Origin of the sequence: Nitratidesulfovibrio termitidis HI1 (assembly GCF_000504305.1) — a bacterium.
Classification (GTDB): domain Bacteria; phylum Desulfobacterota; class Desulfovibrionia; order Desulfovibrionales; family Desulfovibrionaceae; genus Cupidesulfovibrio; species Cupidesulfovibrio termitidis.
In genome coordinates, this window is sequence record NZ_KI632512.1 from 3803120 (window position 1) to 3895538 (window position 92419).

The following is a 92419-nucleotide window of genomic DNA, read 5'->3' on the forward strand; positions in this document are numbered from 1 at the left end:
ATGCGCGCTTTCTGCCCCCGCGTCCCCACCAGCCTTCGGGCAACCCAGACCCGACCGAGGCAATAGGACAGCAGTGCGCCCGCCTTGGCGTGGACTTTCACGCCGTGGACCTGGCCGATGCCTTCGAAGAGGCCGTGGTGGCCCCGTTCATCGAGGAATACGTGGTGGGGCGCACGCCCAACCCCTGCGCCCGGTGCAACGCCGCCATGAAGTTCGGGTTGCTGCTGGACGCCGCGCACGCCCTTGGCGCGGCGCGTCTGGCCACGGGCCATTACGTGCGCCAGTTGCGCCACCCGGAGTGGGGCATGACTTTGCAGCGCGGGACGGATCCGGCCAAGGACCAGAGCTACTTCCTGTCGCTGGTGGAGCGCGCCCGGCTGGAGCAGGCCGTGTTTCCGCTGGGCAACTGGCGCAAGGAACAGGTGAAGGCGGAACTGGTGAAGCGGAACATCGTGCCGCCGCTGCCGTCGGAAAGCCAGGAAATCTGCTTCGTGCCCGGCGACGACTACCGTGCCTTCCTGCGTGACCGGCAGGCGCGCCTGCCCGGCCCCGGCCCCATCGTGACCATGCGCGGCCGCAAGATCGGCAGCCACAAGGGGTTGTGGCAGTATACCGAAGGCCAGCGGCGCGGCCTTGGCATCGCCTGGGAAGAGCCGCTGTACGTGGTGGGCAAGGACATGGAGAACAACGTGCTGCTGGTGGGCGGGCGCGAGCATCTGGCCGCGCGCGGCTGCCTGACCGAGGACGTGAACCTGCTGGTGGACCCGGCAGACTGGCCCACCGAAATCAGCGTGCGCACCCGCTACCGCCAGGCCCCCCAGCCCGCCCGGGTGACCGTGGGGGATACCGGCATGGCCGTGCGCTTTCGCGAGCCGCAAACGCCGCCCGCACGGGGGCAGGTGGCGGCGGTGTACGACGCCGAGGGCCACGTGCTGGCCGGGGGCGTCATTCTGGGGCCGGTGTAGCCCAGTCAGCCTGACGCCATCGCGGTCCGGCGGCTCACCGGTTCCTCCGTTCCGGTTCTGTCCGTTCGTCCGATCACACGGGGCCGACAGGGCCGCACAGGGCCTTGTCCTGCGTGCCCGCCACGGTCGCCGCCCACCTTCCCCCCCGCCTCATTTCTTCCCGCGTAGTTTCCCCGCGTTTCGACCACGGGCCCTTGCGGTCGTGGCGGCCTTCGCTCCTACTGCGTCGTGCAGATGCACTGCGATACGTTCAGGGCTTGCAGGTAGCGGTGCGTCAGCAGCGACATGTCCAGTCCCAGTTCGGCAAAGCCTCGTGCGGCGTTGCCGAAGTCTCCCCGCTCGTACGACTCCACCACGTGCAGCCAGTGGGCCAGCGCGCCACGCCGCTCGATGAGCGCCTCGTCGATGTCGCTGCTGAGTCGGATATCCGCCAGAACCGCTTCCATGGGCATGCCCAGGATCGCGTCCAGCAGCGAGAACAGACCGGTCAGGTACAGCCTGTCCGGCGGTGGCCCGCCCGTGGTGCTGTTGCGCAACGCCTCGGCAAAGATGCCCCTGAACACCGACATGCGGATCAGTTCCGGCACGAACGGTCCCTTGGCGATGCCGGAAAGCAGCGCGGCACACAGCCACCGGCGCAGCCCCACCTCACCCATGAGCCTGGCCGCGAACTCCACGGACGATACCCGTGCGGTGAAGGAAAAGTGTGCGGAATTCAGGTAGCGCAGCAGCCGGTAGGACAGCGAGACATCGGCCCTGATGGCCTCGATGAGGCGCGGGGTGGTGCTGCTGCCGGAAGCGAATATCTTGATGGTTTTCAGTCGCAGGGCCTGAGTGGTGCTGACGGTACACCCGGATGCCAGTTGAGGGCGCGCCAGGAAATATCCCTGGAACAGATGACACCCCAGCTTGCGGCAGTATTCCAGCGTGGCCCGGTCCTCGATCTTCTCGGCCACGACCCTGGCCCCGCCGGAAAGCACCCGCTCCACATCCCGCGCCACGTCGGCGCGCGGTCTGCGCAACACCTCCACTTTCACGTAGTCCGCCAGGGGCAGCAGTGCGTCCATGGGTCCCGGCCCTGCGTAGTCGTCAAGGGCGATGGTGAATCCACGCCGCTTGAGCGCGGCCAGTTGGGCCATCACGCCGGGCAGGGCCGGTGTACTTTCCAGCACCTCGATGCAGGTGCGGGCCGGGTCGAGCATGTTGGCCAGACCGCTGAGCAGCAGGGATTCGTCGAAGTTGACGAACAGCATCCGGGCGTCGCCCAGGCTGTCCATGATCAGCGGCAGGCCGTCGATGATCACCGAGGACGTGGCGACGGCGTCGGAGAATGGTGGGCAATTGCCAGGCGGCCAGCATGCGCTTCTGTACAGCAGTTCGAATCCGAAAATATGATTGGCGGTGTCAAAGATGGGCTGGTGCGCGACCATGACGGGCGTGCTTCCGGCTCTTGCCTGTGCCGTATCGCAGGCGGCCTTGGCAGGCGTTGTGTTGTCGGGAGGACGGGCGACGTTGTTCTGGAATTTTTTCATGTGGTTTCCATTCATGAATTCTGTGGTGTTATGGATTTCACATGAACTATCCGGAATTCGTGTTCATCGACAGTCGGGCGAGCCCCATGAATGAATATGCGTACGCGCTATCGATGGGGAAGATAGTTGGGGGCGTGGAGCGGGCAGAAGCAGGAAGGGGTATGACGAAGGTAGTGTTGGCGCGGGGCTGGGTGGGGACGGCGCTTTGGGGATGCGGGTCCGGCATGGGGGGGATGACGTTTGAACGAAGGGAGGTGAATGGAAGCAGGCGCAGCCAGATCAGCATGCCCGCGCACATGGATCTGCGCGGGCGCGTTCCTGGTGTCCGGCGTGTTCGGCACGTGACAATCTGCGGGGTGGACGGTGCAGATGGATGCCAGGCGGGCAGGCGGGGAAAGGGAGGTTCAGCAGAGCTTGGGCAAAGGCATGGACACGTGGGGGGAATCCGGGTGGCTGGCGGTGGCGGCCAGTACGCGCGGCGCGGCCACGGTGCGGAGTGCCCCGCGCAGCACGTCGGTGTCCAGCGGTTTGGGCAGCACGGCGTCCGCGCCCATGAGATGGGCGGTACGGATGGCCGATTCCATGTCCATGACCGGGGTGCCGCCGGACATGGCGATGACCTTGACCCCCGGAAACTCGCGCCGCAGTTGCGCAATGGTGGCCAGGCCATCCTGCTCGGGCATGATGATGTCGGTGATCACCACATCGGCGGGGGTCGTGCGTTGGCGGGTCATGCACGTGCGCCCGTTGTCCGCCGTGGCCACCTCGTGCCCCCAACTGCACAGCAGGGCTTCGAGAAAGCACAGCGTCACGGCATCGTCGTCCACGACCAGAATCCGCACCTTGACCTCCAGTGGTTGCGGGGACGGCCCGCAGGATGATGGCGCGCCGGGGGTGGCGCGGGGGCTTGCCTGTGCCGGGCGGCTTTCGCTGGCGCCACGGGGCAGCATATGGACTCAAGCCTGCAAATGCCAGTGCCCGGTCAATGCCCGGTCAGTATATGGCCAATGTCTGGCCAATGTCTGGCCAATATTCGACCGGTACATGCCGTGGGACTATCGGGTTGCTTTCCGTGGGTGCCGGGCTAGCGTTCGGCGGACATGCGCAACGGCAGCAGGGTGCGGTGAATTTCCGCGCCGCCCGCATCGGGTTCCAGGCGGTAGCCCAGTTGCCGCGCCATGTATTCCAGCGGCCTGATGTTGCCGGTGTGCTTCATGATTTCAAGCAGCGTTTCCACGCCCAGCTTGGCCCCGGTATCGTACGGATTGATCTCGCGCAGCAGGGTGGAGTAGGGCTTGCCTATTTCCTTGGCCAGCGCCTTGGTCGGGGTGGGGCTGTCCAGCACGATGCCATGGACGATCTTGGTCAGTTCGGAAAGCATGAGCGGTCTCCTGGTTGGTGATCTGGAGTTACACACTCACGCCATATCAAAAGTCATACCACGGTGTTATTTTTATGATTAGTCAATGAAAAAACATGGTTGCATTGTTCTGTCGGCTAAACGACAAAGGGGTGATGTAACCTTTATAGGCACTTTGTCTTGTTAAAATTGACAATGTCATTGTTTTATGGACGCTTCGTCATCCCTCCATTGTCGCATCACCCCGTGCTTGCGGAGCAGCGCGTACAGCCGCTGGCGCGACAGCCCGGCCATGCGGGCGGCCCTGGTGATGTTGCCCTCGCTGGCCAGCAGCAGATGGTGCAGGTAGCCCTTTTCCACGCTGCCCAGAGCGGCATTGCGGTGGTCCTTCCAGGCCTGCGGCGGGGCTGGGCACGGGCGTGGCGTGCTGCCCGGGGGCAAGGGGGCGGGAAAAAGTTCGACCGGGCAGGGCTGGCCCGGCAGTCCCCCGGCGGCGGCAGGGCAGATGTCCGGCGGCAGGGCGCCATCCCGTGCTGCCGGGTGGGCCGCGCAAGGCTTGCCCGGCGCAAATCCGCCCAGCCCCCATTGCCCGGCCTGTCCGGCGACACATACCATGCCTGCCATTCCGGCGTTCCCCGCCGTACCCACCGTACCCACCGTACTGGGCGCACCGGTGGCATTGGCCCCGGTTCCGGGCGCCAGCCGGTGGCGCACCATGCGGGCCCGCAACGGAACGGGCAGGTGTTCCAGGTGTACCACCGGCTCCTCGCGGGCCAGCAGCAACACCCCCTCCACCACGTTGACCAGTTCGCGCACGTTGCCGGGCCAGTCGTGCGCGGCCAGGGCCTCGAACACATCCGGTTCGAAACCCTTGGCGCCGATGCCGTCGCGGCGGCAGATGCGCGCTGCGTGGGTGGTGACCAGTTCGCGGATGTCCTCCTTGCGTTCGCGCAGGGGGGGCAGTTGCAGTTCCACGGCCTGCAGGCGGAACAGCAGATCCTTGCGAAAGGCGCCGCGTTCGGCCATGTCCGGCAGGTTGCGGTTGGTGGCGGCCACCAGGCGGAAGTCGCTTTCCACCTCTTCCTTGCTGCCGATGGGCCGGAACCGCCGCTCCTGCAGCACGCGCAGAAAGGCCTTCTGCTGGGCCAGGGGCAGTTCACCCACCTCGTCCAGGAACAGGGTGCCGCCGTGCGCCTGGCGGATGAGCCCCGCGCGCGATTCCAGGGCGCCGGTGAACGCCCCGCGCTGGTAGCCGAACAGTTCGCTGTGCAGCAGCGAGCGTGACAGGGCCGCGCAGTCCAGGGTGATGAACGGGCCGGAGGCGCGGCGGCTGTTGCGGTGCAGGGCCCGCGCGAACAGTTCCTTGCCGGTGCCCGTTTCTCCGGTGACGAGCACGGCGGCGTCGCCCATGGCGGCCTCGGCCAGCCGTTCCAGGCAGGCGGCCAGGCGGGGGCTGGCGCCCACGATGCCTCCGGTGTCCAGCGGTCGGCGTTGCTGGCGTGACTGCCGGTTGCGGTGGCGCAGGGCGCGATCCAGGGTGAAGCGCATCTGCTCCAGCGAGGCGGGCTTTTCCACGTAGTCCCACGCCCCGTCGGTGATGGCCAGTTCCGCGCCGTCCGGGTCGCCCGCGGCAGTGACGATGATGATCTCGGGCGGGCTGGCCATGTGGCGCAGCCGGGGCAGCATGTCCAGGCCGTTGCCGTCGGGCAGGCGCACGTCCAGGAACACGGCGTCGAACACGTCGCGTTCCAGCAGGCGCGCGCCGTCCGCCAGCGAATGGGCGGCGGACGAGGCGTGTCCTTCCATCTCCATGGCCGAGCGCAGCATTTCGCAGAACAACTCGTCGTCGTCGATGATGAGCACATTGGCCATGCGTCAGGCTCCTGGGCAGGCTCAGCCGGCCACGGGCAGCAGGATGTCCACCATGCAGCCCAGGCCCGGCCCTGCCACGATGTCCAGCCGCCCGCCGTGGGCCCGCACGATGCCCGCGGCGCGGGCCAGACCGCGTCCCTTGCCCTCGTGCCGGGCCTTGGTGGAAAAATAGGGGTCGCGCATGCGGCACAGGGTGTCCGCATCCATGCCCTTGCCGGTGTCGCGCACCCGTACGCGCACCCAGCGGCCGGGAAGGCGGGGCGAGGCCGGGACCAGGGTGGTTTCCACCAGAATGCGTCCGGCGGGGCTGTCATCGTCAGGGGACGTGCGCGCGGAATGGGCGGGTGATGCCGGAGAAGCGCTGCCCGTGCCGTCCGGCGATTGCGTGGTGCGCATCCGGTCCACATCCGCGCCCTGCACCGCCCAGGCGGCGTTGCGCCATATCTCGGCAAAGGCTTCGCGCAGGCGGGCCGCATCCACGCGTACCAGCGGGAGCCGGTCGGGGTGGGACAGCCGGTCGGCGTGGGAGGGCTGCCCCTGAGGGCCGGGCTGGCTGGTGGCGACCGGGGAGGGCGAGGCTGCCCCGGCTGCCCTTGCAGCCGTGGATGCTGTGGACGCCGTGGACGCCGTGGACGCCGTGGACGCTGGGGGTGACTGGAGTGACGGGGAGAGCCGCTCCGGGGGCAGGCCGCAGGATACCGCCCACCGGGCGTCGGGAGGCAGTTCATCCGCCAGTTCGGCGCACCATGCGGTGACCAGCGCGTGCAGGTCGACAGGTTCCGTGTTCAGGTCCACCCGCCCGGCAACGGACTGGGCAAAGGCGATGACTTCGCGGGCGCGCTGGCAGCCCAGCACGATGTTGTCCAGGCTGCGCAGCACCATGGGGTCGGTGGCGTGCGGCGTGGCGGGTGCCGCGTGCAGGCGCGAGATGGCGATTTCCGCGAACCCGAGGATGGAGGCCACCACGTTGCCGAAGTCGTGCGCCAGACCCACGGACAGGGCGTCCAGCGCCTGGCGCAGATGGGCGTCCGGCACAGCGGGGTGTGGATACGGCGTTGCCGCTGCATCCACTCCGGCAGGATCGTTCGTCCCGACAGGCAGGTCCGGCAATTCCGGCTTGGCCGGCGTATCAGGCATATCCTGCATATCAGGCATATCAGGCATATCAGGCAGATATGGCAGGCTTGGCAGATATGGCAGGCTTGGCAGGTCTGGCAGATCTGGCAGATCGGGGGCATGCAGTTGCAGCAGCACGCCTGCACGCCCATGGGTCGCTGGCCGGCCGCTGGTGTCGGCAGCAGGATCAGGCGGGTCTTGCAGGGCGGGGCAATCGGGGATGGCGCGCGCTTCGGCAGGGGACAGGGTGCACACCAGCACGCCTCCGCGCACGCGGGCGTGGCGTGGCCCTGCCGCAGGCGTGCGCCCGTTGCCCGCTGCGTCGTGCGGGTGGTGCGGGTCCTGCCGGGCGGGGGGGAGGTCCAGCAGCCAGAGCCATCCCGCGCAGGGAGGGCAGGTTTCGGACAGCGGCAGCAGGTCGTGCAGCATGGCGCCGGATGGGGGCGCTGCAAGGCCCAGTGCGCGCAGGAACAGTCCGCTCACGCCAAGCACGCGGCCCGAGGGGGCCACCGCGCAAAGGCCGGTTCCGGCATGGTCGTGCAGCAGGCGTGTCATGTGCTTCCCGCGTCCAAAGGATGCGGCGGGGAATCCGCCGGAGTTTCCATGGCGGCCCCATACTGCGCAAAGTTGCGCTGCAAGGCAATGGGCCGGTCCATGGAACCTGCGGAGCGCACGGGGAAAACCGTGTGATCGGCGGCAGTCGGGCGCGGATTGCCGAAGGGAGGGCGCACGCAGTCGTGGCGGGCTTTTTGTCGGACGCCCCGTCAGCAGATGATTGCCGGGGATACCTGCCAGAGAGGCCTGTCCGTGAAGTCTGCCAGCGGATGGCCCCGCGCGGCGTGCGCCAGCAGGGGGGAGGGGCCGACATCCCGTCAGCGGCGGCGGGAGGTGTCCATCTCCTTCAGTCGCTGGTGTATCTGGCGTGCCCGGCGCGGGCCGATGCCCGGCACTTCCGCCAGTTCCTTCTCGCTGGCGGCGCGCATGGCGGCCAGCGTGCCGAAGCGGTCCCACAGCAGGCGCGCGGTCTTGGGGCCCACCCCTTCCACGCGCTGCAATTCGCCGGTCAGGGCCGCCCCGGCGCGGGCACGGCGGTGCCGCCCGATGGCGAAGTCGTGCACGGCGTCGCGCACGTGCTGAAGAAACAGCAGTTCCGGCGCGCCGTCGCGCAGGGGCAGCGGGTTGGCCCGGCCCGGCAGGAATATGCGGTCGGCCACGTTGCCCGCGCGGCGGTCGGCCCGGCCATCCTCTGTGCGGGCCTTGGCGATGGAGGCCAGCGCGAACAGCCCTTCTCCGCCTGCCTCGCGGACGGCCCGCTGCACGGCGGAAAGCTGGCCGCGCCCGCCGTCAATCAATACCAGGTCCGCCCACGGCGGGCCGGAGGCGATGCGCCGCCGGGCCCACTCGGCCAGGGCGGCGTAGTCGTCGCCTGCCGTGAAGGTGAGGAACTGGCCAGTGTTGTCGGTGGAGGTTTCGGGGGCCTCGCCCGCCTGCCCGTCCATGTTCTCGTCTGGCAGACAGCCTGGCAGACCGTCTGGCGCGTTGGAGGCAGGCAGGTCGGCGGGGCTGCCCGCCGGACGGTCGGCGGGACGGTCCACAAGACGGTCGAGGGCATAGGCCCGCCAGGCGTCGCGTACCGGGCGTCCATCCTCGAAGACCACCATGCCCGCGCGGGTGGAACGGCCCCCGGTGTGTGAAATGTCCACGGCCTCCACCCGGCGCACCGGCGCGGGCAGGTGCAGGGCGCGGGCCAGCAGGTCGGGCAGGGGGGCTTCCGCCTCGCGGCGGGCATGTTCGCGGGCGTTGGCGGCGGCCATGTCCACCAGCCGGTTCTCTTCGGGCGAGCGGGGCGCCACGATGCGCACCGGACCGCCGCGCAGGTCGGCCAGGGTTTCCTCTATGGCGCGCAGGCTCATGTCCGTGGCCGCCTGGGGGGAGATGGGCGCGGGCGGATGGAGGGGAGCCAGCGCGCCCGATTCCTCTGATTCGGCCAGTTCGGCCAATGGAGACGATGCATCCGGTGCTGCTGCGTCGCCCAACCCTTCAGGGGGGAGCGGTACAGCCGTGGCCGGGGAAGTCCCGGCGGCGTCGTTTTCCCCCGTCCCTTCTGTCCCTTCTGTCCCTTCCGTCCCTTCGGTCACGGGCAGCCACGGCACCACGATGCGCGCGGGAATGGCCGAATGCGGGCCGTAGAACTGCCCCAGGAAGCTCAGCAGCAGTTCCGGGGCCTCCTCGAAGCCAAGGCCCGGCCACAGGAAGGCCCGGCCATCCAGCACCGCGCCCTGGCGCACGAACAGCACGCCAAGTCCCAGCCCGCCGCCGGTGTCCGCGATGCCCACCACGTCCAGGTCGCCCCCGCCCGGCAGCACGGCGGCCTGGCGTTCCACAGTGCGTTCCACTGCGCGGATCTGGTCGCGCAGCCCGGCGGCACGTTCGAACTCCAGCGCCTCGGAGGCAGCTTCCATCTCCGTGCGCAACTGGCCCACCAGTTCGCCCGAGCGGCCCGCCAGCAGCATCTCCACCCGCTGCACCAGCGCGGCGTATTCGCCCTGCGGCACATCGAACACGCACGGGGCAAGGCACTGCCCTATGAAATGATACAGGCAGGGGCGCACCCGGTTTTCCAGTGCCCTGTCCGTGCAGCGGCGCAGGGGAAAGGCACGGTGAATGGCCTTCCACGTGGCGCGGGCCGCCCCGGCGGAGGTGAACGGGCCGTAATACTGGGCGCCGTCGCGGCGCACTGCGCGCACGATGTCCAGGCGCGGGTAGGGATGCTTCTTCTGCAGGCGAAAGAGCACGTACTGCTTGTCGTCGCGCAGCACGATATTGTAGCGGGGCCGATGCTTCTTGATCAGGCTGGCCTCCAGCAGCAGCGCCTCCTTTTCGGTGGTGGTGCTGAGGGTGTCCAGCCGTTCGGCCTGGCGCAGCATGGCGATGGTCTTGGGCGTTTGCGGCGGCGGCGCGCCTTCGGCGGCCTCCCGGAAGTAGGACGCGATGCGCTTGCGCAGGTGCTTGGCCTTGCCCACGTACAGGATGCGCCCGGCGGCGTCCTTATACAGGTAGACTCCGGGCGTATCGGGAATGCTGGACATTACGGGCTTTTGCATGCGGAAGAAGGGCGGCCCGCCGGGGCGGTGCCATGTGTCAAAAGCGTGACTTTCGGGTGGCGGGCCGTGGGCAAAGGAAACGTGAAGTGCGCGCCGCCGCGTTCCGGTCTCCCCCATCGGCTTGCGTGCGTCAAGCGTTGGCGGGGCACGGCCGGATGGTGCGGCCGGTTTCGGGGGCGGCGGACCAAAATCCTCTACCGTAAAAAAAATTTTACACCGACTCTTGCCAAGGTTTTCCGGGTGGAGTACGTTCCATCCCGAACCTCGTGTTCCCGCGTCAGGAACATCGCACTTGAACCGCAAAGGAAGGAAGGGAAAACAATGAAGCGCATCGTTACTCTGATGCTCGCCGCCATGCTGGTGCTCGGCTCCGTCGCCGGCGCCTCGGCCGCCGACATCAAGGTGAAAGGCCAGTGGGACTTCGCGTTCCAGTGGCTGGACAACACCAACTTCCAGGATAGTGACCAGGACGGCAACAGCGAAGACGACTTCGACGCCCGTCAGCGCCTGCGCACCCAGATCGACATCATCGCCAGCGAAAACCTGCGCGGCGTGGTGTTCTTCGAAATCGGCGACACCATCTGGGGCCGCGGCTCCCAGGGCGGCGCTCTCGGCGCCGACGGTACCGTCGTTGAAGTGAAGCGTTCGTACATCGACTGGACCGTGCCCAACACCGACCTGATGGTCCGCATGGGCATCCAGGGCCTGGCCCTGCCTGGCGCCGTGGCCGGTTCGCCGGTTCTCGACGACGACGTGGCCGCCCTTACCCTGAGCTACAAGTTCAACGACATGGTCGGCCTGACCGCCTTCTGGGCGCGTCCGTACGACAACGATTCCGGCAATACCACCAACGACTCCAATGACATGGACGAGCTCGACCTGTTCGGCCTGGTCGTGCCCGTGACCCTCGACGGCGCCAAGATCACCCCTTGGGCGATGTACGGCTCCCTCGGCAAGGATGTGAACCCCACCGCCACCGGCGCCAACGGCGGTTCCGGCCGTCAGGCCGCCTACGGCCTGCGTCCTGTGAATCCCACCGGTTCCAGCACCTTCTCTGACGACACCAGCGCCTGGTGGGGCGGTGCGTCCTTCGAACTGACCATGTTCTCGCCCCTGTCCTTCAAGATGGACGCCATGTACGGCGCCGTTGACGGCGACGACGAAGAAATGGATCGTTCCGGCTGGATGGTTATCGGTGCTGTCGACTACAAGATGGACATGATGACCCCCGGCATCTTCGCCTGGTACGCCTCTGGTGACGACGACGACGCCACCAACGGTTCCGAGCGCATGCCCTACGTCATGCCCGACTTCGGTCCCACCTCCTTCGGCTTCGACAAGGTCGGCGCGCCCATCGCCACCGACTCCATCGTGTCCGTCAGCGGTACCGGCATGTGGGGCGTTGGCGTGCAACTGGCCAACATCTCCTTCGTGGAAAACCTGAAGCACACCGTTCGCGTTGTGTACATGCAGGGCACCAACGACGAAGACATGGCCGCCGCCGCTGGCAACCCGGTCAAGACCGACAACGGCATCTACATGACCGAAGAAGACAGCGCCATCGAAGTGAACATCGATCACTTCTACAAGATCTACGACAACCTGGACCTGATCGTTGAAATGGGCTACATCAAGGCCGACTTCGACGAAGACACCTGGGGCACCGACGACTTCAGCGACGCCTGGAAGCTCGGTTTCAACCTCAAGTACAGCTTCTAGGTTGCATTGTTCCTGACGCACTCCGAGGGGAGGCCGCAAGGCCTCCCCTTTTTGCGTGGTTCGCCCAGGCGGGCAATGGACTGTGGTAAAGGCAGGCGCGGGTACAGCCCATGCACCCGCTCAGAACGGCTAAGGGTGTCTTGGGTTGTTTGTGTATATAGTGATAATTGCCAATTTTGTCGTACAAAAAATGGGCGCAGTTGCGGGAGAAAAGAGCCTGTCGCACGATTGTTGCCAAAATTTTAAACTTCGGGTAGGTAGTGCGGGTGGTTTCAGGCAACCCCCAACAGCAAAGAAGGAAGGAGCTTTCATGAAACGTTTTGCTACCCTGATGCTGGCCTTCGCACTGGTGCTGGGCGCCTTCTCCGCTGCCCAGGCCGCCGACATCAAGGCCAAGGGCGTGTGGGCGTTCGATTTCTCGTGGCTGGACAGCGGCGACTACACCTCCATGGATGACGACAGCCGCAGCGATGACGACTTCTCCGCCAGCCAGCGCTTCCGCACCCAGATCGACGTCATCGCCAGCGAATCCCTGAAGGGCGTCGTGTTCTTTGAAATCGGCAACACCGTGTGGGGCCGTGGCGACCAGGGCGGCGCGCTTGGCGCTGACCGCACCAACGTCGAAGTGCGTCGTTCGTACATCGACTGGATGGTGCCCAATACCGCCCTGAAGGTGCGCATGGGTATCCAGGGTCTGGCCCTGCCCGGCGCCGTGGTGCCTTCCTCCCCCGTGTTCGACGACGACGTGGCCGCCCTTACGCTGTCCTACGCCGTCAACGACATGGTGGGCGTGACCGCCTTCTGGGCGCGTCCGTTCGACAACGATTCGGGCAACACCACCAACACCAAGAACGACTTCGACGAAGTCGACGTGTTCGGCCTGGCCGTGCCCGTGACCCTGGACGGCTTCAAGGTCACCCCCTACGGCGTGTACGCTTCCGTGGGCAAGGACGTGAATCCTGGTGCCGCTACGGCCACTGGTGGCTGGGAATTCCAGCAGGGCATGCTGAGCATGGCTGAATCCATTGCTCCTGCGGGCATCGACCAGGGCTCTGACACCTACAACGCCTGGTGGGGCGGCGTGGCGTTCGAAATGAGCGCCTTCTCGCCCTTCTCGCTGAAGGTCGACGCCGTGTACGGCTCCAAGACCGCCGACGACGACGCTGAATCCGCCGAGCGCGCTGGCTGGTTGGTTGCCGCCCTTGCCGAATACCAGCTCGACATGGTCAAGCCCGGCATCCTGGCCTGGTACGGCTCTGGCGAAGACGACGACATCACCGACGGTTCCGAACGCATGCCTTCCCTCTCCCCCACCGGTTGGGGCGTGACCAGCTTCGGCTTCCCCGGTTCCGTGTACCGCCAGGACACCTACTTCGGTCTTAACGGCGCCGGCACCTGGGCCGTGGGCCTGCAGCTGGCCGACATCACCTTCATGGAAAACCTGTCCCACGTGTTCCGCGTGGTGTACATGCAGGGCACCAACGACGCCGACGTGGTGAAGGGCAACAGCGCCGTCATCACCGCGTTCGCTCCCACCGCTGGTGAAGTGTTCCTGACCGACGAAGACAGCGCCATCGAAGTGAACTTCGACACCACCTACAAGATCTACGAGAACCTTTCCCTCGTGGTCGAAATGGGCTGGATCAAGCTCGACATGGATGAAGACACCTGGGGCACGGACGACTACTCCGACGCCAAGAAGCTGGTCTTCAACTTCATCTACGAGTTCTAAGCCTTACTCTGCCTGAAACCGCACACCCCGCCGGGGGCCGCAAGGCCCCCGGTTTTCTTTTTTCCGGCACCGGGACGAAGGGTGCCTGCACAGGGTGATAGGCACGAAAACGGCCCGCACCTTTTTGGGGGGTGCGGGCCGTGTACGATCAGAAGACGGGGGCGGACGAATGCCAGGCGGCAGGGCCGATCCGTTGCGCCGCTAGGCGGGGTGCACGTTGTCGCGCGCCCAGTACATGAGCGTGAAGCGGCTCTTTACCGCTTCGATGATGCGGTTTTCCTCGGCGCGGTCCATGGGCAGGATGCGGATGTACACCCGGCGGGTGGGGCCGCTGGAATCGTCCATGGAGGTGAGGATGGAGATGATGCGCGCGTTGTGTTCGCGCAGGGTGTCCACGATGGGCTTCAAGGTGCCGGGGGTGTTTTCCAGTTCAAAGGCGAACTGCACGCCGCCGTGGCGCACGCCGGTGATGGTGATGAGCACCTTGAACACGTCGCTGTCGGAAATGATGCCCACCAGCTTGCCCGCGTCGTCGACAACGGGCAGACCGCCGATGCGCTTTTCGATCATGTTCAGGGCCACGGTTTCCACCGTGTCGTCGGCGCGCACCGTGAACGGGTCGCGCGTCATGATGTCTTTGACCTTGATTTCGGAAAGCAGATAGTACAGCTCGTGCATGTCGAGCGTGGTGGCCTTGGAGGGCGAGGCTTCCTTGATGTCCCGGTCGGAGACGATGCCGATCAGACGGCCTTCGGCGTCCACCACGGGCAGGCGGCGGATGCGGTTCTCCTTGAGGATTTTGGAGGCCTTCATCATTGACGTATCAGGCGTTACGGTGATGACATCCTGGGTCATCCATTCGCGAATGAGCATGGGGTAAATCCTCCCTCGTGGCGGATGGTACGCGTTGACGGTCTAGGGTATCCTGTTGGAACCATTCTATACCTGTTTCCGGGCGGAGCACAACCACCCGCCGGGCGCCCGACGGGAAGAACCGCGCCGAATTCTTCGAAACATCCGGTGCCGGGCATGCGCGGTCGGCACGGCGGGGCTGTCCGGCCAGGCGGGGCAGTGGTAAAACGGGCAACGGCACGCAGTCTCATGGCCGGCAGTGACACGTTCCGTCACGGCGTTGGCAGGCAACAGGGGGAAGAAGATGTTCGAAAGGGAATTGCGCAACGTCAGCATGACCGTATGGTGGAACCTGGCGCTGCTGACCATCGGGGGCACGCTGTTCTCGCTGGGCATGAAGTCCATTGCCGTGCCGCACGGGTTCATCTCCGGCGGCATCTTCGGCACGGGCATCTATATCTACTACGCGACGGGCATTCTGTCGCCTGCCGTGTGGTACCTGCTGCTCAACTTGCCCATCTTCGTGCTGGGCTGGCTGTTCGTGAGCCGTCGCTTCTTCCTGTACAGCCTGTACGGCACGGCGGTGACCACCATAGCCGCGCAGTTCATCACCTGGCAGGCGCACATCACCAACCCGCTGCTGGCAGCGGTGGCGGCAGGCACCGTATGCGGGGCGGGCCTTGGCATCGTGTTGCGTTCGCTGGGCAGCGAAGGCGGCATGACCATCATTGCCATCATACTGCACCAGCGCTGGAGCATGCGCGTGGGACAGGTGAGCTTTCTCTACAATTTCGTGCTGTTCATGGTTGGTCTGGCCACGCTGGACGTGGACATGGTGCTGTATTCCGTCATTCTGGTATACACGTATTCACAGGTGATGGATTACGTGCACTCGCTGTTCAACCAGCGCAAGATGGTGTTCATCGTTTCAGAATGTGCGGAATGCATCGCGGCGGAGATATTGCAGCATCTGCACAGAGGCGCCACATTCCTGCAAGGAAAGGGCGCCTTTACAGGACGCGACAAGCAGGTGCTGATGACCGTGGTGCAGAACTATCAGCTGAAGCGTCTGGAAGAAACGGTGTTCCGGCATGACCCCAACGCGTTCATGATCGTGGAGAACACCTTCAACGTGCTGGGAACGGGGTTTTCCAAGAGAAAGGTCTACTAGGCTCCGGCGCGGGTGATTGTGAGGCCGTACTGGTGCGGGCCGTATGGGTATGAGCGGACTGGTGCGAGCCGTACTTGTATGAGCGGACTGGGCGCGGAAAGGCGCAGGGATGGCGGGAACCACATGGCGGCACGCTGCGGCGGCGGGCAGGGGATACCCTGTGCGCCGTCGCATTTTTGCGCGGGTTGCATGGAAGGCCTGACGGCAGGATGCCACGGGCGCGGTGTCGGTCGATGGAGCGTCAGTCCGTCTCGATGATGCGCAGGCTGGCGCACAGCGCAGCCATGATGTCGGGGACCGGCCCACCGGTGCTGCACAGGCAGACCGCCACCAGTTTGTTTGCGTCCCCGACAAGCCATGCCGCGCCTTCCTCGTGGATGGCGGCGCGTGCCAGACCACGCAACATGGGCAGGGCGCCGAGCAGCGTGCGGCGCGCAACGCGTTGCCAGAAGGCGGATTCCCGGGCGCGGTTCGGTTGGCAGTGGGGCAGGCGCGCGTGCACCTCGCGCGTGTCCAGGCCTGCCTTGCGGGCGGCCCAGTGGCGCAGGGGCAGCCCCTGCAGTACCACGTTGGCGGGCGCAAGCCGCTCCACGGACAGGGTGTCCGCCCCCCGGCGAAAGTGCAGGGCGCACAGGCCGGGGCGAAAGGTGAAGTCGCGCAGGGCAAAACCGGCGGGCGCCGCAAGTTCCAGGTCGTGCAGCCGGAAGGGCACGGCTTCATGCCGGGGGTGCAGGCGCAGGGTGGTCAGTACCGACGCGGCTTCCAACAGGGAGGCCTCGTCGGGTTGCGGGGCGTGCAGCCGGGTTACGGGCGGGGTCGCGCCGGTTTCGGCGGCGTCCTTGCCGTCATGTGCGGTATGGGCATCCAGAACCGCCGGGGCGTCATGATCCTTGCGAGCCTTCGGGCCACCATGGGCATCACGATCGTCCGGGGCGGTGGCAGGCCCCGCCGGAAAGCGCACCTCGATGTTGCAGCGGGCTTCGCCGTCATGGCACAGCGCCCCGCAGCCCCCGTGCCAGGCAAAGGGCACGTAGGTCAGCCGGGGGCGCAGCGCGGCCAGCACCTGCGCCCAGCGGGCGGGCACCCGGCGCGGGTCGGCGGTGAAGCCGGGCAGGCGGCGGTTCTGGCGTTCCAGGGCCGCACGGCGGCGCGGGATGGAAAATTCGGCGGGATCGGGCCGCCAGGCGCATTCCAGGGTGGTGCGGCCGTGCCGGGCCAGCGACAGGAAATGGTGCTCCACGTCGTGGGGCTGCCAGTCGTACGGGACGGACAGGCTCAGGCCGTTCCAGGCGATGTGCCGCAGATGCGGCTCTGGTGATGGGGGCGCGGGGTCCATGTGGTCCGGTCAGGATACCGGCGGGGTAGGGGGGAGGGGCTGCGGCCGCGCGCGGCCGGATCGGGCCGTTGCGGTTGCGGTGAGGCAGGGGGGAACGTCAGTGGCGTTCCGGGCGTCGGGTTCCTCACATTGAAAGAGTACCCAATCAATTGGCAGTGCGCAAGGGGCGCGCAATGGGGCCAGCCGCCGCGCGGCAGTGCGGTCACCCCGTGTCATCCCGTATCAGGCCGTGTCAGGCCGTGTCTCCCCGTATCAGGCCGTATCGGGCCGTATCGGGCCGCGTCAGGCCGCGTCAGGCCGCGTCAGGCCGCGTCAGGCCGTGTCACCCGATTGCAGGCCGTGTCAGGCCGTGTGGGCCCATGCTGCTCCATGCGATTCCGGCGCCGCTTGGAGCCGCCCCTGTCGCGTCCTGCGTGGCAAGCGCCACGAACCCGCCGCACCATTCCGTTCTTCAGCGTTCCCCGGCCCGCAGCAGGGCCTCGCGGGCGTCATGGTCGCGCCCGCGGACCTGCAGGGCGCGGGCCAGTTCCAGCCAGCCCTGTTTCAGGTCGGGCCGCAGGGCCACGCTTTGCCGGGCCATCACTTCCGCGATTTCCGGATCCTCGCCGCCGTCCAGGTACAGCCGGGCCATGAGCTGCAAGGCGATGGCGTCCTGCGGGTTGTGCAGCAACGCCTCGTGCAGGTGTTCGCGGGCCTCGTCCGGGCGGCCCTGGCGCATGCACAGCCGGGCCAGGTGGCGGCAGGTCAGCGCCGCGCCGCCGGCCAGTTTCGCGGCCTTGGTGTAGTACTGGCGGGCCTGGGCGAAGCGTTTCTCGCCTTCGGCCAGTTGCCCCAGGCGGATCAGGGCGTAGACGTGCCCCGGCGCGTTGCGCAGGCATTTGCGGAAGCAGTCGCGCGCTTCCGCCGTTTCGCCCTCGGACTGGCACACGGTGCCCAGGTTGTACAGGGCCATGGGGTCGCCGGGCTTGCGCGTCAGCGCCTCGCCGAAGTGGCGGCGCGCCTCGGAATGCCGCCCCAGCCCGGCCATGCACACCCCCAGCGAGTTCCAGGCCATGGTGTTGCCTTCGTCCGCCAGCAGGGCCAGCTTGTATTCCTCGATGGCCCCGAAGGTGTCGCCCAGGCTGTAGCGCTTGTCAGCGCTGATGTTCAGCGCCAGCGAATCCAGCACGCCCACGCGCGGCGCGGGCAGCAGCATGGCGTACTCCAGGGCCTTCAGGCAGTTTTCCAGCGTGTCGGCCTTGCGGTAGCTGAGGTACGGATGGCAGGCCACCCCCACGGCGGCCCCGATGCGCAGGCGGCGTTCCAGTTCGTCGCACAGCGCGGCGTAGGTTTCGCGCGCCCCGCCCGGCCCGTCGGGCGTCATGCCGGGGTGGAAGAAGATCAGGCTGTTCAGGCCGTAGCGCCCCCCCAGGGCTTGCGGCCCCAGCAGGTCGCGGCACAGTTGGGCGGCCTCTGCCATCAACTGTTCCGGATGCGCGGCGCGTCCTTCCGGTTCGCGGCCTTCGTCCGACAGGCGGATGAGCGCCAGGGCGAAGGCGTCGCAGCGCTCGCGTTCGGCGCTCCAGCGGGCCAGGAAGTCGCCATGGCGGAACAGCCCGGTCAGCGGATCGGTGCGCGGGGCTTCCCCGCCGCCGTCGCGTACGGTGACGCCCTTTTCCTCGGGCAGCAGGGTCAGCCGGTCGCCGGGTTCCACCGCCCAGGTGGGGTCGCCCACATGCATGATTTCGGCCAGCGAGGTGTTGTCGCGTACCTCCATCAGCACCACCTCGCCCTTGTACAGGGGCTGGCGTGGCTCCTGCGAGCCGCCGCGCACGGGGTAGGCCACCGACCACACGGAAAAGCGCTGCCCTTCACGGGCGTTCATGTTGCCGCCAAGGCTCACCACCACCCGCGACAGGGGCAGGGTTTCCAGCACCCGGCCCCCTTCGGCCAGAATGCGCGAAAAGCCCATCACCGGCACGCCGGGCGCGGCGTCGCCCCCCTTGCCCTCGCCATCTCCAACGGACAGGGCGACGGCCTCCACGGCCACGGCAGCGGCAAGGCGGGCCTTGCGCAGCAGCACCCTGGCCTGTTCGCCATGGTCGCGGGCAAAGGCCGCGCCTTCCATGTCCTGCGGGTAGACGGCGAACCCGGCGGAAACGGCCACCCCCACCGGCTCGTCGGTGAGCCCGCAGGTAATGGTCACCCCGCGCAGGCGGCGCACCATGTCCACGGCCAGCTTGCGGCAGCCGCCGGACGTGCCCGCGGGCACGAACAGGGCGAATTCGAAGTCCCCGGTGCGGGCGGTCAGGGCCTGTTCCGGCGCGGCGCGGCGCAGTTCTTCGGCCAGCGCGGCGATGAGCCGGTCGGCAAAGACGTAGCCGTGGTCGCGCGCCACCTCGCGCAGGCTGCCCAGGCGCACGGCGATGACGCCCATGCTGGCCCGATGCCCGGCGGCCAGGTCGCACTTGCCCTCCGACGCGGTGGAAAAGCAGTCGCGGATGCAGTCCACCTCGCGCGCGATGGCGTCCAATAAATGTTGGCGGGTAGCCAGGCCCGTCACCGGATCGGTCAGGCTGGCCTTGTACAGTTGCAGGTTTTCCAGGCACAGCCCGGCCACGCCCGGCAGCACCGGCGACAGCGCGCGGGCCGTGCGCGCGGGCACGCCGCGCGCCACGAACACGCCCAGTTGTTCGCCCTGATGCATCAGGGGCACCAGCAGCTTGCGCTCCTGCGGCAGCCACAGCGGTTCCGGCCCGCTGGCGGCGCGGGGAAAATACAGGCTGTACGCCTTGAAGGGCAGCACGCGGGCCATGGCGTCGCGCAGGCGGTGTTCGAAAGCGATCAGGTCGCGCCGGGTAAGCGGAACCTGCCATATTGGCGAGGCCGGAGTTGCAGACCGTGCGGCCCGTGAAGGAGGACAGACGGGGTCGGCCTGCGCGGAAGGCCGGGAACTGTCGGACGCGGCGGCGCCGGGTGCTGTGGGCTGCTTCATGGGCATGGCTTATACCGTTTTTCCGCACCGTTGGAAAGGCGTGCGTAACTGCGCGCGGGGTTTCGCACCCTGTGCTCATTTGGACATGACGCCGTCCGGAGCGTGGGGAAAGGTTGAACCGTGCGGTGGCTTGGGCTATGGTGCTGATCGTCCGGTCTGGCCGGTTTGGCGCGAGCCAGTTTGGCGCGAGCCAGTTTGGCGAGAGCCGGATTGACGCGAGCCGGATTGCCGCGAATCGGTCAGGCCGTGCGCAACCGCCCCATCCGTTTCCGGCTCATCCCTTCCGAGCCCAATTTCCAACCGCCAGTGCCAAGAACACACCCATGACGGACCCCCATGTTTCCGATGCATCCCGCGCCGTGATCGACGCCCTGCACGAGCGCCGCAGCATCCGCCGCTTCACCGGCGAGCCGGTCACCCGCGACGAAATCGTGGCCATGCTGGACGCGGCCCGCTGGGCGCCCAGCGGGCTGAACAACCAGCCGTGGCGCTTTCTGGTGGTGCGACCCGGCGACCCCCGGCAGGAGGCGCTGGCGGGCTGCACCAAATATGCCCGCATCGTGCGCGATGCGGGAGTGCTGGTGGCCGTGTTTCTCGACCGCGAGGCGTGCTACCACCCCATGAAGGACCATCAGGGCGCGGGGGCCTGCATCCAGAACCTGCTGCTGGCCACCCATGCGCTGGGTCTTGGCGCGGTGTGGCTGGGCGAGATCGTCAACCAGGCGGAACAGGTGGAGCAGGCCCTTGGGCTGCCCGCCGGGCGTTACGAATTCATGGCCCTCATCGCGGCCGGGCGTCCCGCCCAGCGCGGCTCGTCCGACCGCGCCCCTCTTGAAACTCTGCTGCTGGAGGCCTTGTGAGCCCTGTAAAGCCGCGCATTTCCACCTTTCCCATGGGGCCGCTGGAAACCAACGGCTACCTCGTGCACCTGGACGGGGCGGCCATTGCCGTGGACCCGGGCGGTGCGCCTCGTCCCATGCTCCAGTACGCGGAAAAGAACGGGCTTGCCCTTACGCACATCCTGATCACCCACCTGCACTTCGACCACATCTACGGTGCGGCGGCCCTGGCGGAGGCCTCTGGCGCGCCGGTGCTGGCGAGCGCAGCCGACGCCTTCCTGATGGAGACGGAACTGGGCCGGGGCGGGGCCTTCGGCTTTCCCCGCGTGACGCCGTTCAGCTACCAGCCGGTGGAAGAAGGCGACCTGGACCTGGGCGCCATCGCCTGCCGCGCCCTGGCCACGCCGGGGCACACGCCGGGCAGCCTGTCGTTTCATTTTCCGCAGGCGGGCGCGGTGATCGTGGGCGACCTGCTGTTCCACCGGTCCATCGGTCGCACGGACTTTCCCGGCGGCGACCTGGACGCCCTGCGCCGCTCGGTGGTGCAGAAGATCTTCACCCTGCCCGACGACACCCTGGTCTACCCGGGCCACGGGCCTGAGACCACCGTGGGTTCCGAAAAATTGAACAACCCGTACTTCACGGAGTTTTCCCTGTAGCCTTTACGTACAGGCTGTTATATTCGGAGCGTAAGTATATGCCGGAACCGCTGCTTGTCGATTTGCGAGCCACCTGCTGAGGGGTGGGCATGGAGGTAGGTTGGTACCTCCGTTTCAAGCCTGATGCGGCTCTGGTGTTTCTGGTCGGCCATGGGTCCGTGGATGCGGCGCTGGGTGCGCTGCACACGGTTTCCGGCTGGCAGGCCAAGGTCACCCGGCACGAGGACCATGCGGAAATCCGCTTCCGGCGAGGCACGCCGGACGGAGACGATGCACGGTGGCGCGAGCCGGGTGGGCCAGGGGAGCCAAACGATGCCGGTGGGGGGCGCCACACCGGGGGGCACGGCAAGGAGTAGCCATGAACGCAAGCACCATTCCTGCCCGGGCGTTGTCATGCAGCCCGCGCGCCAACGGCAACAGCGACAAGCTGGCCGCCCTGTTCGCGCGCGGATTCGCCGAGGCTGGCGGCAACATAGAGGTCACGCTGATGCGCCAGTACGAGGTGCGCCCCTGCGTGTCCTGCTATCGTTGCCAGCACGATCCCAACGGCTGGTGCTTTCTGGAAGGCACCGACCGCAGCGCTCCGCTGTTCTCCATGCTGCACGAGGCCCCCGCGCTGTTTTTTGCCGCGCCGGTATTCTTCTATCACCTGCCCGCCATGTTCAAGGCGTTCATCGACCGGGGCCAGTCCTACTGGCTGCGACGCGAGGCGGGCGACCCCCGGCTGCTGTCCCTGCCGCGCCGCACGGCCTGGGTGGCCCTGGTGGCCGGGCGCAAGAAGGGCGAGCATATCTTTGACGGCAGCCTGCTGACGTTGCGCTACTTTCTGGCGGCGTTCAACATCACCCTGGCCGAACCGTTGCTGCTGGCGGGCTATGACGGGCCGGACGACATCGCCAACGATCCGGCAACCTGCGCGCGAGTGCTGGAATACGGCGGCAATGCCGCGCGGGCCATGTTCGACGGCCAGGCCATGGCCGTGAACCAGTAGCCGGTGCATCCCCTTCGGGCACGCCTTGCGGCGTGGGCGCGCGCCTGCGGCCTGGCGGAAGTGCGTTGCGCCGCCTGTGGCAGGCCGTGCGAGGGGCAGGCCGCAGATCCTCCCTGTACCCCGCGCGGCGGTAATGCCGTCGCATCGCCCGGTCCGGCGGAATCATTTTTCCATGCCCCGCCCTTGTGCCCGGCCTGCACCGTGGCCTTGGCTCCGCGCCGGGGCGGCATCTGCCCGCGCTGCGGCGCGCCGCACGCCCTGCCCACCCTGCCGGATTCGCCCTGCGGCCATTGTCTGGCCTCCCCGCCGCCATGGGCCGCCTTTCGCATGCACGGCCTGTATGAAGGCGCCCTGCGCCATCTGGTGTTGCGGGTGAAATTTGCCGAGGACCATGCCGCCGCGCGTCTGCTGGGCGGGCTGCTGGCCACGGCCTGCGCGGGCCTGCCCCGGCCCGACGGAGTGGTGCCGGTGCCGTTGCACCCGGAACGGCTGCGCCGCAGGGGCTGCAACCAGTGCCTGGAGCTTGCCCGTCTGCCCGCCGCCGCCCTGGGCGCGCCGTTGCGCCCCGGCTGGCTGACCCGCGTGGTGCCCACCCGTCCCCAGACGGGGCTTTCACGGCAGGAGCGCCGCCGCAACCTGCGCGGGGCGTTCGCCGCGCACCCGGACGTGCGCGGCAGGCGCATTCTGCTGGTGGACGACATCTGCACCACCGGCACCACGCTGGCCCGTGCCGTGGACTGCCTGTTGCGGGCCGGGGCCGTGGTCGTGGACTGCGCCGTGGCGGCACGTACCCCCGCCCATCCCGCCCATCCCGCCCATTCCGGACAACGCGGTCGGCGCGGATAGCCGCCGTCGATTGCCTTTCCCCGACCTTTCCTTACTTCCCCATCCGTAGACCTCATGCCCGCGCGCGGACACATGCCCGCACACGGCAACGCAAGGAGCACGCAATGGAAACGACAGCCAGAAACGCCATCGTCACCGGCGGATCGCGCGGCATCGGCCGGGCCATCGCCCTGCGCCTGGCTCGGGACGGATTCGGCGTGGTGGTCAACTACGCCAGCAACGCGGCCGCCGCGCTTGACGTGGTGGACGGCATTGTCCGTGCGGGGGGACGGGCGGTTGCCGTGCCCGGCGATGTGGGCGATGCGGGCGATGTGGAGCGGCTGTTCGCCGCCGCGCACGACGCCTTCGGCCAGGTGGGCGTGGTGGTGAACAGCGCGGGCATCATGCCCATGCTGCCCATTGCCGGGGGCGACACCGCAGCCTTCGAGAAGGTGCTGCGCACCAACCTGACAGGCGCCTTCAACGTGCTGTCCCAGGCGGCCAACGCGCTTGCGGCGGGCGGGCGCATCATCGCCCTGTCCACCAGCGTCATCGCCAAGTCCTTCCCCGGCTACGGGCCGTACATCGCCAGCAAGGCAGGGGTGGAAGGGCTGGTGCGGGTGCTGGCCAACGAACTGCGGGGGCGGTCCATCACCGTCAATGCCGTGGCCCCCGGGCCGGTGGCCACGGACCTGTTCCTGAACGGCAAGACCGAGGAGCAGATCGCCACCATCGGCAAGCTTGCCCCCCTGGAACGGCTGGGCACGCCGGAAGAGATCGCCGCCGTGGTGTCCTTTCTGGCCGGGTCGGAAGGCGGCTGGGTCAACGCCCAGGTGGTGCGGGTGAACGGCGGGTTTGCCTGATCGCTCGAAGCGTCCTGTTCATTCCGGTGCCCCCTGAAGAGGCTTGAGCCATCGGGGCACGGGGCCGGTGGATCACCGTTGCAGGCGGCATCGGGTGTCTTGCGGCGCGCATCAGGACGGCACTCCATCCCCTGCGCGAGAGCCGGGGCACGGGCCATACGGCCTGCATCCCCGGCCCTTGCGCGCTTTTGATGGTGACACGACATGCTGTTTCGTGTAACGAAGCATCTCATATTTCATGCTTCGTATCCCTGCACGCATATCAACAGGAAAGGAGTGTCCCATGCAGCTTCGCAGGCTTGTCGGCGCGCTGGCGCTGGTGCTTGTCACGGCGGCCCCGGCCCTTGCCCACTTCGGCATGATCATCCCCGACGCCCCGGTGGCCACCGCCGCCAAGCGCGCCGCCACCGTCACCCTGTCGTTCTCGCACCCCTTCGAGGGGCACGGCATGAACCTGGAACGTCCCCAGGCCTTCGGCGTGGTGCGGGTGGACGGCGACAAGACCGAACGTACCGACCTTCTGGCCTCGCTGAAGGAAACCAAGGTCATGGGCAAGGCCGCCTGGAAGACCGGTTTCACCTTCCCCAGGCCCGGCGTGTACATGTTCACCATGGAGCCCAAGCTGTACTGGGAGCCGGAAGAAGACTGCTACATCCAGCATCTGACCAAGGTGGTGGTGCCCGCCTTCGGCAACGAGGACGGCTGGGATACCCCGGCGGGGCTGAAGTTCGAGATCATTCCCCTTACCCGCCCCTTCGGCAACTACGCGGGCAGCGTGTTCACCGGCGTGGCCATGCTGGACGGCAAGCCCGCCCCCGGCGTGGACGTTGAAGTGGAATACTACAACGCCCAGGGCAAGTACGCCGCGCCCACCGAGTTCCACGTGACCCAGGTGGTCAAGACCGATGCCAACGGCGTGTTTACCGTGGCCTGCCCGCTGGCGGGCTGGTGGGGCTTTGCCGCGCTGACCACCGCGCCCGAACAGGTCAAGGGACCCGATGGCGCCATGAAGGACGTGGAAATCGGCGCGGTGCTCTGGACCCGCTTCGACGCCTTCAAGTCCGCAAAGTAGCAGCCAATTACAGGCCGCGCGCGGCGGGGACCCCCGCCAGGCCCATGCAATGATCGCCCGGTTCCGGCTTGTGCCGGGGCCGGGTGTCGGCATATCCGCAGGCTGGCGCAACCATGCGGTAAAGTGGCATTACGTAGTCCATGCAGTGGGTAGGGCGCATGATTGGTTGCCCCATGACGGCTTGCATTCCATGGGCGAAGCCTTATGATTGCCTGAACGCCACCGGCGCGGCCTTCACGGCGCACCGGCCCCGGCGTCAGAACCGGTCCGGAGGCTTCCATGCGCGTGCTCATCGTCGAGGACGACTTCACCAGCCGCAAGTACCTGCAAACCATCCTGTCGCCTTACGGGGCCTGCGACATCGCCGTCAGCGGTGTCGAGGCGGTTGAGGCATTCGCGGCGGCGCTGAACGCGCAACAGCCGTACGACCTTGTCTGTCTGGACATCATGCTGCCCGAGATGGACGGACAGGAGGCCCTGCGGCGCATCCGCGCCATGGAGCGCAAACAGGGGGTGGCCCCGGCGGACGAGGTGCCCGTGGTGATGACCACCGCCCTCGACGACCCGCGCAACGTGGTGGAGGCCTACTACAAGGGCGGGGCCACGTCGTACGTGCCCAAGCCCATCGACCGCCAGTTGTTCGTACAGATGTTGAAGGGGCTTGGCGTCATCCGCTGATCCCCAATCGTCCTTTCGCCCGTTGGCTTCGTCAAACCGCGCCTTCCATGGCTTTGCTGTCCTTATCCGTAAGATTCGCGTTACGCGCTCACCTAACGGCTAAGGCTCGGTCAAATACGATCAGAGCGCGATGCGGTCGCCATCCGTAATGCTCGAAGACTCGCATAACGGCTGCCGCATATTCTCTCATGGCAGGCTTGTTTTCCTCGCCAACGAACGAAAATCCTGATTGGGGAATCTCCCGGCTTTGCTGAAGCCATTCTCCTCACGCATCTGCCCGGCGCTTCCGGCCCGGAGCCGCAGCGCCGCCCGTCGCATGCCGCCGTTTCGATGGTGGACCGACGCCGCACCGACACCCCCGTCGTTGCACCGGCCCTATTTCATGTGGGCCGCAACTGATGCGGTATGCCGGTGGGCACAGCCCGCCTGTCTACCCCGACTTCGACCCACCGCACGCATCCATCGGGAGTACCCATGACCCGTACCCGGATTATTGCCTGTTGCCTGGCCGTAGCCGTGGCCTTTTGCCTGAGCATGACCGACCTTGCCGACGCCAAGCGCCTTGGCGGGGGCAGGTCGTTCGGCGGCAGCCCCAGTTACCAGCGCAGCTTCACCCCCACCCAGCCTTCTCCTTCCTCGCCGAGCTTCAACCGGCAGCAGCAGACCCAGCAGCCCGGCCCCGCCACACCGCAGCAGGCCCCGCGCTCCCGCTTTGGCGGGTTCGGCGGCATTCTGGGCGGCATGCTGGCGGGCAGCCTGATCGGCTCGCTGCTGTTCGGCGGCGGCTTTGGCGGCGTGGGCATGATGGACATGCTGCTGCTGGCGCTGGTGGCCTTCATGGCGCTGAAGTTCTTTGCCGCCCGTCGCGGCAGCAACCCCGCCCCGGCCAACGGCCCCGGGGGCATGCGCCGCGAGGCCGATTACGGCGCCCAATCCGGCTCCAGTGCCGGGTGGGACGCCCTGCGCACGGCCCCTGCGGCTGCCGCTGACGCGCAACCCGCGTCGCCCGGCATTCCCGAGGGCTTCGACACCGAGGACTTCCTGCGCGGGGCCAAGCTGGCCTACAACCGCCTGCAATCCTCGTGGGACCGGCGCGACCTGGACGACATCGCCCAGTTCACCACCCCCGAGATACTCAGGGAAATCACGCAACAGGCCCAGGAAGACCCCGGCCCCTCGCGTACAGATATCCTGTACTGCAACGCCAGCGTGCTCTCCGTCACCGAAGAGAAGGACCGCAGCGTGGCCACCGTGTTCTTCGACGTGCTGATGCGAGAGGACGCCCAGGCTGATGCGCCCGGCCAGGTGCGCGAGGTATGGCACTTCGTGCGCACCGGCAACGAGATGTGGCGGCTGGACGGCATTCAGCAGGTGGAAATGTAGCAGCGCGCCTGATGCCGGGCGGCAGACGCCCGGCGGCGGGTAGGCTGCCGGGCACAGAAGCGCCGAATGACATTGAAGGGGCGGTTTCCCGTGGGTTCACCACAGGAAGCCGCCCCGTTTCGTGCATTCCGCATGGCCCTGCATCGGCGCGTTGCGCCAGTCGCATCGGACAGCTACCGGACGCTGGCGATGCTATTTGCCTGTCAGCCTCTGCTATTTGCCTGTCAGGCGCCGCAATTCGTCCAGCACCGCTTGGGCATGCCCGTCCACCTTCACCGGCGACCACACCGAACGCACCGCGCCCTCCGGCCCGATGAGAAAGGTGGAACGCACGATGCCGGTCACCGCCTTGCCGTACATCATTTTGGTGCCGAAGGCCCCGTAGGTCTTGGCCACCGAGCGGTCCGGGTCGCTCAGCAGGGCCACGCCCAGGTCCTGCTTCAGCGTGAAGTTGCCGATGGCTTTCGGAGAATCGGGGCTTACCCCGACCACGGCCGCGCCCGCCGCCGCAAACTCGGGCAGCATGCAGGTAAAGTCGCGCGCCTCGCGGGTGCAGCCGGGGGTGCTGGCCTTGGGGTAGAAGTAGAGCACCAGCCATGTTCCGGCAAAGTCGGCCAGGGCGCGCGGCGCACCGGATGCGTCCGCCAGCCGGAAGTCGGGGGCCGCCTTGCCCGACAGCGAGGCGGCGGTGATCAGTTCGCTCATGGATATGCTCCGTGGTCTGGGCCGATGTTCATTATTTGCGGGTGGTGCAATACAGCGGGGTGCCGCTGCCGGATGTATCCGGAATAGCCGCGCTCCGGTTCGGCGCTTGCCGGTGTCTTTCCGTGGCGCCGCTCTGCCGCAGGTGCACTCTGGTGTGCCCTGAAGTCGTGTTCGGTCGCAATGCCGCCCGGAATGCCCCCCATTCGGCGGGGCGCATTCCGGGCGGCGTGGGTGTCCGCTATTGCTTCTGGCCCGGCAGCAGGCCCTTGATGGCCCCGCCGATGCCCTTCACGGCTTCGCCGCCCTTTTCCACCGGGGCCTTGATGACGCCGCCCGCGCCTTCCAGGGTGTTCATCAGCATCTTGGTCGGGTCCACCCCGTAGCTGGGCGAATCCAGCGATCCGCTGATCTTGATGGGGATCTTGGGCAGGCCGGTGACGTCGAGCGTGGCGGCGTAGTCCACCACGTTGCGGCCAAGGTCGGCCGTGCCCGCGCCCGTGGCGCCGATACCCGGCGAGACGAACTTGAGGTCCTTGTTGCTGACCACGCCCTTGTCGGCGCGGATGGACGCGGTAAGGCTGTCGAACTTCTGGCCCGATGCCCCCGCCCGCCTGGATTCCGCGCCCTTGATGCCTTCGGGGATGATCTGGAAGCCGTGGATGGTGCCCTGGGTCATGGCCAGCGACGCCGTGCCCGCCAGGGTATGCTTGGCGGCGTTCCAGTCGTCGCCGGTGGCGGTGAGGTCGGTCTTCACGTCGGTACGGGCCGAAACGTGCCGCTTGCCCAGCGCGGCCTGTTGCAGTTCGCCCACCTCCACCCCCTTCACGGTGGTGACGATGCGCGACTTTGTCGCTTCGGCGCGGGTGTCTGCGGTGATGTCGCCATTCACCGCGCCGCCGCCCAGGTTCAGTTGCAGCGGGTTGATGCGCACCAGCCCCTTGTCGGCCACCAGGCGCACCAGCACGTTGGTCATGGGCACCTTGGATGCCACCAGACGCCCGGCCTTGAAGGTGACATCCGCATCAATGGCGCGCAGGGACTTCTTGGCCTCTGCCGTGCCGTCCTGCGGGGCCGCCTTGCCGTCTTTGCTGCCCTTGCCGGTAGTCGGTGCGGCACCCTTTTCGGGGGCCTTGCCCTTATCCCCTTCCGGCGGCAGGTAGCGGTCCACGTCGATGGCGTCCAGCGCCAGTTCGGCCCGGATGACCTGCACCGCGCCCGGCACGGCGGATGCCTTGCCCTGAATGGCGGTGTCGTCCAGCTTGCCGGTGATGGAGCGAACGTCCACCTTGGTGGGCGCGGCCTGCACGTCCAGCTTCAGGTCCAGCGCGTCCAGCACCTTGGGGTCGGCGGTGCGCACCGGGGTGCCCAGCGATTCCATCGCCTTGCGTGGCGAACCGGCCAGGGTGACCAGCCCTTCAAACGACTGCGCCCCCAACGCGGCGGTGCCGTTGACGCCAACCTTCATGGTGGGCGTGGACAGCGACAGCCGGGCGATGTCCACCCGCTGTGGCACGGTGTGCACGGTCAGGTCGCCCGCCAGTTCCACCTTGCCGAGTCCGGCGGGCGCCACGCCACCCTTGGGGGTAAGGGTCACGGTCAGGCCGTCGATGCGCAGCACCGAGCCGTCCAGGTCGGACTGAACCTTGGCGGTGAGAGAAAGATCGGCCTCGATGTCCGGCTTCTGGCCGGACATGGCCACGGCAAGCTTGATGTCGGCGGGGTCGCCACCGGGGGCCAGGCCGTTGACGTTGACGTTCAGGTCGCGGGCGCGGAACTGCTGCCCGGTGGACAGGTCGCGGAAGGACAGCGAGGCGCCCTTCACCGACAGGGTGTCCACGGCCACGGCCATGGGCGCGCCGCCCGAGGCCGATGGCTGTGCGGCCTGGGGCGCGGGGGACGCGGGGGCTGCCGGGGCCTGGCCGGGCTTTGCGAAGTCCCAGTTGGTGCGGCCATCGGCGGCGCGCACCAGGTTCAGGTGCAGGCCGTCCAGCATCAGTTCCGCCACCTCCACCCGCTTGGACAGCAGGGGCATGAAGGCCACGCGCAGCCCGCCGCCCTTGATGCGCAGGAAGATGTCGTCATCCCCCGATGTGCCCGATGCAGGAGGCGGCGCGGCCTTGGGAAAGTCCGGCGGATTGCCGAGGTGCATGGGGCCGAAGGCGACGCCCAGCCACGGGAAGAAGGACAGCGAAAGGTCGCCGTCGAAGACCAGTTCGCGGCCCGTTGCCGAGCGCGCGGCATCCGCGATGCGGTCCTTGTAGTCGTTGGGATTGATGGTGGCCACCACAATGGCGATGGCCGCAGCGGCAAGGATGACCAGGGCGCCGATGGCGGCGGCCACGAGTTTCAGCGTTCTGTTCATGGCGGTGCTCCCGGTTGGGGGTTGCCGAAGGGGCGGAAGAGGCGGGCCGGGGCCGCACGGGAACGGCGGCGAAAAAGGAAAGCCCGAGCCTTCCCGAAAGATAACCCACCGGGGATGTTGGGGCAAGGCGTGAGAACAAATTGCGGCGGGGCAGTGGGAAATGTCCACCGCGAGGGCTCTCCGCAGGGCGCAGGGCGCTGAAACTTCGCCGGGGCGGCACCGGGGCGCTCTGGCGGAGCGGTGCGATTCGCGCTAGACCTTGGCCCATGAATTCCGTCACTCCGCCGTCCACGTCATCCTCGGCGCCCGCACCGTCCACGTCATCTGCCCCGTCAGACGCAGCATCCTCTCACGCAGAACAGCGCGCCTGCGTTTCCCGCACCCCGGCCCTGATGGTGCAGGGCACCTGCTCCAACGCGGGCAAGAGCATCCTTGCCGCCGCGTTCTGCCGCATCTTTCTGCAGGATGGCCTGCGCGTGGCACCGTTCAAGGCGCAGAACATGGCGCTCAATTCCTGCGTCACCCCCGACGGACTGGAGATGGGGCGGGCGCAGGCCGTGCAGGCGGCGGCCTGCCGCCTGGACCCGGACGTGCGCATGAACCCGGTGCTGCTGAAGCCCTGTTCCGACGTGGGCTCGCAGGTCATCGTCATGGGGCGGCCCGTGGGCGTCATGCGCGTACGCCAGTACGTGGACTACAAGCCCCAGGCGCGCGACGCGGCCTTTGCCGCCTACGACAGCCTGGCGGCGGAGCTCGACGTGATGGTCATCGAGGGTGCGGGCAGCCCGGCGGAAATCAACCTGAAGGCCCACGACATCGTGAACATGGCCATGGCCCGCCATGCAGGGGCGCGGGTGCTGCTGGTGGGCGACATCGACCGGGGCGGGGTGTTCGCCGCGCTGGTGGGCACCATGGAACTGCTGGACGACTGGGAGCGCGACCACGTGGCGGGCTACCTGCTGAACAAGTTCCGGGGCGACGCCAGCCTGCTGGACCCGGCGCTGGACTTCATGAAGCAGCGCACCGGGCGGCCCGTGCTGGGCGTGGTGCCGTACCTGCGCGGCCTTGGCCTGCCGGAAGAGGATTCCGTGACCTTCAAGGAAGGCCTGCCCGGCCTGCGTGGCCTGCCCGGCCTGCGAGACGGGCTGGCGGCGGAAGGCGGGCCAGAGGAGCCGGGCGCGGGGCCGGACAGCGTACCGGACATCCTGTTGGACATCGTGCTGGTGGACCTGCCGCACATCAGCAATTTTACGGATGTGGACGCCCTGCGCGGCGAACCGGACGTGCGGCTGCGCGTGGCCCGCACCCCGGCGGACCTGCCTGCCCCGGACGGCAGGATGCCGGACGCGGTGATCCTGCCCGGCAGCAAGAACACCACCGGCGACCTGCGGGCCCTGCGTGCCTCCGGCATGGCCGATGCGCTGGCGCAGCTTGCACGTAACCCGGATGGGCCGGTGATTGCGGGCATCTGCGCCGGGTTGCAGATGCAAGGGCTGTCCGTGGCCGACCCGCTGGGGCTGGAAGGCGGCGGCAGCGAGCAGGGGCTGGGCCTGTTGCCGGTACGCACCGAACTGGCGGCGGAAAAGACCCTGCGCCGCACGGCGGGGGTGCACCCGCGCAGCGGCCTGCCGGTGGCGGGCTACGAGATTCGCCACGGCATCACCGTGGCGGCGGAAGGGCCCGAGGGCGGCGGCACCGGGCAGATGCGGAGGGGCGGGCTGGCTGAGGGCCACGACACCACCGGCGACCCTGCAAGCCCTGACGCAGCGTTTCCCTTCCTGCTGCGCGAAGACGGCGGCCCGCTGGGCTGGGCCACCCACGGGGGGCGGGTGTGGGGCACCTCGCTGCATGGGGTGTTCGACGGGGACGGGTTTCGCAGGCATTTTCTGGACGGGTTGCGCACACGCCGGGGGCTGGCCCCGCTGGGCCGCGTGGTGGCCCCGTATTCGCTGGATCCGGCGCTGGACCGGCTGGCCGACGCCGTGCGCGCCGCCGTGGACATGGACGCCATTTACGATATGCTGCACCTGCGGCCTGGCCGGGTGTAGGAACGTGCGGCCCGATGGACGCAAGCGGCGGGCTGCCGCCAGAGTCGCAGGGAAGGGGACACGTGATGCAGACTGACGGGAAAAGGCGGGGCGTGCCGATGCGTTTCTTGTTGTTGCTGGCATGCCTGCTGGTGGTGTTGCCCGCCCGTTTCGCGGCGGCTGCCGGGGGCGATGCGCCGCAGGCGGCAGCGGCTTCCGGCGGCATGCCAGCGTCCGTGCCCGGCATGCTCGCCTTGGGCGGGTCCGTGCCGTCCAATCCCGCTCCCGCCGATTCGGCAGCATCCGCTGCTGCGCCGTCCGGTCCCGATTCTTCCGCCCCCGCGGCATCCGTGCCCCCCTCCACGGAGCACATGCCGAATTTCGGCGACCAGCCCGCCACCGAAGGCGCCAGGGCGCTGTACGCAGAGGCGGTGCGCGTGCTTTCGCAGGTGCGCAGCACCCGCTACACCGGCAGCTATGTGGTGGACGAGGACACGGGCCGCTTCGAACTGAACTGTTCCGGCTTCCTGTCGCTGCTGCTGTACGAGGTGAACCCCTCGGCCCTGGCCACCGTGGACCGCAGCGGCAAGCATTATCGTCCGCGGGCGGAGGATTTTCACCGCAGCATCCTGCGCGCCGGACCCAAGGGCGATGGGACAGGCTGGCTGCGGCTGGAGCGAGTTTCCGACCTGCGCCCCGGCGACGTGGTGGCCTGGCTGCGCCCCGCCGAGCGTAGCGCCAGTTCCGCCACCGGGCATGTGATGGTGGCGCTGGCCAGCCCGCGCCTGAACCCGGCCCGCCCCGGCGAGGTGCTGCTGCCCGTGGCCGACTGTACCCTGAGCCCGCACGGCGACCTTGTCGCCATGCACGAGGTGGGAAGCCCCGAATCGGAAGCGGCGCGGGCCGCGCGACAGGTTGGTGAACCCGCTGCCGCACCGGATGCGGGGCAGGTGTCACCGCAGGCGCCGGGACATGTCGCGGAACAGGCGCTGGCCCCCGTGCCCGGTTCCTCCCTGGGGCAGCCCCGGCTACCCCAGACGGCACCTCAGATAGAGGCAGCCCCGGCCATCGCCCCCGGCCTGGAACGGGCCAGTGCCGCGTGGCTGGACGCATTGCCCCGGGACGCGCGCGAACCGGGCATCGGCGGCGTGGGCAGCGGGGTCATCGGCCTTGCCACCGACGCCACCGGTCACCCCGTGGCCTACTGGTGGCGGGGCGGAGTTTCACGCCACCGGCTGGTGACCTCGATCATGCTGGGACGGGTGGAATAGCCCGAGATGCGGGCTGGCGCGGAACGGACGTTGCGAAAGGCGCCGTGCCGCTTTCCTGAGCCCTGACCGCATCGGTCACCCCCTGACTGCATTGGTCAGTTCCGGCACTGTTCGGCGTGCCCACCTTCCACCAGCCTTTTCTCCGTACGAACTGGCCCGACAGGGCGGGATGTGTCCCGTACCCCTGCCGGGCCGTGTGCGTTCGTCCGGTTCCGCGCCCGGTGCTTTCCGGGCGTCTTCATCATTACCTGGCCAGTTCGTCGGCCTTCTTGCGCAGGTAGTCGCCAAGGTCGTTCATGGCGGCCTTGGCCTTGAACAGGTTGAGGTGCAGCGCATCGGTAAAGCCGAGCACGTTGGCCCCCTCCTTCAGCGGGGTGGACGACTGGCCGAGAGTGGCGTGCTTCAGGCGGCCACCCTCCACCACGAACACCGTGGTATCCACCATGTTGCCCAGGAATTCCTTTTTCACGTCCACGGTGAGCACCACGGTGTTGCCCTTCAGTTCGCGTTTGGTGATGTCGCCCATTACCGATTCGCCAAGGTAGATCTTTTCGTCCTTGATGTCGGGCACGGCGTCGAACACCACCCGGTAGTCGTTTTCGAACAGGCCGAGCACGGCATGGGTGCTGGTGGCCGCGCCCGGCAACAGCAGCAGGGCAAGAAGAAGGACAAGGATGCGCATGGGTACCTCCCGTAATGGCGGATGATGGCGAGTGATGCCGGTGAAAGTGGATGACGGCGGATGCCCGCGGGGCAGAGGGGGCGCGGCAGGCGCTGTGCGTGCACGGTTGCCATGTGCGTGCGGCCCGGACCCCGGCCCGGCGTAGCCACCAGCATACACTCTGGCGCGCCTTGTGGGCAACCGCGCGACGCCGGGGATCACTTTTCCGGAGCATGGTGCGGTACCGGAAATTTCCTCCAGGGCGGTGCGGTGGCGCTTCCCCCGCGCACGGGTACGCTCAGGTGTGCCCCTTTCCTGCCCGCGCGAAATTTCCAACGGGGTGTTCGGGCCGTGTGCGGTCTGCTATGCACGACGGGAATCAGGCAGTGCGCGATGGACGCCCCGCGTGGCGCGTGGGCTGCTTTTTACGCGGTCGGTTCCTGCTGGCGGAAACCGGTCGCGCGCGGCGCGTTGCCAAGCCCTGCGCGAGGAGGTGCGCCATGGCGGATTTTGCACCGGAACTGGCGAAGCTTGATGGCATCGAGGGCGTGTACGACAACGACCCGGACGACGTGGGCGGCGAGACCTGTTTCGGCATTGCCCGGGTCTTTCACCCCGGTTGGGCGGGATGGCCGCTGGTGGACGCGGCCAGGGGCAAGCCCGGTTTTCCCGGCAGCCTTGCGCGCGACCCCGGCGTGCTGGCGGCGCGGGCGGCCTTCTACAAGGCGGAAAACTGGGACCGCTTTGCCTGCGACGAATGGGACCAGGGTCTTGCGGGCGAGATTTTCGAGCAGGCGGTCAGCCTGGGCAACGGGCGCGTGGCGGAACACCTGCAACGCGTGTGCAACGCCCTGAACCTTGATGGGCGCTACGGGCCCGACCTGGAGGTGGACGGCAAGTTCGGAAGCAACACGCTGGCCGCGTTGCGCAAGGCCGTGGCGGACAAACGGTCGCGCGCCGTGCAGTACGGCATCAACGGGCTGCAATGCGCCCGCTACGTGCAACTGGCCGAGAAGAACGCGGTCAAACGCAAGTGGACCGGCGGCTGGCTGGCCAACCGGGGCGGCGCTACACCCTGACGGTTTGCGTTGCCGCGAGAATCCGGGACGGGCAGCAGCACAAGCGCCCGTCCCGCCCTTGCCGCCCTTGCCACCCCTGCCGCTGCTGTCGCTGTTGTCGTGCCCCTTGTCGGCGCGTGCATGTCCCGTTTTGCGCGGGGGGGCAGACTTTTTTCCGTGCCGGGGGTAACATGGGGGTGCAACCCCGGCGGACGCCGCAGTCGCGCAGCCGCCGTCATTCACTACGGGAGGATACGACCATGGGCATCATCTGGTTTCTGCTGCTGGGCGCGCTGGCCGGTTGGCTGGCCGCCAAACTGATGCAGGGGCGCGGCTTCGGCTTTCTGGGCAACATGGCCGTGGGCGTGGTGGGCGCGGTGCTGGGCGGATACCTGTTCGGCATGATGGGCGTGCACGGCGGCGGCATGTTGGGTTCTCTGGTCACCGCCGTGGTGGGGGCCATCGTGCTGCTGTTCCTGGTGGGGTTGATCAAGAGGAATTGAGGGGCGTGCCGTAGGGGTACGTCAGGGCTTTTGGTGCCAAACGGGCCGCGCCGCCGTGTCAGACGTCGCGCGCGTACATATTGGATTAACACTCCGAATATAATGCGAAAAGGGCCACGGTTTGCACCGTGACCCTTTGTCGTCTGGCGGAGAGGGAGAGATTTGAACTCTCGATACAGGTTTTGCCCGTATACTCCCTTAGCAGGGGAGCGCCTTCGGCCGCTCGGCCACCTCTCCATTGTCGCGCGGCACGCCGCGCGAGAAAGCGTGTGTACCCGGTTGGCGGGCGCGCTGTCAAGCGCGCGGCCCATTTTCGTGGGGCGGAAAGCGTGGCTGGGTGGCTTTGCCGTCATTCCGCCCCTATCGGTATCATTCGTGGGCGGGCAAACGGCATTCAGCCGCCCCCGTTGACGCCATGCTATTCCCGTCGCCAGTCGTGACCCTTTGATCGGCATCGCTGCCAGTCGCCAGCCATTACCGGCTCGTTGCCAGCAGTCAGGCGTCGGTCCCTGCCAGCCACCGTCCAGCCACCAACCTTCCCCCGCTAGCTGCGGTAGTCGGCGTTGCAGCTGACGTAGTCGTGCGTCAGGTCCGACGCCAGCAGACGGTAGCTGCCCGACCCGTTGCCCAGCATGATGTTGACCACGATGTCTCGCCCGGCCAGCGGCTCCTTGAGCAGCGCGTCGAAGTCCAGGTTGGTGGGCTGCCCGCCCCGGAACAGTTCCACCCCGCACAGCGACACGATGACCGCCGCCGGGTTGAAGGTGGCCCCGCTGCGGCCCAGCGCCGCCACGATGCGGCCCCAGTTGGCGTCGCGCCCGTACATGGCCGTCTTGACCAGTTGCGAATGGCCCACGGTGCGCGCGGCCAGTTCCGCGTCGGCGTCGTCGCGCGCGCCCGCCACGTTGATGTGGATGACCTTGGTGGCCCCCTCGCCGTCCTTCACCAGCATGTAGGCCACGTCACCCAGTACGCCGGTAAGCGCCGCGCCCAGCACGGCCAGGTCCGGACCCAGCGCGGCCACGCCGGATGCGCCGTTGGCCAGCCCGAACACGGTGTCGTTGGTGGAGGTGTCGCCGTCCACGGTCACGCGGTTGAAGGTGGCGTCCACCGCATCGCGGAACAGGGCCTGCCAGGCGGCGGATTCCACGTCGGCGTCGCACAGCACGGTGGCCAGCATGGTGGCCATGTTGGGGCAGATCATGCCCGCGCCCTTGGCCATGCCCACCAGGGTTACCGTGCCGCCGGAAAGCTCCACCGTACGCGAGGCGAACTTGGGAAAGGCGTCGGTGGTCATGATGGCTTTGGCGAAATCCTCCGGGCCCTTCTTGCCAAGGTCCGCCGCAAGGGCGGGCACGGCGGCGGTCCACTTGTCCATGGGCAGTTGCGCGCCGATGACGCCCGTGGACGCGGGCAGGATATCCTGCGGTGCAAGGCCGGTGGCGGCGGCCACAAGTTCCAGCGTGGCGCGGCAGTTGGTCAGGCCTTCGTCGCCGGTGCAGGCGTTGGCCTGGCCGGAATTGATCAGCACCGCGCGGGCCTTGGGCGCGCGGGCCAGAATGTCGCGCGCCACCAGCACCGGGGCGGCCTGGAACAGGTTTTTGGTGAACACGGCGGCGGCCACGGCGGGGGTATCGCTGACCACCAGGGCCAGATCGTCACGACCCGACTTTCGGAACCCGGCGCCCGTGGTGGCAAAGCGGAAGCCCTTGGGGGCCACGCAGGTGGCGGGGATTTCTCCGTTGCTGGTCGGGGACGCTGCCGGGGTGTCGTTGGTGGCCATGGTGGCTCCGTGTTCGGCCCGGTGGGCCGGTTGTCGGGTGCGTGGGGTGCCCGTTGTCGCCGTGGCGGTATGCCATCCGGCGTGCGCCATGCGGGGTGCGGCGGTGCACGACGTGCGTATTACGGGCAAGTCCCGGAAAAGTGAAGGGCGGAACGGGTATGACCCGCTCCGGTCCATGACCGACGGCAAACCCCGGAAGCCGGGTCTTGCAAAGGCACGGCAGCCCGATCGCGTGACGGCGGCAGCGCGTGCCGCCTGCTCTCGTGCGGCGTCGTTGGGTCAGCCGAAAAATCCGCCTGCCCCAACGAGCAGGGGCGGAACGGGTCTAACCCGCTCCGCCCCTGTGGATACGCGTATGGTGCGCGGCTATGCGCCGCAGCACTTCTTGTATTTCTGGCCGCTGCCGCAGGGGCACGGGTCGTTGCGGCCAACTTTGGGCTCGGCTCGTCGCTCGGGCGCGGCGGACGGGGTTTCCTTCTGCGCGCCGGAATAGTTCAGGCTTTTGGGTTCTTCCTTGTGCTTGAATTCCTGCTTCAGTTCTTCCGGCGGGGCCTGTTCCTCGCGCTGGATGCGCAGGCGGGTCAGGGCGCGGAACAGGTTTTCGCGCACGCGGAACAGCATTTCCTGAAACAGTTCGAAGCCCTCGCGCTTGTATTCCTGCTTGGGGTCGCGCTGGCCGTACCCGCGCAGGCCTATGCCGTCGCGCAGGTGGTCCATGTTCAGCAGGTGTTCCTTCCAGCAGCGGTCCACTTCTTCCAGCAGGAAGAAGCGCAGGATGTCGCGGTACACCTCGCCGGTGTCGCGCTTCAGTTCGTCCAGGATGGACAGCACGGCGCCGCGCGCGGTTTCGCGGTCGGGCAACTGGCCGTCACTCAGGGGCAGCACGCGGGTGATGTTGAACACGTCGCGCAGGCGGGCCATGGCGTAGGCCTTGGCGTCGTCGCCTTCGCTGCCCTTGCCCTGTTCCGCATCGCCGTAGATTTCGTCGAACACGTCGTCCATGAACTCGACGGCGGTCTCGTCAAGGTCCGCTTCCATCATGGTTTCGCGGCGCAGGGTGTAGATGACCTCGCGCTGCTGGTTCATGACGTTGTCGTAGTCCAGCAGGGTCTTGCGGATTTCGAAGTTGTGGCCTTCCACGCGCTTCTGGGCGTTTTCGATGGCCCGGCTGACCATGCGGTTCTCGATGGGTTCGCCTTCTTCCATGCCCAGCTTCTGCATCAGGCCGGAGATGCGGTCGGACCCGAACAGGCGCATCAGGTCGTCTTCGAGCGAAAGGTAGAACCGCGAAGAGCCGGGGTCGCCCTGACGGCCCGAACGGCCGCGCAACTGGTTGTCGATGCGGCGGCTTTCGTGGCGTTCGGTGCCCAGGATGTGCAGGCCGCCGCTTTCGCGCACGCCTTCGCCCAGCACGATGTCGGTACCGCGGCCCGCCATGTTGGTGGCGATGGTGACCTTGCCGTGCTGGCCCGCCTGGGCCACGATTTCGGCTTCCTGCTCGTGGTGCTTGGCGTTCAGCACGTTGTGCGGCACGCCCGTCTTCTTGAGCATGGCCGAAAGCAGTTCCGACGTCTCGATGGAGATGGTGCCCACCAGCACCGGCTGGCCGCTCTTGTGCAGTTCGCCAATGGCGGCCACGATGGCCTCGAACTTTTCGCGCCGGGTGCGGTAGATGGAATCCGGGTAGTCCTTGCGGACCATGGGCTTGTTGGTCGGGATGGTGATGACCTGCAGCCCGTAGATCTGCTGGAATTCCACGGCTTCGGTGTCCGCCGTGCCGGTCATGCCCGCCAGCTTCTTGTACATGCGGAAGTAGTTCTGGAAGGTGATGGAGGCCAGCGTCTGGTTTTCCGCTTCCACCTTCACCTTTTCCTTGGCTTCCAGCGCCTGGTGCAGCCCGTCGCTGAAGCGGCGGCCCGGCATGAGGCGGCCCGTGAACTCGTCCACGATGACCACCTGGTCTTCGGGGGTGACGATGTAGTCCACGTCGCGCCGGAACACGTGGTGGGCCTTCAGGGCCTGCAACACGTGGTGCTGGAAGGTGATGTTGCCGGGGTCGAACAGGTTGTCGATGCCCAGCAGCTCTTCGCATTTGGCCACGCCCTCGTCGGTGAGGGTGGCGGTGCGGGCCTTTTCATCCACGGAAAAGTGGGTTTCGGCGGCAAGCCTGGGGATGATTTCGTCCACGCGGCGGTAGAGGCCGGTGGAATCCTCCGACGGGCCGGAGATGATCAGCGGCGTGCGCGCTTCGTCGATGAGGATGGAGTCCACTTCGTCCACGATGGCGAAATTGTGTTCACGCTGCACCAGCTGGTGCGGGTAGAACTTCATGTTGTCGCGCAGGTAGTCGAAGCCGAATTCGTTGTTGGTGCCGTACGTGATGTCGGCGCCGTAGGCCTCCTTGCGTTCCTCGTCCGACAGGCCGTGCACGATGACGCCCACGGAAAGCCCCAGGAAGTTGTACAGGCGGCCCATCCACGCGGAGTCGCGCTTGGCCAGGTAGTCGTTGACGGTGACCACGTGCACGCCAAGGCCGGAAATGGCGTTCAGCACCACGGGCAGGGTTGCCACAAGGGTTTTGCCTTCACCGGTCTTCATTTCGGCGATGCGGCCTTCATGCAGCACCATGCCGCCCACCAGCTGCACGTCGAAGTGGCGCATGTTCAGGGCGCGCTTGCCCGCCTCGCGCGTCAGCGCAAAGACTTCGGGCAGCAGGTCGTCCAGGCTGCGGCCGTTCTGGGCCTGTTCGCGGTATTCGGCAATGCGCGCCGGAAAATCGTCGTCGGCAAGGGCCTGCATCTGCGGTTCAAGGGCGTTGATGGCCTCTACGCGGGTGCGGCAGCGCTTGATGTAGCGGTCGTTGGAAGAGCCGAAGATGCTTTTGAACAGGGTATCGAACATTCCTTCTCCCGAATGATGGGGGCGGTGGGAACGCGGGACGGCGAAGGCCGGTTGCCGCGCATAAGGCCCGCGCCGGGCGGGGCTGGCGATGGCCGCAGGGCCGGTGTGCCCCGCTGTGTCGGACGGTTCGGCTGCACCTGCGGATGGCGCGCGCAGCGTCCATCATGCGGCGGTGCACTGAAAACGTGCGCCGCGCGGCGAATGGCCGAACCCACCTCAGATAAGTCAAATACTTGCGGTTGGCAATGCGCGCCCCCTTACTTCACACGCATTGCACCGGAATGACAGGCAAACGTTACGCAGTTCGGCGCATTCTGCATGGATGGGGCGGGGTGCTGGCGGCAGCGTGCGCTCGGATGCCATGCAAAACGGACAGGCGGCGACCCCGGACATGACGTGCCGGTGCCGCCGCCTGCAAGCATGCATGGAAAGGGCGACGCGGATGCGGTCCGGACTAGGTGCGCGGCACGCCCACCACGTCCAGCCAGTGCAGCACGCGCACGCCGGCGGGCGCGGTTGCGGCCAGTTGCAGGGTGCAGCCGCTGCACCCCGTCAGCACGGTGATGTCCGGGGCCTGTGATGCGTCAGGTGTGGCGGCAATCGTACCGGACGCGGTGGCGGAAGTAGTGTCGGACCCGGAAGCGGAGGCGGATGGGGCGGCGGGCGTTGTGTCGGATGCGGCTGCCCGTTCCGGCAGCAGCGCGTTCCAGCAGGAACTGGCCACGGTGCGCGAAAGGTCGGGCGCGGCCAGTTGCAGCACACCGCCCATGCCGCAGCAGTTGACCCCGCCGGGGGCGCGCATGCGGTCACCCAGCAGAGAGCGCAGCCATACGGCATCCGGGTCCGTGCCCTTGCGGTGGCAGGGCTGGTGGTAGCGCACGGGCGCGGGGGAGTCTGCCCCCGGCTGGGCCGGGGCATCGGCGGTGACGCGGAACCCGGCGTCCCCCCACAGGGTGGACAGGGGGCGCAGGGCCTCGGTCCAGGCCTCGCGCTCGCCGTCCTGCCAGTCGAGGTCGGCATGGTCGGGGTATTCGGACAGGCCGTGGTGGCAGGTGGCGCAAAAGGTGACCAGCAGCGGGCGACCGGCGGCGCGCCAGGCGTCCAGGTTGCGGGCGCGGGCCGAGGCTGCGGCATCAGGGATGCCCGCGTGTTCCAGGGTGGAACCGCAGCAGGTGAAGGACTCTTCATCCCCCTGCGCGGGCGCGGGATGCCCCAGCCAGCGCAATAGCGCGCGGGCCGTGTCCTTCCAGCGGGGGCGGATGCGCCGGGCGGTGCAGCCGGAAAACAGCATGGCCGGGGCGCGGGTGGCCTCGCCACGCGTTGCGCTGTCTGCCGTATGGTTGCGCATTCCATCGGGGCCATCGCCGTCGCACAGGCTGTCCGAAGTCGCCCGGTCGGCCACGATCCACGGGGCGGGCGGCGGCGGGGGCAGCATGGCGGCGGCGGAGCGCAGCATGTGCTGCACGCCTTCCGGCACCACGGCGCCCGGCACCACGCGGGTCATTTGGGCCAGCGCGGGCCACAGCAGGCGACCGTGTTCTATCCACTGCTTCCACAGCCATTGCTGCCAGTTGGGGTGCCTGGCGCGCAGGGCGGCCAGCGCATGCGGCACCGACAGCCCTTGCGGACAGATGGCCGCGCAGCGCCCGCAGGACAGGCAGCGGTCAGCCAGTTCTCGCGCGGGCTTCAGGCCAAGACGCCCCGGTTCGTCGCGCAGGGCGGCGAATACCAGATGCTTGGCGCGGGGCGAAAGTTCTTCCTGCCCGGTGGTCAGAAAGGCGGGGCACACGGCGGTGCACTGGCCGCACAGCAGGCAGGCGCGGGGCTGCCCGGCGGTGTCGTCCGCCGTGCTGCCGTTCGTCGTGGATTTGGAGGTGGTGTCCGTGCTCATGGTGTGTTGCCCCTAGTACGCCTTGTCGGGATTCATGATCCCCAGCGGATCGAAGGCGTGCTTCACCTGGCGCATCAGTTCCGTTTCCAGGGGCGAAAGTTGCAGGTGCAGGAATTCCTTCTTGGCCATGCCCACGCCGTGCTCGCCGGAAAGGGTGCCGTCCATGGAGCGGACAAGACGCATCACTTCCACGGTGGCGGCGTCGGCGCGGGTGACTTCCGAAGGGTCTGCCCCGTCGTACATGATGTTCACGTGGATGTTGCCGTCGCCCACGTGCCCGTAGGTGAGAATGGGCAGGGCGTTGGCCTGCGCGATGGCCCGGATGCCGGTCAGCGCGTCCAGCAGGCGGCCGCGCGGCACGGCGATGTCCTCGCCGATCTTGTTGGGGCGCACCAGATACGACGACGGGCTGATGCCGCGCCGCATGGTCCACAGGGGTTCTTCCTCGTCGCGGCCCACGCCGTGGGCGGACCATACTGGCGGCTCGTTGCCCGGGGCGCCGTCCGCAGCATCGTCGGTGGTATGCAGGGCGTCGTGCATGCGGCGCACTTCCAGCGGCAGCGATTCGCGGCTGCCGTCGAGGCGAATAAGCAGCGCGCCGCGCACGGAGTCGGGCCACGGAGGCGTCTGGCGGCGGGCTACGCAGTCCAGCACTTCCGGGCTCAGGAATTCCAGCGCAACAGGCAGGATGCCCGCGCGGAAGATGCGCCGCACCCCGTGCATGGCTGCTTCCATGGAGCCGAATCCGGCCAGCAGGGTGGCCGTGGCCTGCGGCAGGGGCAGCAACTTCAGCGCGATGCGGGTGACAATGCCCAGCGTGCCTTCCGACCCCACGAACAGGCGGGTGAGGTCCAGCCCCACCACGTTCTTGTGGCAGCGGCCCCCGGTGCGCAGCACCTTGCCGCCGGGCAGTACTGCCGTGAGGCCCAGCACGTATTCGCGGGTGACGCCATACTTCAGGGCGCGCATGCCGCCCGCGCAGGTGGCCACGTTGCCGCCGATGGTGGAAATGTCGATGCTGGCCGGGTCCGGCGGGTAGAACAGGCCGCGCGCTTCCACGGCCCGTTGCAGGTCCGATGTGACCACGCCCGGTTCCACTTCGGCCACGAAGTCGTCGTCCGCGATGTCGAGGATGCGGTTCATGTGCAGCAGGGACACCACGATGCCGGGCCGGGCGGGCACACATGCGCCCACCTGGTTGGAGGCGCGGCCCCGCGCGTACACGGGCAGCTGTTCCGCCTGGGCCAGGCGCAGCAGTTCAGCTATCTGCGCTTCGGTGGTGGGGCGCACCACGGCCAGCGGGGTGCCCATGCGGCGGCCTGCGTCGGTGGCGAAGATCAGGGTCTGCTCCGGCGTGAGCAGCAGGGAATCGCCGGGAAAGATGTCGCGCAGGGAACGTTCCTGCGTGGCGCTGAGATGAGGGGCTTGCGTGGACACGGAATTACCTGGGCAATGCGGTTGGGGATTGGCTGGGAGATGGCCGAGGGGAGGGAGATGATTCAAGGGCGTCGGCGCGAGTGCAAACCCGGATTTCTTGGGCGCGGGCAGACAATGCGCGATGCCGCCAGCACCCAAGGAGAAGGCTTGCAGAGACAGACTAGAATCGGGCCAGTTCGCGCGCGGTATCCCGGTCGGCGGCGCGCTTCTTCAGGTCCTCGCGCTGGTCGTGCAGCTTCTTGCCGCGCCCCACGGCGATTTCAACCTTCACCCGGCCCTTGCTGAAGTGCAGGTTCACCGGCACCACGGTCAGGCCTTTCTGGGCCACGCGCAGGGCCAGCGTGTCGATCTGCCTGGCGTGCAGCAGCAGTTTGCGGTCACGGTCGGGGTCGTGCTGGGCGTAGCCCGCGTTGTCGTACGGGGCGATGTGCAGGCCCACCAGAAAGGCTTCGCCGTTGCGAAAATCCACGTAGCTGTCGCGGAAGTTCACGTGGCCCGCGCGCAGGCTTTTGACCTCCGAGCCGGTCAGCACGAGGCCCGCCTCCATGAAATCGTCGAGTTCATAGAGGTGCCGGGCCTTCTTGTTTTGGGCGATGAGTGCGGGGGAGGTTTTTTTGCTCATATATTTGGGGAATGTTCGTGCGATTGATGGCGCGCGTGTGGGGATAAGCCCCGGCGGAGCGGCGATGGAGGGCCGGATGGCGGCGGTTGCGGGGCGAAGGGAGCGCCGGGCGCCGGCACCGCGCGATGACGTGGCGCGCAAGGGGTTTCAAGACCAGAAATCGGGGGGAATGGCAAGGGTTGGGGGTGGGGAGCTGCGCTGAAGGGGGAGACAAGGCGAGGTCGTGCGCGGTTGCACCCGGCTTCTACGAAGGCACGACTGCCTTTGTGAACCCCCTCGATTTCGTTATGTCTCCGACGGGCAGGGGGGCCTTTAGCGAGGCCCCCCTGCACCCCCGCGCTCCGGGGGGCGCTGCCCCCCTGGTCCCCCCATGTTTTCCTGCGCGGCGTCCCTTCGGCGGCAGCTTCCCTCCGGCGCGGGGCGCCTTCGGGCGATCTGCCGCCGGTGACGCCAATGCGCGCAAGGCTCCCGCAGCCACTACCGCGCGAGGGTGCCTTTACCCGTGCCCTCGTTGCGACGCATGTGCCGCCGCCAAAGCCCGGCGTCACACGCTTCTACGCACATCACGTTGCCGTCTTAACTGGCGTTCACTCCAAGCGGCAGACCAAGCCCCATGGAGTGTTCATATCAACCAAGCACCGGCACGCATTTCTTCTTGGTCACATACTGATTACTTCAAATCATTCGTTCCCCGTCCCACCCGTGTTCGCAAGCGCAGCACAACTTACTTGGTGCACAGGCACAACGTACCATGTAGGCCAAGGCTGCGGGAGATTCGCGCACATCGCATTCCCGTCGCCAGATCACCCGGAGGCGCTTCGCGCCGTAGGGAAGCTGGCGGCGAAAGGAATGCGGTGCAGGAAGAGTGGAGATAAAGGCACTGGAGCTATGCCAGGATACCGAGAGCATTGCGCGCATACGCATTCAGACGGGCAGATCGCCCGGAGGCGCACAGCGCCGCAGGGAAGCTGCCCGGCGTAAGAATGCGGCGCATGAAACGTCGGGGGTTCAGGGGGCAGCGCCCCCTGGAACGCGGGGATGCAAGGGGCCATCGTTCAATGGCCCCTTGCCCGCCGGAGGCATAACGAAATCGGGTGTGTTCAGCAGGGCAGGACTGTCTTCGTAGAGGCCGTGCCCAACCGCGCACAACCGCGCACAACCCCGCTCAACCCCGCCGGAGGCATAACGAAATCGGGCGTGTTCAGCAGGGCAGGACTGTCTTCGTAGAGGCCGTGCCCAACCGCGCACAACCGCGCACAACCGCGCACAACCCCGCCGGAGGCATAACGAAATCGAGGGTGTTCAGCAGGGCAGGACTGTCTTCGTAGAAGCCGGGTGCAGTAGCGCTGAACCTAAATCCAACCCGTCGGAGGCACTCAGCGCCCCGCGCTAATCATCCTGGTCCAGCATGGACGAGAAGAACGTCAGCTCTTCCGGGAACCGATTGTAGATCGTTTCCTTCACCATGCGGTTGATGGTCGAGACGGTGGACGCGCTCAGCACGTCGCGCAGCAGTTCCTTGCACTCTTCCATGTTGGTGCGCCGCAGGATGTGCTTGATGCCCGGTATGGCCTGCGGGGCGATGGATATGGCGTCGATCTGCATGCCCAGCAGGATGGGCAGGCAGTACGGGTCGGACGCCACCTCGCCGCACACGCACACCGATATGCCCATGCGGTGGGCCGAATCCACCACGTACTTGATGGACCGCACGATGGCCGGATGCAGCGGCTGGTACAGGTACGAGACGTGCCTGTTGCCCCGGTCGATGCCCAGCGAATACTGGATCAGGTCGTTGGTGCCGATGCTGAAGAAGTCCACTTCCTGCGCCAGCGCCTCGGAAATCAGCACGGCGGACGGCAGCTCCACCATGATGCCCACGGGCATGTCCGGGTCGTAGGGCAGGCCCGCCGCGTCCAGTTCGGCCCGCACCTCGTTCAGAATGTGCTTGGCCTGCCGCAGTTCGTGCAGCCCCGAGATCATGGGGAACAGCAGCGAGGCCGAGCCGTGCGCGCTGGCCCGCAGGATGGCCCGCAACTGCCGCCGGAACACCTCCTGGTGGCGCAGGCAGAAACGGATGGCCCGCAGGCCCAGGGCCGGGTTGGGTTCTTCCAGTTGGCTCTGCTCGGACAGCATCTTGTCCGCGCCCACGTCCAGCGTGCGGAACACCACCCGCCGGGGCGAAAGCAGCCCGGCAAGCTGGGAATACTCGTCGTACAGTTCTTCCTCGCTGGGCGAGGTGCGGCGGTTCAGAAAGGCGTATTCGGTGCGGTACAGCCCCACGCCGTCTCCGCCGCCGTCCAGCACCTGGGGCACTTCTTCCACCAGTTCGATGTTGGCCTGCACGTCGATGCGGTAGCCGTCCAGGGTTTCGGCGGGCAGGGTGGACTGGCGGCGGATGGATTTCTGATAGTTCTCGAACTGGTACTTGAGGTCGGTGTAGTCGGCCAGTTCCGCCTCGTCCGGGTCCACCAGGATGAGGCCGCGCAGGGCGTCCACGATGACCAGGTCGCCGTCGCCCACGGATTCTTCCAGCGACGAGACGCCCACCACGGCGGGAATTTGCAGGCTGCGCGCCAGAATGCCGGTGTGCGATGTCTTGCCGCCCTCCGCCGTGGCGAAGGACATGATCTTGACCGTGGGCAGGCCCATGGCGTCCGCCGGGGTCAGGTCGTGGGCCATGAGCACGATACGCTCGTCCGGAGTGCGCAGCGGCTCGGCGTGGCGGCCCACCAGGCGGGCCTGGATGCGTTCGGCCACGGCGCGCACGTCCTGCACGCGTTCGCGGATGTACGGGTCCTCGATGGCCGAGAACGCGGCGGCAATGGCGTCCACCGCCTGGTCCAGCGCCCATTCGGCGCAGATGTGATGGTCGCGGATGCGTTGCGAGGCGGCGCGGATAAGCTTGGGGTCCTGGCAGATCATCATGTGCGAATTGATGATCGCGGCGTGGTCGCGCAGTTCTGCGGGCACGTTGTCACGGGCGCGGGCAAGGTTCTCGCGCACGTCGGCTGCGGCCTGCTCCAGGCGGGCCACCTCCGAATCCGCCGCGCCGGGCGGAATGATTTCGAACGAGACGCTTCTGCGGCGGCGGTTGGTGAAGAACGCCTTGCCGATGGAAACGCCCGCCGAAACGGCTATGCCTTGCAGAATCTCGCGCGCCACCGGCTACTCCTCGCGAAAGCGGTTGCGGAACAGGGCGGAAAGGTGCTCCAGCGCGTGGCGCGCATCGACGCCCACGCCGCGCAGGGTAAGGCGCGTGCCCTTGGCGGCGGCCAGGGACAGGATGTCCAGAATGCTCTTGGCGTCCACTTCCATGCCGTCCATGGCAAGAAAGAGTTCCGCGCCGAACTTCTGCGCTTCCTGGGCAAGGCGGGCGGCCGGTCTGGCGTGCAGGCCCTGGTCGTTGGCCACGCACACCGTCACGGTAAGTCCTTCCTGCGTCTCTTCTATGGGTTCCTGCACGTCGTATATCCTGTCGGCTGTGGCGTCGGTATGGTTCGTGATGCGGGCGGCGGGTTAAAAACCCCAGGGAAGCGGCATCCAGTCATCGGCCCACGGCAGGGCAAAGGCCGCGGCGGTGGCGCACACGGCCAGAAAAATGCGTGAAACGTGAAAGCGGCCGATCAGCCACGAGGCCAGCATGAGCAGCAGGGCGGACAGCGTCCAGCGCGGGGCATGCTGGTGATGCGGCCAGATCAGCCACAACAGGCCCGCCAGCACCACGGCGTTGCACAGCTTCAGCTTTTCGCCCCAGTTGATGAGGTCCCATTGCTTCAGCCGTTGCAGCACCTTCAGTCCCTCGCGCAGGCCCGCCGCGAAGGTGAACAGCTTGAACACCTGCAACGAGACGAACAGCATCAGGCTCCACAGAAAGGCCGCGCCGTTGTTGCCCGAAACCACCAGCGCGCAGGTGGTCAGCGACCAGAACACCAGCATGCTGCCGCCGAACACCGAATCGCCGATGGCCGACAGGGTGTACACGGTGGTGTCCTTCAGGCTGCGCAGCACCTCTGCCGGAAAGGTGCCGCGCGCGATGCGCGCCTCCAGCGACAGGAACGTGCCCACCAGCAGCGGTGCCCAGAAGGGATGGGTGTTGAAATGGCGCAGGTAGCGCTTGCGCGCCTCTCGCCGGGCGCGCGGGTCCGGGTAGATGGCGGCCAGCCCCGGCTCCATGGCGAACACGATGCCGATGTTCTGGTGCCCGCGCGTATTGAACGCCGCGCCCACGAGATACGACCGCAGAAAACACAGCAGCAGTGTCTTGGCGTCGGGCATGGCGTTGGCGGGAGTGGGCATGGGGCACCGTGGCAAGGCCGTTGTGATGTTGAGAGTCAGCCTGTCGGGCCGGGTCGACTCGGGGCGCCTGATCTGCGGACCGGCCCGTTTGAGCGGACCTGCCTTGCGGGCTGCCCGGTCAGGCCGGTCAGGGCGGTCAGGCCGGTTATCGCTCGGAGGATTGCCCGCTTGCCGGGGCAGCCTACCGATTGTCCTGCATCAACTTGTAGATGTCCTTCACCGTCCAGCCCCGGGTTGCTTCGTGCACCCGGCGGGCCAGTTCGCGCGGTTTCTCGCTGGGAGCGGCCCTGGCCTCGTCGGCCAGCAGGGCCAGCACCTCGGTGCGCGGGGTGGCGGTCACGGATTCAGGCGGACCGATGACTACCGTGATTTCTCCAAGTAATTCACGGGTCAGCTGCCCCCTGTCTTCCAACCTTAGAAGGATAAACTCCTCGTGCGGCTTGGTCAATTCCCGCGCGATACAGCACTCGCGCGGTCCCAGCACGGCATGGGCGGCATCCAGCGTATCGGCCAGCCTGTCCTTGCGTTCGAAAAAGACCAGGGTGGTGCGCACGTTGGCGTATTCCGCAAACAGCTTTTCCACGTCCGACCGCTTGCGCGGCGGAAACCCCAGAAAGGTGAACGGCTGCGGGGCAATGCCGCTGCCCGCCAGCGCGGTGATGGGGGCCGAGGGGCCGGGCAGCACCGAAACGTCGATGCCCTCTGCCCGGCAGGCGCGCACCAGCCGAAAGCCGGGGTCGGCCATCAGCGGCATGCCCGCGTCGGAAATGAGCGCAATGTGCGCCCCGGCGCGCAGTTCGTCGAGGATGCGCGGCAGGCGCTCTTCCTCGTTGTGGTCGTGAAAGCTCATGAACCGCTGGGCGGCCAGGCCGCACCGGGCAAACAGCTGCCCGGCGCGCCGGGTGTCTTCCGCCAGCACCAGCGCGGCCTCGGTCAGCACATCGCGGGCGCGGGGCGAAAGGTCACCAGGGTTGCCAAGCGGTGTCGCCACCACCCAGAGACGCGGTGAGGTCGAAGGCATGAGGGTAGTGCTCCAGCGTCAGGGTTGCCCCGTCGTGCACCACGCACACGAGGTCGAAGCGGCACGGTTTGTCCCACGCATCGTGGGCGGCCAGATACTGCCGGGCGGCACGCACCAACTTGCCGCGTTTGGCCGGGGTCAGCGCCTCGTCCGGACGGGCGGGGCCGTTGGCGGCGCGGGTCTTCACTTCCACGAAGACCAGCGTGCCCCGGTCGTCGCAGACGATGTCCAGTTCCAGGCCGCCGTGCCGCCAGTTGCGGGCCAGCACCCGCAGGCCGCGCTGGGCCAGCAGTTGGGCCGCCGCCTCTTCGCCGCGCGCTCCTATGGTAGCCGTAGCGGATGGCGTGGCCGGGGTGGCGGTGCGGCGCGGCGTCACAGCAGCGAACCCTGAGTCTGGGGCGGTTCTGGCCGCACCCCGCGAAAGGTGGCCCGGTGTTGCGGGCAGGGGCCGCGTTCGGCAATGGCCGCCATGTGCTCCGCCGTGCCGTAGCCCTTGTGCACGGCAAGGCCGTAGCCGGGAAAGCGGCGATCCAGGGCGGTCATGAGTTGGTCGCGGAAGGTCTTGGCCAGAATGGATGCGGCGGACACCGCCGGGACCAGCGCGTCGCCGCCCACCACCGCGCGTTGCATGGGGGTGGGACACGGGACGGGCGCGGGGGCCTTACGTGCCGGGCAGGGCGGCAGCCCAGCGAGCACGGCGGCGGGAATGGTCTTGTCCCCGTCAATGATCAGCGGAAAACCGGACTGGTGATTCGGATCGGCCAGCCCACGGAGAGTGGGCAGGGCAGCAGGTTCGCAGCCGGAGGCGTTCGCGCCTTCACGCACCGCGTGGCCGAGGCGCAGGAAGCGCACGGCCCGCCACATGGCGTGGAAGGTGGCCTGCAATATGTTGATGCGCTCGATGTCACGCGGCCAGACCACGCCCAGGCCCCAGGCCACGGCGTGCTGACGGATGCACGGGGCCAGGGCCTCGCGCCTGGCGGCGGTGAGCTTCTTGGAATCGGTCAGCCCGGCAAGGCCGGGCAGCAGGGCGGCCAGGGTGGCCGCATCGGCGTGGGGAGGCAGGATGACGGCAGCGGCAACCACAGGCCCGGCAAGGCAACCGCGTCCTGCCTCGTCTATACCTATGTACGGCGTTGCCGGATGGGGGGGAGCCATATCCGCCAACAGGCCCTGGAGCATGTCGGGTGCACCGGATGCACCGGGACCGCCACGCGTGGAACGCGCGCTGGGGGCGCTGGCGCGGCGGGCGGGCGGTGACATGCGGCCTCCTGCGGATGACGGAACAGGTGGAGCGGGCCGAAACGCAAGGCAGAGTGCGTGACCGGAGGTGGATGCTTCCGGCCCGGCGCGACGGGGTGCACGGCATATCGCCCGGACAGGGGGATGCGTGTCGCGCCAACGAAAAAAGGGGGGACCGGCGTGCCGGACCCCCCTTGCATGAAGCAGTCTGGCCTAGAAGCGGTTCTTGGGCTTGATGCGCGCGGCCTTGCCCTTGAGTTCGCGCAGGTAGTACAGGCGGCTGCGGCGCACGCGGCCTTCCGTCACCATCTCCACGCGGTCGATGAAGGGAGAGTGCAGGGGGAACACGCGTTCCACGCCCACGCCGTCGGACACCTTGCGCACGGTGAAGGTGCCGCCGGTGGTGCCGCGGTGGATGCGGATGACGTTGCCCTGGAACACCTGGATGCGTTCCTTTTCACCTTCCACGATGCGCAGGTGCACCTTGATGGTGTCGCCGGACTTGAACTTGGGCAGGTCGAGGCGCAGGTGTTCGCCTTCGATTTTCTTGATGATATTCATGCTCGTGTCTCCCTTGGACCGGAGTTTTTCGCTATCGTGGGTTCGCCGGTTCCGCCTAATAGCAGTCGCCGAGAATCCTGTCCATGATGATGGCGGCGGCGGTGCGCACCGAAAGGTGGTTGTACCCGTCCATCCACCGGACGGGCCGCAGGGTGCCGTCGCACGCCGCCACAAGATGCGGCGACAAGCCGTGGCCGGTGCCGAACAACAGCAGCACCGGGCGTTCCGCGAGAATCGACCTTACCTGACCGACGGTCGTGTCGCCCGCGCCGCGCGCGCTGGTTGCCATGACCAGGGGGCGCTGGCCCGTGCGGCGGGTGATGTCGTCAATCGCGTCCTGTACCGTATCGGCGCCGCGTACCAGCCCGAGCGCCTCGCCCCTGTCGGGGTTTGCCGCCAGGCCCGGACCCTCCGTCCAGTGCCGGAGAATGCCGTCGAGCAGCCGCCGCTGGTCCTCGATGGGTGTTACGATGTAATACCCGCCAAGCCCATACGTGCAGGAACAGCGGCCTATATCGTGAATGTCGAGGTTTGTCAAAGACACCGCCACCGATTTTTTTTCCTTGTTCAAAACCGGGTAGTGCACCAGCGCGCAATGCAGGTTGCGGCCGGCTCTTTCCACGGTTTCGGCGGCCTTGTGCCGCAGGAAGGTCATGTCGGTTTCAGTCAGCGGAGCTTCCGGCAGCAGTTCCGGCCGCAGGCGCAGGGTGGCCGCCAGCGACTGTTCGCGCCGCCATGCGGCGATGCGGCCATGGTCGCCGGAGCGCAGCACCTCGGGCACGGGTAGCCCCTCGAACACTTCCGGCCGGGTGTAGTGCGGGTATTCCAGCAACCCGTCGGAAAAACTTTCGTCCTCGCCCGATTCTTCCTTGCCCATGAAGCCGGGCACCAGCCGGGCCACGGCCTCGATGACGTTCAGCGCCGCCGTTTCGCCGCCGTTGAGCACGAAGTCGCCCACGCAGACCGGTTCGATGTCGAACAGTTCCTCGATGCGCGCGTCGAACCCTTCGTAGCGGCCGCACAGGATGGTCACGTGTTCTTCGCGGGCCAGTTCGCGGGCCATCTGCTGGGTAAAGCGGCGACCGCGCGGGGCCATCATCAGGATGCGGCCCCTGGGGGCGTCTTCACGCAGGCCGCGCAGGGTGACGGCCAGCGGTTCCGGCAGCATGACCATGCCGGGGCCGCCGCCGTAGGGGCGGTCGTCCACGGTGCGGTGGCGGTCCGTGGTGGCATCGCGCGGGTTGCGGAAGGAAAAATCCACGGTGCCCGACTCGCGTGCCTTGGCCATGAGCCCGGCGGACAGGGGCGAGTCGAAGAACTCCGGGAACAGGGTGACCAGGGTGAAGTGCATGGCGGCTGCCCGGGCGCTATGCGCCGCCCGGTCCTGTCTGGTCGTCGGCTCCATCCGGCCCGGCGGCATCCCCATCGGCCTTGCCTGCATCGGATGCGCGTGCGGCGGACTTGTCCGGCGTCTCCAGATACAGTTCCAGCAGCCCCGGCGGCGGGGTGATGCGCACCTCGCGCGCGTCAAGGTCGATGGACGCCACGAATTCTTCCACGGCGGGCAGCAGCACTTCCTTGCCATCGGCGGTGCGGATGGACCACACCTCCTGTCCGCCGGGCATCTGCACGTCGTCCAGGGTGCCCAGCGCCGTGCCCGTGTCGTGCAGCAGCACGCGCAGGCCCAGCAGTTCGTGCAGGTACACCTCGTCCTCGCCGGGTTCGGGCAGGCGGTCTTTGGGCACCAGCACGTGCATGCCGCGCAGGGTTTCCGCCGCGCTGCGGTCGGCAATGCCTTCGAACAGCACCAGCGGGCGGCCCTGATGGCGCCGCACTGCGGCCACCGTATGCGGGCGGGGCGCGCCGCGTCCGGGCCGCAGCCACAGGGTGCCGCGCAGAAGCTCGGGCGATTCGGCCCAGAAGTCCACGCCCACTTCGCCGCGCAGGCCGTGGGGCCTGCCGACAAGGCCGATTTCGATGAAGGTGTCGTCGCTCATGTGCGCCCGTTGCAAGGATGGAGGGTGATGCCAGAAGGACGTCAGCGGGTGCGCCGCAGAGTTCGTCTTGCCGCGCGTGCACGGTCGCCCAAGCGACAAGAGCCCTTCGGCTTGCGCGTCCGGGCTAGTCGTTCTGATGCGGCTGCTGTCGCGTGTCCGCCCCGTCTGGCCGTGTCAATACGTGCCAGGGGGGCTGACGGCTACTCGAGGATTTCGAGCACGGAACGCTTGCGCGCCTTGGTGGATGCCGCACCCAGAATGGTGCGCATGGCACGCGCCGTGCGGCCCTGCTTGCCAATGACCTTGCCGAGGTCTTCCTTCGCTACCTTCAGTTCGAGAACGGACGTCTGTTCGCCCTCGACCTCTGTCACATGCACGTCTTCCGGCTTGTCGACGAGGGATTTCGCGATGTATTCGACCAGATCCTTCAGCATGGCCACCTCCACAGGATGTTCCGCAGGATTACAGCTTCCGGCGAGGCGCCTCCGCGACGGGATGCCGGGTTACCGGCACCGCACTACCCGGCCTGCTTCTTGAGCAGGGCGCGGACGGTGTCGGTGGGCTCGGCGCCCTGGTCCAGCCACTTCTGCACCTTTGCGGTGTCGATCTTCACTTCGGCAGGATTCACCATGGGGTTGTAGAAGCCCAGGAATTCCAGCGGACGACCATCGCGGCGCGCAGCGCTGTTGACGGCGACGATCCGGTAGAAGGCACGCTTCTTGTTGCCCATGCGGGCGAGTCTCAGCTTCACGGACATGATTTGGTCTCCAACTAGTCTGTGTATAGTATGGTATCTCGGGAAAAGCGCAAGTGGGCGAGAATTCCCACCTGACAACTTTTCGTCCTCAGCGCTTCTTGCTCTTGTTGCGTTGCTGCTTGCGCAGCTGCTTCTTCTTCTTGAGCGCGGTCTTGGACATGGGGTTGGGACCGCCGGGCCCGGCTTCGCCGTCACCCGCTCCGGGCATGCCCGGCATCCCCGGCATGCCGCCGAGTCCGCCCAAGCCTCCCAGACCTCCCAGTCCGCCCATTCCGCCAAGTCCACCCATGCCGCCCATTCCGGGCAACTTGGGCATGCGCGGCATCTTTCCGGCCTGCGCGGGTTTGCCCCCGCCCATGACCTTTTTCATCATGTCGCGCATCTGCTCGAAATTCTTGATCAGCTGATTCACGTCCTGCACGGTGGTGCCGGAACCCATGGCGATGCGCTGGCGGCGGCTGCCGTTCAGCACCTTGGGGTTGCGGCGCTCCTGCATGGTCATGGAATTGATGATGGCCTCTACCCGGCCCATCTCCTTTTCCGGCACGTTCATTTCGCCCAGCTTTTCGCGCAGCGCGCCCATGCCGGGAATCAGCTTCAGGATGCCTTCCAGAGAGCCCAGCTTCTTCAGTCGACGCATCTGGGTGCGGAAGTCCTCCAGGTCGAACTCCGCCTTCTGGAACTTGCGGCCCAGTTCCTCGGCCTCTTCGGCCTTGATGGTGGACTGCGCCTTCTCGATGAGCGTCATCATGTCGCCCATGCCGAGAATGCGGCCCGCCACGCGGTCTGGGTGGAAGACCTCGATGTCCGAGAGCTTCTCGCCCATGCCCACGAACTTCACCGGCTTGCCGGTGACCGAGCGGATGGACAGGGCCGCGCCGCCGCGGGCATCGCCGTCCATCTTGGTGAGCACGACGCCGGAAATGTCGAGCGCGGCGTTGAACGATTCGGCAACCGTCACCGCGTCCTGGCCGGTCATGGCGTCGGCCACGAACAGAATTTCTTGCGGCTCGACGCGCCCCTTGATGGAGACCAGCTCCTGCATCAGGGTTTCGTCGATGTGCAGGCGGCCCGCGGTGTCCACGATGACCACGTTGCACTGCTGTTCGCGCGCGTCTTCCACGGCGGCCACGGCAATGTCCACCGGGTTCATGCCGGGGGCCGAGGGGTAGGCCGGGATGTCGAGCTGCTTGGCCAGCGTGTGCAACTGGTCGATGGCCGCCGGGCGGTACACGTCGGCGGGCGCCAGGTACGGGCGCATCTTCTGCTTGCGCAGCAGATTGGCAATCTTGGCCGACGACGTGGTCTTGCCCGAGCCCTGCAGGCCTACCATCATGATGACGTAGGGCTGCCTGCCGCGCAGGTCGAGCTGGGTGGCGCCGCCGCCCAGCAGTTCGACCAGTTCGTCATGGACGATCTTCACCACCTGCTGGGCAGGGGTGAGGCTTTTCAGCACGTCCTGGCCGAGGCACCGCTCGCGCACGCGCTCGATGAAATCGCGGACGACCTTGAAGTTGACGTCGGCTTCCAGCAGCGCCAGACGCACCTCGCGAAGGCCATCCTGAATGTTGGCTTCGTCAAGGCGGCCCGTGCCGGTGAACTTCCGGAAAACTCCTGTCAGCCTGTCCGAGAGACTATCGAACATGAATACCCCGTCCAGCAAATATCGTAAGAGGAGGTTCGGTACATGGGTTTGGAGGGGAAGTCAAGGATGAGGTGTGGCGGAGGGGGGTAAGGGGGAAGGGGAATGGAGGAAGAGGGGAGTGTTGTGCACGGTTGGTGGCGGTTTCCACGGAGACCGTCGTGCGCTGTTGGTAACGCTCGATTTCGTTATGTCTCCGACGGGCAGGGGGCCGTGAAACGACGGCCCCCTGCACCCTGGTATGCCCCCCATTAGGTGGACAACGTAAAAAAGCCCCACTAGGGAATGACGTTGTAACCTGATGGGGGTGTTTTATGTCACAGCGGAACTTTATGACGTATAGCAAGGAATTTAAGGAGGCTGCGGTCAAGCTCTATCTTGAGGGCAATAAGGGCTACCAGCAGTTAACCAATGAATTGGGATTGAAGGACAAGAAGACATTGCGCACTTGGGTTGCAAAATTCCAGCGTGGTGAATCTCTTGAAGATGGCCGAGGCAGGCAAGGAGAGCGCTGCGGTCGACCGCGTACAAAGTTTGCTTCCGCTGAAGAGGAGCTCAAATACGTCAAGGCGGAGCTTGAATACGTAAAAAAGTTGTATCGCTCCCGGTTCGGCCACGAATGGGGAGCGCACAAAAAGGGTGGAATTTCTTGATAGTCGACGAACTGCGGAGTCGTTACCCACTCGCAGTTCTTCTGAAGCATGCAGGAATATCCAGGTCTGGATTTTACAAGTGGAAGAGCACATTCTTTCAACAGCGTGAGAACGACACTGTCGAGATGCATATCACCGCAATTCACTCGCTTCGTCCGTATTACGGATATCGCAGGATGTCCGTTGCGCTCAAGCGAGAAGGATTGCTTGTGAATCACAAGCGCGCGTACCGACTGATGCGTAAACTTGGCATTCAATCCACCATTCGCAAGAAACGGAAATTCTTTGGAAGGGTGGGGAGCAGTCTTTTTCCGAACCTGCTGAAGCGGGATTTTTCAAGCATGCAGCCTGGCAGAAAGCTCGTGACAGACATTACATATATCCCCGTCAAGAGTGGATTTATGTATTTGTCAGTCATCCAAGACCTGCACAATAACGAAATCATTTCCCACAACATGTCAAATCAGAACAATCTTGATCTCGTCTTTGCCACTCTGCGTGCCCTTCCCAGGCACGAGGACAAGGCTATTCTACACTCTGACCAAGGGTTTCAATATACGCACAAGACATACGCGGACAGGCTTACGGAAATGAACTTACGCGGCAGCCATTCCAGAAAAGGCAACTGCCTTGACAACGCTGTCGTTGAGTCATTTTTCTCGCACTTGAAAACCGAAATATTTGCTACCCAAAATGTCCTACCTGCTGCCGAGACTATGATCTTGGTAGAAGAATACATCCGCTTCTACAATGCGGAACGTTTCCAAAAGAGGCTTGGCCAACTTTCCCCTGCGGAATACAGGGAAAAGCTGGCCGCCTGAATGATGCCCCCAGGGGGCTTTTTCACTGTCTACTTGACGGGGGTCAGACCACCCCCGCGTTCCAGGGGCTCCGCCCCTTGGAACCCCGAGTTGTCCTGCGCGGCGTTCCGACCGACGGCAGCTTCCCTGCGGCGCAGAGCGCCTTCGGGTGATCTGCCGCCGGGAACGCCAATGCGCGCTGTGCTCCCGCTGGCTCGGTGAAGCGAGGGTGCGTTTATCTGTGGGCATCCTGCACCGCATTCCTTTTGTCGCCAGCTTCCCTTCGGCGCTGGGCGCCTTCGGGCGATCTGGCGACGGGAATGCGATGTGCGCAATTCTCTCGCAGCCTTGGACAGCGGGGGATTTACCGGCGATTGGTTTGCGGTGCCCCGCACGTCGGGGTTTCCGCCGTCGCAAGGACTCGGCGGTGATCTTCAACTGTGGGCGCAATCCGAGTGGATGTTGGCGTTCGGTTGCAAGGGAAGGTGGCGGGGTGCAGGTAATTGGGAGCGATTGTTACGCGTCAGAGGGTTGGGGTGAATACGGATCAGCCATTGTTCGGTGTGCGCGCTGATTGGGCAACGGCGGACGTGATGTGCGTAGAAGCGTGTGCCGCCGGGCTTTGGCGGCGGCACATGCGTCGCAACGGGGGCGGAGGTAAAGGCGCCCGAGTGTGGTAGTGGCGACGGGAGTTTCGTGCGCATGCGCATTCAGCCGGGCAGATCGCCCGAGGCGCGCCAGCGCCGCAGGGAAGCTGACCGGCGTAAGAATGCGGCGCAAGACGACACGGGGATCCAAGGGGCGGAGCCCCTGGAGCGCGGGGATGCAAGGGGCCGCCGCTTAGCGGCCCCTTGCCCGCCGGAGGCATAACGAGATCGGGCGTGAACGATGAGGCAGGAGTGTCTTCGTAGAAGCCGGGGCAATCGCGCGCTGCCTCTTCCGTTCCTGTCCCCCTAACAACAAAATAAAGAGAGGCCGCACCCATCAGGGCACGGCCTCTCTTTTCTTGCTCTCGTTCTGAATGTATCCGCGCTACCCCTTGATGGCCCTTCTAAACCCTTCCTCCGACCTTGCAATCACATCCTCGCCCACGCAGAAGGTCAGGCGGAAGTGCCCCGGCCCGCCGAAGCCGGAACCGGGCACGGCCAGCACCTTCTCTTCCATCAGCCGGTTGACGAATTTCACGTCGTCGCCGCCCGGCGCCTTGGGGAAGAAGTAGAACGCCCCGGCGGGCATCTGGAATTCGTACCCGGCGTCGCGCAGGATACGCGCCATCATGTCGCGGCGGCGGGCGTAGATGCCCGCGTCCACCTGCGACCCGAGCGCCTTGGCCATCAGGTGCTGGCCCACGGCGGGCGGGTTCACGAATCCGAGGATGCGGTTGGTCAGCAGCAGCGCGGCCATCAGCGTGGCGCGGCCTTCCATCAGCGGCGAAAGCACGATGTAGCCCAGCCGTTCGCCCGCCAGCGAAAGGTTCTTGGAGAACGAGCTGACCACCACCGCGTGCTGGTACAGGGGCAGGAGCGAGGGCACCTCGTCGCCGTCATAGGACAGGAAGCGGTACGGCTCGTCGGAGATCAGGAAGATGGGCCGCCCGTGCTTCTGCGATGCGCGGTCCAGCGCCGCCGAAAGCTCGGTCAGTTCCGCCCGGTTGTAGATGACCCCGGTGGGGTTGTTGGGCGAGTTGACGATGAGCGCCCGCGTTTTCGGCCCGATGGCGACCTCGATGGCGGCCACGTCCAGCGCGAAGGTGTCGGGCTTGGACGGCACGGTGCGGAAGGTGCCACCGTGGTTGGCCACGTAGAAACCGTATTCCACGAAGAACGGCGACACGGCCAGCACCTCGTCGCCGGGTTCCAGTACTGCGCGCAGGAAGGCGTTCAGCCCGCCCGCCGCGCCGCAGGTCAGCACCACGTCGTCAGCGGTCAGATCCACGCCCTGTTCCGTAGAAAGGTGCGCGGCCAGCTTGGCGCGGGCCCACGGATAACCGCCGTTGGGCATGTACCCGAAGGCGAACGGCTCGCCCGCGTGGTCGGCCAGTTCGCGCAGGGCCTGGCCCACGGCGGGCGGGGCGGGCAGGTCGGGGTTGCCCAGGCTGAAGTCGCACACGGCTTCTTCGCCGTACTGCTGCTTGAGGGCAATGCCCGCCTCGAACATCTTGCGGATCCACGACGAACGTTCAAGGTACCCGGAAATCTGCTGGGAGATGAGCGACATGTTGCGACCTCGGCGGGTTGTCGGTGGTTCGGGCGGTCCGCGTGCAACAGACGGCGGGCCGCAAATGGCGCGGGGGAGGCAACGCGCGGCGCGTCGCCTCCCCCGGCGGGTCGTGAACTAGAACATGGAATTGGCGTCCAGGCGCAGGCGGTTGATGCGCACCCGCCGCAGTTCCTTCTGCACTTCCAGTTGCAGCTTGCGCTGGCGTGCCTGATGGATTTCCTGCGCGAAGCAGATGCCCTCGTCGGGGCGCTCCGTCTCGCACAGGTGGCGCACGGTGGCCTCGCAGGCGCGGCGCTCCTCTTCGAGCAGGGCCATCTGGGCCTCCAACTCGGGGATGCTATTCGGCAATGATGCGTCGTCGAGCGGGCTTGGCGCCGTCATCCTTCTGCTCCTTGGGCTTGCGCGGGGCGTTTTCGGGCGAGGGCAGGCCGTTGTACAGCGCCCAGAAGCCCGGCATCAGCTCGGTCACGTTGCCGGGGTTGGACAGGTGCAGGCCGGGGCGCAGCAGCGCGCCCAGCGCCAGCCCGAATGTCCAGGATGCAGTGGGGCTGGCCCAGGGCGAACCGTTGGCCGGGGCCTTGGAACCGGCGGCCACCACGGAGCGCAGCACCGGCTGGCCCGCCTCGGTGGCCAGGGCGAAGCCCAGCTGTTCGGCAAAACTTTCCGCCGTCACGGTGTCCACTCCTTCGGGCAGGAGCGGCGCGGGCGCCACGTCCACCTTGGCCGCGCGGGCCGTGGCGGCGGCAAGGGCCAGCGCCAGCGGGGCGTAGTCGAGGGGCAGGGCAGAGGCATCCAGCGGAGCGGTGGGCGCGGGGGCGGCCTGCACCGAAGGCTTCATGGCGGGCTTGGCTGCCACGCCCTTGGCGTCGGCGGTGACCACAAGGCCCGTGGCGCGCAGCAGGTCCAGCACCTGTGCGGCGTGCGGCTGCGTGGCGTCCCAGGTGCCGGAAAGGCGGGCCTCGCCACCGGTGAAGGCGGGCATGGCCAGCATCACGGCGGCCACCAGTGGATCGATGCCCATGGTGGGGGCCTTGGGCACGCGCAGCTTGGCGGCGGGCACGGGGGTGACACGCACGGACAGGGCGTCGTCGCCGGTTTCGCCCAGCGTGGTGACGCCTGCCTTGCAGGTGTGCAGCAGGGGCAGCACTTCCGCGATGCAGGCGGCGGCATTCGGGTGACCGGCGCAGTGCAGGGTGATGGGTGCGTTCCAGAACGGGGCGGCAAGCAGCAGCGCGGTCAGCGCGTCGGCGGGCAGTTCCGCCGGGATACGCACCTCGTCGGGCAGCACGCCGGAACATTCCAGGCGCACCGGCAGGCCGGACGACTTGGGCACCACGGGGGCCAGACGCGCGCCGAGCAGCGGCAGGAACTGGCGCAGGGCGGTGGTGTCGGCCATTTTCAGGGCCGGGCCACCGGTGAACTTGACCTTGCCGACGGCGCCCAGGGACAACGCGGCCAGCAGGTGGAAATTCAGGGAATCGTCGCCCGCGTAGATGACCTTGTCGGTGAACTCCAGCGGGTCGCCGCCTTTGCTGCGCACCAGGGAATCGCCTTCCCACGACAGGTGCGCGCCCGCCTGGTTCAGCGCCTTCACGGCGTCGATCAGGTGGTCGCCCAGCATGGCGCCCTCTATGTCGGCCTCCGCACCGGCGGCAGCAGCCAGGGCCACCCACAGTCGGGTGGGGCGGACGGCCAGCGGTCCATATATATTGATGGAGACGGGGCGGCGCGGCGGGGCAAGGTTGAAGCTGGGGCGCACTTCGCCTTCGGGGCTGCGCTCCTGCATTTCCACTTCCTGCAGCAGGGCGAACAGCTGGCGCACGAAGCGCGGGTCGCGGCTGACGCGCGCAGCGGCGCTTTCCCACGCCTCGCGCAGCTGCTTTTCGGCCACGGTGTCGCGCGCGGGCGCGGACGACACGCCGGGGCGGCGGCTGCCGCGCACCTTCTGGAAGAGGCGGGCGCGCTTGGCCAGCAGGCGGATGATGTCGCGGTCGAGCTCCATGATGGTCTCGACCAGCGACTGGCCGGAAGCGGGGCGGCCCTGGCCGGGGCGGGCCGGGCGGCCAGTTCGGGCAGGGCGTTCGGGGCGATCGCCCCTGTCGGATCTGTCGGAATGGGCAGGGCGTTCGCTATGTTCGAAGCGCTCCGGCTGGGACGCGGCATCCCGTTCCGGACGGCCGGACGGGGAATCGTTGTTGTCGTGCATGGGGGAACCTGTGTTGGGATGGTGATGTGGCGTACCACCTAGCCCGAAACGTGCGCTTCGGCAAGTGGCAAGGCCCGCGGCGGGCCGCGAAGGTGTGGTATGCATGCTGCGGCAAGGCCGGGGGGCATATCCGGATGCGTGGTCCGGATTGGCGCGTGCGGGCTGGGGGGGGGCGTCTTGCCCTGGTGAGTGCGCCCGCACCATGCACGGGTGCGCCGCCATCCGCTTGACACAAGACGCACATGTTCGGCGTAGGCGAGGCTGTGGGGTGGGCGCGTTTTTATTTCAGCGTGTTGTCGGAGAATGTCCGCCTCATGCCCGCAACCCTGCGCGGAGACGGGGTGCCCCCCGGTGACGTTTCAGCGGCATGCGCATACCGTCACAAGGGCGTCGCATGGGTGTCGCGGCGGCATGTAACTGCTTGTTTGAACAGTCATAGCCGGGGGGTCCGGTCAGGAATCGGTCCGATCCGCCATTGTTCAAAACCCGTTTGGAACGGTCTTTCGTGAAAAAATGGATAAAAGGCCGAAAAACGACGGGGGACGCTCTTGAAACTCTGCCTGCTTCACGATACACCGCAAGGGGCAGTGCGGCGGGCCTGATCCCCGCTGGCAGCGCAACGTGGTGAAATAACCATATAAATCACGCAAAAACAGGGCAATGGCGTATCCTTGTGAAGGGTTTGAACAAGTTGCTTGACACTATCAGGCCACATTGTTAAATCAGTCACAAGCAACACGATCAGGCCGCTAGAGGGCGATGCAGTCCGAAAAGGCAGGCTCCCGAACCTGCTTTTTCAGCCTCCATCGACATGATGGTGGGATCCGCATGGGTTGAGGCTGACAAGGTATAACCCCTTAATTCGCTGAGTTGGAGGATAAGGTATGCCGACTTATGTTGATCCGTCCAAGTGTGACGGCTGCAAGGGTGGCGAAAAGACCGCTTGCATGTACATCTGCCCCAACGACCTCATGATCCTCGACCCCGAGGCCATGAAGGCCTACAACCAGGAGCCCGAAGCCTGCTGGGAATGCTACTCCTGCGTGAAGATCTGCCCCCAGGGCGCCATCACGGCCCGCCCCTACGCCGACTTCGCGCCCATGGGCGGCACCTGCATCCCCATGCGCTCGGCCGACTCCATCATGTGGACCGTCAAGTTCCGCAACGGGAATGTGAAGCGCTTCAAGTTCCCCATTCGTACCACCCCTGAAGGCTCCATCAAGCCCTTCGACGGCAAGCCCGAAGCTGGCGACCTGGAAAGCGAACTGCTGTTCACCGAAACGGCGCTCATCGCTCCCAAGGTTGCCCTGGGCGAAAAGGCCGCGATCAGCGATGCTGACATGAGCCAGTGCTGGTATGAAACCGGTTGCGAAGGCGGCAACCGCTAGTCCGGAACCCACCGCAAGTCATTGCGATAAGGAGATTTAGCTATGCCGATGATTCCCGTTAAGGAACAGGCGAAGGGTGTGGCCATCGCCGATCCCATCGTGAAGGAACATGACGTCGACATTCTCATCGTCGGCGGTGGTATGGGCTCCTGCGGTACCGCGTTCGAAGTCGTTCGCTGGGCCGACAAGTACGCTCCCGACCTGAAGATCATGCTGCTGGACAAGGCCACCCTCGAGCGCTCCGGCGCCGTTGCGCAGGGCCTGTCCGCCATCAACACGTACCTCGGCAAGAACGCCGCCGACGACTACGTGCGCATGGTCCGCACCGACCTCATGGGCCTCGTGCGCGAAGACCTTATCTTCGACCTTGGCCGTCACGTTGACGATTCCGTGCACCTGTTCGAAGAGTGGGGCCTGCCCTGCTGGATCAAGGACGAACACGGCCACAACCTCGACGGCGCCCAGGCCAAGGCCGCCGGCAAGTCGCTGCGCAACGGCGACGAGCCCGTCCGCTCCGGCCGCTGGCAGATCATGATCAACGGCGAATCGTACAAGTGCATCGTGGCTGAAGCCGCGAAGAACGCCCTTGGCGAAGCCCGCATCATGGAACGTATCTTCATCGTGAAGCTGCTGCTCGACGCCAACACCGACAACCGCATCGCCGGCGCCGTGGGCTTCAACCTGCGCGCCAACGAAGTGCACATCTTCCGCACCAACGCGATGATGGTTGCCTGCGGCGGCGCGGTGAACGTGTACAAGCCCCGCTCCACTGGTGAAGGCATGGGCCGCGCCTGGTACCCCGTGTGGAACGCCGGTTCGACCTACACCATGTGTGCCCAGGTCGGCGCCGAAATGACCATGATGGAAAACCGCTTCGTGCCCGCCCGCTTCAAGGACGGTTACGGCCCGGTCGGCGCGTGGTTCCTGCTGTTCAAGGCGAAGGCCACCAACTACAAGGGTGAAGACTACTGCGCCACCAACCGCGCGATGCTGAAGCCCTACGAAGATCGCGGCTACGCCAAGGGTCACGTCATCCCGACCTGCCTGCGTAACCACATGATGCTTCGCGAAATGCGCGAAGGTCGCGGTCCCATCTACATGGACACCAAGACCGCCCTGCAGAGCACCTTCGCGAACATGACCCCCGAACAGCAGAAGCACCTCGAGTCCGAAGCCTGGGAAGACTTCCTCGACATGTGCGTGGGTCAGGCCAACCTGTGGGCGTCCATGAACATCCAGCCCGAAGAACGCGGCTCGGAAATCATGCCCACCGAACCTTACCTGCTCGGCTCGCACTCCGGCTGCTGCGGTATCTGGGTGTCCGGTCCGGACGAAGCCTGGGTGCCCGAAGACTACAAGGTGCGCGCGGACAACGGCAAGGTCTACAACCGCATGACCACCGTCATGGGCCTGTGGACCTGCGCCGACGGCGTGGGCGCTTCCGGCCACAAGTTCTCCTCCGGTTCGCACGCCGAAGGCCGTATCTGCGGCAAGCAGATGGTCCGCTGGTGCATCGACCACAAGGGCTTCAAGCCCGCTGTGAAGGAAACGGCCGAAGAGCTGAAGCAGCTCATCTACCGTCCTTACTTCAACTACCTGGCTGGCAAGGACGCCTCCACCGACCCGGTGGTGAACCCGACCTACATCAGCCCCAAGAACTTCATGATGCGCCTCGTGAAGTGCACCGACGAATACGGCGGTGGCGTGGGTACCTACTACACCACCTCCGCTGCGGCGCTGGACACCGGCTTCGCGCTCATGGACATGCTGGAAGAAGACTCCCTCAAGCTGGCTGCTCGCGACCTGCACGAACTGCTGCGCTGCTGGGAAAACTACCACCGTCTGTGGACCGTGCGCCTGCACATGCAGCACATCCGCTTCCGTGAAGAGTCCCGTTACCCCGGCTTCTACTACCGTGCCGACTTCATGGGCCTCGACGACTCCAAGTGGAAGTGCTTCGTGAACTCCAAGCATGATCCCAAGAAGGGCGAAACGAAGATCTTCAAGAAGCCCTACTACCAGATCATTCCCACCGAATAGGTGAGCTTCAGGGGCGGTTGCGGCAAGCCGCAACCGCCCCTTTCTCCTTTCACCCGGACGGCCTAAGCCGGGGCAGTAAGCATGCCTTATTGTCTGGGCTTAGGCCGTTTTGACGAAGGCCCGATAAACTGTAGGGAGGATAGCGAGAATGTCGAACTCCATACTCGTCGTCGGAGGCGGTTTCAGCGGACTTACGGCCGCCATTGAAGCCGCGGAAGTCGGCTATGAAGTGTACATCGTCGAGAAAACACCATTTCTTGGCGGGCGGGTTGCGCAGCTGAACAAATATTTCCCCAAGCTTTGCCCTCCCTCCTGCGGTCTGGAAATCCAGTTCCAGCGCATCAAGAAGAACCCCCGCATCAAGTTCTTCACCCAGGCGGAAGTGACCGCCGTGTCCGGCGATGCCGGCAACTACACCGTAAAGGTGCACATCGAGCCGCGCGGCACCGTGCCGAGCAGCGCCGATCTTTCCCTGCTCGCCTCCTCCCTTGAAAGCGACGTCGACAACGAGTTCGAACTGGGCCTCGCCAAGCGCAAGCCGCTGTACATGAGCGTGCCGTTCGCCTTCCCCAGCCGCTTCGTGCTCGACAAGGCCGCGCTTTCCCGCGCCGACGAACTGAAAGTCGGCAAGAGCGCGTTCTGCGACATGAACGAAGCCCCCCGCGACATCGAGCTGAATGTGGGCAGCATCGTGGTCGCCACCGGGTGGAAGCCGTACGACGTGACCAGGCTTTCCAACCTTGGCGCGGGCGCCTTCGCCAACTGCGTGTCCAACATGCAGCTGGAACGTCTGGCCTCTGCCAGCGGCCCCACCGGCGGGCAGATCAAGCGCCCGTCCGACGGCAAGGCCCCCAAGAAGGTAGCCTTTGTGCAGTGTGCCGGTTCGCGCGACCAGAACCATCTGAACTACTGTTCCTACATCTGCTGCATGGCCTCCCTCAAGCAGGCCCTGTACGTGCGCGAGCAGTACCCCGACGCGGAAGTGACGGTGTACTACATCGACCTGCGTACCCCGGGCCGCTATGACAAGTTCCTGCGCAAGGTGAAGGCGGACGAAAAGATCGCCCTGGTCAAGGGCAAGGTTGCCGGCGTCGAGGAAGACGCCGCCACCGGCGATGTCATCGTCGAGGTGGAAGACGCGGTGAAGGGCGAAAAGCGCAAGCACCGCTTCGACCTCGTCGTGCTGGCCACCGGCATGCAGCCCAGCCTCGCTGGCCAGAAGCTGCCCTTCGATGTGCCCGTTGACGAAGAAGGCTTCATCGTCGGCGGCGAGGAAAAGGGCATCTTTGCCGCCGGGTGCGCCCAGAAGCCGCTCGACGTGATGCGCACCGCCCAGTCCGGCACCAGCGCCGCCCTGAAGGCGATTCAAACGGTGAGAGGGAGGTAATACAGAATGGCCACCAAAATTGGCGTCTATTTCGACCAGTCGAGCATCGGCGGCGGTCTCGACCTTGAGTCCCTTGCCGACACCGTGGGCGGCAAATGGGGCGATCTCACGCCGGTCTGCAAGGTCTTTCCCGTCCTTGCCGACAAGAAGGCGCGTGACGAGATCGCTGCCGACATCGAGGAAGAAGGGCTGGACGGCGTGCTGCTGTGCGGCGCTTCGCCCCGCGTGGACTGGGACCTCTATGACTTCGACGGCGTGCTTGTGGACCGCGTGAACCTGCGCGAGCAGGGCGTGATGAGCTACAAGAACCCCGACGGCTCGCTGGCCGACCCCGAAACGGCCCCCGAACTGCTTGAAATGCTGGTCACCGACTACGTCAACATGGGCGTCGTGCGGCTGCAGAAGACCACCGAGCCCGACGGTTCGCCCTCCGAGGGCGTGCGCCGCATCCTGGTGCTGGGCGGCGGCTGGACCGGCCTGACCGCAGCGGTCAACGGTTCGCTGGCCGGGCATGAAGTGGTGCTGGTGGAAAAGGACGAAGTCCTGGGCGGCCGCGCCCTGGGCCTTCTGAAGACCGTGCCGCTCAGCCACCCGTACACCGACGTGCACGACACCGGCATCGAAAAGAAGATCGCCGCCGTGCAGGGTGACGACAACATCACCGTGTACACCAAGGCCACGCTGGCCAAGCTGTCCGGGCAGCCCGGCGACTTCACCGCCACCATCGCCCTTGCTTCCGGCGAACAGGAAGTGAAGGTTGGCGCAGTGGTGCTGGCCACCGGCTGGCAGCCGCAGGACACCAAGGTGCTCGAACCCTTCGGGTACGGCAGCCTGCAGAACGTGGTGACCGCCGCCGAATTCGAAAAGATGGCCAAGACGGGTGCCATCACCGCCCGCCGCGTGGCCTTCATCCTGAACACCGCGCTGGCAGAACCCGCCGATCCCTACGCCGAACTGTGCGCCCCCGAGGCCCCGGCCGAAGCCCCCGCCCCGGCGGAAGGCGAAGCCGCCGCCCCGGTCGTGAAGGACCACGAAAGCGTGCGCCACCTGCCCATCTCCAACGCCATCAGCAGCGTTGTTGCCCTGAAGCAGGCCGGTTACGTGTGTGACGCCTTCGAAGGCGGCCAGGCCTTCATCCTGTACGACAGCATGGTGGTGCAGGGCATCCACGAGCGGTTCTACAAGGCCGCGCAGGATCGCCTGGGCGTCATGATGTCCAAGGCGGACATCCGCTCCGTCACCCAGGCCGCCGACGGCAGCCTGAACGTGCTGTGCGACCATACCCTGATCGGCGACGATATCGAGATCAACGTGGACATGGTGGTGCTGCCCACCGGCATCGTGCCCGCCACCGCGAAGGATCCCATCGTCAACTTCGACTACCGCCAGGGCCCGGCCTTCCCGGATCTGGAGCTGTTCGAAGGCTACGCCGACTCGAACTACATCTGCTTCCCCTACGAAACCCGCCGCACGGGCGTGTACGCCGCCGGTTGCGTGCGCCAGCCCATGATGCTGGATGCCGCCGAGGAAGACGCCGTGGGCGCCACCATGAAGGCCATCCAGTGCATCGAATCCGCCAACAAGGGCGTTGCGGTGCACCCCCGCTCGGGCGACCTGTCGTACCCGCTGTTCAACTTCGTCCGCTGCACCCAGTGCAAGCGCTGCACCGAGGAATGTCCCTTCGGCGCGCTGGACGACGATGAAAAGGGCACGCCGAAGCCCAACCCGGCCCGCTGCCGCCGCTGCGGCACGTGCATGGGCGCCTGCCCCGAGCGCGTCATCTCCTTCGCCAACTACAATATCGACCAGATCGGCTCCATGATCCGCGAGATCAACGTGCCGCCGGACATGAAGAAGGGCGGCCCCCGCGTCATCATCCTGGCCTGCGAGAACGACGCCTACCCCGCGCTGGACATGGCCGCGCTGCGCGGCAAGCACTGGAGCCCGTACGTGCGCATCATTCCCGTGCGCTGCCTTGGCTCGGTCAACGCCATCTGGGTTGCCGACGCCATGTCCAAGGGCATCGACGGCGTGATGATGCTGGGCTGCAAGTACGGCGACGACTACCAGTGCCACTTCGTCAAGGGTTCGGAAATCTGCAAGCGCCGCAAGGAGAACATTGCCGAGACGCTGAACCGCCTTGGCGTGGAACCGGACCGCGTGGAGCAGTACGAAGTCGCCATTGACGAGTACGACAAGCTCCCCGGCGTGATCGAGGACTTCATGAACATGATCCTTGAGAAGGGTCCGAACCCGTTCAAGGGGTACTAGGAGGAGATGGAAAATGGCTCAACCCGTCAGGATTCAACCCGATCTTGAGTTCGTCAAAGAACTGCAGGCAGTCGGTGGCGAATCGCTCAAGAAGTGCTACCAGTGCGCCACTTGCAGCGTGGCCTGCCCCATCTCCCCCACGAACAACCCCTATCCCCGCAAGGAGATGGTCTGGGCCTCGTGGGGCCTGAAGGACAAACTGCTGACCGACGTGGACATCTGGCTGTGCCACAACTGCGGCACCTGCTCCGACCTGTGTCCCCGCGGCGCCAAGCCCGGCGACCTGCTGGCCGCCCTGCGCAACATGACCTACGCGCGGCTCACCCAGCCCTCCATCGTGGGCAAGTGGCTGTCCTCGCCCCAGTACCTGCCCATCCTCATCGCCATTCCCGCCATCCTGTGGGCGGTGGTGTGGATGATCATGGCCGGCGTGAACGGTTCCGTCTTCCCCGAAGGCGAAATCGTGTACGGCAAGCTGTTCCCCGGCGACTTCACCATCGACCCCATCTTCGTGCTCACCTTCTTCACGGCGGTGGGCATCCTGTGGAAGGGGACGAAGAACCTTCTCGCCTCGTTCCAGCCCGAGGGGCGCACCATGATGCTCGGCAAGACCAAGCACTGGACGCTGCACCTCGTCGACGTGATTCTCGAGGAAGTGCTGACCCACTCCAAGTTCAAGGACTGCGGCGCGGACAAGTCCGACCGCAAGGTGGGCCACATGACCCTCATGTATGCCTTCGTCATCCTGGCCATCGTCACGGGTGTGGTGGCCGTGGGGCACTGGGGCGGCAAGGTGATTCCGGCCATCGAGATCCACACGCCCATGCCCCTGACCTTCCCGGTCAAGATCCTGGCGAACATCGGCGCGGTGATGCTGCTGATCGGCCTCGCCGTGCTCACGGTGCGCCGCAGGGCCCTGGACCCCATGAAGACCGGTTCGAGCTACTACGACTGGTACCTGCTGGGCGTCATCTGGGTTGTGGCCGTCACCGGCGTGCTCTGCGAACTGCTCCGCCTCGCGGGCATCGCTCCGGTCGCGTACAGCATGTACTACCTGCACCTTGTGGCGGTGTGGATGCTGTTCGCCTACCTGCCGTGGTCGAAGCTCGGCCACCTTGTGTACCGTACCGCCGCGCTCACCTACGTGCGCGCCATGGGCCGCCGCTAGCGGCAGAGAAGGCGGCGCGCGAGGGTGCGCGCCCGGCCGGAACAACGAACCGAGAAGTCATTCTTCCGATATCAGGAGGCTGCAATGTCTGACGAAGGTCGCAGAGTGTTCAAGATGGAAACCGTTCTCGGCCTGGTCGCCGGGAAAGCCGGTGCCGACGTGTCCGACCTGCTGGGCTACCTGGCCCAGCGCGCCCTGGCCACCGAAGAAGAAGCCGCCGTCGCCCCCATGGCCAAGGGCTGGCTGTACAGCCAGAACCCCGCGTTCATGCAGTGCGGCGAAGCCGAGGGCAATTACGACGACTGGGTGAAGAAGCAATGTGGCCGCCTGGGCGACAACGTTTCCCTGCAGCCCATTTCCGCCGCGGAACTGGCTGGCATCAGCGTGGTGCTGGACAAGATCGCCGCGCTGAAGGCCAACGTGGCCGACCTGGAAGAATCCGTCGCCGGGCTCGAGGCCCAGGTGAAGGACCTGACCCCCTTCAAGGGCCAGGCTGCCGACCTTGAGAAGAAGCTTGGCCAGTCCGAGCAGAAGGTCCAGAGCCTGAACGGCGACATCGCCAACCTGAAGAAGGAACTGGCGCCCTTCAACGGCAAGGTGGCCATTGACGAGAAGGAAATCGAGTCCAGCGTGAAGGACATCGTTTCCCGCGCCGTCAAGGACGCCCTGAAGGCCCTGCCCGTGGCCGCCGCCGGCGCCGCTGGTGCGGCTGCCGCCGAAGGCGATGCCGCTGCCGGGTTCGATGCGCCCGCCGAGGAAACCGGCGGTGTGCCCGATACCTTCGGCTTTGGCGCTTCCGGCGCCAGCGACGACGGTTTCGGTTTCTAGTCGCCACGCGGTTTGAAGCCGCGAGGCGGCTGCGAGTCGCCAAGCGGTTTGTTATGAGAAGAGAGCGCCCGGTCGGTATGGCCGGGCGCTTTTTTTGTTTTGCGGAAGAAGAGAAGGGAGAAGAGATGAAAGGCGATGTCGAGCCTTGATGGGGGCGGTTTCTACGAAGACAGTCGTGCGTTGTTGAATACGCTCGATTTCGTTATGCCTCCGGCGGGCAAGGAGCCATGGAACGATGGCCCCTTGCATCCCCGCGTTCCAGGGCTCCGCCCCTTGGAACCCCGTGTCGTCATGCGCGGCGTTCCTGTGGTCGGCAGCTTCCCTGCGGCGCAGGGCGCCTCCGGGTGATCTGCCGACGGGAACGCCAATACGCGCATGGCTCTCGCAGGCATGGCGGAGCAAGGGTGCCCGTACCTCAGGCATCCTGCACCGCATTCCCTGCCGGGCAGCTTCCCTCTGCCAAAGCGCCTTCGGGTGATCTGCCCGGCGGAATGCGATGTGCGCGGTGCTCTCGCAGGCTTGGCGACGCGAGGGTGCCATTACCTGCGCCCTCGCTGCGACGCATGTGCCGCCGCCAAGGCACGGCGTCACACGCTTCTACGCGTGGCACGTCTCCTTTGAACATCAGGGGGGGAGCGCTTTGTCCTGCCGTTTTGTGTGAGGCGGAGCGGCGTGGAGAAGTTGGCGGGTGCATGAAGAGGACGGTCACCCCTTCAGCACCACCAGCGGGCGGAAATGGTCGATGATCCGTACCAGCACGCCGTCCTGCGCGGCCAGCACCTCAGCGATGGGTTTGTAGGCGTCCGGGGCCTCGTCCAGCACCCCTTTGTCGGTGCGGCAGGTAATGCCGCGCATCTGCGACTGGAACCGCTCCAGCGAAATGGTGCGTTGCGCCTGGTTGCGGGACATGCGGCGGCCCGCCCCGTGCGAGGCCGAGGACAGGTATTCGGCATTGCCTAGCCCTTCCGTGACGTACACCCCGTCCCGCTGGTTGGCGGGAATGATGCCGGGCTGGCCCGGGTCCGCAGGGGTTGCGCCCTTGCGATGCAGCACCAGCGGCGTGCCGGATGGGCCGGGTTGGTCAAGAACCACAGCGTGGTTGTGGTTTTCGTTGACCATGCGGCCCAGCAGCAGGGAAATTTCCTGTTCGGAAAGAGGGGGGTGGGTGCAGGAAACCGGAGAAGCCGGAGAGGCAGTGCCGGATGGGGCCGGGGTGGGCGTGGGGGAGTCGGGCGCGGAAGAAGGGGAAAGAGAGGCGGCGGCGCCGCTGGCGCGCTTGCGCGCGGTCCCGGCCAGTTGCCGGTGCACGTCGGCCAGTGCGCGCAGGGCGTGTTCCAGCATCAGGCGGCGGTTCAGCAGCGCGTAGTTCAGCGCCCAGTCCATGTCCTGCCGGTAGGCGCGGCCAAGGCGCGAATCCAGCGGGAACAGCCTGCCCTGCTTCATGTACCATGCCCCGATGTCCCAGCCGGAGCGGCGCGAGCCGGAATGCACGGTGACGCCTATCTCGCCGCGTTTGTTCACCCCCACTTCGAGAAAGTGGTTGCCCCCACCCAGGGTGGCCAATTGGATGGACTGGCGCGCATTGACCGCCTCGGTCAGTTGCGCGTCGCCGCTGGCGCTGGTGAAGCGTGGCAGGTCGTATTCGCCGGGTGCGCGGGTGGCCGTGCCCACGGGAATGGCCAGCCGCAGCCGGTCGAACAGCAGTTGCCGCGCGGCCTCGTCGGGCAGCACCTCGTCCACGGGCAGGCCGGTATTCACGTGGCACATGCCGCAGCCGATGTCGTAACCCACGAAGCTGGGGCTGATGTGTCCGTCCAGCAGGGCCACCCCGCCGATGCACAGGTCGTAGCCCGCGTGGGCGTCTGGCATGACGGCCAGATGCACCATGCAAGGCAGGGACAGCGCGCTCTCGATCTGGTCCCGGGTGGCGGCATCAAGCCGGTCCGGCGGGATGGTCAGGGACAGGCGCGGCGGCGCGTGACGTACTCCGGTGCAGGTGGCGTAGGCCATGCGGTCGGCAGGGGGCGCGCCGGATGCGCGCCGCTGGCCGCGTTCACGGCGGGAATCGTCGGTGCGCGGTTGCGCGCCCTGCTTGCCGGTGTGCTCATTGCGCCCGTTGCGTCGGTCGCGCCCGTCGCGCGTGTTGTGTGTCTTGCGTCCCATGCCCCATCCATAGGGCAGGCGATGCGGGCGGGCAAGGCGTGAGCGCCCGTGCGCGGCGGGAAGGCTGCGGATATCGTGGCAGTCAGCGCCGCCAACGCTCGTCAGTGCGGGATGGTGCCCAGTAGCCCATAGCAGGCGGCCAGCAGCAGGCACAGCGGCGTGTACAACCGGGCATCCCAGTGGGCGAAGGTGGTGGAGCGGATGCGCCGGAACAGGCCGCAGTAGCGGAAGTCGCCAATGGCACGCACCACGAAGACGAAGGCCGCGCCAAGGCACAGCGTGGGAGCCACGCGCGGCGGCGGCAGGGGCAGCCAGCCCAGGGTCAGGCCCGGCAGCAGGGCCAGCAGGGCAAAGGCCAGGGTGACCACGCCGGTGAGCCCACGCGAGGGCGCGAACAGGGGGCGGCCACCCACGGAATCGGGCGTGCGGGGAATGACCCTGTCGAGCCACAGGGTGGAGCCCAGCACCCATGCCCCGTGCAGCAGGGTGATGGCGGCAAGGCACGCGGTGGCGACAAGCGCGGCGGCGACGGAGAGCAGTGTGAGAATGGTCATGGACAGTGCATAGCACGGACGCGACGGTGCGTCATGCCGCTGGGGCGACGAGGGAATGACGGCTGGGCTTTGCGTGCGGACGAGTGCGGCATGGCGCATCCCTTGCCGGAGCACATGAAAAGCCCCGGGCATGTCAGCGACACGTCCGGGGCCTTTGTCTGCACTGCGGTGTATTTCTGTTGGCTAGTCCGCCATCTGAAAATCCACCTTGATCTTGAACAGTTTGGTGGCGGGCAGGTTCAGGATGGGGATGCCCGTCTTTTCGGTGATTTCGGCCAGGGTGGCGCACACGCTGTCCCACGAAGGGCCGATGCAGGTGAACCAGATGTTGTATTCGTGGTTGCGCAGATAGTTGTGGGTAACGCCCACATGACGGTTCACCTCGGCCACGAAACCGTCCATGGCGTCGTCGGGCACCTTGGCCGCGCACAGCGTGGAGCGAAAGCCCAGCTTGGCCGACTGGAAGTTGGCCCCCATGCGGCGGATGAGCCTGCGTTCCTTCATGGCGCGCACGCGGGCCAGCGCCTCGGCCTCGGTGATGTCGCACTTTTCGCCGATGACGGCGTAGGGGCGCGATTCCAGCGGAAAGTCCGACTGGATCACGTCCAGGATGCGCTTGTCGATCTGATCCAGCGTGTCAGCGTCAGTGACAGCGGTGGGGGCCGTGCAGCGTTCGGCGTGGGATGCGGTCATGATGCCTCCGTCAGCGGCACGCGCCGGTGCGCCTGGGGGTGTACGAGCACAGCGGTTCCTCGGCCAGGTGGTCGCCGCTCATGTTGTAGGCGCGCGCACGGCAGCCGCCGCACACCTTGTGGTATTCGCACGGGCCGCACTTGCCGGTGTAGGCTTCCTGATCGCGGAACTGCTTGAAATGGTGTGTGTTGCGCCAGATTTCAGGGAAGGGCGTTTCGCGCACGTTGCCGCAGTCCAGCTCCAGATAGCCGCACGGCTGCACCTGACCCACGTGGCTGATGAAGCAGAACCCGATGCCGCCAAGGCAGCCGCGCGTCAGGGCGTCCATGCCGAAGGTGTCGGGCGTGACGGCCACGCCTTCTTCCTTGGCCCGCTGGCGCATGATGCGGTAGTAGTGCGGCGCGCAGGTGGCCTTCAGGTGCATGGAGGTGGTCTTGCGGAAGTCGTAGAACCAGTTCAGCACTTCCTCGTATTCCGTGGCGGAGATGACCTGGTCGCCAAGGCCCGCCGCGCGCCCGGTGGGCACCAGCAGGAAGATGTGCCACGCCGCCGCGCCGATGCGCTCGCACAGCTTGAAGATGTCCTTGAAGCTGCCGAGGTTGTCGCGGGTGACGGTGGTGTTGATCTGGAATTCGATGCCCGCCTGCTTCAGGTATTCGATGCCCCGCAGGGACGCGTCAAACGCGCCGGGCACGCCCCGGAAGGCGTCGTGGCTGGCGGCGTCCGGCCCGTCGATGGAGATGGAGCAGCGCTGCACGCCCGCTTCCTTCATCCTGGCGGCCGTTTCCGGCGTGATCAGGGTGCCGTTGGGCGACATGACGCAGCGCAGGCCAAGGCCGGTGGCGTACGCGATAAGCTCGTACACGTCGTGCCGCATCATGGGGTCGCCCCCGGTAAAGATGATGATGGGGTTGCCCACCTGCGGAAAGGTGTCGATGAGCGCCTTGGCCTCGGCGGTGGAGAATTCGCCGGGATAGGGTTCCTCGTGCGCTTCGGCCCGGCAGTGCTTGCAGGCCAGGTTGCACGAGCGGGTCACTTCCCACGCGATGAGCTTGCAGGTGGGGGTGCCGTCGGGCAGGGTGCGCGGCATCTGCGGCGCGCCCACGCCGGCGGGATGTCCGCCCGGATGGCCGGTGGGATGTCCGCCCTGCGGGCTGGCGGGATGACCGCCCATGCTGGCGGGATGCCCGCCGCCGGGATGTTCACCCATGCCTGCGGGATGCCCGCCCTGCGGGCCGCCCTTGCGTTCGTCGCCGGGGTGTTGCGGATGGCTCATGCTATTTCACCAGCCCTTTGCGCAGCAGGTCTTCGGTAAAGTACGTGATGATCAGCCCGGCCCCGGCGCGCTTGATGCCCAGCAGCGATTCCATGACCACGGCGTCCTCGTTGATCCAGCCGTTCAGCCCGGCCGCGCGGATCATGGAATATTCGCCGCTCACCTGATAGGCGGCCACGGGCACGTCGAAGCGGTCGCGCACGTCGCGGATGATGTCCATGTACGGCCCGGCGGGCTTGACGATGAGCATGTCCGCGCCCTCGGCGATGTCTGCCGCTGCCTCGCGCATGGCTTCCACCCGGTTGGCGGGGTCCATCTGGTAGGTCTTGCGGTCGCCGAACTGGGGGGTGGATTCCGCCGCCTCGCGGAACGGGCCGTAAAAGCTCGATGCGTACTTCACCGCGTAGGACATGACCGGGATGTGGCTGAACCCGTTCTGGTCCAGCGCCTTGCGGATGGCCTGCACCCGACCGTCCATCATGTCCGACGGGGCCACGATGTCCGCGCCCGCCTCGGCATGGCTGATGGCGGTCTTGGCCAGCAGCGACAGGGTGGGGTCGTTGTGCACCTCGCCGGACGTGTCGCCCTGGCGCACCAGGCCGCAATGGCCGTGGTCGGTGTATTCGCACAGGCACACGTCGGTGCACACCACAAGGTTCGGCCAGCGCTTCTTCAGCAGGCGCACGGCCTGCTGGACGATGCCGTCCTTGTTGTAGGCCTCGCTGCCGCGATAGTCCTTTTCCTTGGGAATGCCGAACAGGATGCAACTGCGCAGGCCCGTGGCCACGGCGGCTTCCACCTGCTTTTCCAGTTCCTGCAACGAAAGCTGGTACTGGCCGGGCATGGCCCCGATTTCCTTGCGGAAGGCGGGGGCGTCGGTTTCCACCACGAAATAGGCCATCATCAGGTCGGCCGCGTGCAGCGCGGTTTCGCGCACGATTTCACGCAGGGCGGCGGTGCGGCGCAGTCTGCGCCCCCGGAAGAAGTCCCCGAATTCGGACATGCCGTCTCCTGGAGTAGGCAGGGTTGAAACGCTGCATGCCCCGCTTGCGGGCAAAGGGGCCGTTACGCGCTGTTGCGTGGCGGCGGTGCGGGCGGGCCGCCGGGGGCGGCCTGGGGTGCAGCGCGTACCCGGACGGCGCGGGGCCGTCCGGGTACCGTCATGGCAGGTATGGTTCCGACGCGGGGCGTGCCTACGCGCGGATTTCGTCGTCGGTCAGGTAGCAGGCGGGGTCCTGCGCCCAGATGTCGCCGTAGTAGGCTTCGGCGCGGGCGCGGAAGTTGCCGCCGCAGATGTTCAGGAAGCGGCAGGTGGCGCAACGGCCGCCCACGTGCTGCTTCTTGTCCTTCAGCTTGTGCAGCAGTTCGATGTTCGGGTCGTCCCAGATATGGGAGAAGGGGCGTTCCAGAACATTGCCCACCACATGCTGGCGCCAGAACTGGTCGGGGTGCACCTTGCCGTCCCACGAGATGCAGCCGATGCCGCGGCCCGAGTTGTTGCCCTCGTTGTACTGGAGCAGTTCGAACACCTCGGCGGCGCGCTTGGGGTCTTCCTTCAGCATGCGCATCCACACGTAGGGGCCGTCGGCGTGGTTGTCCACGGTCAGCACTTCCTTGGGCAGCCCGGCGTCGAACAGTTCGCGGGTCTTGTCCATGATCAGGTCGACCATGGCGCGGGTTTCCGCGTGGTCCAGGTCTTCCTTGATCAGTTCGGACCCACGGCCCGAGTAGACGAGGTGGTAGAAGCAGATGCGCGGCACTTCAAGGTCGCGCAGCAGCTGGAACAGCTTGGGCACTTCGCCCTGGTTGCGCTTGTTGATGGTGAAGCGCAGGCCCACCTTCAGCCCTTCGGCCTTGCAGTTCTCGATGCCTTCCAGCGCGCGGCGGTAGGAACCGGGCACGGCGCGGAACTTGTCGTGCACCTCTTCGCCGCCGTCCAGCGAAATGCCCACGTAGGACAGGCCCACTTCCTTCAGTTCGCGGGCCTTCTGCTTGGTGATCAGGGTGCCGTTGGTGGAAATGACCGCGCGCATGCCCTTGGTGGTGGCGTGCTTGGCCAGTTCCACCAGGTCCTGGCGCACCAGCGGCTCGCCGCCGGAAAAGAGCATCACCGGGGCACCGTAGGCGGCCAGATCGTCGATGATGGCCTTGCCCTGTTCGGTGGAGATTTCGTCCTTGCCTTCAGGGTCAACGGCCTGGGCGTAACAGTGCACGCACTTAAGATTGCAACGGCGGGTCATGTTCCAGACCACAACCGGTTTCTTGTCCTTGGAGAACTGGAGCAGGTGGGAGGGAAGCTGGCCCGAATGGCGCCCGTAGCGAAGGGCGTCCGAGGGTTCGACCTGACCACAGTAAAGCTTGGAGATGCCGATCATTCTCACTCCTGTTGGCTGGCCGCCGGGCGCGCTGACAAGAGAGGCCCCGGCCTTCTGGCACGGGGCGTAGCGCGGCGGGCTGGCACCGGAAAAACGTCCTCACGCCCTAGCATAAATCGTGGCGGAGGGAAAGCAACCCGGCCCCGCCGGAGTGAAACCGGAGCGCGCCGGAAGGCGGGGAGGGAGGAATGCGGGCAACCCCGCGCGGGGCATGGAAAAACGGCGCCCCGCGCGAGAGGCACGGGGGCACGGGTAAATCCTTGCGAAGTGGGGAGGGCACGCGGCCAACCTGCATTGCCAACCGGGAAGTGCTAGAACGCGGGTTCCTTGGACAACCCCTTGGGCGCGGGCGGGTCGATCCACAATTTGACTTCCTGCGCCATGTCCCACGAGACGGTTTGGGTGATGGCCCACATGGGGTCGGTGGGCATGCGCGCCTTGGCCGAGAACAGGATGAAATCGTTGGCGAACTGGTGCTCCATGACCCCGGCATGGCCCATGGCCCAGATCATCTGGCCGGTGTTCACGTCCCAGATTTCCAGTGCCACCGACAGCTTGGAATCGCCGGAAGTGCCGCCGTTGACGTAGTGGGTGACGTAGCCTCCGATGAGCAGTTGCGCTCCGCGCAGGGCGGCCATCTGCATGGCCAGGTCGCGGCGGTAGGGGGTGGCGTTTTCCGCGAATTCGATGACCGGAAAGACCTTTTCAGACAGCCACGTCTGCCAGATCTGGCGTGATACCTCCAGGCCGACAACGCTGGGCTTTTCCATCTGCTGGGTGACCCGGAAAGGCACGAACAGCGCGGTCAGCCTGCGGTTGGGCGGCGTGGCCGGGCGCACGCTGACCTGCGGATTGCCGCGCCGTACCCAGTCGTCCATGTAGAAGATGGGCTGGCTGCCCAGATCCATGTACACCCCGGCCTTGGGCGGGCCGGAGCAGGACAGGGCCAGTGGCAGAAGCAGCAGGCACAGCGCGAGCAGGGTCAGGCGCAAGGCCGGGCGCGAGCACCGGCCACTGATGGCGGGGGATTCGGCGGTGGATGCCGGGCAGGGCATGAAGGGCATGGACAACGCTCCGGGAATGGGCCGTGCGACTGCCGATGCCCAGCGGGCAGGGAAGGGGCGCACGGGGGTGATGTCGGAAAGCCGTCGCGCGGACGGGTGTGCCCATGCCGCAGCAAGAATGGTGCCGGATGCGCATGGGGTGGATGCCGGGCGGATGCTGGGTGACGAAAAAGGATACATGCCCCCTGCGGAAGGATGCGGGGGGCGCGCGGGGCAGGCGAGGGGGCCGGGACGTCACGCGGGCCGCACGCCGGGCGGCCTATTGCAGGCGCGGGGTGGGCGTGGGCGCGGCCTGGGCGGATTCCAGGATCTGTTCGCGGGTGCGCTGGATGCCGTTGTGCAGGTCCAGCCTGCGCTGGGCGGGAATGCGATGGAATTCCGGGCGGCGGGTAAGGTCCATCAGGTCGTTCATTTCGTGGCGGATGCGCCGCAGGCGCACCAGCGTCTCGGCGTCCACCGGGGACACCCGCTCGGCGATCTCGGCCAGTTCGCGCAGTTCGGCGGCAAGATCGCGGATGGTGCGCGGCGCAATCTCGCGGGAATGCCTGCGCCGTTCGCGCAGTTCGTTCCACAGGGCGCGCAGTTTCCTGAACATGGCCGCCTCCCCGGTTACCCGGCCGGGCCCCCGCCCGGTGGCCTTTTCCGCGTTCCTCGGGGCGGGGCCGCTGCCCCGCATCCCGCCATCTTCCGTCCTGTTTTCCCCGGTCAGCCTGCCGTGCCGCGAACCATCGTTCCCGCGGGATGCGCGGACCGCATCGCCTACATGGGGGCCGCCTACATGGGCGCCGAGGACATGAACATGCGCAGCAACTGAACCGTCAGCGCGAAGCCAAGACCCAGCAGCGGCCCGATGGCCAGCGCGGTGCGCGACCAGGGCAGCCGGTGGGCGTATTTCACCCCCACGAACGTACATACCACGAACCACAGCGAACCCACCACCGGCCCCACCAGCGGCACAATGCTGAGCACCGTGGGTGCCGCGCTGTACGAAATGACCCGCACCGTGGTGGGCAGGTCGGCCGCACGCGGCTCCACCAGCCGGATCATGACGTGGTACAGGACGGACAGCACGGCCAGTTGCAGCAGCAGGGTGAAGGGCGAGATCAGCAGGGTCATGGGCAGGCTCATGTCGTGGGTGACGCTGCCCATCCAGGCGTGCAACTGGGGGTCTTCGATGAAGCCGCCGAAGGCGCGCATGCTCATGAGGTACCACAGCCGCTCGGTGAGCGCCTGAAAGATGCCGATGAGCAGGTAGAACGCCACCGGGCGCTTCAGCGAACCGGACGAACGCACCCCGGAGAAGAAGCGCGGCGCCGCCAGCATCACCCGCAGGATGGTCTGGTACAGGCCGGGGAAAAAGCCTACCCGGTCCAGGTTTTCCCACGGCACCTCGCTGCGGGCCGAGGCGGCCCACGGCGGCAGGGGGGCGTCCCGTTCGCCGGGGTGACCGCCGTCGCGCGGGGAAAAGGCATCGCCGTGGCTTCCGGCGTCCCATCCGCCGGGGGCATCGTCAGGCGTGCCGTTGGGGGAGGCGTCACGGGCGTTGTCCCGGTCATGCTCGGGGTCGCCGTTGCCGGGCCGGGGGCGGGATTCGGCCTGCTTGCGCCAGCGGTCGCCCACCGAGGCCACGGCATCCCAGATGTCGCGGGGCGTGTTGGGGCGGCGCTGGCCGTCGGCAGACCCGTTGGCGGAACCGCCGCGCCCGTTGGGGGCATCGTGCCCGTCATCGTGGGCGGGGGAGTTGCTCCGGCCCGGAATCACCGCGCCGGGGGGCAGCGGGTCGTCGCCGGGGCGGGAAAGATCGGTGTGTCCATGGGCGTTGCGGGCCGCGTCCGCGTCGGAAGGCGTGGTGCCTGATGCGTCCGCATCGGTCATGCGCGGTGTGTCGGTTCCGGAAACGGGGCGGGGTTCGCCCACGTGGTCGTCCTCTCCGGCGTAGTCAGGGGCGTAGTCAGGGGCGTAGTCGTGTTCCGCGCCAGAGGCGCCGGAATCCGGTGTTGACGACGTGGCGGAGGGGCCGCGGAGGTCGTCGTCCCCGTCGCGAGACGCGGCAGGCCCGGCATGGGGCATGGCGTCAGGCGCCGCGTCATCCGGCGCGCGCCGGGAGGGCATGTCCCCACTCTGCGGGGCATGCGGGGCCTGTGCTGCGGGGGAGGCGTCCGGGGTTTCATCCGATGCCAGGGCGCGGAAACGGAACCGGTGACGGCACTTGGGGCAGGTGGCGATGGCGGCCGAGGACGGAATCTTGCTGCTGTCGATGCTCCGTTCGAACTGGCATTCCGGGCAGCGTATAATCATGGGAAATCCTTTGCTTCCTTGCATATGCCCAGTGTAGGGCATCGGGCAGCGCAAATCAAGGTGGGCGGCTTTGCGTGCCGTCCCGCACGGGGCGGAGCGGCGGCTTGCGGTGGGTGTGCCGCCGGTCCCGAAGGCAGGAGCCGGGGCTCACACTCAGGGCGTCACTCTCAGGGTGACAGGGGCAGGCGCAGGGCCAGATGGCGGCGGGGCGCACCTGCCTTTGCGTCGCCACTGACGGGTCGTTCGTTGCCGTCGAAGACCAGCCCGGCATCGACGAACAGGCGTCGGGGCAGTGCCGGGTATTCCGTGCTCAGCCGGTGCAGCCCGCCCAAAGGGGACGGGGCGGTCTGGTCGGTACCCGCCGCATTGAACACCCGCAGGCGCTCGGCCAGGGCGTCCCGGTCCTTGGCGATCCAGCTAAGGTGCTCGATCCAGGCATCGGCCAGCAGGCAGGTGTGGCCGTGCACCCCCACCACCCGTTCGTGCACCGCACCCCGGAAGCATACCCCAGGCATGCGACGGAACAGCCGCAACTGCACGTCGGGCCACAGGCCGTAGCCCACGCGCAGGTGGTCCGCGTTGGGGTACGCGGTGGCGCGGGGCAGCAGCCAGGCCCCGGCGCCGGGCACAGCCATCAGGCGGGGCAGCAGGGCCCAGGTACGGGGGGCCAGCCGTTCGTCGGCGTCCAGGTACATGCACCACTCGGTGGTCAGCAGGCCCAGCATGGCATTGCGCTGGGCGGCAAAGTCGCCCCCCAGCGGGCGCACCGCTTGGCGCAGCGGCACGGGACACAGGGGGATCGGGTCGAACGGAGGCGGCGCGCCATCCCAGACCACGGCCATCTCTCGCACCCAGCCGGGCACCTGGGCGAAAAAGGCGGGCAGGTCCGGCTCTGCGGGGTGCAGGATGGCCCCCACACCCAGGCCGGGGAGATGGGCTGGGGCATCGTGCGGGTCCTGGGGCGCGTTTTCATGTGCATCGGGCAGCGTCACGGGTACGCATCCGGCGAACAGGCGACGCCAGCGGTGCAGAGCCTCGGCCTCTGCATCCGGCAGGAACGGATTGGGGAACAGGGTGGCGGTTTCCGGTGTGATGCCGGTGGCCCGCAACAGCAGCAGCAGCGCCCACGGCGAGGTGTCGGCCAGCAGGCGGTGGGCGTTCGGAGGTGGCGTCGGGGCGGCGAAATCCTTCAGGCGTCCGCTGGCCAGCGCGGCGCGCATGCGGTCCGGCGCAAGGTCGCACAGGGTCAGGCGCGGCACGCCGGGCGGTGCGGCCTGCCCGGAGTTGGTCGCGGCCGTGTTCGTGGCAGTGGCAAGGGCGGCGCAAATCGCCTCGGGCAGGGCACCGTCGCCAGTGCCCAGCAGCACCAGGTGCGGCCGCCCGCTGCGTAGCGCAAGGCGCACCGCCTTGTCCGCCGCCAGTTGGAGGGTCTCCGTATCGGGCACGGGCTGGCTGGTAACTGCGCTCGTGGGGGACTCCTGCCCGGCGCCCAGCCGGAATTCCAGAACCATGGAGGTATACGCGGCCAGCAAGGCGTCTGCGGCATCCGTGACGTCGGGGGCATCCGTGACGTAGGGGACGTCGGGGCGGGTGCCTCCGCCGGGCGTACCGGGCGCGGTGCTCATGGGGCCTCTCCGTTCGCCACTTCCGGTGGGCACATCTCGTCATACAACGCTTCCAGCGCGCGGGCCTGCATGTCGGCGTCGAACAGTGCGGCGGCCTTGCGCCGCCCGGCCTCGCCCATGCGTCGGGCCGTGCCGGGGTGGCGCAGCAGGTGCAACACGGCCCCGGCGTAGTCGTCCACCGTTTCGGCCACCAGCCCGGTGACGCCGTGCTCCACCAGCTCCAGTTGGGCGTTGTCGCGCAGGCCGGGGCAGGGGTGAGTGACTACGGGCAGCCCGGCGGCCATGGCTTCCGCGATGGCCAGGCCGAAACTTTCGCCGGTGTCGTTGGCGTGGGCCAGCAAGGAAAGTTCATTGAAGAACCTGGCCAGCTCCGCGTCGTCGCGCAGCGGGGGCAGAAAGCGTACGTTATCCGAAAGGCCATGTTCGCGCACGTAGCGTTCCGCGTCCGGGGTGCCACCGACAATGTCGTAGCGGAAATTGGGCAGTTCGCGGCGCAGCACGGGCAGGATGTGCAGGGCCAGGTGCGACCACTTGCCGGGGTCTGGCCGGGACAGACGGCCCAGCACGGGACGGGTGTAGTCGCGCTCGGCGGGCGGCAGGGTCAGCCGGGCGAACAGGGCGGTGTCCACGGGGTTGTACAGCACCCGCCAGCGCGGGGGCACGGCGGCGATACCCTGCACGCGGGCAAAGCGTTCGGCGCAGAAGCGCGAGACGAACAGGGTGACGTCGATGAGTTGGCCCGAGGGAGAAGGATCGTGCCGCCCGAAGACGTTGGTCTCCACGATGGCGGGCAGGCGGCGGGGGGAAGCACCGGCGCTTGCGTCCGGAGAACTCATGGCGGCGTGCGCCTGACGGAAGGCCGTGCGCAGGGGGCGCAACAGTTCCGGCTGGGGCCAGCCCGCGCGGTGCACGTGCACGATGTGGGGAAGAAAACGGGCGGCCACGCTGCCCAGGTCACCCCCGACGAAGGTGGTCACCCCTGCCTCGCGCAGGGGAACGGCGCGGGGGCCGTCGGCGGGGCTCCATACCGCGCGCTGGAAACGGGACGGGTCCAGCCGGGTCAGCAGCAGTTGCATGACCTTTTCGGTGCCGCCAAGCCCCAGTGAGGAAACCACATGCAGCACCCGGCGCGGCGTGGAAGACGCCTGCGGGCCGGAAGGGCCCGAAGCGGCGGGGCCGGAGGCTGCGATGGGGCTTTGGGACCCGGGGGATCCGGGGAAACCGGGAGATTCGGGGGATCCGGCGGCGTGGGGTGCGGCGGTGACCATGGGCCGTGTTCTAGCCCAGCGGGGCGGGCATGGGAAGGGCGTCCGCCGCCTGGCGTTCGGCCTAGCCCTGCGCGAACTTGCGATACAGGCTGGCCGCGGCCATGCGGCTGGGGGCAAAGCCCTTCACCGGCTGGGCGCCTGATTCGCCTGATCCGCCTGATGCGTCTGATCCGCCTGATCCGTCTGATCCGCCTGATTCGCCTGATCCGCCCGATGCGCCCGAGGTGTCGGGCGTTTCGCCGGTCGCCGGGGCGGTCGGGCCATCGACGGCATGCGCCGGGGCCATGGACGGCGCGTCAGCCGACGTCGGCGTTGCCTGCTGTGCCGATGGCACGGGGGCAGCTGCCAGTGCGGCCTGCACGGTCTGCTCCGCTTGCGCTGGCTGGCCGGGCCGGGCCGGGCTCATGGGCGTGGCCGCCTGCGGCGCGGTGTCGCCCGCCGGGGCCTGCTGGCCGTAGGCCTGGGCGTGGGCACGGCCGAACTGCGCGGGCTTGCCCAGCGGCGGCATCTGCGCGGTGGGCAGCGGCACGCGCGAAGGCGCTGCGTTGGCGGGCGTGCGGCTGGCCGCCATGCTGGCCCCCACGGCCATGGCCTCCGGGGTGTTGACGATCTGGCCGTACGCGCCGCGCAGGCCGGACAGGATCTTGATCACCTCGTCGATGAACGTCACGTCCATCTTCAGGTTGGCGTTGAGCAGGCGGGTGGAGCAGTAGAAATACAGCTTGTGCAGGTTCTCCGCCAGTTCGCCGCCCTTTTCCAGGTTCAGGCTGGCGTCCAGTTCGTTGACGATGTCCAGGGCCTTGGAAATCAGGATGCCTTTGCCCGCGTAGTCGCGTTCGGCGATCTTTTCCTTGGCTTGGTTCAGGAACTTGACGGCCCCGTCATACAGCAGGAGCAACAGCTCGCCCTGGGTGGTCGTGGTGACCTGGGTCTGTAGGTAGGCGTGTGCGGCCTTCTGCATTGCATTCTCCCGGTGTATGCGCCCGCGTGGTGCTGCGGTGAGTGTGTCGCGGGTTGTGGTCGTTTCCCGCGTGGTGGCGGGGGATGTTGGTCTGTTGCGCGCAGGTGGGGGGCGCCCCGGTCACTCCGGTTGGTCTGGTCGCCCCGTTCGCTGGAATTACGAAGACGTGGACGAGGACAACGACTTGATCTGGCTTTCCACCGACTTGCCGAGGGCGTCGTACCGGGCCAGGGTGGCCTCCAGCCGCGAGTAGCGCAGCCGCTCGCGCCGTTCCCACTGGGTGACGCGGTCCACTTCCTTGTCGATCTTCGTCTGTATGTCGTCCATGATGTCCTGGTAGTTGTCTTCCAGGATCTTCAGCGCGCCGTCGCTGCCCAGCATGTCCTCAAGCTGGTCGCTGAGCCCGCTCAGCTTGCCTTCCTTGATGCGCATGCGGCTCGAGTAGCTGCCCTGCGAAAGGTTGTCGACCTGCAGCGCCAGGCCTCGGGCATCTCCCTCGATGGCGGTGATCTGCTTGTTCACGTTGTCCACGTTGGCGCGCTTGCCGCCCACGTAGGCGTTGACGATGTTGCCCGAGGCGTCCACGTCGTAGGTCACGTCGTAGATGCCCGCCTTGGTCACGCCCTTGACGTGCGAGTAGTAGCTGAAATCCGAGGAGTCGGACTGGGGCAGCCCGCTGGCGGCAAACAGTTCCGCCACGGCCTCGGGATTTTCGCGCAGCGCCTTGTCCAGGGAGGGCAGGCCATCGCCCAGGTCTTCCTCGCGAATTTCCAGAAGGCCCGAAGTGGGACTGTTGGTGTCGGCAATGGTCAGGATGCCGATGTGCGACAGCGACGAATACACGTCGCCGCGCAGCAGGTTGCCGTCCGCGTACTGATACTCGAAGCCTGCGGCCTTGTCCGCGGTGGCCGTCTTGAGCTGGGTGGCCAACAGTTGCACGCCGTAGTTGCCGGTAAGGATCGAGCCCTTCTGCATGGAATACAGAGAGGCGGCATCGTCGGGGTTGTCCACTTCCTTGGAACTGTTGACGGCGGTCAGTTCCTTGATCTTCGTCCGTACGGCGTTCATGGCGTCGACGAAGCCGACGATGTTTTCCTTGATCTTGTCGATGTCGGTGACCACGGAAATCTGCGAGGTGCCCACGTCCCGCAGCGTGATGTTCATGCCCTCGACAGCGCCGCTCAGCGTGTTGGAGGTCGATTCCAGCCAGGTGGTGGCGGGCCAGCCGTTGACCCGGTACTGGGCGTTCTGGTTGGCCTGCACGGTCCAGTTGGCGGCATCGCTGGGCAGCCCGGTGACGGTGGTGCCCGCATCCACCGACAGCGTGGCGTTGGCCCCCATGTCCATGCCCCGGAACTGGAAGGTGTAGCCGGTGCCGTTCTGCACCAGCATGGCCTTTACCCCGGGGTTCTGGGGGTCGTTGTTGATCATGTTCTTGAGCCCGTCGATGGTGGTGCCGCTGGGCACCGTGATCGAGCGGGTCTTGCCCATGTAGGTGTAGACGAACTGCTGGTCGCTGCCGGAATCGTTGACCTTGGTTTTCTTGTCGGCGAAGGCGGTGTTGTAGGTCCAGATGGAACTGGAGGCCAGTTGCCCCACCTCGATCTTGTAGGTGCCTTCAAGGACGCTGGAATTGGTGGTGGCGCTGGCCACGGTCTCGTTGGAACTGGTCGGCGTCTTCACCATGAATTTTTCCATGGTGTTCATGGAATCCACGATGTCCTTCAGCGAGGCGATTTCCGTACGCAACTCGCCAAAGGCGTCCTGACGCCGCTGCCAGTCGGCCTTCCATAAGGTAAGGCGCTTTTGCGGGATCTCTTCGATGGACTTCAACTGGTCGATGACCTTGGAGAAGTCCGTGCCGTTGCCGAGCCCGGAAAAGTATACGCCGCCGGATGCCAGATCGACCATGATGCACCTCTTCGTCGGAAGAAATTTCCCGCTGGGGGTCTCCCGCCGTGGGGGCTGCAAGGCTGGTGCCAGAATGGCGCCGCCTGTCCCCTGTGGAACCTTATCGGCGGGAGGACGGAGGGCTTTAGGTTGTGGGGGCTGGGCGTGCGGTTACGGGAGCCGCGTGAGGCGAAAGGCAGGGGAGGGATACTTGCGGCGCAGGGTAAAAGGGGGGATTGGCGGAGGGATGCGTGACAGCGGGGGGGAACCCTCCGGTCGGCGGCGTGGGTGCGGCGTTGCTACGCGCCGGTCAGCGGAGTGTTGACCGGGGGCGTGTCGGCCAGAGAGATGTCTGCCAGCGGTGCACTGGTCAGCCGGGCCAGTTCCAGCCGGGCCTGTTCCGGGTCCATGCCGCGCGCGGCGGCCATGGCGGGCAGGTTTTCCTCTGCGTCGCAGGGGCGCACGTACAACGGTTGCACGTCGTCGGGGCCGTAGGCGGCAGCGGAGGCCAGGGGCAGCAGCAGGGCGGGGGCGGGGTGGTCGAACCGGCTGGGCAGAAAGCGCGCCTGCGGCAGCAGTTCCGCCAGGGCCTGGGTCAGGACGGCCCGGTTGCGGGTGGCCCCGCTGCCCATCAGCCAGACGCTGGGGGCGGCGTCGGTATCGCATCCGGTCGCCGCCGATTTGTCCTCGGCATGTTCTAAGTCTGATTGAAATGCCACTATCCGGGCCACGGCGGCGTCAGTATCGCATCCGGTCGCCGCCGATTTGTCCTCGGCATGTTCTAAACCTGATTGAAATGCCACTATCCGGGCCACGGCGGCGTCAAGCGTCGCCGCCTCCACCGGGGTCAGTGCCTCAGGCAGAGGGGCGGGAGTGGCAGCGACAGTGGCGTCGGGGGCGTCGGGGGCGTCGGCACCCACGGCGTCCAGAGTCTCGCCGGGCATGCGGAAGGCCTGCATGTGCACCAGCCCGCGCCGGGCGTGGGTCAGCACCCACAGCACCGTGCCGCGCGGCAACAGCGGGCCGCAGGCCAGCAGTTGCGTGTACGAAAGCCCCGCCAACTCCGCATCCAGCGCGCGGGCCATGCCCGCCGCCGTGGACAGCACCAGGCGCAGCCCGGTGAAGCTGCCGGGCCCCTGCACGCAGGCGATGCGCCGCACATCGTGCAGCGAAAGGCGCATCCGCGCAAAGGCGTCGGCCAGGGCCGGGGCCAGCAGTTCCGTGCCCTGCGAGGGCACATGCCATTCCTGCGCGAACAGGGCTTCGCCGTCGCGCAGGGCTGCGGCCTGCACGCGCGATTCCGCCGCGTTCAGGGCCAGGGTGATGGCCCCGTCGCCGTCGGTCTCGCAGGCTCCCGTTGCCCCTGCTGCCCCTCCTGCGGTCCCCCCTGCTGCCCCGGTCGAGTGGGTCATTGCAGGTTCCGCACGATGTCGTTGTAGGTGGCCAGCAGCATCAGGGCCAGCAGGAAGGCCAGGCCGATGCGGGTTGTAATTTCGCGCAGGCGGGCGTTGACCGGGCGGCGCATGATCATTTCCATGGTCAGGAAGATGATGTGCCCGCCGTCCAGCACCGGTATGGGCAGCAGGTTCAGCAGGCCCAGGTTGATGCTGATCAGCGCGGTGAGGGCCAGCACGTTGTCCAGCCCCTGACGCGACTGTTCGCTGACCATCTGGGCGATCATGATGGGCCCGCCCACCGAATCCAGCGGCACCACCCGCTCGAAGATCTTCTGCACGCTCTGGCCGGTGATGACGATCATCCGCCAGGTCTGGTCCAGTCCGGCCTTCATGGCCGAGGAACCATCCAGCGGCAGGGACACGGTGCGCCCGGACGCCTGGATGCCGATGAGCCAGGTGTGCTCGTCTTCGCCGAAGATGGTCTTGCGGGTGCGCACCTCCGGCTTCACGTTCAGGGACAGGGCGGTGCCGTTGCGGTCGATGGCGATGACCAGTTCGCGGCCTTCGCTGGCCACGATGGACCCGGCCACGTCGTCCCACCACTGCACGGGCTTGCCGCCGATGGACACGATGCGGTCGCCGGGGGCCACGCCCGCGATGGCGGCGGGGCTTTCCGGCTGCACCCGGCCCACTTCCGGGGCCAGTTGGAACTGGCCGTGCGCCCAGAACAGCCCCCAGTAGATGAACCACGCCAGCAGCAGGTTGAACACCGGCCCGGCGGCAATGACCAGCAGGCGCTGCCACGCCGGGCGCAGGGTGAAGCTGTGGTGCTTCTCGAAACCTTCGGGCAGTTCGGCCTCTTCACTTTCGCCCACCAGCGACACGTAGCCGCCCAGCGGCACCAGCGACAGCCGGTAGTCGGTCTGGCCGCCGCGCCAGCCGAACAGGCGCGGGCCGAAGCCCAGCGAAAAGGTCTGCACGCCGATGCCGAACACCCGGGCGATCAGGAAATGCCCGAGTTCGTGAAAGAAGATCAGGCCGCCAAGGACCAGAAGAACCGAAAGGAAGCTGCTCATGCGTTGCCCGTTCCTTGCGTGCCTGCCGCGTCTGCCCAGTGGCGTACGCGGCGGCGGGTTGCGGCGTCGAGCGCCTCTATGTGGTCGATGTCGTGCATCAGAAATGTTTCGGCGGTGTCAGGCAATTTGTCGTCCGCCGCTTCAGTGCCAGGCGTTTCCGCTTCATGGACGTCCAGCGCCCGTTCGATCAGCGCGGGAATGTCCATGAACCCGATGCGGCCCTTCAGGAAAAGTTCCACCGCCGCCTCGTTGGCGGCGTTGAGCACCACGGGCAGACCCGCGCCGCCGGGGGTGCTGGCTTCGCGCGCAAGCACGCGCCGCGCCAGCGCAAGACACGGGAAAGAGGATAAGTCGGGGGCCTCGAAGGTCAAGCTGCCCGCCCGCACCAGGTCCAGCGGGGCCACTCCGGTGTCCACGCAGCGCGGCCAGGCCATGCAGTAGGCGATGGCGATGCGCATGTCCGGCGTGCCCAGGTGGGCGATCTGCGAGCCGTCGGCGTATTCCACCAGCGAATGCACGATGGACTGCGGGTGCACCACCACCTCTATGGCGTCCGGGGCCACCCCGTACAGGTGGTAGGCCTCGATGACCTCCAGCCCCTTGTTCATCAGGGTGGCGGAATCGATGGTGATTTTCGCGCCCATGGACCAATTCGGATGATTCAGGGCCTGCTCGCGGGTGACCGAGGCCAGGAAGGCCCGATCGCGCCCTCGGAACGGGCCGCCGGACGCGGTAAGGATGACCCGCCGCACGGCATCGGGTGCGCGCGCCCCGTCCTGCAAGGTATCATGCACCCGCAGGGCCTGGAACACGGCGTTGTGCTCCGAATCCACGGGCAGCACCACCGCGCCTGTTTCGGCGCAAATCTGCCGGATCAGCGCGCCCGCCAGCACCAGTGATTCCTTGTTGGCGAGGCAGATCACCTTGCCCGACCGCGCCGCAGCCACCGTGGCGCGCAGCCCGGCAGCGCCTACCTGGGCGGACAGCACCGTGGAGGCCTCCGGCAGGGCCGCCAGCGTGGCGTACCCTTCCGGCCCCACGTGGATGTCCGGCGCGTATCCGGCGGGCAGCAGCGCGCGCAGCTCCGCCGCGCCCGCTTCGTCCAGCACGCCGAGGTGAGGCGGGCGGTGGCGGGCGGCCTGTTCGGCCAGCAGGCGTACGTTGCGCGCACCTGCCAGCGCGGCCACCCGGAACAGGCCGGGATGCGTCTCGACCACTTTCAGCGCGCTGGCGCCGATGGAGCCGGTGCTGCCCAGCAGGGTTACCGTGCGCGGCGCGGCGTCTTCCCATGCCCGGTCCGGCATGCGCGAAATGTAGCGGATCATGCCCGTGTTCTTCCCTTTCCGCCGTGCATCGGCGGGTTAGGCCTGCGGGGGCTGCGGAGCCCGGAGCCCCTGCGGTCCCTGTGCCGCCAGTTCGCGGCCAAGCGTGGTCATGAGGTCGAACAGCAGGCGGATGTCGGCCTCGGAGGTGCGGTGGTTGGCCACGCACAGGCGCACCCCGGCCCGTCCGCGCACCATGGCCGGGGTCAGGAATCCTTCACCCGAGGCTTCCAGCCGCTCCAGCAGGCGCACCTGCAAGCGGTCCACGTCTTCCTCGGTCCAGCCGTCCCCCTGCGGCAGGTAACGCGCGCAGGCAATGGACAGTTGCACCGGGGCCAGCACCACCCATTCCGGCGAGGCGGCGCACAGGTCGCGGAACTGCCGGGCCAGTTCCATGTTGCGCGTCACGATGCGCCGCAGCCGCTCGCGGCCATACGTACGAAAGGCGAACCACACCTTCAGGGCGCGATTGGCGCGGCTGAGGATGAAGGTGGTGTTCTTGAGGTCGTGCGGGTTTTCCTCGCCCAGATACGAGGCGCGCGCCCGGAACGTGGCGATCTGTCGTGCCCTGCTGCGGAACAGTGTTACCCCGCATTCCAGGGGGATGAAAAACCACTTGTGCGGGTCCACGCAGATGGAGTCCGCCCGGTCGATGCCCGCCAGCAGCGCGCGGCCCTCTTCCGTCAGCATGGATGCCCCGCCGTAGGCCGCATCCACATGGAACCACGGCCCTTCCGCGGCGCACACGTCGGCGATTTCCGGCAGCGGGTCCACCGCGCCGGTGGTCACCGAGCCTGCCTGAGCCACCACGCAGAACGGGGCAAGGCCCGCCGCCCTGTCAGTCGCGATTGCCGCGCGCAGGGCCGTCACGTCCATGCTGTTGTCCGTGCCGGAGGGAATGGCGCGCACGTTGTCCGCGCCAAGGCCCAGCAGCACCGCCGAACGCTCGATGGACATGTGCCCCTGGTCGGAAACATACAGCACCGGGGTGCGCCCGATGCCCGCAAGGCCCTTGGTGGCCGCCTCCGGAAAGTGCGTATGGCGCGCCACGGTCAGGCCCATCAGGTTGGCCATGGTGCCGCCGGACACGATGGTGCCGCCCGCGCCGTCCGTACCCGTGCCATTCGTACCCGCGCCAGCCTCCGGCAGGCCGAACAGCCGGGCCAGCCAGCCGATGACCACGTGCTCCAGCACCGTGGCCGCCGGGCCGCCCTTGAACGACAGCGGCGCCTGGTTCAGCCCCGTGCACACGATGTCGCCCAGCGTGCCCGCCGGGGCCGGGCTGGTGGTTATCCATGCCAGAAAGCGCGGGTGCCCGATGCGCGTGGCGTACGGCTCTATGCACCGCGCCACATCGTCCAGCACCGCGTGCGCTCCCGCGCCCGCCTCCGGCCAGTCGGACGGAATCAGCGCCGCCAGTTCGTCGAACGTTGCCGGGTGCACCACCGGCCCCTCGGCGCACGGGCCAATGCGTTCCACCCGGTCCGCGATCATGGTCGCCGCCCGGTGCAGCAGGGCTTCAAAATCTTCCAGGTCAAGTGTCTCGTGTCGTTGCATGGGGTGTGTCGCGCTGTTGGTCCGTCTGGTCATTATGGAAGAGTTTGCGGGGGAGAGGAAGGAAACTTTTGGAAAAGTTTCCTTCCTCTCCCCCGCCCCCCTCTCCATCCTTCAAAACTTTTCAACGGGGTGTCGTCCGTGCGTGGCAATCCCCCA

74 protein-coding genes and 1 tRNA gene (1 of these 75 only partly in view) are annotated in these 92419 nt (G+C 66.9%); 25 read left to right on the forward strand and 50 right to left on the reverse strand.

Features of this window, described 5'->3' with window-relative positions:
• On the forward strand, nt 1-965 hold the 3' portion of the coding sequence (gene mnmA / locus DESTE_RS15160) for a tRNA 2-thiouridine(34) synthase MnmA (RefSeq protein WP_035068471.1). Its footprint begins 91 nt before the window's first position; 965 of the gene's 1056 nt are visible here — the last part of the coding sequence; its start codon lies off the left edge, out of view; it ends in the stop codon at nt 963-965.
• Nucleotides 966-1183: 218 nt separating this feature from the next.
• Here mnmA and DESTE_RS15165 read toward each other — a convergent pair whose 3' ends face one another.
• The 6 genes from DESTE_RS15165 to uvrC form a co-directional block, all read right to left on the reverse strand.
• Nucleotides 1184-2497 (reverse strand): EAL and HDOD domain-containing protein, encoded by a 1314-nt coding sequence (locus DESTE_RS15165; protein WP_051384501.1) that lies wholly within the window; start codon nt 2495-2497, stop codon nt 1184-1186.
• A 404-nt stretch (nt 2498-2901) separates the two neighbouring features.
• Nucleotides 2902-3447, reverse strand: a complete 546-nt coding sequence (locus tag DESTE_RS15170; RefSeq protein WP_245590870.1) for a response regulator — start codon at nt 3445-3447, stop codon at nt 2902-2904.
• A 134-nt stretch (nt 3448-3581) separates the two neighbouring features.
• Nucleotides 3582-3878 (reverse strand): phage regulatory CII family protein, encoded by a 297-nt coding sequence (locus DESTE_RS15175; RefSeq protein WP_035068476.1) that lies wholly within the window; start codon nt 3876-3878, stop codon nt 3582-3584.
• Between the two features lie 177 nt (nt 3879-4055).
• The gene (locus DESTE_RS15180) at nt 4056-5729 is read right to left on the reverse strand and encodes a sigma 54-interacting transcriptional regulator (RefSeq protein WP_035068479.1); all 1674 of its coding nucleotides are present in this window, start codon (nt 5727-5729) and stop codon (nt 4056-4058) included.
• Nucleotides 5730-5750: 21 nt separating this feature from the next.
• The gene (locus tag DESTE_RS15185; protein ID WP_035068481.1) at nt 5751-7400 is read right to left on the reverse strand and encodes a sensor histidine kinase; all 1650 of its coding nucleotides are present in this window, start codon (nt 7398-7400) and stop codon (nt 5751-5753) included.
• Nucleotides 7401-7717: 317 nt separating this feature from the next.
• A complete protein-coding gene (gene uvrC, locus DESTE_RS15190) occupies nt 7718-9949 on the reverse strand; it encodes an excinuclease ABC subunit UvrC (protein ID WP_035068484.1) in 2232 nt (743 codons plus the stop codon).
• A 321-nt stretch (nt 9950-10270) separates the two neighbouring features.
• Between uvrC and DESTE_RS15195 the strand changes: the two genes are divergently transcribed.
• Both DESTE_RS15195 and DESTE_RS15200 read left to right on the forward strand, forming a co-directional pair.
• Nucleotides 10271-11668 (forward strand): outer membrane homotrimeric porin, encoded by a 1398-nt coding sequence (locus DESTE_RS15195; RefSeq protein ID WP_035068486.1) that lies wholly within the window; start codon nt 10271-10273, stop codon nt 11666-11668.
• Nucleotides 11669-11978: 310 nt separating this feature from the next.
• Nucleotides 11979-13400: an outer membrane homotrimeric porin gene (locus DESTE_RS15200; RefSeq protein ID WP_035068488.1), complete on the forward strand. Its 1422-nt coding sequence runs from the start codon at nt 11979-11981 to the stop codon at nt 13398-13400.
• A 201-nt stretch (nt 13401-13601) separates the two neighbouring features.
• On the opposite strand, the gene DESTE_RS15205 is transcribed toward DESTE_RS15200, so the two are convergent.
• Nucleotides 13602-14273 (reverse strand): CBS domain-containing protein, encoded by a 672-nt coding sequence (locus DESTE_RS15205; protein WP_035068490.1) that lies wholly within the window; start codon nt 14271-14273, stop codon nt 13602-13604.
• Between the two features lie 283 nt (nt 14274-14556).
• Here DESTE_RS15205 and DESTE_RS15210 point away from each other — a divergent pair, with 283 nt between their 5' ends.
• Nucleotides 14557-15423, forward strand: a complete 867-nt coding sequence (locus DESTE_RS15210; protein WP_035068493.1) for a YitT family protein — start codon at nt 14557-14559, stop codon at nt 15421-15423.
• Nucleotides 15424-15664: 241 nt separating this feature from the next.
• Here the strand turns inward: DESTE_RS15210 and DESTE_RS15215 are convergent, their stop codons facing one another.
• Complete coding sequence (locus DESTE_RS15215) at nt 15665-16759, reverse strand: hypothetical protein (protein WP_035068495.1); 1095 nt, start codon at nt 16757-16759, stop codon at nt 15665-15667.
• Nucleotides 16760-17210: 451 nt separating this feature from the next.
• Nucleotides 17211-19739, reverse strand: a complete 2529-nt coding sequence (locus DESTE_RS15220) for a tetratricopeptide repeat-containing diguanylate cyclase (protein WP_245590871.1) — start codon at nt 19737-19739, stop codon at nt 17211-17213.
• A 317-nt stretch (nt 19740-20056) separates the two neighbouring features.
• Here DESTE_RS15220 and DESTE_RS15225 point away from each other — a divergent pair, with 317 nt between their 5' ends.
• The 9 genes from DESTE_RS15225 (at nt 20057) to DESTE_RS15265 (ending at nt 27043) form a co-directional block, all read left to right on the forward strand.
• The gene (locus DESTE_RS15225; RefSeq protein ID WP_051384502.1) at nt 20057-20593 is read left to right on the forward strand and encodes a nitroreductase family protein; all 537 of its coding nucleotides are present in this window, start codon (nt 20057-20059) and stop codon (nt 20591-20593) included.
• 32 nt (nt 20594-20625) lie between these two features.
• Entirely contained in the window at nt 20626-21231 is a 606-nt protein-coding gene (locus tag DESTE_RS15230; protein ID WP_035070622.1) for an MBL fold metallo-hydrolase, read from the forward strand.
• A gap of 89 nt (nt 21232-21320) precedes the next feature.
• Nucleotides 21321-21587, forward strand: a complete 267-nt coding sequence (locus DESTE_RS15235) for a hypothetical protein (RefSeq protein WP_035068497.1) — start codon at nt 21321-21323, stop codon at nt 21585-21587.
• A gap of 2 nt (nt 21588-21589) precedes the next feature.
• Nucleotides 21590-22222, forward strand: coding sequence for a flavodoxin family protein (locus DESTE_RS15240; RefSeq protein ID WP_035068499.1), 633 nt, complete (start codon nt 21590-21592; stop codon nt 22220-22222).
• A gap of 201 nt (nt 22223-22423) precedes the next feature.
• Nucleotides 22424-23068 carry a ComF family protein gene (locus tag DESTE_RS15245; RefSeq protein WP_245590872.1) on the forward strand — a complete coding sequence of 215 codons (645 nt, stop codon included), beginning with the start codon at nt 22424-22426 and terminating at the stop codon, nt 23066-23068.
• A gap of 104 nt (nt 23069-23172) precedes the next feature.
• The gene (locus tag DESTE_RS15250; RefSeq protein ID WP_035068503.1) at nt 23173-23910 is read left to right on the forward strand and encodes an SDR family oxidoreductase; all 738 of its coding nucleotides are present in this window, start codon (nt 23173-23175) and stop codon (nt 23908-23910) included.
• Nucleotides 23911-24193: 283 nt separating this feature from the next.
• The gene (locus tag DESTE_RS15255) at nt 24194-24982 is read left to right on the forward strand and encodes a DUF4198 domain-containing protein (protein WP_035068506.1); all 789 of its coding nucleotides are present in this window, start codon (nt 24194-24196) and stop codon (nt 24980-24982) included.
• 279 nt (nt 24983-25261) lie between these two features.
• Nucleotides 25262-25660, forward strand: coding sequence for a response regulator (locus DESTE_RS15260; RefSeq protein WP_035068509.1), 399 nt, complete (start codon nt 25262-25264; stop codon nt 25658-25660).
• Nucleotides 25661-26134: 474 nt separating this feature from the next.
• A complete protein-coding gene (locus DESTE_RS15265) occupies nt 26135-27043 on the forward strand; it encodes a Tim44 domain-containing protein (RefSeq protein WP_035068512.1) in 909 nt (302 codons plus the stop codon).
• 213 nt (nt 27044-27256) lie between these two features.
• Here the strand turns inward: DESTE_RS15265 and DESTE_RS15270 are convergent, their stop codons facing one another.
• On the reverse strand, nt 27257-27748 hold the full coding sequence (locus tag DESTE_RS15270; RefSeq protein ID WP_035068514.1) for a peroxiredoxin: 492 nt from the start codon (nt 27746-27748) through the stop codon (nt 27257-27259).
• 238 nt (nt 27749-27986) lie between these two features.
• Nucleotides 27987-30110, reverse strand: coding sequence for an AsmA family protein (locus tag DESTE_RS15275; protein WP_035068517.1), 2124 nt, complete (start codon nt 30108-30110; stop codon nt 27987-27989).
• Nucleotides 30111-30502: 392 nt separating this feature from the next.
• Between DESTE_RS15275 and DESTE_RS15280 the strand changes: the two genes are divergently transcribed.
• Nucleotides 30503-32158, forward strand: coding sequence for a cobyric acid synthase (locus DESTE_RS15280; protein ID WP_035068520.1), 1656 nt, complete (start codon nt 30503-30505; stop codon nt 32156-32158).
• A gap of 98 nt (nt 32159-32256) precedes the next feature.
• Nucleotides 32257-33408: a hypothetical protein gene (locus DESTE_RS15285; RefSeq protein WP_245590873.1), complete on the forward strand. Its 1152-nt coding sequence runs from the start codon at nt 32257-32259 to the stop codon at nt 33406-33408.
• A 244-nt stretch (nt 33409-33652) separates the two neighbouring features.
• Here the strand turns inward: DESTE_RS15285 and DESTE_RS15290 are convergent, their stop codons facing one another.
• Nucleotides 33653-34090, reverse strand: a complete 438-nt coding sequence (locus DESTE_RS15290; protein ID WP_035068524.1) for a hypothetical protein — start codon at nt 34088-34090, stop codon at nt 33653-33655.
• Nucleotides 34091-34569: 479 nt separating this feature from the next.
• Here DESTE_RS15290 and DESTE_RS15295 point away from each other — a divergent pair, with 479 nt between their 5' ends.
• Together DESTE_RS15295 and DESTE_RS15300 are read left to right on the forward strand one after the other, a co-directional pair.
• Entirely contained in the window at nt 34570-35148 is a 579-nt protein-coding gene (locus tag DESTE_RS15295; RefSeq protein ID WP_035068527.1) for a glycosyl hydrolase 108 family protein, read from the forward strand.
• Nucleotides 35149-35387: 239 nt separating this feature from the next.
• Nucleotides 35388-35630 (forward strand): GlsB/YeaQ/YmgE family stress response membrane protein, encoded by a 243-nt coding sequence (locus DESTE_RS15300; protein ID WP_035068529.1) that lies wholly within the window; start codon nt 35388-35390, stop codon nt 35628-35630.
• A gap of 144 nt (nt 35631-35774) precedes the next feature.
• On the opposite strand, the gene DESTE_RS15305 is transcribed toward DESTE_RS15300, so the two are convergent.
• The 18 genes from DESTE_RS15305 to ffh form a co-directional block, all read right to left on the reverse strand.
• Nucleotides 35775-35867: transfer RNA gene (locus DESTE_RS15305), tRNA-Ser, on the reverse strand.
• 307 nt (nt 35868-36174) lie between these two features.
• On the reverse strand, nt 36175-37413 hold the full coding sequence (argJ, locus tag DESTE_RS15310; RefSeq protein WP_156925390.1) for a bifunctional glutamate N-acetyltransferase/amino-acid acetyltransferase ArgJ: 1239 nt from the start codon (nt 37411-37413) through the stop codon (nt 36175-36177).
• Between the two features lie 366 nt (nt 37414-37779).
• Nucleotides 37780-40314 (reverse strand): preprotein translocase subunit SecA, encoded by a 2535-nt coding sequence (secA, locus tag DESTE_RS15315; RefSeq protein WP_035068532.1) that lies wholly within the window; start codon nt 40312-40314, stop codon nt 37780-37782.
• 454 nt (nt 40315-40768) lie between these two features.
• A complete protein-coding gene (locus DESTE_RS15320) occupies nt 40769-42205 on the reverse strand; it encodes a (Fe-S)-binding protein (RefSeq protein WP_035068534.1) in 1437 nt (478 codons plus the stop codon).
• A 12-nt stretch (nt 42206-42217) separates the two neighbouring features.
• Complete coding sequence (locus DESTE_RS15325) at nt 42218-43642, reverse strand: FAD-binding oxidoreductase (protein WP_035068536.1); 1425 nt, start codon at nt 43640-43642, stop codon at nt 42218-42220.
• Between the two features lie 160 nt (nt 43643-43802).
• Nucleotides 43803-44264, reverse strand: a complete 462-nt coding sequence (gene smpB / locus DESTE_RS15330) for an SsrA-binding protein SmpB (protein WP_035068539.1) — start codon at nt 44262-44264, stop codon at nt 43803-43805.
• A gap of 1389 nt (nt 44265-45653) precedes the next feature.
• A complete protein-coding gene (gene ptsP, locus DESTE_RS15335; protein ID WP_035068541.1) occupies nt 45654-47429 on the reverse strand; it encodes a phosphoenolpyruvate--protein phosphotransferase in 1776 nt (591 codons plus the stop codon).
• Nucleotides 47430-47432: 3 nt separating this feature from the next.
• Nucleotides 47433-47729 carry an HPr family phosphocarrier protein gene (locus DESTE_RS15340; RefSeq protein WP_035068543.1) on the reverse strand — a complete coding sequence of 99 codons (297 nt, stop codon included), beginning with the start codon at nt 47727-47729 and terminating at the stop codon, nt 47433-47435.
• Between the two features lie 54 nt (nt 47730-47783).
• A complete protein-coding gene (locus tag DESTE_RS15345) occupies nt 47784-48563 on the reverse strand; it encodes a PTS system mannose/fructose/sorbose family transporter subunit IID (protein WP_035068545.1) in 780 nt (259 codons plus the stop codon).
• A gap of 181 nt (nt 48564-48744) precedes the next feature.
• Entirely contained in the window at nt 48745-49584 is an 840-nt protein-coding gene (gene rsmI / locus DESTE_RS15350) for a 16S rRNA (cytidine(1402)-2'-O)-methyltransferase (protein WP_035068548.1), read from the reverse strand.
• Nucleotides 49526-49960: a YraN family protein gene (locus DESTE_RS15355; protein ID WP_156925391.1), complete on the reverse strand. Its 435-nt coding sequence runs from the start codon at nt 49958-49960 to the stop codon at nt 49526-49528. Before DESTE_RS15355 ends, rsmI begins: the two co-directional genes overlap by 59 nt.
• On the reverse strand, nt 49957-50742 hold the full coding sequence (locus DESTE_RS15360; protein ID WP_035070631.1) for a ribonuclease HII: 786 nt from the start codon (nt 50740-50742) through the stop codon (nt 49957-49959). The genes DESTE_RS15355 and DESTE_RS15360 overlap by 4 nt, the downstream gene beginning before the upstream one ends.
• 297 nt (nt 50743-51039) lie before the next feature.
• Nucleotides 51040-51387 (reverse strand): 50S ribosomal protein L19, encoded by a 348-nt coding sequence (gene rplS / locus DESTE_RS15365; protein WP_035068551.1) that lies wholly within the window; start codon nt 51385-51387, stop codon nt 51040-51042.
• Between the two features lie 55 nt (nt 51388-51442).
• Complete coding sequence (gene trmD / locus DESTE_RS15370; protein WP_035068553.1) at nt 51443-52738, reverse strand: tRNA (guanosine(37)-N1)-methyltransferase TrmD; 1296 nt, start codon at nt 52736-52738, stop codon at nt 51443-51445.
• Between the two features lie 16 nt (nt 52739-52754).
• Nucleotides 52755-53384, reverse strand: coding sequence for a ribosome maturation factor RimM (rimM, locus tag DESTE_RS15375; protein ID WP_035068556.1), 630 nt, complete (start codon nt 53382-53384; stop codon nt 52755-52757).
• Nucleotides 53385-53584: 200 nt separating this feature from the next.
• Nucleotides 53585-53818, reverse strand: a complete 234-nt coding sequence (locus DESTE_RS15380) for a KH domain-containing protein (protein WP_015946506.1) — start codon at nt 53816-53818, stop codon at nt 53585-53587.
• Between the two features lie 83 nt (nt 53819-53901).
• Entirely contained in the window at nt 53902-54141 is a 240-nt protein-coding gene (rpsP, locus tag DESTE_RS15385; protein WP_035068560.1) for a 30S ribosomal protein S16, read from the reverse strand.
• A gap of 88 nt (nt 54142-54229) precedes the next feature.
• Nucleotides 54230-55786, reverse strand: coding sequence for a signal recognition particle protein (gene ffh, locus DESTE_RS15390; RefSeq protein WP_035068562.1), 1557 nt, complete (start codon nt 55784-55786; stop codon nt 54230-54232).
• Nucleotides 55787-56115: 329 nt separating this feature from the next.
• Here ffh and DESTE_RS17775 point away from each other — a divergent pair, with 329 nt between their 5' ends.
• The gene (locus DESTE_RS17775) at nt 56116-56436 is read left to right on the forward strand and encodes a transposase (protein WP_198015345.1); all 321 of its coding nucleotides are present in this window, start codon (nt 56116-56118) and stop codon (nt 56434-56436) included.
• Nucleotides 56403-57257, forward strand: a complete 855-nt coding sequence (locus DESTE_RS15395; RefSeq protein ID WP_035068565.1) for an IS3 family transposase — start codon at nt 56403-56405, stop codon at nt 57255-57257. The genes DESTE_RS17775 and DESTE_RS15395 overlap by 34 nt, the downstream gene beginning before the upstream one ends.
• A 1011-nt stretch (nt 57258-58268) precedes the next feature.
• Here DESTE_RS15395 and DESTE_RS15400 read toward each other — a convergent pair.
• The 3 genes from DESTE_RS15400 to DESTE_RS15410 form a co-directional block, all read right to left on the reverse strand.
• Nucleotides 58269-59453, reverse strand: a complete 1185-nt coding sequence (locus DESTE_RS15400; protein WP_035068568.1) for a pyridoxal phosphate-dependent aminotransferase — start codon at nt 59451-59453, stop codon at nt 58269-58271.
• Between the two features lie 117 nt (nt 59454-59570).
• Complete coding sequence (locus tag DESTE_RS15405; RefSeq protein WP_245590874.1) at nt 59571-59771, reverse strand: hypothetical protein; 201 nt, start codon at nt 59769-59771, stop codon at nt 59571-59573.
• A gap of 22 nt (nt 59772-59793) precedes the next feature.
• The gene (locus DESTE_RS15410; protein WP_051384503.1) at nt 59794-61662 is read right to left on the reverse strand and encodes a chorismate mutase; all 1869 of its coding nucleotides are present in this window, start codon (nt 61660-61662) and stop codon (nt 59794-59796) included.
• 884 nt (nt 61663-62546) lie between these two features.
• Between DESTE_RS15410 and aprB the strand changes: the two genes are divergently transcribed.
• From aprB to DESTE_RS15440, 6 genes are all read left to right on the forward strand, one after another.
• The gene (gene aprB / locus DESTE_RS15415) at nt 62547-63050 is read left to right on the forward strand and encodes an adenylyl-sulfate reductase subunit beta (protein ID WP_035068573.1); all 504 of its coding nucleotides are present in this window, start codon (nt 62547-62549) and stop codon (nt 63048-63050) included.
• 42 nt (nt 63051-63092) lie between these two features.
• Entirely contained in the window at nt 63093-65090 is a 1998-nt protein-coding gene (aprA, locus tag DESTE_RS15420) for an adenylyl-sulfate reductase subunit alpha (RefSeq protein ID WP_035068575.1), read from the forward strand.
• Between the two features lie 148 nt (nt 65091-65238).
• Complete coding sequence (locus DESTE_RS15425; protein WP_035068577.1) at nt 65239-66477, forward strand: CoB--CoM heterodisulfide reductase iron-sulfur subunit A family protein; 1239 nt, start codon at nt 65239-65241, stop codon at nt 66475-66477.
• A gap of 6 nt (nt 66478-66483) precedes the next feature.
• On the forward strand, nt 66484-68748 hold the full coding sequence (locus DESTE_RS15430; RefSeq protein ID WP_035068580.1) for a hydrogenase iron-sulfur subunit: 2265 nt from the start codon (nt 66484-66486) through the stop codon (nt 68746-68748).
• Nucleotides 68749-68761: 13 nt separating this feature from the next.
• Nucleotides 68762-69916 carry a quinone-interacting membrane-bound oxidoreductase complex subunit QmoC gene (gene qmoC / locus DESTE_RS15435; RefSeq protein ID WP_035068582.1) on the forward strand — a complete coding sequence of 385 codons (1155 nt, stop codon included), beginning with the start codon at nt 68762-68764 and terminating at the stop codon, nt 69914-69916.
• An 84-nt stretch (nt 69917-70000) separates the two neighbouring features.
• Entirely contained in the window at nt 70001-70744 is a 744-nt protein-coding gene (locus tag DESTE_RS15440) for a hypothetical protein (protein WP_035068584.1), read from the forward strand.
• Between the two features lie 705 nt (nt 70745-71449).
• Here DESTE_RS15440 and DESTE_RS15445 read toward each other — a convergent pair.
• From DESTE_RS15445 to DESTE_RS15525, 17 genes are all read right to left on the reverse strand, one after another.
• Nucleotides 71450-72907, reverse strand: coding sequence for an RtcB family protein (locus tag DESTE_RS15445; protein ID WP_051384504.1), 1458 nt, complete (start codon nt 72905-72907; stop codon nt 71450-71452).
• A 101-nt stretch (nt 72908-73008) separates the two neighbouring features.
• Entirely contained in the window at nt 73009-73461 is a 453-nt protein-coding gene (locus DESTE_RS15450) for a DUF3995 domain-containing protein (protein WP_035068587.1), read from the reverse strand.
• A 183-nt stretch (nt 73462-73644) separates the two neighbouring features.
• Nucleotides 73645-74154, reverse strand: a complete 510-nt coding sequence (gene ahbA, locus DESTE_RS15455; protein ID WP_051384505.1) for a siroheme decarboxylase subunit alpha — start codon at nt 74152-74154, stop codon at nt 73645-73647.
• Nucleotides 74155-74164: 10 nt separating this feature from the next.
• Entirely contained in the window at nt 74165-75430 is a 1266-nt protein-coding gene (gene ahbD / locus DESTE_RS15460; protein WP_425411697.1) for a heme b synthase, read from the reverse strand.
• A 1-nt stretch (nt 75431) separates the two neighbouring features.
• Nucleotides 75432-76433 carry a porphobilinogen synthase gene (hemB, locus tag DESTE_RS15465; protein ID WP_035068589.1) on the reverse strand — a complete coding sequence of 334 codons (1002 nt, stop codon included), beginning with the start codon at nt 76431-76433 and terminating at the stop codon, nt 75432-75434.
• A 190-nt stretch (nt 76434-76623) separates the two neighbouring features.
• Nucleotides 76624-77805: a 12,18-didecarboxysiroheme deacetylase gene (ahbC, locus tag DESTE_RS15470; protein WP_035068591.1), complete on the reverse strand. Its 1182-nt coding sequence runs from the start codon at nt 77803-77805 to the stop codon at nt 76624-76626.
• Between the two features lie 311 nt (nt 77806-78116).
• Entirely contained in the window at nt 78117-78869 is a 753-nt protein-coding gene (locus tag DESTE_RS15475) for a hypothetical protein (RefSeq protein ID WP_156925393.1), read from the reverse strand.
• Nucleotides 78870-79128: 259 nt separating this feature from the next.
• The gene (locus DESTE_RS15480) at nt 79129-79464 is read right to left on the reverse strand and encodes a hypothetical protein (protein ID WP_035070650.1); all 336 of its coding nucleotides are present in this window, start codon (nt 79462-79464) and stop codon (nt 79129-79131) included.
• A 179-nt stretch (nt 79465-79643) separates the two neighbouring features.
• Nucleotides 79644-81167 (reverse strand): YIP1 family protein, encoded by a 1524-nt coding sequence (locus DESTE_RS15485; protein ID WP_035068593.1) that lies wholly within the window; start codon nt 81165-81167, stop codon nt 79644-79646.
• Between the two features lie 167 nt (nt 81168-81334).
• Nucleotides 81335-82792: a glycosyltransferase family protein gene (locus DESTE_RS15490; RefSeq protein WP_035068595.1), complete on the reverse strand. Its 1458-nt coding sequence runs from the start codon at nt 82790-82792 to the stop codon at nt 81335-81337.
• A complete protein-coding gene (locus DESTE_RS15495) occupies nt 82789-84060 on the reverse strand; it encodes a glycosyltransferase family 4 protein (RefSeq protein WP_084559498.1) in 1272 nt (423 codons plus the stop codon). The genes DESTE_RS15490 and DESTE_RS15495 overlap by 4 nt, the downstream gene beginning before the upstream one ends.
• A gap of 61 nt (nt 84061-84121) precedes the next feature.
• A complete protein-coding gene (gene fliS / locus DESTE_RS15500; RefSeq protein WP_035068600.1) occupies nt 84122-85021 on the reverse strand; it encodes a flagellar export chaperone FliS in 900 nt (299 codons plus the stop codon).
• Between the two features lie 156 nt (nt 85022-85177).
• Entirely contained in the window at nt 85178-86932 is a 1755-nt protein-coding gene (fliD, locus tag DESTE_RS15505; protein ID WP_035068604.1) for a flagellar filament capping protein FliD, read from the reverse strand.
• A gap of 278 nt (nt 86933-87210) precedes the next feature.
• Nucleotides 87211-88323, reverse strand: a complete 1113-nt coding sequence (gene tsaB, locus DESTE_RS15510; protein ID WP_051384506.1) for a tRNA (adenosine(37)-N6)-threonylcarbamoyltransferase complex dimerization subunit type 1 TsaB — start codon at nt 88321-88323, stop codon at nt 87211-87213.
• The gene (gene rseP, locus DESTE_RS15515) at nt 88320-89384 is read right to left on the reverse strand and encodes an RIP metalloprotease RseP (RefSeq protein WP_035068606.1); all 1065 of its coding nucleotides are present in this window, start codon (nt 89382-89384) and stop codon (nt 88320-88322) included. The genes tsaB and rseP overlap by 4 nt, the downstream gene beginning before the upstream one ends.
• Complete coding sequence (gene dxr / locus DESTE_RS15520) at nt 89381-90709, reverse strand: 1-deoxy-D-xylulose-5-phosphate reductoisomerase (RefSeq protein WP_035068609.1); 1329 nt, start codon at nt 90707-90709, stop codon at nt 89381-89383. Before dxr ends, rseP begins: the two co-directional genes overlap by 4 nt.
• Before the next feature lie 36 nt (nt 90710-90745).
• Nucleotides 90746-92263 carry a pyridoxal phosphate-dependent decarboxylase family protein gene (locus tag DESTE_RS15525; RefSeq protein WP_035068611.1) on the reverse strand — a complete coding sequence of 506 codons (1518 nt, stop codon included), beginning with the start codon at nt 92261-92263 and terminating at the stop codon, nt 90746-90748.
• Nucleotides 92264-92419: the final 156 nt, after the last annotated feature.

What these genes read in the sequence shown, in the direction of transcription:
- DESTE_RS15165 (WP_051384501.1), bottom strand. Translation starts at nt 2,497, where the DNA reads ATGAAAAAATTCCAGAACAACGTCGCCCGTCCTCCCGACAACACAACG.
- DESTE_RS15170 (WP_245590870.1), bottom strand. Translation starts at nt 3,447, where the DNA reads ATGCTGCCCCGTGGCGCCAGCGAAAGCCGCCCGGCACAGGCAAGCCCC.
- DESTE_RS15175 (WP_035068476.1), bottom strand. Translation starts at nt 3,878, where the DNA reads ATGCTTTCCGAACTGACCAAGATCGTCCATGGCATCGTGCTGGACAGC.
- DESTE_RS15180 (WP_035068479.1), bottom strand. Translation starts at nt 5,729, where the DNA reads ATGGCCAATGTGCTCATCATCGACGACGACGAGTTGTTCTGCGAAATG.
- DESTE_RS15185 (WP_035068481.1), bottom strand. Translation starts at nt 7,400, where the DNA reads ATGACACGCCTGCTGCACGACCATGCCGGAACCGGCCTTTGCGCGGTG.
- uvrC (WP_035068484.1), bottom strand. Translation starts at nt 9,949, where the DNA reads ATGCAAAAGCCCGTAATGTCCAGCATTCCCGATACGCCCGGAGTCTAC.
- DESTE_RS15195 (WP_035068486.1), top strand. Translation starts at nt 10,271, where the DNA reads ATGAAGCGCATCGTTACTCTGATGCTCGCCGCCATGCTGGTGCTCGGC.
- DESTE_RS15200 (WP_035068488.1), top strand. Translation starts at nt 11,979, where the DNA reads ATGAAACGTTTTGCTACCCTGATGCTGGCCTTCGCACTGGTGCTGGGC.
- DESTE_RS15205 (WP_035068490.1), bottom strand. Translation starts at nt 14,273, where the DNA reads ATGCTCATTCGCGAATGGATGACCCAGGATGTCATCACCGTAACGCCT.
- DESTE_RS15210 (WP_035068493.1), top strand. Translation starts at nt 14,557, where the DNA reads ATGTTCGAAAGGGAATTGCGCAACGTCAGCATGACCGTATGGTGGAAC.
- DESTE_RS15215 (WP_035068495.1), bottom strand. Translation starts at nt 16,759, where the DNA reads ATGGACCCCGCGCCCCCATCACCAGAGCCGCATCTGCGGCACATCGCC.
- DESTE_RS15220 (WP_245590871.1), bottom strand. Translation starts at nt 19,739, where the DNA reads ATGCCCATGAAGCAGCCCACAGCACCCGGCGCCGCCGCGTCCGACAGT.
- DESTE_RS15225 (WP_051384502.1), top strand. Translation starts at nt 20,057, where the DNA reads ATGACGGACCCCCATGTTTCCGATGCATCCCGCGCCGTGATCGACGCC.
- DESTE_RS15230 (WP_035070622.1), top strand. Translation starts at nt 20,626, where the DNA reads ATGGGGCCGCTGGAAACCAACGGCTACCTCGTGCACCTGGACGGGGCG.
- DESTE_RS15235 (WP_035068497.1), top strand. Translation starts at nt 21,321, where the DNA reads ATGGAGGTAGGTTGGTACCTCCGTTTCAAGCCTGATGCGGCTCTGGTG.
- DESTE_RS15240 (WP_035068499.1), top strand. Translation starts at nt 21,590, where the DNA reads ATGAACGCAAGCACCATTCCTGCCCGGGCGTTGTCATGCAGCCCGCGC.
- DESTE_RS15250 (WP_035068503.1), top strand. Translation starts at nt 23,173, where the DNA reads ATGGAAACGACAGCCAGAAACGCCATCGTCACCGGCGGATCGCGCGGC.
- DESTE_RS15255 (WP_035068506.1), top strand. Translation starts at nt 24,194, where the DNA reads ATGCAGCTTCGCAGGCTTGTCGGCGCGCTGGCGCTGGTGCTTGTCACG.
- DESTE_RS15260 (WP_035068509.1), top strand. Translation starts at nt 25,262, where the DNA reads ATGCGCGTGCTCATCGTCGAGGACGACTTCACCAGCCGCAAGTACCTG.
- DESTE_RS15265 (WP_035068512.1), top strand. Translation starts at nt 26,135, where the DNA reads ATGACCCGTACCCGGATTATTGCCTGTTGCCTGGCCGTAGCCGTGGCC.
- DESTE_RS15270 (WP_035068514.1), bottom strand. Translation starts at nt 27,748, where the DNA reads ATGAGCGAACTGATCACCGCCGCCTCGCTGTCGGGCAAGGCGGCCCCC.
- DESTE_RS15275 (WP_035068517.1), bottom strand. Translation starts at nt 30,110, where the DNA reads ATGAACAGAACGCTGAAACTCGTGGCCGCCGCCATCGGCGCCCTGGTC.
- DESTE_RS15280 (WP_035068520.1), top strand. Translation starts at nt 30,503, where the DNA reads ATGGTGCAGGGCACCTGCTCCAACGCGGGCAAGAGCATCCTTGCCGCC.
- DESTE_RS15285 (WP_245590873.1), top strand. Translation starts at nt 32,257, where the DNA reads ATGCGTTTCTTGTTGTTGCTGGCATGCCTGCTGGTGGTGTTGCCCGCC.
- DESTE_RS15290 (WP_035068524.1), bottom strand. Translation starts at nt 34,090, where the DNA reads ATGCGCATCCTTGTCCTTCTTCTTGCCCTGCTGCTGTTGCCGGGCGCG.
- DESTE_RS15295 (WP_035068527.1), top strand. Translation starts at nt 34,570, where the DNA reads ATGGCGGATTTTGCACCGGAACTGGCGAAGCTTGATGGCATCGAGGGC.
- DESTE_RS15300 (WP_035068529.1), top strand. Translation starts at nt 35,388, where the DNA reads ATGGGCATCATCTGGTTTCTGCTGCTGGGCGCGCTGGCCGGTTGGCTG.
- argJ (WP_156925390.1), bottom strand. Translation starts at nt 37,413, where the DNA reads ATGGCCACCAACGACACCCCGGCAGCGTCCCCGACCAGCAACGGAGAA.
- secA (WP_035068532.1), bottom strand. Translation starts at nt 40,314, where the DNA reads ATGTTCGATACCCTGTTCAAAAGCATCTTCGGCTCTTCCAACGACCGC.
- DESTE_RS15320 (WP_035068534.1), bottom strand. Translation starts at nt 42,205, where the DNA reads ATGAGCACGGACACCACCTCCAAATCCACGACGAACGGCAGCACGGCG.
- smpB (WP_035068539.1), bottom strand. Translation starts at nt 44,264, where the DNA reads ATGAGCAAAAAAACCTCCCCCGCACTCATCGCCCAAAACAAGAAGGCC.
- DESTE_RS15345 (WP_035068545.1), bottom strand. Translation starts at nt 48,563, where the DNA reads ATGCCCACTCCCGCCAACGCCATGCCCGACGCCAAGACACTGCTGCTG.
- rsmI (WP_035068548.1), bottom strand. Translation starts at nt 49,584, where the DNA reads ATGCCTTCGACCTCACCGCGTCTCTGGGTGGTGGCGACACCGCTTGGC.
- DESTE_RS15360 (WP_035070631.1), bottom strand. Translation starts at nt 50,742, where the DNA reads ATGGCTCCCCCCCATCCGGCAACGCCGTACATAGGTATAGACGAGGCA.
- rplS (WP_035068551.1), bottom strand. Translation starts at nt 51,387, where the DNA reads ATGAATATCATCAAGAAAATCGAAGGCGAACACCTGCGCCTCGACCTG.
- trmD (WP_035068553.1), bottom strand. Translation starts at nt 52,738, where the DNA reads ATGCACTTCACCCTGGTCACCCTGTTCCCGGAGTTCTTCGACTCGCCC.
- rimM (WP_035068556.1), bottom strand. Translation starts at nt 53,384, where the DNA reads ATGAGCGACGACACCTTCATCGAAATCGGCCTTGTCGGCAGGCCCCAC.
- DESTE_RS15380 (WP_015946506.1), bottom strand. Translation starts at nt 53,818, where the DNA reads ATGCTGAAGGATCTGGTCGAATACATCGCGAAATCCCTCGTCGACAAG.
- rpsP (WP_035068560.1), bottom strand. Translation starts at nt 54,141, where the DNA reads ATGTCCGTGAAGCTGAGACTCGCCCGCATGGGCAACAAGAAGCGTGCC.
- ffh (WP_035068562.1), bottom strand. Translation starts at nt 55,786, where the DNA reads ATGTTCGATAGTCTCTCGGACAGGCTGACAGGAGTTTTCCGGAAGTTC.
- DESTE_RS17775 (WP_198015345.1), top strand. Translation starts at nt 56,116, where the DNA reads ATGACGTATAGCAAGGAATTTAAGGAGGCTGCGGTCAAGCTCTATCTT.
- DESTE_RS15395 (WP_035068565.1), top strand. Translation starts at nt 56,403, where the DNA reads ATGGGGAGCGCACAAAAAGGGTGGAATTTCTTGATAGTCGACGAACTG.
- DESTE_RS15400 (WP_035068568.1), bottom strand. Translation starts at nt 59,453, where the DNA reads ATGTCGCTCATCTCCCAGCAGATTTCCGGGTACCTTGAACGTTCGTCG.
- DESTE_RS15405 (WP_245590874.1), bottom strand. Translation starts at nt 59,771, where the DNA reads ATGGCCCTGCTCGAAGAGGAGCGCCGCGCCTGCGAGGCCACCGTGCGC.
- DESTE_RS15410 (WP_051384503.1), bottom strand. Translation starts at nt 61,662, where the DNA reads ATGCACGACAACAACGATTCCCCGTCCGGCCGTCCGGAACGGGATGCC.
- aprB (WP_035068573.1), top strand. Translation starts at nt 62,547, where the DNA reads ATGCCGACTTATGTTGATCCGTCCAAGTGTGACGGCTGCAAGGGTGGC.
- aprA (WP_035068575.1), top strand. Translation starts at nt 63,093, where the DNA reads ATGCCGATGATTCCCGTTAAGGAACAGGCGAAGGGTGTGGCCATCGCC.
- DESTE_RS15425 (WP_035068577.1), top strand. Translation starts at nt 65,239, where the DNA reads ATGTCGAACTCCATACTCGTCGTCGGAGGCGGTTTCAGCGGACTTACG.
- DESTE_RS15430 (WP_035068580.1), top strand. Translation starts at nt 66,484, where the DNA reads ATGGCCACCAAAATTGGCGTCTATTTCGACCAGTCGAGCATCGGCGGC.
- qmoC (WP_035068582.1), top strand. Translation starts at nt 68,762, where the DNA reads ATGGCTCAACCCGTCAGGATTCAACCCGATCTTGAGTTCGTCAAAGAA.
- DESTE_RS15440 (WP_035068584.1), top strand. Translation starts at nt 70,001, where the DNA reads ATGTCTGACGAAGGTCGCAGAGTGTTCAAGATGGAAACCGTTCTCGGC.
- DESTE_RS15445 (WP_051384504.1), bottom strand. Translation starts at nt 72,907, where the DNA reads ATGGGACGCAAGACACACAACACGCGCGACGGGCGCGACCGACGCAAC.
- DESTE_RS15450 (WP_035068587.1), bottom strand. Translation starts at nt 73,461, where the DNA reads ATGACCATTCTCACACTGCTCTCCGTCGCCGCCGCGCTTGTCGCCACC.
- ahbA (WP_051384505.1), bottom strand. Translation starts at nt 74,154, where the DNA reads ATGACCGCATCCCACGCCGAACGCTGCACGGCCCCCACCGCTGTCACT.
- ahbD (WP_425411697.1), bottom strand. Translation starts at nt 75,430, where the DNA reads ATGAGCCATCCGCAACACCCCGGCGACGAACGCAAGGGCGGCCCGCAG.
- hemB (WP_035068589.1), bottom strand. Translation starts at nt 76,433, where the DNA reads ATGTCCGAATTCGGGGACTTCTTCCGGGGGCGCAGACTGCGCCGCACC.
- ahbC (WP_035068591.1), bottom strand. Translation starts at nt 77,805, where the DNA reads ATGATCGGCATCTCCAAGCTTTACTGTGGTCAGGTCGAACCCTCGGAC.
- DESTE_RS15475 (WP_156925393.1), bottom strand. Translation starts at nt 78,869, where the DNA reads ATGCCCTTCATGCCCTGCCCGGCATCCACCGCCGAATCCCCCGCCATC.
- DESTE_RS15480 (WP_035070650.1), bottom strand. Translation starts at nt 79,464, where the DNA reads ATGTTCAGGAAACTGCGCGCCCTGTGGAACGAACTGCGCGAACGGCGC.
- DESTE_RS15485 (WP_035068593.1), bottom strand. Translation starts at nt 81,167, where the DNA reads ATGATTATACGCTGCCCGGAATGCCAGTTCGAACGGAGCATCGACAGC.
- DESTE_RS15490 (WP_035068595.1), bottom strand. Translation starts at nt 82,792, where the DNA reads ATGAGCACCGCGCCCGGTACGCCCGGCGGAGGCACCCGCCCCGACGTC.
- DESTE_RS15495 (WP_084559498.1), bottom strand. Translation starts at nt 84,060, where the DNA reads ATGGTCACCGCCGCACCCCACGCCGCCGGATCCCCCGAATCTCCCGGT.
- fliS (WP_035068600.1), bottom strand. Translation starts at nt 85,021, where the DNA reads ATGCAGAAGGCCGCACACGCCTACCTACAGACCCAGGTCACCACGACC.
- fliD (WP_035068604.1), bottom strand. Translation starts at nt 86,932, where the DNA reads ATGGTCGATCTGGCATCCGGCGGCGTATACTTTTCCGGGCTCGGCAAC.
- tsaB (WP_051384506.1), bottom strand. Translation starts at nt 88,323, where the DNA reads ATGACCCACTCGACCGGGGCAGCAGGGGGGACCGCAGGAGGGGCAGCA.
- rseP (WP_035068606.1), bottom strand. Translation starts at nt 89,384, where the DNA reads ATGAGCAGCTTCCTTTCGGTTCTTCTGGTCCTTGGCGGCCTGATCTTC.
- dxr (WP_035068609.1), bottom strand. Translation starts at nt 90,709, where the DNA reads ATGATCCGCTACATTTCGCGCATGCCGGACCGGGCATGGGAAGACGCC.
- DESTE_RS15525 (WP_035068611.1), bottom strand. Translation starts at nt 92,263, where the DNA reads ATGCAACGACACGAGACACTTGACCTGGAAGATTTTGAAGCCCTGCTG.